At 58.4% G+C, this 113,615-nt stretch carries 107 protein-coding genes, 1 riboswitch and 1 other annotated feature (1 of these 109 running past the window's edge); of the genes, 65 read left to right on the forward strand and 42 right to left on the reverse strand.

What is annotated here, in order from left to right; translation table 11 throughout:
- Positions 1 to 242 precede the first annotated feature (242 nt).
- Positions 243 to 2,426 carry an ExeM/NucH family extracellular endonuclease gene (locus G5380_RS16055; protein ID WP_421209776.1) on the reverse strand — a complete coding sequence of 728 codons (2,184 nt, stop codon included), beginning with the start codon at positions 2,424 to 2,426 and terminating at the stop codon, positions 243 to 245.
- Positions 2,427 to 2,719: 293 nt separating this feature from the next.
- Positions 2,720 to 2,802: riboswitch (cyclic di-GMP riboswitch) on the forward strand.
- Between the two features lie 116 nt (positions 2,803 to 2,918).
- Between G5380_RS16055 and G5380_RS16060 the strand changes: the two genes are divergently transcribed.
- Both G5380_RS16060 and G5380_RS16065 read left to right on the forward strand, forming a co-directional pair.
- A complete protein-coding gene (locus G5380_RS16060; RefSeq protein WP_421352910.1) occupies positions 2,919 to 5,954 on the forward strand; it encodes a glycosyl hydrolase family 18 protein in 3,036 nt (1,011 codons plus the stop codon).
- 139 nt (positions 5,955 to 6,093) lie between these two features.
- On the forward strand, positions 6,094 to 7,038 hold the full coding sequence (locus G5380_RS16065; RefSeq protein ID WP_216951924.1) for a chemotaxis protein CheV: 945 nt from the start codon (positions 6,094 to 6,096) through the stop codon (positions 7,036 to 7,038).
- A 76-nt stretch (positions 7,039 to 7,114) separates the two neighbouring features.
- Here the strand turns inward: G5380_RS16065 and G5380_RS16070 are convergent, their stop codons facing one another.
- Positions 7,115 to 8,269 (reverse strand): flagellar assembly protein FlgT, encoded by a 1,155-nt coding sequence (locus tag G5380_RS16070; RefSeq protein ID WP_058058270.1) that lies wholly within the window; start codon positions 8,267 to 8,269, stop codon positions 7,115 to 7,117.
- A 206-nt stretch (positions 8,270 to 8,475) separates the two neighbouring features.
- Between G5380_RS16070 and G5380_RS16075 the strand changes: the two genes are divergently transcribed.
- Positions 8,476 to 9,096 carry a FlgO family outer membrane protein gene (locus G5380_RS16075; protein WP_005338718.1) on the forward strand — a complete coding sequence of 207 codons (621 nt, stop codon included), beginning with the start codon at positions 8,476 to 8,478 and terminating at the stop codon, positions 9,094 to 9,096.
- Positions 9,097 to 9,106: 10 nt separating this feature from the next.
- Positions 9,107 to 9,532: an LPP20 family lipoprotein gene (locus tag G5380_RS16080; RefSeq protein WP_064338605.1), complete on the forward strand. Its 426-nt coding sequence runs from the start codon at positions 9,107 to 9,109 to the stop codon at positions 9,530 to 9,532.
- A gap of 73 nt (positions 9,533 to 9,605) precedes the next feature.
- Here G5380_RS16080 and pheA read toward each other — a convergent pair whose 3' ends face one another.
- Positions 9,606 to 10,778 carry a prephenate dehydratase gene (gene pheA / locus G5380_RS16085; RefSeq protein ID WP_421352911.1) on the reverse strand — a complete coding sequence of 391 codons (1,173 nt, stop codon included), beginning with the start codon at positions 10,776 to 10,778 and terminating at the stop codon, positions 9,606 to 9,608.
- Positions 10,779 to 10,816: 38 nt separating this feature from the next.
- Positions 10,817 to 10,938: a sequence feature (Phe leader region), on the reverse strand.
- 170 nt (positions 10,939 to 11,108) lie between these two features.
- Between pheA and G5380_RS16090 the strand changes: the two genes are divergently transcribed.
- The 17 genes from G5380_RS16090 to G5380_RS16170 all read left to right on the forward strand — a co-directional run bounded on the left by G5380_RS16090 (position 11,109) and on the right by G5380_RS16170 (position 24,162).
- A complete protein-coding gene (locus G5380_RS16090) occupies positions 11,109 to 11,720 on the forward strand; it encodes an HAD family hydrolase (RefSeq protein WP_216951922.1) in 612 nt (203 codons plus the stop codon).
- A gap of 18 nt (positions 11,721 to 11,738) precedes the next feature.
- Positions 11,739 to 12,017 (forward strand): DUF6482 family protein, encoded by a 279-nt coding sequence (locus G5380_RS16095; protein WP_216979354.1) that lies wholly within the window; start codon positions 11,739 to 11,741, stop codon positions 12,015 to 12,017.
- A gap of 79 nt (positions 12,018 to 12,096) precedes the next feature.
- A complete protein-coding gene (locus G5380_RS16100; RefSeq protein WP_227341232.1) occupies positions 12,097 to 12,933 on the forward strand; it encodes a hypothetical protein in 837 nt (278 codons plus the stop codon).
- A 106-nt stretch (positions 12,934 to 13,039) separates the two neighbouring features.
- On the forward strand, positions 13,040 to 13,612 hold the full coding sequence (locus tag G5380_RS16105) for a DUF3157 family protein (RefSeq protein WP_227341230.1): 573 nt from the start codon (positions 13,040 to 13,042) through the stop codon (positions 13,610 to 13,612).
- Positions 13,613 to 13,800: 188 nt separating this feature from the next.
- Complete coding sequence (locus G5380_RS16110) at positions 13,801 to 14,451, forward strand: outer membrane beta-barrel protein (protein WP_216951918.1); 651 nt, start codon at positions 13,801 to 13,803, stop codon at positions 14,449 to 14,451.
- A gap of 180 nt (positions 14,452 to 14,631) precedes the next feature.
- Positions 14,632 to 15,579, forward strand: a complete 948-nt coding sequence (locus G5380_RS16115) for a YbgA family protein (RefSeq protein WP_005343644.1) — start codon at positions 14,632 to 14,634, stop codon at positions 15,577 to 15,579.
- Between the two features lie 69 nt (positions 15,580 to 15,648).
- Positions 15,649 to 16,536 (forward strand): MerR family transcriptional regulator, encoded by an 888-nt coding sequence (locus G5380_RS16120; RefSeq protein WP_421352912.1) that lies wholly within the window; start codon positions 15,649 to 15,651, stop codon positions 16,534 to 16,536.
- Positions 16,533 to 17,954, forward strand: a complete 1,422-nt coding sequence (gene phrB, locus G5380_RS16125; RefSeq protein WP_421352913.1) for a deoxyribodipyrimidine photo-lyase — start codon at positions 16,533 to 16,535, stop codon at positions 17,952 to 17,954. Before G5380_RS16120 ends, phrB begins: the two co-directional genes overlap by 4 nt.
- A gap of 1 nt (position 17,955) precedes the next feature.
- On the forward strand, positions 17,956 to 18,384 hold the full coding sequence (locus G5380_RS16130) for a nuclear transport factor 2 family protein (RefSeq protein ID WP_139410959.1): 429 nt from the start codon (positions 17,956 to 17,958) through the stop codon (positions 18,382 to 18,384).
- Positions 18,381 to 19,115, forward strand: coding sequence for an SDR family NAD(P)-dependent oxidoreductase (locus tag G5380_RS16135; protein ID WP_201945729.1), 735 nt, complete (start codon positions 18,381 to 18,383; stop codon positions 19,113 to 19,115). Before G5380_RS16130 ends, G5380_RS16135 begins: the two co-directional genes overlap by 4 nt.
- Positions 19,112 to 20,371, forward strand: coding sequence for an NAD(P)/FAD-dependent oxidoreductase (locus G5380_RS16140; protein ID WP_421209767.1), 1,260 nt, complete (start codon positions 19,112 to 19,114; stop codon positions 20,369 to 20,371). Before G5380_RS16135 ends, G5380_RS16140 begins: the two co-directional genes overlap by 4 nt.
- Positions 20,368 to 21,150, forward strand: a complete 783-nt coding sequence (locus G5380_RS16145; RefSeq protein WP_268011947.1) for a DUF1365 domain-containing protein — start codon at positions 20,368 to 20,370, stop codon at positions 21,148 to 21,150. Before G5380_RS16140 ends, G5380_RS16145 begins: the two co-directional genes overlap by 4 nt.
- A complete protein-coding gene (locus G5380_RS16150; protein ID WP_335841662.1) occupies positions 21,150 to 22,406 on the forward strand; it encodes a cyclopropane-fatty-acyl-phospholipid synthase family protein in 1,257 nt (418 codons plus the stop codon). The genes G5380_RS16145 and G5380_RS16150 overlap by 1 nt, the downstream gene beginning before the upstream one ends.
- A 2-nt stretch (positions 22,407 to 22,408) precedes the next feature.
- Complete coding sequence (locus G5380_RS16155) at positions 22,409 to 22,885, forward strand: DUF2878 domain-containing protein (protein ID WP_064338593.1); 477 nt, start codon at positions 22,409 to 22,411, stop codon at positions 22,883 to 22,885.
- Entirely contained in the window at positions 22,882 to 23,103 is a 222-nt protein-coding gene (locus G5380_RS16160; protein ID WP_005338671.1) for a TIGR02450 family Trp-rich protein, read from the forward strand. The genes G5380_RS16155 and G5380_RS16160 overlap by 4 nt, the downstream gene beginning before the upstream one ends.
- Entirely contained in the window at positions 23,060 to 23,602 is a 543-nt protein-coding gene (locus tag G5380_RS16165; protein WP_216951911.1) for a chalcone isomerase family protein, read from the forward strand. Before G5380_RS16160 ends, G5380_RS16165 begins: the two co-directional genes overlap by 44 nt.
- Positions 23,603 to 23,616: 14 nt before the next feature.
- A complete protein-coding gene (locus G5380_RS16170; RefSeq protein ID WP_216951910.1) occupies positions 23,617 to 24,162 on the forward strand; it encodes a DUF3833 domain-containing protein in 546 nt (181 codons plus the stop codon).
- Positions 24,163 to 24,228: 66 nt separating this feature from the next.
- Here the strand turns inward: G5380_RS16170 and nqrM are convergent, their stop codons facing one another.
- The 9 genes from nqrM to G5380_RS16215 form a co-directional block, all read right to left on the reverse strand.
- The gene (nqrM, locus tag G5380_RS16175; protein WP_216951909.1) at positions 24,229 to 24,453 is read right to left on the reverse strand and encodes a (Na+)-NQR maturation NqrM; all 225 of its coding nucleotides are present in this window, start codon (positions 24,451 to 24,453) and stop codon (positions 24,229 to 24,231) included.
- A gap of 9 nt (positions 24,454 to 24,462) precedes the next feature.
- Positions 24,463 to 25,503, reverse strand: coding sequence for an FAD:protein FMN transferase (locus G5380_RS16180; RefSeq protein WP_421352914.1), 1,041 nt, complete (start codon positions 25,501 to 25,503; stop codon positions 24,463 to 24,465).
- 3 nt (positions 25,504 to 25,506) lie between these two features.
- Entirely contained in the window at positions 25,507 to 26,730 is a 1,224-nt protein-coding gene (gene nqrF / locus G5380_RS16185) for an NADH:ubiquinone reductase (Na(+)-transporting) subunit F (protein ID WP_216951907.1), read from the reverse strand.
- A gap of 32 nt (positions 26,731 to 26,762) precedes the next feature.
- The gene (nqrE, locus tag G5380_RS16190) at positions 26,763 to 27,359 is read right to left on the reverse strand and encodes an NADH:ubiquinone reductase (Na(+)-transporting) subunit E (protein ID WP_227341212.1); all 597 of its coding nucleotides are present in this window, start codon (positions 27,357 to 27,359) and stop codon (positions 26,763 to 26,765) included.
- 3 nt (positions 27,360 to 27,362) lie between these two features.
- Entirely contained in the window at positions 27,363 to 27,995 is a 633-nt protein-coding gene (locus tag G5380_RS16195; protein ID WP_033114212.1) for an NADH:ubiquinone reductase (Na(+)-transporting) subunit D, read from the reverse strand.
- The gene (locus G5380_RS16200; RefSeq protein ID WP_005343676.1) at positions 27,988 to 28,776 is read right to left on the reverse strand and encodes a Na(+)-translocating NADH-quinone reductase subunit C; all 789 of its coding nucleotides are present in this window, start codon (positions 28,774 to 28,776) and stop codon (positions 27,988 to 27,990) included. Before G5380_RS16200 ends, G5380_RS16195 begins: the two co-directional genes overlap by 8 nt.
- Entirely contained in the window at positions 28,766 to 29,995 is a 1,230-nt protein-coding gene (locus tag G5380_RS16205; protein WP_216951905.1) for an NADH:ubiquinone reductase (Na(+)-transporting) subunit B, read from the reverse strand. The genes G5380_RS16200 and G5380_RS16205 overlap by 11 nt, the downstream gene beginning before the upstream one ends.
- A 3-nt stretch (positions 29,996 to 29,998) precedes the next feature.
- The gene (locus G5380_RS16210; RefSeq protein ID WP_421209761.1) at positions 29,999 to 31,342 is read right to left on the reverse strand and encodes a Na(+)-translocating NADH-quinone reductase subunit A; all 1,344 of its coding nucleotides are present in this window, start codon (positions 31,340 to 31,342) and stop codon (positions 29,999 to 30,001) included.
- Between the two features lie 451 nt (positions 31,343 to 31,793).
- Complete coding sequence (locus G5380_RS16215) at positions 31,794 to 32,108, reverse strand: BolA family protein (protein ID WP_227341207.1); 315 nt, start codon at positions 32,106 to 32,108, stop codon at positions 31,794 to 31,796.
- A gap of 203 nt (positions 32,109 to 32,311) precedes the next feature.
- Here G5380_RS16215 and G5380_RS16220 point away from each other — a divergent pair, with 203 nt between their 5' ends.
- From G5380_RS16220 to G5380_RS16240, 5 genes are all read left to right on the forward strand, one after another.
- Positions 32,312 to 33,445, forward strand: a complete 1,134-nt coding sequence (locus tag G5380_RS16220) for a methyltransferase (RefSeq protein ID WP_421352915.1) — start codon at positions 32,312 to 32,314, stop codon at positions 33,443 to 33,445.
- A 17-nt stretch (positions 33,446 to 33,462) separates the two neighbouring features.
- Positions 33,463 to 34,047 carry a YajG family lipoprotein gene (locus tag G5380_RS16225; protein ID WP_005349692.1) on the forward strand — a complete coding sequence of 195 codons (585 nt, stop codon included), beginning with the start codon at positions 33,463 to 33,465 and terminating at the stop codon, positions 34,045 to 34,047.
- A gap of 2 nt (positions 34,048 to 34,049) precedes the next feature.
- Entirely contained in the window at positions 34,050 to 34,637 is a 588-nt protein-coding gene (locus tag G5380_RS16230; protein WP_042053243.1) for a peptidylprolyl isomerase, read from the forward strand.
- Positions 34,638 to 34,809: 172 nt separating this feature from the next.
- Positions 34,810 to 36,189, forward strand: coding sequence for an AmpG family muropeptide MFS transporter (locus G5380_RS16235; protein ID WP_421352916.1), 1,380 nt, complete (start codon positions 34,810 to 34,812; stop codon positions 36,187 to 36,189).
- 156 nt (positions 36,190 to 36,345) lie between these two features.
- Positions 36,346 to 37,188: an outer membrane protein OmpK gene (locus G5380_RS16240; protein WP_216951901.1), complete on the forward strand. Its 843-nt coding sequence runs from the start codon at positions 36,346 to 36,348 to the stop codon at positions 37,186 to 37,188.
- A 97-nt stretch (positions 37,189 to 37,285) separates the two neighbouring features.
- On the opposite strand, the gene G5380_RS16245 is transcribed toward G5380_RS16240, so the two are convergent.
- Positions 37,286 to 37,768, reverse strand: coding sequence for a YajQ family cyclic di-GMP-binding protein (locus tag G5380_RS16245; RefSeq protein WP_216951900.1), 483 nt, complete (start codon positions 37,766 to 37,768; stop codon positions 37,286 to 37,288).
- Between the two features lie 201 nt (positions 37,769 to 37,969).
- Here G5380_RS16245 and G5380_RS16250 point away from each other — a divergent pair, with 201 nt between their 5' ends.
- On the forward strand, positions 37,970 to 38,923 hold the full coding sequence (locus G5380_RS16250; protein WP_266134133.1) for a ketopantoate reductase family protein: 954 nt from the start codon (positions 37,970 to 37,972) through the stop codon (positions 38,921 to 38,923).
- 37 nt (positions 38,924 to 38,960) lie between these two features.
- Positions 38,961 to 39,521, forward strand: a complete 561-nt coding sequence (locus G5380_RS16255; protein ID WP_421209757.1) for a DJ-1 family glyoxalase III — start codon at positions 38,961 to 38,963, stop codon at positions 39,519 to 39,521.
- Positions 39,522 to 39,632: 111 nt separating this feature from the next.
- Here the strand turns inward: G5380_RS16255 and G5380_RS16260 are convergent, their stop codons facing one another.
- Positions 39,633 to 39,839, reverse strand: coding sequence for a hypothetical protein (locus G5380_RS16260; RefSeq protein WP_245131523.1), 207 nt, complete (start codon positions 39,837 to 39,839; stop codon positions 39,633 to 39,635).
- Between the two features lie 131 nt (positions 39,840 to 39,970).
- Between G5380_RS16260 and dinB the strand changes: the two genes are divergently transcribed.
- From dinB to rlmM, 6 genes are all read left to right on the forward strand, one after another.
- Complete coding sequence (gene dinB, locus G5380_RS16265) at positions 39,971 to 41,026, forward strand: DNA polymerase IV (RefSeq protein WP_031227617.1); 1,056 nt, start codon at positions 39,971 to 39,973, stop codon at positions 41,024 to 41,026.
- A gap of 66 nt (positions 41,027 to 41,092) precedes the next feature.
- Positions 41,093 to 43,234: a methyl-accepting chemotaxis protein gene (locus tag G5380_RS16270; protein ID WP_113739001.1), complete on the forward strand. Its 2,142-nt coding sequence runs from the start codon at positions 41,093 to 41,095 to the stop codon at positions 43,232 to 43,234.
- A 284-nt stretch (positions 43,235 to 43,518) separates the two neighbouring features.
- The gene (locus G5380_RS16275; protein ID WP_005338622.1) at positions 43,519 to 44,439 is read left to right on the forward strand and encodes a transcriptional regulator GcvA; all 921 of its coding nucleotides are present in this window, start codon (positions 43,519 to 43,521) and stop codon (positions 44,437 to 44,439) included.
- Positions 44,432 to 45,061 carry an alpha/beta family hydrolase gene (locus G5380_RS16280; RefSeq protein ID WP_227341196.1) on the forward strand — a complete coding sequence of 210 codons (630 nt, stop codon included), beginning with the start codon at positions 44,432 to 44,434 and terminating at the stop codon, positions 45,059 to 45,061. The genes G5380_RS16275 and G5380_RS16280 overlap by 8 nt, the downstream gene beginning before the upstream one ends.
- Positions 45,062 to 45,112: 51 nt before the next feature.
- On the forward strand, positions 45,113 to 45,499 hold the full coding sequence (locus tag G5380_RS16285; protein WP_227341194.1) for a DUF423 domain-containing protein: 387 nt from the start codon (positions 45,113 to 45,115) through the stop codon (positions 45,497 to 45,499).
- On the forward strand, positions 45,492 to 46,586 hold the full coding sequence (rlmM, locus tag G5380_RS16290) for a 23S rRNA (cytidine(2498)-2'-O)-methyltransferase RlmM (protein ID WP_005338617.1): 1,095 nt from the start codon (positions 45,492 to 45,494) through the stop codon (positions 46,584 to 46,586). The genes G5380_RS16285 and rlmM overlap by 8 nt, the downstream gene beginning before the upstream one ends.
- A gap of 82 nt (positions 46,587 to 46,668) precedes the next feature.
- On the opposite strand, the gene G5380_RS16295 is transcribed toward rlmM, so the two are convergent.
- From G5380_RS16295 to queF, 7 genes are all read right to left on the reverse strand, one after another.
- On the reverse strand, positions 46,669 to 47,127 hold the full coding sequence (locus G5380_RS16295; protein WP_136501476.1) for a hypothetical protein: 459 nt from the start codon (positions 47,125 to 47,127) through the stop codon (positions 46,669 to 46,671).
- A 117-nt stretch (positions 47,128 to 47,244) separates the two neighbouring features.
- A complete protein-coding gene (locus G5380_RS16300) occupies positions 47,245 to 48,252 on the reverse strand; it encodes an isocitrate dehydrogenase (protein ID WP_005349723.1) in 1,008 nt (335 codons plus the stop codon).
- A gap of 159 nt (positions 48,253 to 48,411) precedes the next feature.
- A complete protein-coding gene (gene xni / locus G5380_RS16305) occupies positions 48,412 to 49,212 on the reverse strand; it encodes a flap endonuclease Xni (RefSeq protein WP_421209754.1) in 801 nt (266 codons plus the stop codon).
- Positions 49,213 to 49,347: 135 nt separating this feature from the next.
- Positions 49,348 to 50,703, reverse strand: coding sequence for a nucleotide 5'-monophosphate nucleosidase PpnN (gene ppnN, locus G5380_RS16310; RefSeq protein ID WP_019445906.1), 1,356 nt, complete (start codon positions 50,701 to 50,703; stop codon positions 49,348 to 49,350).
- Between the two features lie 148 nt (positions 50,704 to 50,851).
- Positions 50,852 to 52,465, reverse strand: coding sequence for a diguanylate cyclase (locus G5380_RS16315; RefSeq protein WP_421352917.1), 1,614 nt, complete (start codon positions 52,463 to 52,465; stop codon positions 50,852 to 50,854).
- Between the two features lie 79 nt (positions 52,466 to 52,544).
- Positions 52,545 to 54,827 (reverse strand): hypothetical protein, encoded by a 2,283-nt coding sequence (locus tag G5380_RS16320; protein ID WP_216951893.1) that lies wholly within the window; start codon positions 54,825 to 54,827, stop codon positions 52,545 to 52,547.
- 177 nt (positions 54,828 to 55,004) lie between these two features.
- A complete protein-coding gene (gene queF, locus G5380_RS16325) occupies positions 55,005 to 55,853 on the reverse strand; it encodes an NADPH-dependent 7-cyano-7-deazaguanine reductase QueF (protein WP_421172788.1) in 849 nt (282 codons plus the stop codon).
- 204 nt (positions 55,854 to 56,057) lie between these two features.
- Between queF and syd the strand changes: the two genes are divergently transcribed.
- Entirely contained in the window at positions 56,058 to 56,606 is a 549-nt protein-coding gene (gene syd / locus G5380_RS16330) for a SecY-interacting protein (protein WP_075114996.1), read from the forward strand.
- 92 nt (positions 56,607 to 56,698) lie between these two features.
- Here the strand turns inward: syd and G5380_RS16335 are convergent, their stop codons facing one another.
- The 5 genes from G5380_RS16335 to G5380_RS16355 form a co-directional block, all read right to left on the reverse strand.
- A complete protein-coding gene (locus G5380_RS16335) occupies positions 56,699 to 57,484 on the reverse strand; it encodes a Zn-ribbon-containing protein (RefSeq protein ID WP_421172789.1) in 786 nt (261 codons plus the stop codon).
- A 3-nt stretch (positions 57,485 to 57,487) separates the two neighbouring features.
- Complete coding sequence (locus tag G5380_RS16340) at positions 57,488 to 57,784, reverse strand: hypothetical protein (protein WP_421172790.1); 297 nt, start codon at positions 57,782 to 57,784, stop codon at positions 57,488 to 57,490.
- Between the two features lie 84 nt (positions 57,785 to 57,868).
- Positions 57,869 to 58,105 carry a DUF2789 family protein gene (locus tag G5380_RS16345; protein WP_005338602.1) on the reverse strand — a complete coding sequence of 79 codons (237 nt, stop codon included), beginning with the start codon at positions 58,103 to 58,105 and terminating at the stop codon, positions 57,869 to 57,871.
- Positions 58,106 to 58,179: 74 nt separating this feature from the next.
- A complete protein-coding gene (locus G5380_RS16350; protein ID WP_421172791.1) occupies positions 58,180 to 58,479 on the reverse strand; it encodes a DUF3301 domain-containing protein in 300 nt (99 codons plus the stop codon).
- Between the two features lie 111 nt (positions 58,480 to 58,590).
- Positions 58,591 to 59,631 carry a DUF3549 family protein gene (locus tag G5380_RS16355; RefSeq protein ID WP_421172792.1) on the reverse strand — a complete coding sequence of 347 codons (1,041 nt, stop codon included), beginning with the start codon at positions 59,629 to 59,631 and terminating at the stop codon, positions 58,591 to 58,593.
- 276 nt (positions 59,632 to 59,907) lie between these two features.
- On the opposite strand from G5380_RS16355, the gene G5380_RS16360 reads away from it, so the two are divergent.
- The 6 genes from G5380_RS16360 to ptsG all read left to right on the forward strand — a co-directional run bounded on the left by G5380_RS16360 (position 59,908) and on the right by ptsG (position 66,311).
- Positions 59,908 to 60,243 carry a YqcC family protein gene (locus G5380_RS16360; protein ID WP_005338596.1) on the forward strand — a complete coding sequence of 112 codons (336 nt, stop codon included), beginning with the start codon at positions 59,908 to 59,910 and terminating at the stop codon, positions 60,241 to 60,243.
- A complete protein-coding gene (gene truC, locus G5380_RS16365) occupies positions 60,240 to 61,013 on the forward strand; it encodes a tRNA pseudouridine(65) synthase TruC (RefSeq protein WP_041202291.1) in 774 nt (257 codons plus the stop codon). Before G5380_RS16360 ends, truC begins: the two co-directional genes overlap by 4 nt.
- Before the next feature lie 90 nt (positions 61,014 to 61,103).
- The gene (locus G5380_RS16370; protein ID WP_216951888.1) at positions 61,104 to 61,544 is read left to right on the forward strand and encodes a flavodoxin; all 441 of its coding nucleotides are present in this window, start codon (positions 61,104 to 61,106) and stop codon (positions 61,542 to 61,544) included.
- A gap of 530 nt (positions 61,545 to 62,074) precedes the next feature.
- Positions 62,075 to 63,394: a maltoporin gene (locus G5380_RS16375; RefSeq protein ID WP_302054505.1), complete on the forward strand. Its 1,320-nt coding sequence runs from the start codon at positions 62,075 to 62,077 to the stop codon at positions 63,392 to 63,394.
- 91 nt (positions 63,395 to 63,485) lie between these two features.
- A complete protein-coding gene (locus G5380_RS16380) occupies positions 63,486 to 64,457 on the forward strand; it encodes a MalM family protein (RefSeq protein WP_216958954.1) in 972 nt (323 codons plus the stop codon).
- Positions 64,458 to 64,880: 423 nt separating this feature from the next.
- Positions 64,881 to 66,311, forward strand: a complete 1,431-nt coding sequence (gene ptsG, locus G5380_RS16385; RefSeq protein ID WP_005338586.1) for a PTS glucose transporter subunit IIBC — start codon at positions 64,881 to 64,883, stop codon at positions 66,309 to 66,311.
- A gap of 248 nt (positions 66,312 to 66,559) precedes the next feature.
- Here ptsG and G5380_RS16390 read toward each other — a convergent pair whose 3' ends face one another.
- The 4 genes from G5380_RS16390 to map all read right to left on the reverse strand — a co-directional run bounded on the left by G5380_RS16390 (position 66,560) and on the right by map (position 71,596).
- On the reverse strand, positions 66,560 to 66,943 hold the full coding sequence (locus G5380_RS16390; protein ID WP_005338583.1) for a DUF3461 family protein: 384 nt from the start codon (positions 66,941 to 66,943) through the stop codon (positions 66,560 to 66,562).
- Between the two features lie 127 nt (positions 66,944 to 67,070).
- Positions 67,071 to 67,898 (reverse strand): 2,3,4,5-tetrahydropyridine-2,6-dicarboxylate N-succinyltransferase, encoded by an 828-nt coding sequence (gene dapD, locus G5380_RS16395; protein WP_005338581.1) that lies wholly within the window; start codon positions 67,896 to 67,898, stop codon positions 67,071 to 67,073.
- A gap of 174 nt (positions 67,899 to 68,072) precedes the next feature.
- The gene (gene glnD / locus G5380_RS16400; RefSeq protein WP_219263297.1) at positions 68,073 to 70,721 is read right to left on the reverse strand and encodes a bifunctional uridylyltransferase/uridylyl-removing protein GlnD; all 2,649 of its coding nucleotides are present in this window, start codon (positions 70,719 to 70,721) and stop codon (positions 68,073 to 68,075) included.
- 86 nt (positions 70,722 to 70,807) lie between these two features.
- The gene (gene map / locus G5380_RS16405) at positions 70,808 to 71,596 is read right to left on the reverse strand and encodes a type I methionyl aminopeptidase (protein WP_421209744.1); all 789 of its coding nucleotides are present in this window, start codon (positions 71,594 to 71,596) and stop codon (positions 70,808 to 70,810) included.
- A 371-nt stretch (positions 71,597 to 71,967) separates the two neighbouring features.
- Here map and rpsB point away from each other — a divergent pair, with 371 nt between their 5' ends.
- The 17 genes from rpsB to accA all read left to right on the forward strand — a co-directional run bounded on the left by rpsB (position 71,968) and on the right by accA (position 91,265).
- Positions 71,968 to 72,696, forward strand: a complete 729-nt coding sequence (gene rpsB, locus G5380_RS16410) for a 30S ribosomal protein S2 (RefSeq protein ID WP_204385178.1) — start codon at positions 71,968 to 71,970, stop codon at positions 72,694 to 72,696.
- A 104-nt stretch (positions 72,697 to 72,800) separates the two neighbouring features.
- On the forward strand, positions 72,801 to 73,682 hold the full coding sequence (gene tsf / locus G5380_RS16415) for a translation elongation factor Ts (protein ID WP_005343781.1): 882 nt from the start codon (positions 72,801 to 72,803) through the stop codon (positions 73,680 to 73,682).
- A gap of 71 nt (positions 73,683 to 73,753) precedes the next feature.
- Positions 73,754 to 74,488, forward strand: a complete 735-nt coding sequence (gene pyrH / locus G5380_RS16420; protein ID WP_005343782.1) for a UMP kinase — start codon at positions 73,754 to 73,756, stop codon at positions 74,486 to 74,488.
- Positions 74,489 to 74,536: 48 nt separating this feature from the next.
- The gene (frr, locus tag G5380_RS16425; RefSeq protein ID WP_216951882.1) at positions 74,537 to 75,094 is read left to right on the forward strand and encodes a ribosome recycling factor; all 558 of its coding nucleotides are present in this window, start codon (positions 74,537 to 74,539) and stop codon (positions 75,092 to 75,094) included.
- Between the two features lie 72 nt (positions 75,095 to 75,166).
- On the forward strand, positions 75,167 to 75,943 hold the full coding sequence (uppS, locus tag G5380_RS16430) for a polyprenyl diphosphate synthase (protein WP_421209742.1): 777 nt from the start codon (positions 75,167 to 75,169) through the stop codon (positions 75,941 to 75,943).
- Between the two features lie 27 nt (positions 75,944 to 75,970).
- Positions 75,971 to 76,828 (forward strand): phosphatidate cytidylyltransferase, encoded by an 858-nt coding sequence (locus G5380_RS16435; RefSeq protein ID WP_227341179.1) that lies wholly within the window; start codon positions 75,971 to 75,973, stop codon positions 76,826 to 76,828.
- The gene (gene ispC / locus G5380_RS16440; protein ID WP_005338569.1) at positions 76,828 to 78,024 is read left to right on the forward strand and encodes a 1-deoxy-D-xylulose-5-phosphate reductoisomerase; all 1,197 of its coding nucleotides are present in this window, start codon (positions 76,828 to 76,830) and stop codon (positions 78,022 to 78,024) included. The genes G5380_RS16435 and ispC overlap by 1 nt, the downstream gene beginning before the upstream one ends.
- Positions 78,024 to 79,376 (forward strand): sigma E protease regulator RseP, encoded by a 1,353-nt coding sequence (gene rseP / locus G5380_RS16445; RefSeq protein WP_266134120.1) that lies wholly within the window; start codon positions 78,024 to 78,026, stop codon positions 79,374 to 79,376. Before ispC ends, rseP begins: the two co-directional genes overlap by 1 nt.
- Before the next feature lie 34 nt (positions 79,377 to 79,410).
- Entirely contained in the window at positions 79,411 to 81,942 is a 2,532-nt protein-coding gene (gene bamA / locus G5380_RS16450; RefSeq protein WP_075114987.1) for an outer membrane protein assembly factor BamA, read from the forward strand.
- Positions 81,943 to 82,091: 149 nt separating this feature from the next.
- On the forward strand, positions 82,092 to 82,604 hold the full coding sequence (locus G5380_RS16455; protein ID WP_005338563.1) for an OmpH family outer membrane protein: 513 nt from the start codon (positions 82,092 to 82,094) through the stop codon (positions 82,602 to 82,604).
- A 3-nt stretch (positions 82,605 to 82,607) separates the two neighbouring features.
- Positions 82,608 to 83,627, forward strand: a complete 1,020-nt coding sequence (gene lpxD, locus G5380_RS16460; RefSeq protein WP_005338561.1) for a UDP-3-O-(3-hydroxymyristoyl)glucosamine N-acyltransferase — start codon at positions 82,608 to 82,610, stop codon at positions 83,625 to 83,627.
- Positions 83,628 to 83,651: 24 nt separating this feature from the next.
- Positions 83,652 to 84,113, forward strand: coding sequence for a 3-hydroxyacyl-ACP dehydratase FabZ (gene fabZ, locus G5380_RS16465; RefSeq protein WP_005338559.1), 462 nt, complete (start codon positions 83,652 to 83,654; stop codon positions 84,111 to 84,113).
- Positions 84,114 to 84,118: 5 nt separating this feature from the next.
- The gene (gene lpxA / locus G5380_RS16470) at positions 84,119 to 84,910 is read left to right on the forward strand and encodes an acyl-ACP--UDP-N-acetylglucosamine O-acyltransferase (RefSeq protein WP_005338557.1); all 792 of its coding nucleotides are present in this window, start codon (positions 84,119 to 84,121) and stop codon (positions 84,908 to 84,910) included.
- On the forward strand, positions 84,903 to 86,042 hold the full coding sequence (lpxB, locus tag G5380_RS16475; RefSeq protein WP_335816701.1) for a lipid-A-disaccharide synthase: 1,140 nt from the start codon (positions 84,903 to 84,905) through the stop codon (positions 86,040 to 86,042). Before lpxA ends, lpxB begins: the two co-directional genes overlap by 8 nt.
- Before the next feature lie 118 nt (positions 86,043 to 86,160).
- Positions 86,161 to 86,751, forward strand: a complete 591-nt coding sequence (rnhB, locus tag G5380_RS16480) for a ribonuclease HII (protein ID WP_421352918.1) — start codon at positions 86,161 to 86,163, stop codon at positions 86,749 to 86,751.
- Between the two features lie 68 nt (positions 86,752 to 86,819).
- A complete protein-coding gene (gene dnaE / locus G5380_RS16485) occupies positions 86,820 to 90,299 on the forward strand; it encodes a DNA polymerase III subunit alpha (protein WP_421352925.1) in 3,480 nt (1,159 codons plus the stop codon).
- Positions 90,300 to 90,314: 15 nt separating this feature from the next.
- Positions 90,315 to 91,265 (forward strand): acetyl-CoA carboxylase carboxyl transferase subunit alpha, encoded by a 951-nt coding sequence (accA, locus tag G5380_RS16490; protein ID WP_005338549.1) that lies wholly within the window; start codon positions 90,315 to 90,317, stop codon positions 91,263 to 91,265.
- A gap of 290 nt (positions 91,266 to 91,555) precedes the next feature.
- Here accA and G5380_RS16495 read toward each other — a convergent pair whose 3' ends face one another.
- Together G5380_RS16495 and tal are read right to left on the reverse strand one after the other, a co-directional pair.
- Positions 91,556 to 91,738, reverse strand: coding sequence for a DUF3545 family protein (locus tag G5380_RS16495; RefSeq protein WP_005338547.1), 183 nt, complete (start codon positions 91,736 to 91,738; stop codon positions 91,556 to 91,558).
- A 160-nt stretch (positions 91,739 to 91,898) separates the two neighbouring features.
- Positions 91,899 to 92,849 (reverse strand): transaldolase, encoded by a 951-nt coding sequence (tal, locus tag G5380_RS16500; RefSeq protein WP_005343804.1) that lies wholly within the window; start codon positions 92,847 to 92,849, stop codon positions 91,899 to 91,901.
- 701 nt (positions 92,850 to 93,550) lie between these two features.
- Here tal and G5380_RS16505 point away from each other — a divergent pair.
- Positions 93,551 to 94,981: an alanine/glycine:cation symporter family protein gene (locus tag G5380_RS16505; protein WP_201937296.1), complete on the forward strand. Its 1,431-nt coding sequence runs from the start codon at positions 93,551 to 93,553 to the stop codon at positions 94,979 to 94,981.
- Between the two features lie 62 nt (positions 94,982 to 95,043).
- On the opposite strand, the gene G5380_RS16510 is transcribed toward G5380_RS16505, so the two are convergent.
- Genes G5380_RS16510 through G5380_RS16520 form a run of 3 tightly spaced genes read right to left on the reverse strand, consistent with a single transcriptional unit; the run spans position 95,044 to position 98,961 of the window.
- Positions 95,044 to 97,059: a transglutaminaseTgpA domain-containing protein gene (locus tag G5380_RS16510; RefSeq protein ID WP_421205929.1), complete on the reverse strand. Its 2,016-nt coding sequence runs from the start codon at positions 97,057 to 97,059 to the stop codon at positions 95,044 to 95,046.
- Positions 97,046 to 98,041 (reverse strand): DUF58 domain-containing protein, encoded by a 996-nt coding sequence (locus tag G5380_RS16515; protein WP_376901510.1) that lies wholly within the window; start codon positions 98,039 to 98,041, stop codon positions 97,046 to 97,048. The genes G5380_RS16510 and G5380_RS16515 overlap by 14 nt, the downstream gene beginning before the upstream one ends.
- The gene (locus G5380_RS16520) at positions 98,041 to 98,961 is read right to left on the reverse strand and encodes an AAA family ATPase (protein WP_201937293.1); all 921 of its coding nucleotides are present in this window, start codon (positions 98,959 to 98,961) and stop codon (positions 98,041 to 98,043) included. The genes G5380_RS16515 and G5380_RS16520 overlap by 1 nt, the downstream gene beginning before the upstream one ends.
- A gap of 172 nt (positions 98,962 to 99,133) precedes the next feature.
- On the opposite strand from G5380_RS16520, the gene ampC reads away from it, so the two are divergent.
- The 4 genes from ampC to dtpB all read left to right on the forward strand — a co-directional run bounded on the left by ampC (position 99,134) and on the right by dtpB (position 104,959).
- A complete protein-coding gene (gene ampC, locus G5380_RS16525) occupies positions 99,134 to 100,294 on the forward strand; it encodes an FOX/MOX family class C beta-lactamase (RefSeq protein ID WP_421352919.1) in 1,161 nt (386 codons plus the stop codon).
- Between the two features lie 296 nt (positions 100,295 to 100,590).
- The gene (locus tag G5380_RS16530; protein WP_421209730.1) at positions 100,591 to 101,763 is read left to right on the forward strand and encodes an MFS transporter; all 1,173 of its coding nucleotides are present in this window, start codon (positions 100,591 to 100,593) and stop codon (positions 101,761 to 101,763) included.
- Between the two features lie 18 nt (positions 101,764 to 101,781).
- Positions 101,782 to 102,744: an HTH-type transcriptional regulator YidZ gene (yidZ, locus tag G5380_RS16535; protein WP_216979315.1), complete on the forward strand. Its 963-nt coding sequence runs from the start codon at positions 101,782 to 101,784 to the stop codon at positions 102,742 to 102,744.
- Positions 102,745 to 103,453: 709 nt separating this feature from the next.
- Positions 103,454 to 104,959 carry a dipeptide/tripeptide permease DtpB gene (gene dtpB, locus G5380_RS16540; protein ID WP_421209728.1) on the forward strand — a complete coding sequence of 502 codons (1,506 nt, stop codon included), beginning with the start codon at positions 103,454 to 103,456 and terminating at the stop codon, positions 104,957 to 104,959.
- A gap of 60 nt (positions 104,960 to 105,019) precedes the next feature.
- On the opposite strand, the gene ruvX is transcribed toward dtpB, so the two are convergent.
- The 7 genes from ruvX to metK all read right to left on the reverse strand — a co-directional run bounded on the left by ruvX (position 105,020) and on the right by metK (position 110,684).
- Positions 105,020 to 105,442 carry a Holliday junction resolvase RuvX gene (ruvX, locus tag G5380_RS16545; RefSeq protein ID WP_005343821.1) on the reverse strand — a complete coding sequence of 141 codons (423 nt, stop codon included), beginning with the start codon at positions 105,440 to 105,442 and terminating at the stop codon, positions 105,020 to 105,022.
- 43 nt (positions 105,443 to 105,485) lie between these two features.
- Positions 105,486 to 106,040 (reverse strand): YqgE/AlgH family protein, encoded by a 555-nt coding sequence (locus G5380_RS16550; RefSeq protein WP_005349793.1) that lies wholly within the window; start codon positions 106,038 to 106,040, stop codon positions 105,486 to 105,488.
- A 201-nt stretch (positions 106,041 to 106,241) separates the two neighbouring features.
- A complete protein-coding gene (gene gshB, locus G5380_RS16555; RefSeq protein WP_040066605.1) occupies positions 106,242 to 107,192 on the reverse strand; it encodes a glutathione synthase in 951 nt (316 codons plus the stop codon).
- Between the two features lie 114 nt (positions 107,193 to 107,306).
- Positions 107,307 to 108,038 (reverse strand): 16S rRNA (uracil(1498)-N(3))-methyltransferase, encoded by a 732-nt coding sequence (rsmE, locus tag G5380_RS16560; protein WP_227341158.1) that lies wholly within the window; start codon positions 108,036 to 108,038, stop codon positions 107,307 to 107,309.
- Positions 108,039 to 108,157: 119 nt separating this feature from the next.
- Entirely contained in the window at positions 108,158 to 108,862 is a 705-nt protein-coding gene (locus tag G5380_RS16565; protein WP_266134110.1) for an endonuclease, read from the reverse strand.
- A 74-nt stretch (positions 108,863 to 108,936) separates the two neighbouring features.
- Complete coding sequence (locus G5380_RS16570; RefSeq protein WP_421209723.1) at positions 108,937 to 109,464, reverse strand: SprT family zinc-dependent metalloprotease; 528 nt, start codon at positions 109,462 to 109,464, stop codon at positions 108,937 to 108,939.
- A 68-nt stretch (positions 109,465 to 109,532) separates the two neighbouring features.
- Positions 109,533 to 110,684 (reverse strand): methionine adenosyltransferase, encoded by a 1,152-nt coding sequence (gene metK, locus G5380_RS16575; protein WP_005338519.1) that lies wholly within the window; start codon positions 110,682 to 110,684, stop codon positions 109,533 to 109,535.
- Between the two features lie 349 nt (positions 110,685 to 111,033).
- On the opposite strand from metK, the gene tkt reads away from it, so the two are divergent.
- Both tkt and G5380_RS16585 read left to right on the forward strand, forming a co-directional pair.
- Positions 111,034 to 113,025, forward strand: coding sequence for a transketolase (tkt, locus tag G5380_RS16580; protein ID WP_421209719.1), 1,992 nt, complete (start codon positions 111,034 to 111,036; stop codon positions 113,023 to 113,025).
- 135 nt (positions 113,026 to 113,160) lie between these two features.
- A protein-coding gene (locus tag G5380_RS16585; protein WP_421209717.1) for a hypothetical protein crosses the window boundary here: on the forward strand, positions 113,161 to 113,615 show its 5' portion. Its footprint extends 79 nt past the window's final position; 455 of the gene's 534 nt are visible here — the first part of the coding sequence; it begins with the start codon at positions 113,161 to 113,163; the stop codon falls past the right edge of the window.

Genomic DNA, 113,615 nt, shown 5'->3' on the forward strand with positions numbered 1-113,615 from the left:
TATAGCTCAGCTGGGAGAGCGCTTGCATGGCATGCAAGAGGTCCGCGGTTCGATCCCGCGTAGCTCCACCAAATTCTTGTTACAAGAAGCAATAAGGCCACCGCATCGCGGTGGCCTTTTTGTTTTCTCCATCATTTATTTTCTCCATACGTCCGCGCCTTTCATTTGTAAATCCAATGACCTGAATGAAAAAGCCCGCGAGAGTCGCGGGCTTTGCTTGCACTATTCAAATGCGCCTGTGGTTAACGGCGACGTCGCCAGGCCAGTGGCAACAGGGCTAGCAGGCCGAGTCCCAGCGCACCACCGCCTGAGGAGGTGTCCGGTTTGGTGGCATCGCTCTCCAGTCTCAGGTCGACGATGATGGGATCATGGTCGGAGGCACTGAAGGGGTTGTCAGACTTGAGCAATGTGCCGGTGTACTGGCTGCCGTATTCGAACAGGGAGCTCTCGAAGGAGTTGATGTGCCAGTCGGCGACACCTGCCACCTTGCTGGCCAGCGCCGGGTTGGCGAGGGCGTAGTCCAGGGTGCCCAGCTCCCCGTCGTAGCTGTAGGAGATGGCTTTCTCCTTGTTGAATTTGACGTTGAGATCGATCAGGCCGTAGCTGCGAGTCACTTCGCGACCGAGCTGTTCATAGGGCTGCTCACCGATAAAGGTGTGGGAGGCCGATACGATCTTCCGCTCGCTGGTGGCCGGGTTGTAGTCGGTCAGCACCCGGATCGGATCTTCCTTGGCGTAGGAGTTGAAGTCGCCCACCAGCAGCACCTGGCCCGGCAGTTTGCTGACCGCCTCACCCAGCACCTTGGCGGCAGAGACCCGGAACTCGGTGCACTTGCCCTGCAGGTCGGCCGGTTCTGTCTTGCCATCGCCATTTTCGTAGCAGCCTGACCCCTTGGATTTGAGGTGGTTGACCACCAGCGTCAGCGGCTCCTTGCTCTTGGCGAGGGTGAAGGTCTGAACCAGAGAATCGCGCTGACCGGCTGTCTTGGCCACACCACCTGTGGTGTAGCGCTGCTCCGGCAGCTTGATGACGCTGGCATCTCCGCTGGGGGTGAGCAGGGCAGGACGGTAGATCATCGCCACCATGATGGCGTCTCCGCCGAAGAACTTGCCATCGGTAAGGGTAGTGACCGGCAGACGCACATAGGCGTAGTGTTTGCTCGCATCCTTCTGCTGTTCGTTGAGGCGGGTCACCAGATTGTTGAGGGCCGAGTTATCCTCGAAGCCGTTGTTCTCCATCTCCATCAGGCCGAGCAGATCGACATCCATTGCGGTAATGGCATTGACGATCTTGGTGCGCTGCTTCTCGAACTCGGGCTGGCTCTTGGCACCCCGGTTGCAACCTTTGGCGTTGTCGGCATCCGCCTGATCCTTGCACAGGATATTGAGTGCGCCGCCAATGCTGGAGTGACTGGTGAAGTAGTTGAGTACGTTGAAGCTGCCGATCCGCAGATCGCTGCCAGCGAGGCGAGCTGGCGCGTCTTGACGATCCTCTTCAGGGCTACGCAGCAGAGCACCGGCAGTCAGGGTGATATCGCTCGGTACTACCAGACGGAAGGCATCCTTGTTGTATACGATCACCCCCTCCAGCCCGGTCAGTTGATCACCGATGCGCAGATATCCCTGATCGGCATCCCAGCTCGGGAACCAGGGCAGTACGCCATCCGGTGCTTTGTAATCAGACTCAACCACCAGACGGTTGCTGCCATTTTGGGTGGCCAGTGCGACAGCGTCCGCACTGTTGGCAACATGAAGTTGGGTCGGTTTGATCAGCGGGGTTTTGTGGGCCAACTCTACGTTGTTGCGATAGACCTTGTAGTCGAAGCCATAGTTGCGGGTCAGGTGCAGGTCACTGCTGCTGTCGAGACGTACCCGCATCCCTTCGTGGCGATTGAGCGCTTGAGCCAGCGTCTCCCCTTCATTGACCTGCAGTACGCTGGTCGGCACCGCCAGTCCTTGCGCTGTGACCTGCAGGCGGGCTTTGCTGGATTCGAAGGTGGGTTTGAGCTGGGTGCCGCCGTAATACTCCTCGACCTTGGCTTCAAGGCAGAGTTCTGCCCCCGGTTTGATGTCGGCATAGTTGGTCGCAAACTCCTTGTCGTTCAGATAGACAAAGATGCCATCAGAGGTGGCCGGATTGCCATCACCCACCGGGTCGGTCAGATAGAAACCCTTGGTCAGACTTTGGCCCAGCGTTGTCACGATACCGCGAACGTTGAAGGTGCCCGTGCTGATTTTACCGGTCACATTGCCGTTCTTGTCGGTCACGGTCTGGGTGGCCAGCGCGCTGGCGGAGCCTGTGCCCTGAATGGTCGGGATGGGGGTGAGTTGAGCCGGATCGGACGGGCAGACAAATGCCGCATGGGCACCTGAGGATGCAAGTGCCAGCCCCACGGCCAGCGACAGCAGGGTACGAGTACCTTTCATAGGTGTTCCTTTTTTATTTTTGCCAGTGATTCCATAGCCTTGGCTCGTTGACCAAGGGCGCGCATTGTCACATTTCTGGCATGTCATACCAGTGAGCCAACGCACATTAAACGAATCTGGGAAGATGAGGAAAAGCGTTTTTATGATCCCAGTAACAGTATGATTTTTTTGATAATTCAATCAATTCTAACCCTGTGATCATGACGCTTTTGTGGCAGGGGATAATTCTCTTTGAGAATAAAGATTGAGGGGATCTTGTCGCCTTCCTATACTGGGTTCGTTCCTCACGGAACCCAGGTAAAGGGCAAACCGGCAGTGATGTCGGGGCGCAATGCTTCCGGTCTCGATCGTGGATCCAGATAGCGGGGTTTCCCTGGGTGAGGGGTGGTTTTTGTGGCAGGTCCATTGCCAGTTGTCTGCGCCCATCATGCAGGTTGCGATTGTTCTTTGCCTTGGTGACCAATGCCAAGACAAAACAAGGAAGATAACAATATGCAACAGCTCTTCAGACCCAGCAGGCTTGCCATGCTGGTCGCCCTTGCGGCTGCGCCCGCCTGGGCTCAGGCCGCTTATCCCGCCTATAAATCAGGTACTGCCTACAAGGCTGGCGATATCGTCAGCAACGTCGGTGCCCTCTACGAGTGCAAAGAATTTCCCTATTCAGGCTGGTGCGGGGCATCCCCCTATCACTATGAGCCGGGGGTAGGTGTGGTCTGGGCAGATGCCTGGAAGCCCTATGGTGGCGAGGTGCCCCCTCCTGCGCTCGGTGTGGCAGTCAGCTCACCGGCTGCCGGTGCCAGCTTCAACGAAGGAGCCAGCGTGGCGCTGGCAGTGACCCTGAGCGGCCCGGTAACGGCCTTGGCCCGGGTGGAATATCTTGTCGACGGCAAGCTGGTCGCCACGGCGAGCGCCTCGCCATGGAGTGCCAGCTGGAGCGCCGCCGGAGTGGGAGGCCATACCCTCAAAGCTCGCACGCTGGATAAAGATGGCAAAGTGCTGAGCGAGGCGGATTCGAGCTTCAACGTCGCCGCCGTGGTGGCGCCAGAGGCGCCCAAGGCGAGCATCAGCAGCCCGGCCAATGGAGCCAAGGTGACGCTGGGTCGCAGTGTGGCGGTGAGCGGCAACGTCACCGATGCCAACAACGATGTGGCCAAAGTCGAGCTCTATGTCGACGGCAAGAAGGTGGGCGAAGATACCAGTGCCCCCTGGCAGGTGAACTGGACACCGGATGCCAAAGGGAGTGCCGCCCTCAAGCTGGTGGCCACTGACAAGACCAATCTGAGCGGCGAGTCAGCAGCGGTGACCGTCACTGTCGAGGAGGCAGCGCTGCCGCCCACCGGTGGCAACCTCTCTTGTGACATTCGCCAGATCTATCGCCCGGATGGTTACGAGTGCATGGGGGATGACCATGCCCGCCGGGTCATCGGCTACTTCACCTCCTGGCGCACTGGCAAGAACGGTCTGCCCGCCTATCTGGTGAGCGACATTCCGTGGAGCAAGATCACCCACATCAACTACGCCTTCGCGGCGGTGGACGAGCAGAGCCACACCATCAAGGTGGATGACTCGGCGACCAAGATGACCTGGGATGGCGTGCCGGGTGCCGAGATGGATCCGGAGTTTGCCTACAAGGGCCACTTCAACCTGCTGTCGAAGTACAAGAAGCAGTATCCGGACGTGAAGACCCTGATCTCGGTGGGGGGCTGGGCCGATACCCGCGGCTTCTATACCGCCACCACCAAGGGTGACTGCTCGGTCAATACTGCCGGTATCAACACCCTGGCTGATTCGGCGGTGAGTTTTATCCGCCAGTACGGCTTTGATGGGGTCGATATCGACTACGAATACCCCACCTCGATGAAGGATGCGGGCAACCCCAACGACTTCCCGCTCTCCAACCAGTGCCGTGGCAAGCTGTTTGCCAACTACAAGGTGCTGATGCAGACTCTGCGCAGCAAGCTCGACAGCGCCGGCAGCGAGGATGGTCGCAAGTATATGCTGACCATCGCCTCGCCGGCCTCGGCCTACCTGCTGCGCGGCATGGAGAACTTCCAGGTCACCCAGTACCTCGACTACGTCAACCTGATGACCTACGACTTCCACGGCGCCTGGAACCATTTCGTCGGTCACAACGCCGCCCTGTTCGACAACAAGGCAGATGCCGAACTTGCCCACTGGGGCGTCTATACCCAGAGCCAGTTTGGCGGTATCGGCTACCTCAACGCGGCCTGGTCTGCCCACTACTTCCGTGGTGCCCTAGCGGCCGGCAAGATCAACGTGGGCGTGCCTTACTACACCCGTGGCTGGCAAGGGGTCAGCGGTGGCACTCACGGCCTGGCCGGCAAGGCAGCCCTGCCGAGCCAGAGCGATTGTCAGCCGGGTACCGGTGGCAGCACCATTCCGTGCGGCAACGGGGCGGTCGGTATCGACAACATCTGGCATGATCTCGACAAGAACGGCAAGGAGATCGGCGGTGGTGCCGTACCCATGTGGCACGCCAAGAACCTGGAGAATGCCGCCAGCCTGGGTATCACCACCATGCCGAGCTACGGTCAGGCCTGGGGTCTGGATCCCAACAACCCGGCTCACGTGATGCAGGGCAAGTACGTGCGTTACTACGATGACAAGGCGCAGGCGCCCTGGTTGTGGAATGAAGAGAAGAAGGTGTTCCTCTCAACCGAAGATGAAGACTCCATGGGCCACAAGCTCGACTACATCATCAAGCGGGGCCTGGGCGGGGTCATGTTCTGGGAGATGGCGGGTGACTACGCCTTCGATCCGGCCAAGAACGAGTACGGAATGGGGGATACCCTGACCACGCTCGCCTACGACAAGTTCGCCAAGGCGACCAAGTACGACACCAGGCAAAACGATCTGGCGGCGCCAACTGCCCAGCTCGACATCGTGGTGAGCCTCTCCGGCTTCAAGGAGGGGGATTCCAACTACCCGGTCAACCCGACCCTGAAGCTCACCAACAACTCGACCCAGACCATTCCGGGTGGTACTCGCATCGAGTTCCTGGTGCCCACCTCCACCTCCGACACCATCACCGACCAGAGCGGGATGGGGCTGAAAGTGGTGGAGAGCGGTGGCAACCAGAACTCCGACGGTATCGCCAACGAGAAGGACTTCCACAAGGCGGCCTTTACGCTGCCGACCTGGAAGGCCTGGGCGCCGGGCAGCGACGTGGAAGTGGCGATGACCTACTATCTGCCGGCCGCCGGTGTACCGAGCGGAATCCGCATCATCAGCGGCACCCAGACCGCGGGCCTCAAGGCTGAGTTCCCGACCCTGCCGGAGGCCGTGCTGGGCAGCAATGGTGGCGGTGAGAACCCGGGCGGCGCCACCTGCAGCAGCCAGAACGTCAACCCGGCCTCCTACAAGGCTTACCCGAACTGGCCGCAGGGGGATCATGCCAATGGTGGTGATCGCATCACCCATAACAAGATGGTGTGGCAGGCCAACTGGTGGACCAGCAGCGAGCCCAAGGCAAGCGACGGCAGTTGGAAGTCTGTCTGTAGTTATTGACTTTAAAATCAATGATATAAGTGAGGCTTCGGCCTCACTTTTTTTATCTGGTTGGTCACTCTGGTTGAAAATGCGCCTGCCCTTCCTGGCAGGCAGCCTCTATACTAGAGTCGATTAATAATCAGATGGATATCAGCGTATGGCGAGTATATTGGATTCCGTTGATCAACGAACTCAACTGGTGGGGGAAAACCGCCTTGAGTTGTTGATGTTTCGTCTCGGCACCCGCCAGATGTTCGCCATCAACGTCTTCAAGGTGAGGGAAGTGGTGAAGTTGCCCCATCTCAGCAAGATGCCGGGCTCCCATCACAATATCAGCGGGGTGGCCAATATCCGCGGCACCTCGATCCCGGTGATCAACCTGCGCAGTGCCATTGGTATGCGCCCCATGCCCATCGACAGTGAATCAAACCTCATCATCACCGAATACAACCGCACCATTCAGGGCTTTCTGGTGGGGCAGGTGGCCAATATCGTCAACATGACCTGGAAGGATATCTTGCCACCGCCGCGCTCCGCCGGGCGCGCCAATTACCTCACCGCCATCACCCGCATTCCGGAAGATGGCGTCGATCAGATTGTCGAGATCATTGATGTGGAGAAGGTGTTGGCGGAGATCATCACCTATGACATCCGCATCTCCGAAGAGGTGCTGGATCGGGAGATCCTGCCCGAGATGCACGGCCGCAAGGTGCTGATCGTCGATGATTCCAGCACCGCCCGCACCCAGGTGCGTGAGACTCTTGGCCAGCTGGGACTCGAGGTTATCGAGTGTCAGGATGGCTTGCAGGCGCTGACCCTGCTCAAGGGGTGGTGCGATGCTGGCAAGAAGGTGACCAACGAGATCCTGCTGATGATCACCGATGCCGAGATGCCTGAGATGGACGGCTACCGGCTGACCCACGAGGTGCGCAGTGATCCGCGCATGTCCGATCTCTTTATTACCCTCAATACCTCCCTGAGCGGCAACTTCAACGAAGCCATGGTCAAGAAGGTGGGTTGTGATCGCTTTATCTCCAAGTTCCAGCCCGACCTGCTGGTGGGCGTTGCGCAGGAGAGGTTGCGTCAGGTGTTGGGAAACTGACCGATACCAATCCACTGGTGAACCATAACAACGGGAAACTCGGGAGATGCCGTAAGCGCCGGTAACTCTCTGGCACCTATTCCAATACAGCCAAATCCCCATTCTGGATGTTAAACGGCGAATATTTGTTCTGGCTGCTGATGATGGCGCCATCGTCGAATACCTGTACTACCTCAAACAGGCCGTCGGCCGGGTTACGCATCATGCGGGACTTGCCGTAGGGGTCGATGAAGTCGGCATTGTGCTGGATCCTGAACTGGTCGCCGAGCTTGACGCCGTTGCGTCGTCCCAGATTGATGTAGGGGCCGCGTTCGTTCTGGCCGACCACCCGGGCGGTGACCGGGGCGCAGGTGAGCTGGGCTACCAGATCCTGAGCTGCCTGTTGCAACTGGTAGTTGACCTCCTGGCCATAACTTGACTGCCAGAACTGGCCGCTGCTGCTGCCCACTTGCTCCCGCTTGCCAAAGGTCCAGGTGGCGCGCCCTTCGTAGACCTTGCGGTTGACCAGAGTGCCGTTGATGCCATCAAACAGGTAGAGCTGCATGCGAAAGTTGCGCACCGGATCCTCATACCAGCTGGTCAGCTGGTTGCCTTGCGGCTCGATGGAGAGATCGTCGATGCTGCCGAGCACCAGATACTGGCTGTCGGTACGCAGGCTGAGCGCCTTGATCTCCTCGAGGGCGCTGCGATCCCCCTGTTGCAGATGGAGCGGATCGATGCGCAGGTTTTCATCCAGCCACTGGCGCACCGCGACCCCTTGCGGCGCGTTGGCGAGAGTCTCGAACAGTCGTCGCGAGAGGTTTTCCGGCATGTCGTCCATGGCGCCGTAGCTGGCTTGGTCCGGATAGCGCATCCGCAGCCTCACCAGTGTCAAATCCTTGGCGAAGTGCTGGGTCTGGCAGATCTGGCGCTCGGCCTGAATGTCGGCCACTAGTGTGATATACATGCGGCCGTTGCGCACCTCTTCCCGCTTGAGCCGGTACTGGCGAATGTCGCCGCCGGAGCGGATCTGGATCTGCTCGGAGCGAAGGCTGCCATTTTCCAGACGCTGGACGCTGGAAACGGCCGCGCCGCTGGCCAGCAGCGCCTGACGCAGGGCGTCGCGGGTCGCCTGCTCGCGGGCATAGACCTCATCGCCCCCCAGAATGGCGGCGCTGCCCTGCGCTTCTATAAGCTCGGCTCGGGCGCTCAGGCTGGCCAGCAGCAGGGTCAACAGCAGCGGTAATTTCATAGCAGATACCTTGAGTTGGCGGGCAGCCGAGCCATTTTGAGGAAATGGCGCTTGCTGGCCGACATGGATCACAACATGTTCCAAGTGGCAGCGCACGTTGGCGCTGACGATGTCCATTAAAAAGCAAGAATCATGCCTCATTCCCGGCTCAAGCTTTGTCCGGCGCGTCCGATAATAAGTCAGGTGCAGATACAGGAAAGGTATCCATGAACAAACTCATCACGGCGTTGGCGCTCGCCCTGGCATTGACCGGGTGTGGCTCCGACCCTATCAATCGGGATCAGGGTGACCCCCGCCAGGCGGCGCAGGGGATGGAACTCAACTGGCTGGTGGCGCGCATGACCGATCAGCTGATGGAGCGCAAATCGCTGACCACCCTGACCGAACCCATCGCGGTGGCCTCTTTCGTCGATCTCGATACCCTGCAGGATACCAACTGGATGGGGCAGCAGATTGAGGAGAGCTTTATCTACGAGCTCAATCGTCGCGGCGAGGTGGTGGTGGACTTCAAGCTGACCGGTAGCATCAAGGTGACGCCGCAGGGGGACTTCGTGCTGAGCCGCAACTATAAGGAGCTCTCTTCCCGTTTGCCGATCTCCCGCATTCTGGTCGGCACCTTCAGCCGCAACAGCAAGGGAATTCTGGTCAATGCCCGCGTTATCGACATGCGCACCAAGATGGTGGAGACCACGGCCCAGAGCCTGATCCCGCAAAAATATCTGTTCGGTGCCAACAATTCGTTTGGTCGGGCATCGATCAATCGCGGTTATCTGATGCGTGACAGTCAGGCCCGGCCGGGCGGTCATCTGGTCAACCTGACCCCGTGAGGAGCGAGTCATGAAGATCCTGTTTGGTTGCCTGTTGGCACTCTTGCTCACCGGTTGCAGCGGTAACCGGGTGGTGGATTACACCCAGGGTGGCAAGCCCGATGATTTTCCGGTGCTCAAGGCGGTGGGTTATGCGGTGATCGACATCCAGCCCGGCCCCTCCCAGCCGGAGAAGATGCTGCAAGCCATTCGCGCTTCAAAGATGGATGCTTATCGCGAGCTGGCCGAGCAGCTCAATGGTCAGCAGGTCCGCGGCCAGAGCAGCTATCGTGACTTGACCCAGACCTCCAACTCGCTCGATGTGTCGGTAGCAGGCGTGGTGCGCGGTGCCCGGGTGGTGGCCTCTTATCCACGCGGCAACACCTATGCCACCGAGATGGAGCTCGATACCCGCGCCCTCTACAACATCAATCAGCTGATGGCTGGTCAGTTCTGAGTTATTGCCTGACCTGAAAACAGGCATCAAAAAAAGGCGAGCAGGGTGCTCGCCTTTTGTCGTTGTGGGCTGGTTAGCTTCCCATCAGCACCGGCGGCACTGCGGTGGGTTTCACATCCTCGCTCGGGTAGCAGCCAAGCACCTTGATATAGCGGGTGATCTTGGTCAGCTCCACCAGTGCAGCCTGCATCGCCGGGGTCTGCAGGTTGGCGGAGACATCCAGGTAGAACATCTCCTCCCAGGGGTTGCCCTGCACCGGGCGGGACTCGAGCTTGGTCATGTTGATCTCGTTGCTGCGCAGCACCAGCAGCGCCTCCACCAGGGAGCCCGGTTTCTGGGAGGTGGACATGATGAGGGTGGTCTTGGCCGGGATCTGCGGTGCCACGTCGATGGGCTTGCGCGCCACCACGATGAAACGGCTGTAGTTCTCCTTCTGGTTGGCCAGCTGCTCGGCCAGCACGTCCAGCCCATACAGCTCGCCGCCAGCCGCGCTGCCGATGGCCGCCGCCTCTGGGCTCGCCAGCTCTTTGACCTTCATCATGGCGCTGGAGGAGGAGTCGCAGATCTCGTGGCGTGCCCCTTCCAGCTTGCTGAGGTAATGGGAGCACTGCTGGAATACCTGCGGGTGGGCATAGAAGGTCTTGATGCGGCCCAGCTCGGTCGGCACGGCGGTGAGGATGCAGTGCTCGATGGGGTAGGTCAGCTCACCGACGATGGAGAGGCTGGTGTGCTGCATCACGTCATAGACTTCGTTGATGGAGCCCGAGCTGGTGTTTTCGATGGGCAGCACGCCAAAGGCGGCGCGACCCGACTCCACCGCATCCAGTACTTCACGGAAGTTCTGGCAGTTTACTTCGATCACCTGATCCTTGTAGCGCGCCAGATATTTGCGTGCGGCCAGGCTGGAATAGGAACCGCGCGGCCCAAGATAGGCGACGCTGGTCATCGGCTCCTGCTGCTCCGGGTTGAGCAGGCTCTGCAGATAGGCCTGCTGGGAGAGCACAGAGTCTTCGATGATGGTGTGATAGATGCGAGTGATGTACTGGGCATCCAACCCCAGCACGCGCCCTTTCTGGATCAGGGCAACCAGCAGCTCCTGCTCCCGCTGGTGGTCACGAATGGGGCGCGGGTTGGCTTGCTTGGCACGGGCGACCTCGATGCTGAGGGCCTTGCGTTTCGCCAGCAGGGCAAGCAGCTCCTGATCCAACCGGGTGATGTCTTGTCTGATCTCGTCGAGCGTTGCCATGATTGTTCCCTATCCAAGTAATCGATTGATATTAATGCAAAAAAAAGCCTCCGCTAGGGGAGGCTCGATTCGTCTTTGCTTTCTGTTCACACGACGACAGGCCTTCCCTCAAGCGGGCCGGATAAACGAGAAAGCAAAGAAGAATGGTGCGTGCATAGGTGTGTCCTTGAAGTAACGTCATAACCATTAAGGGATTTGCCGGTCTGATGCAAGTAAAACTTGCCCGCGGGCGGGGATGGGGGCAGGGTATCCGGTTAAGAAAATGGCGTATGAGCGATGTTCTATTGACTCTGTTTTGATGACTGACACCCCGTGGGGGAGGTAAAGACGATGGCGATTATTTTCGATCTGGGACGGGTGGTGGTGAGCTGGGATCCGGTAGGTATAGTGCGTTCGGTGCGTGGTCCGCAAGGGGCCGAACAGTTGGCCGAGCAGCTCTTTAACCACCCGGATTGGCTGGAGGTAGACAGAGGCACCATGTCGCTCCACAACATGGCCCGGGAAGCGCAAGCGCGCACTGGCCTCTCGACGGCGGAGAATCTGGCCATTTTACAGGCAGTTCCCGCTTCCCTGCTGCCAGATCCCGCTATGCTAACCCTGATAGCCGAGCTGCACGGAGCGGGCCATTCGCTCTATGCCCTCTCCAACATGGGGCACGCCAGCATCGACTGGCTGGAGCAGCATCAGGATTTCTGGCGCTTTTTCAGCGGCAAGGTGGTCTCGGCGCGGGTGCGGATGATGAAGCCGGAGCCGGATATCTACCGTTATCTGCTGGTGTCGTTTGATCTGAAACCGGCAGAGTGCATCTTTATTGATGACAGTCCCGCCAATATTGCGGCCGCCGAGGCCCTCGGCATCAGGGGGATCGTCTTTACCGACGTGGCGAGTTGCCGTCAGCAACTGGGTGAGCTGGGCAGTTTGCCTGTCACCGACAAGGGGTGATGCCCCTCCAGGAGTACTATGGAGCATGGCCGGTTTCGCAATTGGCTCAGTCACTATCCCGAGGCAACCCTGATCATCGCCTGCAAGGATGGCAGTGGTTATCAGCTCTGTATCGAGGCGGAAGGGGAGTACCTCTGTCTGACCGACAGCGAGGGGGAGCACCTGACCTTCACCTCGCTGGATCAGGCGCAGGGCTTTTTGCGAGCCCATCGGGTACATCAGGCCAGATTGCGAGTGTATGACGCTCAAGGTATTGATTTTATGGATGAATCACGGGAAATAATCATCAAGTTTTAATTTTAACCTGACTCTGTAAGGGCCTATTCAGCTTGTTTCCCGCACAATAAGCCACCTGTTTATCATCCGGAGCTGTTTAATGGATGCCAATGTTGTTGTCTTGAATCAGGGATATGATCACTCTTTTCAAGCCAGGGAGCTGCAGCTGATTGAGCGACTGGCAAATTTTGACGAGCTGATAGTCTCTTTTTCGGGGCGGTTGGAATCCTGTTACAGCATCGATTTGTGCCGTGCCAGCGGGATCAAGATCCGCGCCATCACCCTCGATAATCCGACCCGCAGCCGCAGCGAAGTGGCCCGAGCCCGCCGTTATTGCCAGCGTTATGGCATCGATCACTGGGTCATCAAGAGTGACGAAATCATCTTTTGCGATCGCCTGCCGAATATGGAGGGGTTGATCGATCCGGTTCGCCGCATTGGTGAGTATGTGCAGGCTCGTCCGGAATGGGCTCATCTGCCGTTGCTGGTTCCGGCCGCGGTGGAGGAGCGTGATGACTATCTTGCCCAGTTCGGCTCACTGCCTGCCAACACCATCTGGTTTTTTGCCGATAACGGGGTGATGAGCCGTGATTTTCGCTATGGCTTCAACAAGCGTCAGCTCGGTCGTTGGGGCAAAGGGAGCAACGGTTGCCTCAGCAATCGCTTCACCAATCCACGGCAGTTGAAGCAACGTTATCTACGAATGGTGGATCAGGCCGAACAGATGCTGGCCGACATGGGGCTGGATGAGGCGCAGGTCTTTTTCCATACCCTGTGCGACTGCTCTACCACCCTGGCCCGGGTGCGTCTGCCCGAGCATCAGCGTGCTCAGGCCTTTGATATGCAATCGGATATTCTCTCTGCCCTCAAGAGGACCGAGTTCGATCTGGTGACTCTGGATATGGCGCACAAAGAGCGGCACGATCTTGCCATCTAGCCCGTGGGCAAGCGACGCCGGAGCCAGAACGTGAGTGCCGTCATAGGCAAGGGGTGGCGGGACTGTTTATACTGTCGCCCTTTCACCTGTTGCCGAGCTTCGCCCTATGAAACCCTTCTCCCGTCTGCTGATTGCCCTGTGCCTCTCCCCCGTGTTGGCGCAGGCTGCCCCTCTTTCTCGGGTGACGCTGCCCGATGGTCGGCAGGTTCAGCTCAACGATGACTTTACCTGGGAGTATCTGGTGGTCAAACCGGCCGAGTCCGTACAGGGCGTGGCTGCTGATGGGAAGGCTGGGGCCGTGGTGGCCGTTGCTGCTCCGGTGCTGACCGATCAGGCCAAGGCCAACCCCGAATTGCTGTCACAAGCAGCACGCGACGGTGTGGTGGTCAAGCTGGACAAGATCGAGGGATCTGACCCGCTGGTGCTGACCTTTATGGTGAGCAATACCGGCACCCGCAATGTGGTCGGGGTGCGTGGCATGGTGACCCTGTTCAGTGCTGACGGAGTGCAGCTGAGCCGTCAGGAGGCCCGTTTCTGGGTTGCCGAGAACCGCCTGCCGGAGACCTATCTGCGCAAGGGGCAAGTCCGTCCGTCGTTGGCCCTCGAGATCCCCCGTCCTGCCGGATTGACCGGGCAGCCCTTGGTCAGGGTCGAAATTGATGAGGTGGTCTTCCGCTGATTTGGTGTTGTCCGGCCCATGCAAACCGATTGGGCCGGCAATTTGTTACCCCTGACATCTCGGGAAATATCTGCTTACATCTGACATGGTTTTGCAACAGCTTGCCGCTCGGCAAGCCGGGATGCTGACCGCACAATGACTCCATACCAGCTCGCTAGCAACGGGCCCAATCACATGGAGTTATCATCATGAAAAAAGCAACTGTATCTCTTCTGGTTCTGGCCGGTTTCGCCTCTACTTCCGCTCTGGCACAGGATGCGTTCAGCTACGCAAAGGGCGGTTTGACCTGGGCGCACACCAAGTCTGATTACCTTAGCCAAGACAGCGCTGCATTTCCCCGTGATGCTGCCAGCAAAGGTACCCGTGATTTTGGTGGTCTGAGCCTGGACCTCTCAAAGAGCTTTGGCTCCAACTTCTACGGTCGTGCCGGAACCGAATTCACCTCCCGCAACGACGGCAATGACAGCATGTCCATTTCCAGCCTGGGTATCGGTGTCTTTACCCCGCTGAGCACAGGACTCAATCTCTATGGCGAAACCGGTTTGATGGGCTATCAACTTGAGCGTGAGCTGGCCAAGAACAACAAGGGATGGGACGAAGTGGCTCGCAAGGATAGCGGCAGCATGTACGGTGAAGTGGGCTTGCGCTACGACATCGGCGACATCGAGCTCTCTACCGCTTATCGCTACGCCAACATGACCGACGATATGCACGACTTCAAGGTGGGCGGTGCCTACAAGCTCAACCAGAACTGGGCGCTGACTGCCGACTACACCTATCGCAACTGGGATCTGCAAAAAGGTTCCATCTCCAGCCTGGGTGTGAAGTACAGCTTCTAATCCCCCTTCCCGTAGTCCGTAGTGTCTTGACTTTTACCCATGGCGTTCGCCATGGGTTTTTTCTTTTTCCGGTGATCCCTTTTTTCTCCTTGTGTCGTATCAGTCGCAAATAGTTATACAACTTTCATTTTTTTGTATAACTGCTATAACTGAATCAATGCTTATACAAGGGGCGTCATCATGTACAAGATTAAAGTCGGTATCAGTGCCTGCCTGCTGGGACAAGAGGTACGTTTCGATGGGGGCCACAAGCGCTCCAGCTTCTGCGAACGGGATCTTGGCGCTCACTTTGACTATCACCCCGTCTGTCCCGAGATGGCTATCGGTCTGGGGGCGCCCCGTGCCGCCATCCGGCTGGTCAAGCGCAACGGCGAGATCCGTGCCGAGGCGAGCAACGGTAGCTTCGATGTCACCGAAAAGCTGATCGCCTTCAGCGAGCAGAAGGCACGCCAGCTTGACTTCATCTCCGGTTATATCCTCTGTGCCAAATCACCCAGTTGCGGTATGGAGCGGGTCAAGGTCTATGGCGCCAACAACGAGGGGAGCGCCAAGGAGGGGATCGGCCTCTTTGCCAAGGCATTGATGGAGGCCAACCCCCTGCTGCCGGTGGAAGAGGATGGCCGCCTGTGCGACCCCATCCTGCGCGAGAACTTCGTGCTGCGGGTCTTTGCCTACCACGACTGGCAGCAGCTCTGCGCCCGCGGCATCACCGCCTCTGCGCTGATCCGCTTCCACTCCCGCTACAAGTATCTGGTGCTCTCCCACGCCACCACCCACTACCGGGCGCTTGGCAAGCTGCTCGGCAATCTGGGCAAGTCCACCAATTTGCAGGAGGTGGCCGACAACTACATCAAGGGATTGATGACGGCGCTGACCCTGCGGGCCAACCGTCGCAGCCACACCAATGTGCTGATGCACCTGCAGGGCTACTTCAAGCGGGTGCTGACCCCGGCCCAGAAGCAGGAGCTTGCCGATACCATCGACAAGTACCGCACCGGTATCTTCCCGTTGCTGGTGCCGCTCACCTTGATCCGTCACTACCTGCGCGAGTACCCCAATCCCTATCTCGCCGAGCAGGTTTATCTCAATCCGCACCCCGATACGCTCAAGCTGCGTTACGGGCTCTGAATCCGTTCTGTTGCCCCGGCGCATGGTTTGCGCCGGGGTGCTTTACCCCTCTGTTTGATGGACGTTGTCATGTCTGATTTATCGCAAGAAGTTGCTCCTCTCGCTGATGAGGGGATCTACCCCATTCGCGAGGTCTCCCGTCTCACCGGCGTCAACGCCGTGACCCTGCGTGCCTGGCAGCGCCGCTACGGTCTGGTGCAACCGGCCCGCACCGAAAAGGGCCACCGCCTCTACAGCGAGCAGGATATCCTCCAAATCGGCGAGATCCTGAGCTGGCTGGAGCGGGGAGTGAGTATCGGGCAGGTGAAGGGGCTCCTGAGCGAACCCCATTCCGATCCGGTGAGCGATCACTGGCAGCAGACCCTGGAGCAGTTCAGTCAGGCGTTGCTCGCCTTCAACCAGCGCAAGGCGGAGGCTGAGCTCAACGATCTGCTGGCGAGCTACCCGTTCGAGCTGGTGCGCAGCCGGGTACTGCAACCGCTTGTGGAGCGGCTGCTGGGGCTGTGGCGCGAGCGGCCCGATGGCGAGCTGCTGCAACAGGTGTGGCTGGGCTGGCTCCATACCCGCTTCGCCCGCCACCTGATCGAGCAGGAGAAGGGCGTTCCGATCACGCTGGCGAGCTGGGGACAGGTTGGCCCCCTCGATCTGGTCTGGACCGCCTACGAGCTGATCGGTCAGGGTTATGAGGTGCAACTGCTGGGAGCGGTGGAGCCCCGCCATGCCAGCTTGCTTGAGGGGCGTGCCGTTACCCCCTGGCTGGTACTGCTGGGAGCTGGTCTTGGCAAACCGGAGCTGGCCGCCGGGTGGCCTGCAGGCACGCGCCTGTTTGGCGAACTGGGCCGTCTCTACGATGATGAGTGGCTTAAAGCACACGGCTGGCAGGCGAGCCTTGCCGAGCTGATGGCGAACGCGCCTGCTGCGGCTGGCGCCAGCGGACGCGGGAGGAAAAAATCATGAAACTGGTCTGGTTTCGCAACGATCTGCGCCTTGCCGACAACCCCGCGCTGCGGCATGCCTGCGCCGGTGACGAACCGGTTGCCGCTCTCTTTATCATCTCCCCCACCCAGTGGCGGCAGCACAAAATGGCCCCCATTCGTCAGCGCTTTATGTTGGCGCAGGTGGATGAGTTGGGGCGCGAGCTGGCGGCGCTTGGCATCCCGCTCCATCTGCTGCGAGTGGAGACTTTTGCCGAGGTGCCCGCAGCGTTGGCAGGCCTCTGCCGCGAGCAGGGGGTGACCCAGCTCTACGCCAATCAGGCTATCGAGATCGACGAGCAGCGCCGCGATCACGCCGTCAGCGCCGCGCTGGCAGAGCAGGGGGTGAGTTGTCACTGGCTCAACGGCTGTTGCGTATTGCCGCCGGGGCGGGTGCTGACCGGCTCGGGTGAGATGTTCAAGGTGTTCACCCCCTTCAGCCGAGCCTGGCTCAAGGCCCTCGATGAAGAGGGGTTTGTCATTCATCGCGCTCCTGCGTCCCGTGGCGAGTCGTTGCCGTGGCAGCCGCTGGCCGAACGTGCGTGGGTTGATGAGGCGCTCGGCGAGCTGACGGCGGATCCCCGCTGGCCAGTGGGGGAGGCGGAAGCTCTGCGTCGTTTGAACATTTTCCTGGAGCAGGCGGTGCTCGACTATGGCGAGACCCGGGATTTTCCTGCCATCGCGGGCACGTCCGTGCTCTCCCCCTATCTGGCGGCCGGCATCATCAGCCCCCGTCAGTGTGTGGCGGCGCTCCAGCAGCGGCTCGGCCATCGGCCTCAGTCCAAGGCTCAGCCCGGCTTTGTCTGGCTCAACGAACTTATCTGGCGCGAGTTCTATCGCCACCTGCTGGTGCTGATCCCGACTCTCTCCATGAATCGCCCCTTCAAGTCCGAGACGGCGGACTTGCCGTGGAGCTGGGATCCGGATGCCTTCGCCGCCTGGTGCGAGGGGCGCACTGGCTACCCCATCGTCGATGCGGCGATGCGCTGTCTCAACACCACCGGCTGGATGCACAACCGGCTGCGGATGATAGTGGCGAGCTTTCTCACCAAGGATCTCCATATCCACTGGCGGCTCGGGGAGGATTACTTCATGAGTCGGCTCATCGATGGGGATCTGGCGGCCAACAACGGCGGCTGGCAGTGGGCGGCGGGCACCGGCGCCGATGCGGCGCCCTACTTTCGGGTCTTCAACCCCACCACTCAGGGGCAACGATTTGATCCACAAGGGGAGTTTATCCGTACCTGGGTAACTGAACTGGCCGATATTCCCGCCGCTTATGTGCATCAGCCCCACGACTGGTTGCGACTCAAGGGGCGACAGGATTATCCGGCACCCATGGTGGATCACGCCGTTGCCCGGGTGAGAGCCATCGAGATGTTTCGCTCTCTGGAGAAATAGGATGAACGAGCCGCTGGCCCGCTTTATTGGCCTCTATCAGCAACTGGACAAACAGCAGTTGCATCGCTTGCCCGAGGTCTATGCCGAACAGGTGGTCTTTATCGATCCGGCTCACCGTATCGAGGGGCTGGCGGCCCTTGGCGACTATTTTGCCGCCCTCTATCAGCGTCTCGCCTACTGCCGTTTCGTCATCACCAGTCAGCAGCAGCAAGGGCCACAGGCCTGGCTCGGCTGGACCATGACCTTCTCTCACCCCAGATTGCGTGGTGGTGAGCCGGTGACGGTGGAGGGGGCCACCCGCCTCGAATTCGACGAGGCGGGCAAGGTGTGCCAGCACAGGGACTATTTTGACCTGGGCGCCATGCTCTACGAGCAGTTGCCGTTGCTCGGGCCAGTGGTTCGCACCATCAAGATGAGGCTTGGCGCATGAGCGGCCGGGTGCTTATCACAGGCGCGACCTCCGGCATAGGTCGCCAGTTGGCGCTGGATTACCGGCGCGCCGGCTGGCAGGTGTGGGGTTGTGGCCGCGATGGTGAACGGCTGCAGGCGCTGGGGCTGGATGGCGTCACTCCGCTGCAGTTCGATGCCCGTGATCTGGCCGCAATGAGCGGGATAGCCGCTACGCTGCCATCCCTCGATCTGCTAATCCTCAACGCAGGCAACTGCGAGTACATGGATGTCGGCGAGGGGTTTGACAGCGAGCTGTTTGCCCGTGTCATCGACACCAATCTGACCGCTACCGGCCATGCGCTGGCCGCCTTCTTGCCGTTGCTAGGGGCTGGGTCACGGCTGGCCATCGTCAGTTCGTCGGTGAGCTGGCTGCCGCTGCCACGAGCCGAGGCCTATGGCGCCTCCAAGGCGGCCCTCGACTATCTGGCGGATACCTTGCGCCTCGATTTGGCCAGCAAAGGGATCGGGGTGACCCTGATCCGCCCCGGCTTTGTCCAGACGCCGCTCACCGCCAAAAATGATTTTCCCATGCCCTGTCTGGTGACGGTGGAGCAGGCCTCCCGCGCCATCATGGACGGGCTGACCGCTGGTCGTCACCAGATCCACTTTCCCCGCCGTTTCATCTGGTTGCTGCGCCTGCTTGGTGCGCTGCCGGTGGGGCTCTGGCTGCGCCTTGGCCGCGCACTCGTATCGAAAGGAAGCCATTCATGAAGAAAAAGATCGCCATCGTCGGTTCAGGGATCTCGGGGCTCACCGCCGGTTTTCTGCTCCACAAACTCCATGACATCACCCTGTTCGAAGCGGCGCCGACCCTGGGCGGTCACACCGCCACCGTCGATGTGAATCAGGCTGGCCGCAGCTATGCCATCGACACCGGCTTTATCGTCTTCAACGATCGTACCTACCCCAACTTCTTGAAGTTGCTGGCGCGGATTGGCATGGCGCGCCAACCGGCCGAGATGAGCTTCTCGGTAAAGAGCCCGGAGGGGCTGGAGTACAACGGCCACAATCTCGATACCCTGTTTGCCCAGCGCAGCAATCTGCTGAGTCCGCGCTTCTATGGCTTTGTCGCCGAGATCTTGCGGTTCAACCGGGAGGCGCGGGCCTGGCTGGCGGATGGTCAGCATCAGGGGGCTGGCCCCGAGCTGACGCTGGGGGATTTTTTGCTGGCGGGGGAGTTTAGCGACTACTTCGCCCGCCACTACATCTTGCCGATGGGGGCGGCGATCTGGTCATCGACCCTGGCCGATATGCGCGCCTTTCCCCTTGGCTTCTTCCTGCGCTTTTTTGCCAACCACGGCCTGCTGGATGTGGCCAATCGCCCCCAGTGGTACGTGATCCCGGGTGGCTCGCGGGAATATATCGGCCCCCTTACCGCGGGTTGGCAGTCGCAGATCCGACTCGCCTGTCCGGTGAAGAGCGTACGGCGGGACGCGGATGGCGTTGTGATCCAGAGCAGTTACGGCGAGGAGCGGTTTGACGAGGTGATCTTCGCCTGCCACAGCGATCAGGCGCTGGCGCTGCTGGCGGATCCCGGCGAGCGGGAGCAGGCCATCCTCGGCGACATGCCCTATCAGGCCAACGATGTCTGGCTCCATACCGATGCTCGCTGCCTGCCCACCCGCCGCAAGGCATGGGCCAGCTGGAACTATCAGCTCGATGGCAATGACGAGGCGCGGCCGCTGGTGAGCTACAACATGAACATCCTGCAGGGGGTGAACTCGCCGGAGCCCTTCTGCGTCAGCCTCAACCCCAAGGGCAAGGTGGATGAGAGCAAGGTACTGCGCCGCTTCGTCTACCACCATCCGGTGTTCAATCAGGCCTCCATCGCCGCTCAGCAGCGGCGCGCGGAGATCTGCGGCCAGCAGCACACCCATTTCTGTGGCGCCTACTGGTACAACGGCTTCCACGAGGATGGGGTGCGCAGCGCGCTGGATGTCGCCAGGCGCTTCGGTGCCGAGCTATGAACGGCGCCACCGTGGCCACCGAACATGAGGGCGCTGGCGAACTGGCCGGTGTCACTAGCGCCATCTGGCAGGGTTCGGTGCGCCACCGCCGTTTCGCACCTCGGGCCCACGCCTTCTCCTACAGCCTCTTTATGCTGGGACTGGATCTCGACGAACTGCCGCAGCTCGATCAGGGGCGCTGGTTCGGTGTGGAGCGCTCGGGGCTGCTCTCGTTTCACCGCCATGATTATCTCAAGGGCAGTGAGGGAAGCCTCAAGCAGGCGGTGTGGCAGAAGGTGAGCGAACTGGGGGGCGATGCCGACCCCGAGGGGCGGGTGCTGCTGCTCGGCAATGTGCGTTGTCTGGGCTTCTACTTCAGTCCGGTCAACTTCTACTTCTGCTACCGGCAGGGCGAGGCGCGCTATCTGCTGGCGGAGGTGTCGAACACCCCCTGGAACGAGCGTCACTACTACCTGCTGGATCTGGCGGCGCTGGCGCCCCATGATAAGGATTTTCACGTCTCCCCCTTTATGGGGCTGGCGATGCGTTATCACTGGCGGATCAGGCCGCCCGCGCAGGAGACACTGATCCATATCGAGAGTCATCCCGTATCCGGTGAAGCCAAGCTGTTTGACGCAACCCTGGCGCTCACTCGCGAACCCTTGTCGCGCAAGGGGCTGGTGGCCCTGCTGGCCCGCTGGCCCTGGATGACCATGAAGGTACTGCTCGGGATCTACTGGCAGGCCCTGCGTCTTTTTATCAAACGAACCCCGATTTTTACCCATCCGGAGAGCCGCTAATGGAACTTGCTCAATCAACCCTCTCTGCCTCTTTCATCGACAAGGGGGCAAGGCAACTGCTGCTCAATCTGCTGGGACGCCTTGAACATGGCCAGCTGCTGCTGCGGGATGGCGGTGAGCGCCACAGCTTTGGCGTGGCGGGCACCGATCTGCATGCCGAACTGGTGGTGCAGGATCCGGCCTTCTATCGTCGCTTGTTGCTGGGAGGCAGCATCGCCGCTGGGGAAACCTGGGTGGAGGGGCTCTGGACCAGCCCGGATCCGGTGGCGCTGGTGCGGCTGCTGGCCCGCAACCTGACCCTGCTCGACTCCCTTGAGCGGCGCCTCGGCTGGCTCAGTTTCCCGTTCAATAAGGTGCGCCACTGGCTTAATCGCAATACCCTGACCGGCTCGCGCTCCAACATTGCCGCCCACTACGATCTCGGCAATACCCTCTATCAGGGGTTTCTCGACAGCCATATGCAGTACTCGAGCGCCATCTACCCGAGCGCCGACGCCACTCTGGAAGAGGGGCAGCAGGCCAAGCTGCGTACCATCTGCGAGCGGTTGGAGCTGGGCCCTGACGATCATCTGCTGGAGATCGGCACCGGCTGGGGCGGCCTCGCCGTCTATGCCGCCCGCCACTATGGCTGCCGGGTGACCACCACGACTATCTCCCGGGCCCAGCATGACTACGCCAAGGAGTGGATTGCGCGGGAGGGGCTGGGGGATCGCATCACCTTGCTGCTGGAGGATTACCGCAAGCTGGAGGGCACCTATGACAAGCTGGTCTCCATCGAGATGATCGAGGCGGTGGGCCACGCCTTCCTGCCCGACTATTTCCGCCAGTTGTCACGGTTGCTCAAGCCGGGTGGCCGCCTGCTCATTCAGGCCATTACCATCGCCGATCAGCGTCATGCCCAGTATCTGCGCGGGGTTGATTTCATCCAGCGCTACATCTTCCCCGGTGGCTGCCTGCCGAGCGTCTCCCAGATGGCGGGGTTGCTGGCACGGGAGACCGATATGCAGCTGGTGCGGCTGCACGATCACGGCCATCACTATGCTCGCACCCTGGCTCACTGGTGCGATCGCTTTCTGGCGCTGGCGCCCGAGCTGCCCAAGCTCGGTTACAGCCAGGATTTCATCCGGCTGTGGCACTTCTACTTCGCCTATTGCGAGGGGGGATTCTGGGAGCGCACCATCAGTCTGGTGCAGCTGGAGGCCGCCAAGCCGGGGCCCGCTGGCTGGTCGGGTGATGTGCCAGTAAGCGGTCACTGACCATGTGGCAGTGGGCTCATCTGCTGGGGTTCAACCTCTACTGGTTGCTGGCGGTGAAGTGGCAGCAGCCGGGCCCGCTGCTGGCAATGTTGCTGCTGCACTTTATTTTCTCACCCAGCCGCCTGCGTGACTGGCGGCTGCTCCCCATCGCGGTTGCTGGCTGTCTGCTGGATGCCCTGCTCTGGCAGCTCGGCCTGTTCCGTTTCCCGTCCGGTTTTCCCCTCTGGCTGGTGCTGCTCTGGCTCGGTTTTGCCCTGACGCTGGCCCACGGTATGCGCTGGCTGCTGCGCTTGCCTCGCTGGCAGCAGGCACTGTTTGGCGTATTTGGTGGTGCCTCCTCCTATGTGGCGGGGGCCGCCATGGGGGCAGTACACTTACCCTGGGGCATCTGGATCAGTTCGGCGCAGCTGGCTGTGATCTGGATGTGGTGGTTACCCGTACTCCTGTGGGTAATGGTCAAGCTGGAGGGTGAGTCATGACAAACACCTTTTCGACCGACTCGTTGCTTTTTTCCAAGTGGACCAAAGAGAGCCAGCATGAGCTGACTGATCGCTTCTATCTGGTGGTTGCCTGCCAGCGGGATGCGCAGGGGCAGCTGGTGCAGGTGGTGATGCAGGATATCAACACCCTGCAGGAACAGGAGATGGATTGGCATGAACTGGAAGACCCCAACCACTGGCATATGGGGTGGAATTAACCCGCTGCTGCTGGCGTTTACGCTCTTTGCTGCAACCGCGGTGCAGGCTTCTGCCGCACCCTGGCAGCAGCTGCGCCCGGTCGGGCAGGGGGAGATGAACTGGCTCTGGTTCAAGCTCTACGATGCCACCCTCTACAGTGCGAGCGGGCGCTATCAGCCCGGTCACTATCCACAGGCACTGACCCTCACCTATGCCAGATCCATCGAGCGGCAAGATCTGCTGAGCGCCACCGCCGCCGAGTGGCAGCGACTCGGTCTTGGCTCTGACGCCGACCGTCAGCGCTGGCTAGGCCAGCTCGCCGCACTCTGGCCCGATATCCAGGCGGGTGACCGGCTTACCTTCTATGTCGACAAGGGTGGGACAGGCCACTTCTGGTGGCAGGAGAAGCCCCTCGGCACTCTGGCCGATCCGCAATTCTCGGCCGCTTTTCTCGCCATCTGGCTGGCTGACAACAGCCGCGATCCTGCCCTGACCCGCCGCCTGCGTGGCCAACCCTGAACATGGAGTTTCCAATGTTTTTCTATCGTGCATACCGCTGGTTGCTGTTGCTCCCTTTTTTGCTGCTGAGCGGCTGTGGTGCCAGTCTCGATGACTATCGGGGGCAGGGGCCAAACTGGGATCTCGCCCGTTTCTTCAACGGTAAATTAGTGGCTCACGGCCTGGTAACCGACCGCAGCGGCGAAGTGACCAGTCGCTTTCGGGTCGAGATGGTGGGTCGTTGGAAGGATGGCAAGGGAGAGCTGTTCGAGCAGTTCTACTTTGATGATGGCCGCCAGCAGACCCGTACCTGGTATCTGAGCAAGGGGGTTGACGGTCACTGGCGAGGTACTGCTTCCGATGTGGTGGGGGAGGCGATGGGTAAAAGCCAAGGGTTTGCCCTCAACTGGCGTTATCAGCTTGATCTGGCGCTGCCGGATGGCGAGGTAGTGCGGGTGAGCTTCGATGACTGGATGTATCTGCTGGACGAAGATCGTCTGATCAATCGTGCCGAGATCAGCAAGTTCGGTATCCATCTTGGCGAGGTGATCCTCTATATCGAACGTCAACCTGACCGTTAACGCAAGATAACGCCCAGTAAAAAGCGCGCCGATGGCGCGCTTTTGTTTATCGAACAATCAGAGTCATCAGATGATGCGGTTCTCTTCCAGCATCTTGCGACGGGCCTCTTCCTTGGCCATCTTCTTCTTGCGATTGTCGCAGGGCTCGGGGCAGTCGCACTCTTTCTCGATGCCAACGCTCCCCAGACCGCCACAGGAGCCGGAGATGGATTTTTTCTGGAAGATATAGCCGATAGCCATGGCGGCTATCACCAGCATGAATACCCCGAAGGTGATCAGAAAAACCTGCATCTATCCTCCCTATTTCCTGACCAGATACTGTTTGAACGCATCGGAGTAGGCCTCTTCAAAGCCGTTGTCCGTCTTGGTGATCACGAAGATCGCCAGGCCGCGCTCTTTGGCATAGGCCAGGCTCTTCTCCGGTCCCATTACCATGAATACGGTCGCCAGCCCGTCTGCGGTCATGCAGGAGGGGTGGATCACGGTGACCGACACCATGCGGTGCTGGATTGGCTTGCCGGTGCGTGGATCTATGGTGTGGGAGAAGCGCTGGCCATCCATCTCATAGTAGTTGCGATATTCGCCCGAAGTGGCCACTCCGTTGTCACCCGGAACGATCACCTCCTGCACCGAACCGGCATTGGCTGTCGGCTTTTCGATGGCAACGCGCCAGGGGTGTCCCTTGCCGTTGACGCCATTGATCCGCAGCTCGCCGCCGATCTCCACCAGATAGTTGCGCGCACCCAGAGACTCCAGATTCTCGGCCACCTTGTCCACACCAAAGCCCTTGGCAATGGCGGAGAGATCAACGTAAAGATCCGGGATGTCCTTTTGCAGGGTGTCGGCATCGACCGAAGTGATGACGTGCAGGTTGCCCAGGCCGGTCTTCTGACGGGTCTGGGTGATCAGCTCCTCTGATGGCATCTTGGTCGGCCGTTTGTCCGGACCGAAGCCCCACAGATTGACCAAGGGGCCGACGGTGACGTCCAGCGCCCCCTGGCTCTCACGGCCAATATGAATGGCTTCTGTAATGACCCGCGCGGTGTCCCGCGATACCACTACCGGTGTCGAACTGTGGTGCTGATTGAAGCGCGACAGTTCGGAATCGGGGCGATAGGTGGACATCTGATCGTTGACTCGCTCCAGCAGTACATCGACCTCGGCCTGAAACTTGGCTGCATCGCTGATGACGTTGTCCGCCACCTTGATGGAGTAGTAAGTGCCCATGGTGCTGCCGGTGATATGGATCTCCGGTTTCGACTGGACCGTGCTTTCCTGACCGCACCCTGTCAAGAAAAAGGCTAGCCCGAAGGCTAGCCAGGTCTTTACAACGCTGTTCATGGATTAACCACCAAAGTCATCCAGCAGGATGTTTTCGTCCTCAACGCCCAGATCTTTGAGCATGTTGATGACGGCTGCGTTCATCACGGGAGGTCCACACATGTAGAACTCGCAATCTTCCGGCGCTTCGTGGTTCTTGAGATAGTTCTCGTAGAGCACGTTGTGGATGAAGCCGGTGTAGCCATCCCAGTTGTCTTCCGGTTGCGGATCGGACAGGGCTACGTTCCAGGTGAAGTTCTCGTTCTCGGCCGCCAGCATGTCGAAGTCTTCGACATAGAACATCTCGCGTTTGGAACGGGCACCGTACCAGAAGCTCATCTTGCGCTTGGACTTCAGGCGACGCAGCTGGTCGAAGATATGGGAACGCATCGGCGCCATACCTGCACCACCACCGATGAATACCATTTCGGCATCGGTATCCTTGGCGAAGAACTCACCGAACGGACCGGAGATAGTCACCTTGTCGCCAGCCTTCAGGCTGAAGATGTAGGAGGACATCTGTCCCGGAGGGGCAGTCCAGTTGCTCGGGGGCGGGGTCGCGATACGCACGTTCAGCATGATGATGCCGAACTCTTCCGGATAGTTTGCCATGGAGTAGGCACGGATGATCGGCTCATCGACCTTGGACTCCAGCTCAAAAATCTTGAAGCGATCCCAGTCACCGCGATACTCCTCGGGAATATCGAAGTTCTTGTAGTACACATGGTGAGCCGGCGCTTCGATCTGGATATAACCACCGGCGCGGAACGGTACGCTCTCGCCATCGGGGATCTGCAGCTTGAGCTCCTTGATGAAGGTGGCTTTGTTATCGTTGGAGATAACAGTACATTCCCACTTCTTCACCCCGAAGATCTCTTCCGGCAGTTCGATGTCCATGTCGCCACGCACGGTGACCTGGCAGGCCAGACGCTCGCCGTGACGGGCTTCACCCTTGCTGATGTGATCCAGTTCGGTCGGCAGGATGTCGCCGCCACCGGATTTCACCCGTACCTTGCACTGGCCGCAGGAGCCACCGCCGCCACAGGCGGAAGAGACGAAGATACCGTTGCCGGCGAGTACGCCGAGCAGCTTGCCACCGGCCGGGCTGGTCACAGCCTTGGCCGGGTCACCATTGATGCTGATTGTCACGTCGCCCGCGGTCACCAGCTTGGACTTGGCGAACAGAATGACTGCCACCAGTGCCAGCAGGATCACGGTAAACATGACCACACCCAAAATAATTTCCATCTATCGTTCCTTTCTGATTGCAGGAAAGCCGATTACAGGGAGATACCAGAGAAGGACATGAAGCCCAGCGCCATCAGACCGGCGGTGATGAAGGTGATGCCCAGACCACGCAGGCCTTCCGGAACATCGGAGTACTTCATCTTCTCGCGGATACCCGCCAGCGCAACGATCGCCAGCATCCAGCCTGCCCCTGAGCCCACGCCGTAGACCACAGACTCCACGAAGGTGTAGTCACGCTGCACCATGAAGGAAACGCCACCGAAGATGGCGCAGTTCACGGTGATGAGCGGCAGGAAGATGCCCAGCGCGTTGTAGAGAGCCGGGAAGTACTTGTCCAGCGCCATCTCCAGGATCTGTACCAGCGCTGCGATCACCCCGATAAAGGTGATGAAGCTCAGGAAGCTCAGATCCAGGTCAGGGGAGAGAGCTCCGGCCTTCAGCACATAGTTGTAGATCAGGTTGTTGACCGGTACGGCGATGGTTTGCACCACGATAACGGCAATACCCAGACCCATGGAGGTCTTGACCTTCTTGGATACCGCCAGGAAGGTACACATCCCCAGGAAGAAGGAGAGTGCCAGGTTTTCGATGAAGATCGATTTAATCAACAGACTCAGATAGTGTTCCATACCTTAATCCTTCGCCTCCACCTGCTTGGGATCCTTGGTGCGCACGCCCCAGATGATCAGACCAATGATGAAGAATGCACTCGGCGGCAGCAGCAGGAGGCCGTTGGGTACATACCAGCCACCGTTGTTCACCAGCGGCAGCAGCTCGATGCCAAACCAGGTGCCGGAGCCCAGCAGTTCACGCACGGTCGCGACACTCAGCAGAATGGCGCCATAGCCCAGACCATTACCGATACCATCCAGGAAGGAGGGGAGCGGCGCGCTCTTCATGGCGTACGCTTCGGCGCGGCCCATCACGATACAGTTGGTGATGATCAGACCGACGAAGACTGACAGCTGCTTGGAGATGTCATAGGCATACGCCTTGAGCACCTGGTCAACCACGATAACCAGCGAGGCGATGATCGCCATCTGGGCAATGATCCGCACGCTGTTCGGGATCTGGTTGCGGATCAGGGAGATGAACAGGTTTGAGAAGGCGGTGACCGCCATGACCGCAAGGGTCATTACAAACGCTGTCTTCATCTGGCTGGTAACCGCCAGTGCGGAACAGACACCCAGCACCTGCAAGGCGATGGGGTTGTTGCCCAGCACTGGAGTCAACAGCAACTTTTTCATTTCGCTCTTGTCAGCCATTGTTGATTTCTCCTGCACGAACCTTGGCCAGGAAAGGACCGAAGCCCTTGGGACCCATCCAGAAGTCAAAGGTATGCTGTACACCGTTACCGGTCAGGGTGGCGCCGGAGAGACCGTCGATCTCGTGCTCGGAGCCCGCCGGAGCGTGACCCTTGATGACGCGCAGCGCCGGCATGCCATCCTGATCGAACAGCTTCTTGCCGACAAACAGCTCGCGCCAGGCTGGATTTTCGATTTCACCGCCCAGACCAGGGGTTTCACCGTGGTCATAGTAGGTGATGCCCTTGATAGTCTGGCCATCAGCGGCAACCGCGACGAAGGCATACATGGTAGACCACAGACCCTGACCGTAGATGGGCAGGATGATGTTGTCGATCTTGCCATCGGCATCCTTGGCGAAGAACACCGGAACCAGCTTGGAGATCTGGCGCAGGCCAGCCTTGTCCTCGGCAGCAGCCAGACGGATGTTTTGCGCCGGATCTTTGGCCGCCTGTTTGGTATCGAAGTTGTCGGCATCGCCGTCAACAAAGTTACCGGTGGCGAGATCCACCAGACGGGCTTCGATCTTGTCGCCATACAGCTTGGCCAGATCGCGCTTGGCTACATCGCTGATGTCCACGCCGGCTACGGAGAGAATATTGCTCTGTTTATCCAGCGCCTTGTTCTCCTCTTGGGTAGAACGCAGGCCAACGGCAGCAACGGATACCACGATGGAACAGGCCAGACAGAGGCCGGTGACCACGCTGATGGTGCCGAAGGTTGAGTCTTTATTAAACGCCACGAGCAATCCTCCGCTTGATGTTTGCCTGAGCGACGAAGTGGTCAAACAGGGGAGCAAACAGGTTTGCAAACAGAATGGCCAGCATCATGCCTTCCGGGAACGCAGGGTTGACCACGCGAACCAGCACGACCATCACGCCGATCAGGGCGCCGTACCACCACTTGCCCTTGTTGGTAAAGGCGGCGGAGACAGGGTCGGTCGCCATGAAGGCCATACCGAAGGCGAAGCCACCCAGTACCAGATGCCAGTGCCACGGCATGTTGAACATGGGGTTGGTATCGGAACCGATGACGTTGAACAGCAGGGAAGTGGCGATCATACCGACCATCACGCCGGCGATGATGCGCCAGGAGGCGATGCGCATATAGACGATCATGGCCGCACCCAGCAGGATCATCAGGGTGGAGACTTCACCGATGGAACCCGGCAGGTTGCCAAGGAAAGCGTCCATCCAGCTGATAGCCTGACCGGTGGCACCGTTGATCAGCGCCATCTGGCCGCCCTGAGCCCACTGGCTCAGCGCGGTTGCACCGGAGTAGCCATCAACGGCAACCCAGACTGCGTCACCGGAGATTTGGCCTGGGTAGGCGAAGAACAGGAAGGCACGACCTGCCAGCGCAGGGTTCAGGAAGTTTTTGCCGGTACCACCGAACACTTCCTTGGCCATTACCACACCGAAGGTGATGCCCAGCGCAGCTTGCCACAAGGGCAGCTCGGGCGGCACGATCAGGGCAAACAGGATGGAGGTCACGAAGAAGCCTTCGTTGATCTCGTGCTTGCGCACCATGGCAAACAGCACTTCCCAGAAACCACCGACAAAGAAGACGGTGATGTAGATCGGGAAGAAGTGGGTGGCGCCAATCAGCATCTTGCTGCCGATACCGGCAACAGACGGATCGAGGGAGGCACCCAGCATGGTGGCCAGGGCATATTGCCAGCTGCTGGCACCGGCTGCCGAGCCCATGTGGGCAATGGCGGCGATGGCCTGGTTGCCAACGTTGTACATGCCCCAGAACATGGCCGGGAACACGGCCAGCCACACCATGATCATCATGCGCTTCAGATCGAGCGCATCACGGACGTGGGCGGCATTGCGGGTAACGCTACCCGGGGTATAGAACAGGGTATACGCCGCTTCGAACAGGGCGTAGTACTTGGCGTACTTTCCACCCGGTTCGAAGTGATGTTCCATATTTTCAAGAAGTTGCTTGAAACTCATCGCTTAACCTTCCAGTTCAATCTTGGTCAGGCACTCACGCAAGATCGGGCCGTACTCGGTCTTGCCGGGGCAAACGAAAGTACAGAGGGCCAAATCTTCCTCATCCAGCTCCAGGCAACCCAGTGCTTGCGCACCGTCGGTATCGCCGGAGACCATGTCCCGCAGCAGCAGGGTGGGCAGGATGTCGAGTGGCATCACCCGTTCATAGTTGCCGATAGGCACCATGGAACGGTCACTACCGTTGGTAGTGGTGGTGAAGTTGATAAGGCGACCCTTCATCAGGTGAGAGAGGGTGGTGCGGGTGATGGAGAACTTGTTGGCACTGGGGTTGATCCAGCCCAGGAACTCTTTCTCGCGACCCTCGCCCAGTGCACAGACCTGATTGTGGTAACGACCCAGATAGTCGTGAACACCCTCAGCCTTGGCGCCGCTCAGCAGGGAACCGGAGATGACGCGGTTTTCATCGGCACGCAGCTCATTGTTGGTGAGTTGGCTGATGCAGGCCCCCAGACGGGTACGCAGCAGACGCGGCTTGAGCACATTCGGGCCGGCCAGGGCGATCACCTTGTCGGTGCAGATCTGACCGGTGGTGAACAGCTTGCCGAATGCGATCACATCCTGATAGTTGATGTGCCACTGCACCTTGGTGCTGCTGACCGGATCCAGGAAGTGGATATGGGTACCCGGCAGACCGGCAGGGTGCGGACCGACGAAGATCTCTTCCTTGACCTGAGCCAAAGAGGAGTGAGGCAGACTGCCTTCGCCTTTACAGACATAGACGGTGCCGTCGGTCAGGCGGGTCAATACGGCCAGACCATCGAGGAAGGCCTGCGGCTGTTCCTTGATAATCAGCTCGGCATCGGCAGCCAGCGGGTTGGTGTCCATCGCGGTCACAAAGATGGCGCGCGGGGCTGAGCCAACCGCAGGGACTTTGCTGAACGGGCGAGTGCGCAGTGCTATCCACTGACCTGATGCAACCAGGATCTCTTGCACCTTGCTGCGCTCGAGCTTGACCAGCTCGGAAGAGGCAAAATGCTCGAAGGTCACCTGTTCATCGGAGCCGTCGAGGTCGATGACCACAGACTGGAGCACACGTTTGGCTCCACGGTTGATCTCTGAAACTACGCCGGTGGCGGGGGCCGTGAATTTAACGCCGGGATTCTTCTTGTCTTCGAAGAGCTCCTGACCTTTGATGACGCGATCACCTACTTTGACGAACATAGTAGGTCGCATCCCCACGAACTCCTCGCCCAGTGTAGCAACACGGGTGATGGCGGGGCCATCGTAGATTACTTGCTCTGGCGCACCCAGCACGGGGATGTCCAGTCCTCTTTTGATTGTAATCATACTTAATTGCACTACCGTTACGGGAAGAGAGGTTGGTTAGCGCCGAGAAATACATCACGACGGGTGGTTGAATGAGTCGCTGTTGTGGCTGCGCCGGGTGGTCAGGCTCAGCAATTATTCAACATGCGAGGTCACTCAAAAGCGCTTGAGTCTACCACTTAAGGCCCATTTTCTGCCATGCCAAATAGGCAAAATCCCTGCGTCATCACAAAATTAACCTGCAATGAATAACCCCTGAATTCCTTGTAAGCTGTGGTTTTAAAGGTTTTTTTATTTTAATACCCCCATGGGGGTATGTTTGTGTAAGGCTGTGACTAAGCCGCCAGGGAAAACTGAATTAAATACCTATTTATGGTTGTCAGGATCAGCAGGCTGGCGGCTTTTTGTTTAATTTTTGTTTGTTTGTCACCCATAGGGTGGTGGGTCAGAGCAATGGGTGACAGCTAGCCGTTCAGGAGTGCGAGGGGTTGCCAACACAAGCTGGTGTGCGTGGTGCCTTACCCTTCTCCTGCCACTCGCTTGCCGTGTAGGTATGCAGTGCAAGTGCATGGACAGCGCCGGCCAGTTCATCGGCCAGGATGGCGTTGACCTGACGATGGCGAGAGAGAAGGCGCTGACCCGCAAACTGTTCGCTGACGATCACCACCTTGAAGTGGCTCTCAGAGCCCGGCTCCACTCGGTGCATGTGGCTCTCGTTGATCACTTCCAGCAGAGTGGGGGAGAGGGCTGCCGTCAGCTTGGCTTCAATCAGTTGTTGGATGGTCATCGGATCGGCTTCCAGAGTGAATGTCGGGCCATTCTATCGGCAGTCGCGGGATGGAATAAGCCCCCGTAAGAGGGAAATCACCCGTCAGTTGCCCCTTGATGCGCATCGAACTGGTGAAATTCCTGCTCCTCGCTAGAATAGCGCCACTTTGCGTCGCCCCTGGCGCCTGTATACACGAATCAAGCCGAGGTTGGACTCTTCCTATGCAAACCCTTCTCGACACTCCCCATTGCCAGCTCACGCTCTACCGCTATCCGCGCCTGAGTCAGGAGACACTGCAAGCCTGGGATGCGGCTGACGAATACCTGATCAACACCCTGGCGGAGTCTCCCCTCGAGCAGGCGGGCCCCGTCATCATCATGAATGATGGCTTTGGCGCGCTGGCGGCCTATCTGCATCCGTACTCCCCCTGCTGCGTCACCGACTCCTACATCAGTGAGCGGGCGACCCTGGCCAATTTGGCCGAAAACGGACTGGATGCGGGTGGTATCCGCTTGCAGGATGCGCTGGCGCCGCTGCCCGATGCCCCAGCACTTGTGGTGATCAAGGTCTCCAAATATCAGGCTCTATTGGAGCAGCAACTGCTGGCATTGCGTGCGGTGGTGACACCGGCAACCCGCGTTATTGCTGCCGGCAAGGCGAAGGATATTCATACTTCCACCCTCAAGTTGTTCGAGAAGTATTTGGGGCCTACCCGTACCTCGCTGGCCTGGAAAAAGGCGCGTCTCATTCACTGTGAGCCGCAGGCAGAACGCCCCGCGCTGGCCAACCCCTTCCCGACTGTCTGGCCGCTGGAGGGGAGTGGCATGCTCATCCACAACCATGCCAATGTCTTCTCGCGCACCAGTCTCGATATCGGTGCCCGTTTTATGCTGGACAACCTGCCCATCCACAGTGCCCGCAAGGTGATCGATCTGGGCTGTGGCAACGGGGTGTTGGGGTTGTCGCTGCTCGCCAAAGACAGCGAGGTGGAGGTGACCTTTATCGATGAATCCTATATGGCGGTCGCCTCGGCACAGCTCAACGTCGAGCATAATCAGCCCGATGCACTGCCGCGCGCCCGTTTTATGGTCAATAACTGTCTCGACGGGGTGGCGGTCGGCTCGGCGGATCGGATCCTCTGCAACCCTCCTTTCCATCAGTTACAGGCGATCACCGATCATATCGCCTGGCAGATGTTCAGTGATGCGCACCGGGTGTTGCCTCAGGGGGGGGAACTCTGGATAGTAGGCAACCGTCATCTGGACTATCACAACAAACTCAAGCGCTTGTTTGCCAACGCACAAGTCGTTGCGTCGAACAGCAAATTCGTTATTTTGAAAGCCATCAAACGCTAAAGCCAAAGGAAACCATGATGAAAAAGTCACTCTTGCTGCTGGCCGCCCTGATGCTGGGCGGGTGTGCCACTCATTGGCCGGAGACGGCGCTGCTCAATCCGCAGGTGATCCCCGCCAACCAGCAATACTACTCTGGCAATCGCATCACCATGGAAGGGGTAGACAAGCGTGAGGCTGCCTACGTCTTCTCTATCAAACATAAAGAGAAAGCCCCCGTCCTGGTCAACAGTGAGCGTCCGCTCAACCTGCTGATGGCCGAGCGGCTGGCCGAAGGGCTGCGCAGCCAGGGTCTCGAAGTGGGCAACAGTGGCACCACCAACCTGACGCTGGTGATCTCCAACGCCGCAGTCAATGTGGAAGAGAAGACCTTTACCTATGTCACCAAATCCCGCGTCAGCCTGCAGGTGATCGCCGATTTCCAGGGCAACCGTCTGACCAAGCAGTTCAACATGTCCTCCAGCAAGGAGAGCCCGAGCGAGCCAAGCATGGCCGACCTGGAGTCTACACTGAACCTGCAACTGGGTAGCGTGCTGCAGCAGATCATGGCGGATGATGCGCTGCGCGGTTACCTTAAAGGTCAACCGAACGGCGCAGGGGTCTGATGATGAAAAAACTCTGGTTGCTGGCCATGCTGATCGCCCCGCTGGCGTTCGCAGGCCCGAAAGTCAGAATGGAGACCAACCACGGCAATATCGTGGTGGAGCTGGCGTCCAAGCAGGCGCCCCAGACGGTGAAGAACTTCCTGCGCTACGTGGCTGATGGCAGCTATGACGGCAGCATCTTCCACCGGGTGATCCAGGATTTCGTGGTGCAGGGTGGGGGCTACAACCAGCAGTTCCAGCAACTGCCGACTTATGAGCCTGTGGTCAACGAGTCGCGCGGCGGTCTGCCCAACAAGCGTGGCTCCATCGCTATGGCTCGCACCCAGGCGGTCGACAGCGCTACTCGCCAGTTTTACTTCAATCTGGTCGACAACAATAACCTCAACGCCGGTGGCTCTGCGGGTTATACCGTGTTCGGTCAGGTGGTGCAGGGGATGGAGGTGCTGGACAAGCTGGCTCAGGTACAGACCGGTTACAGCCCCATTCTGCGTGCCAACGATGTGCCGACCAGTCCCATCATTCTGAAGAAGGTGGTCTTGCTGGCAGAAACTCCGGCAGACAAGAAAGTCGACAAGAAAGCGGGCAAGTAATCCTCACTGGACGCGGTTCGTCACCTCGCCTCGTCAGGTCACGATACAAGGCTCATCCCGTTCGGGATGGGCCTTTTCTCTATCCGGGCTTCTTTTGCCTATCTCTTTGCTTGCCTTGGCTATCTGCCATCAACCTGCCAAAATGACGCACTTTTCCAAAGTCGTCAGGTAGTTGAACATGATCCGCAAACCAAGCTGGAGAGAGTCCCTCGCCGTCTATCTCGAATTTCGGGTGTTTATTCTCTTTGCCATGGGTTTTTCATCGGGTCTGCCGCTGCTGCTGGTGTTCGGTACCCTCTCATTCTGGTTGCGCGAGGCCGATGTCAGCCTGACCGATATCGGCTATATGAGCTGGGTGGCGCTCGCCTATGGCTTTAAATGGCTGTGGTCGCCGCTGGTGGATCGCATGCCGCTGCCGTTGCTCTCCACGCTGCTGGGGCGTCGCCGTAGCTGGATGTTCTTCTCCCAGTTGCTGATTGCCGCTGCGCTGGTCGGCATGGCGTTCTGCGATCCCAAGACCGAGCTGGCCCAGCTAGCGATGTTTGCCCTGCTGGTGGCCTTTGCCTCGGCGACTCAGGATATCGTTATCGATGCCTATCGCATCGAATCCGCCCCCGAGCGGCTGCAGGCGGCGATGGCTGCCTCCTACATGACCGGTTACCGGCTGGCGATGATCATGGCGGGCGCCGGTGCGCTGGCGCTGGCAGCCTGGTTTGGCAGCAATAGTGGCTATGACTATCGTGGCTGGCAGATTACCTATCTGGTGATGGCGGGTCTGATGTCACTCGGGGTTATCACCACGCTGTTTTGCCACGAGCCGGAAATCGATCTGGCCGGTCAGGGCAGACAACAGGCAGAGCGCAAGGCACTGCTGCAGGAAAAGGGGTGGCCCGCCCCCTTGGCAAGTGCCGGAGCCTGGGGTTATGAGGCGGTCTGGAGTCCGTTTGCCGACTTCTTTCGCCGTTATGGTCGCTCGGCGCTGCTTATCCTGTTGCTTATCGCCTGTTACCGGATTGCGGATGTGGTGATGGGGGTGATGTCCAACAGCTTCTATGTGGATATGCAGTTCAGCAAGACCGAAGTCGCCACTATCACCAAGGTGTTTGGCGTTATCATGACGCTGGTGGGGGCGGCACTGGGGGGCGTGCTGGTGATGCGCTTTGGCACGCTGCGGATCCTGTTTCTCGGGGCGCTGCTCACCGCCAGCACCAATCTGCTGTTTGCCCTGCTCCATCAGGTTGGTCACAACCTGGAGCTGCTGACCCTGATCATTTCGCTCGATAACCTCAGCGCCGGCATCGCCACCGCAGCTTTTGTGACCTATCTCTCCAGCCTGACCAATGTGGCGTTTTCAGCGACGCAATACGCCCTGTTCAGCTCGGTGATGTTGCTGCTGCCCAAGTTGTTGGCCGGTTTTTCGGGGCAGGTGGTGGAGCAGATTGGCTACAGCGCCTTCTTTGTCGGCACCAGTTTGTTGGGCTTGCCCGTGTTGTTGTTGATTGTGCTGGTCGCCCGTAAAGGGGGTGAGTTGTTCTCAGTTGCTGACAAATAGCAAGCGTTTGCGTAGAATCGGGGGTGATTAGATTCACACTTCCGGATAAAGTTCCCGAGAAGTTGTTTCACCCCCAATTTTATTTGATTAGAATTCCTCTCGCTCCTTGTGGGCAGGCTACGGAAAACCTCAACTAACGCACAAGAGACCAATAAAATGGCCAAATTTACCAAGACTCTGATCGCTACCGGTCTGCTGGCTGCTGCCGCAACTCCAGCCTTTGCTGCTGACTACAGCGGTGATATCCACAAGAATGACTACAAGTGGATGCAGTTCAACGTCATGCACACCATCGACCAGCGCCCTTTCACTACCGGTGAAGAGGACTACAACGATACCTATTTTGAGATGGAGTTCGGTGGTCGCTCCGGCCTGTTTGACCTGTACGGTTACGTCGACGTATTCGATATTTTCGACTCCCGTCACAGCAATAAACACCATGGTCAGAACCTGTTCATGAAGTTTGCACCGCGTATGTCTCTGGATGCGCTGACAGGTAAAGATCTCTCCTTTGGTCCTGTGCAAGAGCTTTACATTGCCAACCTGAACAACGTTGGTGACAAGCAGATGGAAAACCAGCTGGGTCTGGGTGCCGATGTGATGGTTCCCTGGTTTGGCAAGGTTGGCATGAACCTGTATGCACGTCACGCCACCGAGAACCAGTTCTTCACCGAAGAAGAAGGTGAGTGGAACGGTTATCAGTTCTCCATGAACTGGTTCAAGCCTTTCTATACCTTCGGCAATGGCAGCTTTGTCTCCTACCAGGGTTATCTGGATTATCAATTCGGCCTGGATACCCATGACCGTGCTGACCGTACCAGCGACAACCTGGCCACCTTCCACGGTATCTACTGGCACTCCGATCGCTACGCGGTTGGTTATGGCCTGAAGTATTTCATGGATGCCTACGGTACCAAAGATGGCTCCAAAGCCTACGACGGTACCCCGTGGAAGAGCACCGGCTTCAGCCACTACTTCTCTGTTACCTACAAGTTCTAATAAAACTTGGGGAACAAAAAACCGGAGCATTTGCTCCGGTTTTTTTATGCTCGGACGATTAAAGAAGAGGAGAAGGGAGAGCCCTTCTCTCCCATCATCAGTCGCGGAAATTCTGAAACTGCATCGGTTGGCCCAGGTCGGCGCCACGGACCAGTGCCATGGTCTCTTGCAGATCGTCACGCTTCTTGCCGGTGACACGTACTTCATCACCCTGGATGGCGACCTGTACCTTGATCTTGGAGTCCTTGATCAGCTTGACCAGCTTCTTGGCGATCTCTTTCTCGATCCCCTGTTTGAACTTGACGGTCAGGTGGAAGCGTTTGCCGGAGTGAACGGAGTCACCCACTTCCATGGAGCTGTTTTCGATGTTGCGCTTGAGCAGGGCACCGCGCAGGATTTCGACCATCTGCTTGAGCTGGAAATCGGCATCGGCTTCCAGCTTTACCTCTTCTTTGTTCAACTCGAAGCTGGCTTCTACCCCACGAAAATCGAAACGGGTGGCCAGTTCACGATTGGCGTTGTCGACTGCGTTCAACACCTCGTTCATTTTGACTTCAGAGACAATATCGAATGACGGCATAGCCGAAGCTCCTCATGTTGCGTTATCGGGGGCCAAATCTACCAGAAATACGGCAAATTTGCTGATTTTGATGGGAGTGCTCTGCTAGAATCCCCTGCGCACAGGAAGGTTGGACCCGTTAGTGTCCGTTCGCGCTATTTTTCATTTATTCCCGGTAACAGGTTGAGAGGATTGCAACCCTTACCCTGACAGAGTCACATCATGCCAAGCGGATTAAAAAATTCCCGACAACCCGTTATGCCACCTGTAGCGCCCAAGTGGACACTGCTCGGGTGCGGAGCTCTCGGCGGCGTTTTTGCCTCCCTGCTGACCCAGAGCGGTCAATCCACCCGAGTCTTGTTGCGTGAGCATCATCAATCTACCCTGCACCCCGGATTTGACTTTACTTCGTTGGAGGGGCAGGTACAGCTGCTCAATATCGAACGTGCATTTGCCGGCCAGCCGGGAAAAATCCAGCGTCTGTTGGTGATGACCAAGGCCAGTCAGGTGGTTGGCGCCCTGGCTCCACTGGTTGGCCATCTGGATGCTGGCGTGCCGATCGTACTGCTGCACAACGGGATGGGGATTGCCGAGAAGGTGGTCCAGATGTTTCCGCATAACCCGGTGATTGCAGGGGTGACCAGCCATGGTGCCATGAAAGCGGGCCATTTCGTGTTCCGTCATACCGGCAAGGGGGAAACCTGGTTGGGGCCATTTAACGAGGCAGCCAAGGCTCATGCATCACTGGCAGATGAGTTGGCGCAGGCATTGGGTCAGGCGGGTTGGGATGAGCAGATAGTGGCACGCCAGTGGCAAAAGCTGGCCATCAACTGTGCCATCAATCCCCTGACGGCCCTCTACAAGCTGAAAAACGGCGAGCTGGCTGGCCCCCGTTTTGCCGATGCCCTGCAGCAGATCTGTGTGGAGGTGGCGGATGTGATGTGCGCCGAAGGGATTGCAACCACGGCCGAAGAGTTGCAGCGCCGGGTGATGACAGTGGTGGAATTGACCGCTGACAATTACTCCTCCATGTATCAGGATATGGAGCTGGGACGCGAGACCGAGATCGAGGCCATCACCGGCTTCTTGTTGGTCAAGGCTGCCCGGCATGGCATTGCCGTACCAGTCAATCAGGGTCTCTATCAGGCGATCAAAGAGAAGAGTCAGGCCGTCTGATCTTTTACATGGCAGAGCAAGCAGCAAGGAGGCGAACGTGAGTGTACTGGTGCTGGTGGCCCCCGGGTCGGAAGAGATAGAGACGGTCGCGATTGTCGATACCCTGGTGCGCGCCAGTATCGAGGTGGTGCTGGCCTCTTGCTGCCCTGCCGGGTCTCGGCAGGTGAAGGCATCGCGCGGGGTGCAGCTGGTGGCTGATTGTCATATCGACGAGCTGATCCGTCGGGACTTTGAAGCCATCGTGGTACCCGGTGGTTTGCCCGGCAGCGAAGTGATCCGCGATACCCCGCTGGCCATCGAACGGCTCAAAGAGCAGGCCGCTCTTGGTCGCTGGCGCGCAGCCATCTGCGCCGCCCCTGTGGTGGTGTTGCAACATCACGCTCTGCTGGATGATGCCATCGTCACCTGTCATCCCGGCTTTCAGTCCCGACTACCGACATCGCAACTGTCACATGAGCGGGTCGTCAGGGATGAGGCTCATCGCCTTATCACCAGCCAGGGGCCGGGCAGTGCCATCGAGTTTGTGCTTGAACTGGTTCGGGTGCTGCGTGGGGATGATGTGGCTACCGCCGTGGCTGGCCCTATGGTGCTGCCTTGAGCGCACTCTGTTGCTGAATCAAACTAGCCATGCTTTGAAAACCGGGCCCCGGTCATCTTGATCGGGGCCCGTTTGTTATCTGCCGTTGTCGGTCACGCCATCTTGTCCGGCTCAGTAGTCGTATTGTGAACACTGTTTCTTGCTGTATTCCTCACGCCAGCGTGCCAGCTCTTCCTGAGTGCCCAGCGTGTCTCCTTTCTTGATGGCCTGTTCCAGTATCTCAATCCGGTCGAACAGCCAGCGGCACTCCGCCGTCGGGTTGTTCTTGCCGATGCCGGTCAGCGGCAGCACACAGAGTCCCAGCCAGAGATATTTCATTCCGAACGCTCCTTGTCATTGTGGTGGTGAGGGTCTCTTTAGAGTCTATCATTTTAGCCGTAACGAGAGAGATAGAGCTGTGGTTATCCTTGGGGTAAGATGATGCCATGTCTGTTTATTTATACAGTGGTATGCGCAAGATCATCCATATCGACATGGACTGCTTTTTTGCCGCGGTGGAGATGCGGGATAACCCCGCATTGCGGGAAGTTCCGCTTGCGATAGGGGGGGCCTCCGAGCGGCGCGGCGTCATCTCGACCTGCAACTATGTGGCGCGCCGGTTCGGTGTGCGCTCCGCCATGCCGAGCGCACTGGCGAAAAAACTCTGCCCGCCGCTGGTACTGATCCCTGGGCGAATGGCGGTATACAAGGATATCTCCCGTCAGCTCAGGGCAATTTTCCTGCGCTATACCGATCAGGTTGAACCACTGTCGCTGGACGAGGCTTACCTCGACGTGACCCACAGTCGTTGCTGTGGCGGCAGCGCCACCCTGATGGCGCAAGAGATCCGGCAAGCCATCGTCACCGAACTGGGATTGACCGCCTCGGCTGGAGTGGCCCCCAACAAGTTTCTCGCCAAGCTCGCCTCGGAGCAGCGCAAACCCGATGGTCTGTTTGTCATTCGTCCCGACGAAGTGGCCGAATTTGTCTGCCAGTTGCCCCTCGGCAAACTGCCCGGGGTGGGGCGCAAGACCGCCGAGCGGCTGGAGGCGCAGGGGCTCTACACCTGTGAGGATGCGCGGGCCTTGTCGGCACAAGAGCTGTGCAGTCGTTTTGGCAAGCTGGGGGAGATGTTGACGACCCGGATCTGGGGGCTGGATGAACAGCCGGTGCAGGCGCACCGGATCCGCAAAACCATCGGGGTGGAGACCACCCTGGCGAGCGATGTTTGTGACGAAGCCGCCTGTTTGACGGTATTGCAGCAACTGCTGCCGGAGCTTGAGCGGCGATTTCAGCTGGCGTGCCCTGCCGAGCAGGTGATGGGGCAGGGAATCAAGCTCAAGTTTGCCGATTTCCACCAGACCACTGTCTATCGCAGTCAGGGTGGCTATCAGCCAGCCTTGTTCGTTCCCCTGCTCAAAGAGGGGTTACAGCGGGCGCAAGGGCGTTCGGTTCGCCTGCTGGGCTTGGTGGTGGGTTTGCCAAAAGAGGGTGAAGTTAATCAACTCTCGCTGGATTTGCTGTGAGAGAGTTAAGTTTTTGTTTATAAAGTCGATAATCTATCCATATCTGTATGACGTAGGAATATTGGCATGAGCGCTCTTTCTGTCCAGGGTCGGATTACCCTGATCGCCGGTTGCTGTCTGTTGGTGACAGCCGCCGCTCTGGTTGCCTCTTCGATTTACAACGCGAACAAGATGCAACAGCAGGTGCGGCAAGCCACCATGCATGAGGCGCAGCAGTCGGCCGAGAACTGGATGAAGGCGATGGGCTCGGAGCAGGCGGCCAAGGTGACCAGCTATCTCGATGAGGCCTATTTCCGCGCCAGTTTGCTGGCGGAGAGCGTGTTGTTCCAGCGCAAGAATGCGGCCGAGAACTTTGTCCATTCGGAGGCGCTGCGCAGCGCCGTCAATCAGCAACTGCACGATGCCGTTGCCTCATCGACCAATCTGCTTGGTGTCTATGCGGTGTTCGAGCCTGACCAGCTGGATGGGGAAGACAGCAACTATCAGGGCTCAACGGCGCTGGGTTCCAACGACAAGGGTCGTTTTTCCAGTTACTGGGCCTATGACAACGGCAAGATTGAGCCGGAAGTGCAGAATGAGGATGTACTGGCCGATGAGAGCCCGACTGAGGCTGGTGGAATCGAAAACGAGTGGTATCGCTGCAGTATTCGCACCCGTGCCCTCTGCCTGCTGGAGCCCTATCTGGACGATGTGGGCGATAAACAGATATTGATGACCTCGGTGACGGTCCCGCTGCTGGAGCAGGAGACCTTGCTGGGGATGGTCGGGGTCGATATCTCGCTGGCCACTTTGCAGAGTCTGGTCAGTACTATGGACAAGGAGCTCTATGACGGCAAGGGCAGAATCTTGCTGGTCAGTCACGAGGGGCGCGTGGCGGGAGCCGATGAGTTCGATGTGACCATGGGGCGTGGGCTGGATCAGAAGTATCAGGGGCTGGCCAGCGAGCTGAAAGGCTGGCTCAGTCAGGGTCAGGAGCTGACTCGCTGGAGCAGCGATGGCACCCTGTTGCAGACCTTTGTCCCGGTATCCATGCGTGGCACCGACCGTAAATGGGGCATCTACATTGAATTGCCACGGGCAGTAGTACTGGCCTCGGCCCAGCAACTGCAAGATGAGCTGGCCAGTGAGGCCAATCGCAGCGTGGTCTCGCAGCTGTCGATCGGAGTGCTGATCTCGCTGGTTGCCCTGAGTTTTATCTGGTTGATGGCGCGCCAGATTGTGGCACCCATCCGCGCCGTAGTTGCCCGTCTCAAGGATATCGCCAGCGGCGAGGGGGATTTGACCCAGCGTATCGAGATCCTGCGGCAAGACGAGATCGGCGAGTTGGCCAAGTGGTTCAACAGCTTCCTCAACAAGTTGCAATCCACCATCAGTCAGGTGATTGATACCGTCTCCGGTACGCGTAATAGTGCCGAGCGAGCCGCGCAGGTGGCCGAGCGCACCAGCAGCGGCATGCAGGCCCAGTATCAGGAGATCGATCTGGTGGCGACGGCATTTGAAGAGCTGAGCGCCACGGCGTTGCAGGTCTCCGGTAATGCCGGCTCGGCGGTGGCGGCTGCCAACACCACTGACGCTGCAGCGCAAGAGGGCAAATATGTCGTTGCTGACACCCAGGAGGCGATGCGCAAGCTGATGACCATCATCAATGATGCCCAGCCGGTGGTGGAACGGCTCTCCGCCAACAGCGACAACATCAATGACATCCTTATCGTGATCCAGGGAATTGCCGAGCAGACCAACTTACTGGCGCTGAATGCGGCTATTGAAGCGGCGCGGGCCGGTGAGCAGGGCCGTGGCTTTGCCGTGGTGGCCGATGAGGTGCGCAATCTGGCCGGTCGCACCCAGAATGCCATCGTCGAGATCCAGACCCTGATCAGCCAACTGCAATCCGGTACCGGCGCCGTGGTCAAGGCGATCCGCGATGGTCATGGTCAGGCTGACGAGACGCTAGCCAAGGTGGATCTCTCTGTGCAGGTGCTGGAGCAGATTATCCAGTCGGTCTCCACCATCCATCAGATGAACGAGCAGATTGCCCGGGCGGCGCAGGAGCAGAGCCGGGTGGCGGACGAGATCAACCGTAACGTCAGCAACATTCGCGATGTGAGCCACACCATTCGGGCCGAGGCGGCGACCTCCGCCGAAAATGGTCGCGAGCTCTCTGCGCTGGCGGACAAGCAGCAGCAGCTGGTGGGGCAGTTCAAGGTATAGAAGGGATGAAAAAAGGCGCCATCCAGCTGGAGGCGCCAAACACATTCAGATGACAGACTGGGTCAAACCGGTGAGATTTGAGCCCCTCTTCCCGCAGAGGAAGAAACACAACACCACAATCGCAGTCGAAAGACTCACTAAAAACACATGTAAACCAACACGTAGTAGAAAATGTGAGCCATATGACGACTGATTGCTGGGCGAATTATGTTTATTCACTGGTCGACCCGCAACCGACAAATTATAATGCGCCCCATTAGAAAAACTCATCGTCGGCTGGTGTCATGTCTCGTCGTTTACCCCCGCTCAATGCCCTCAAGGCCTTTGAAGCAGCGGCTCGTCACTTAAGCTTTACCCGCGCAGCAGAAGAGTTGTTTGTGACTCAGGCTGCCATCAGTCACCAGATCAAGGCGCTGGAGGAGTATCTTGGCATCAAGCTGTTCCGCCGCAAAAACCGCTCCTTGTTGCTGACCGAAGAGGGGCAGGGCTATTTCCTGGATATCAAGGACATCTTTGCCTCCATCTCTGAGGCGACCGACAAGCTGCTGGCCCGCAGTGCCAAGGGGGCGTTGACTGTCAGTTTGCAGCCGAGTTTCGCCATCCAGTGGCTGGTGCCGCGGCTGGTCAAGTTCAGCGAGCGTCATCCTGATATCGATGTACGGATCAAGGCGGTCGACCTTGACGAAGGGTCGCTCACCGACGATGTGGATGTGGCCATCTACTACGGGCGCGGCAACTGGCCGGGTCTGCGCTCGGACAAGCTGCATACCGAATACCTGATCCCGGTCTGTTCCCCCTTGCTGCTGACCGGGCCCAAACCGCTGCGTACGCCGCAAGATTTGACTCTTCATACCCTGCTGCACGATACCTCCCGCCGCGACTGGAAGGCGTGGTTCCGCCAGCTCGACATCGATGCGCCCAACGTCAATCAGGGCCCCATCTTCAGCCACTCCACCATGGTGATCCAGGCGGCGATCCACGGTCAGGGAGTGGCACTTGGTCACAGCGTGCTGGCTCAGCCCGAGATTGAGGCTGGTCGCCTCATCTGTCCGTTCGAGCAGGTGTTGGTGAGTAAGAATGCTTTCTATCTGGTGTGCCAGGAGCAGCAGTCGGATCAGGGCAAGATCGTTGCCTTCCGCGACTGGATGCTGGAGCTGGTGGAGCAGGAAGAGGCGCGTCGCAGGGCAAGGCTCGCCGATGCATGAGGTGATCCGCGAGGGGGCAGTTGATGCCCCCGTTCGCATTTTGCTGGCCCACGGGGCAGGTGCAGGGATGGATCACCCCTTTCTTGCCGAGTTGTCACGCCTGCTGGCCGGGCCGGATATCGAAGTGGTGCGCTTCAACTTTCCCTACATGACAAAGCGTGCACAGGATGGCAAGCGCCGCCCGCCTGACAGGGCGCCAGTGCTGCTCGCTCATTGGCGCGACATGATCCGTGAGTTTGCCCATCCACGGCTGTTTCTGGCGGGCAAGTCGATGGGCGGGCGGATGGCGGCGGAACTGTATAGCGAAGGCGAGGGTGAGATGAATGCTGCAGGATTGCTCATTCTCGGGTATCCTTTCCACCCTCCGGCCAAGCCCGACAGCTGGCGAGGCGAGGTACTCAAGCATATTGCAGTACCAACCCTGCTGTTGCAGGGGGAGCGCGATACCTTCGGTAGTCGCGCCGAACTGGCCGATTTCCCCTTCTCACCCGCCGTATCGGTCCATTGGTTGACCGATGGTGATCATGGTTTCAAACCGCGTAAAGCCAGTGGCGTGAGTGAGCAGGAGAATATGCAGCATGCAGCGGCGGCCATCAGCCATTTTGTGGCCCGGCATGGATAGCACGAGAGGGTTGGCTTTATTGCCAGCCTCGATGAGAGAGGGAGAGTGAGGATGCAGATCCATCGACATTGGCTGATACTGGCTGGTCTCTTCGGGTTGACGGCCACCATGCTGGGGGCTTATGGCGCCCATGGATTGGCTGCGACCGGCATTACGCCCGAGCGTCTGGCGGCGTTCAATACCGCCGTGCAATATCAGTTTTTTCACGCATTGGCCCTGCTGGTTCTGGGCTGGTGTGGTGTGCGCAGCAGGGTGATCCAGCTGGCTGGCACCGCCTTTGTGTTGGGGATCATCGGATTCTCCGGCAGTATTTACGCCATGGTGCTGCTTGGCAGCAAGGGGCTGGGGTTGATTACCCCGGCCGGTGGCCTCTGTTTTATGTTGGGATGGACGGCCCTGATCTGGGCTGGCTGTCGTCTTGGAGGAAAAAATGAATAATCTGCTGCTTTATTGCCGCCCCGGTTTTGAGAAAGAGGCGGCTGCAGAGATCACCGAGCGTGCCGGTAACATGCAGTGCTACGGTTTCGCCCGGGTCAAGGACGACAGCGGTTATGTGATCTTCGAACTGTATGACGAGGAGCAGGCGGACCTGCTGGCTCGCAAGCTGCCGTTCCGGGAGCTCATCTTCATCCGCCAGATGCTAGTGGTCACCCATGAGTTGAAGGATCTGGATGTCGCGGACAGGATCTCCCCGATCCTTGAGGCGGTGAGTGACTACACCATTTGCGGTGATCTGCGGGTCGAAACCGCGGATACCAACGAAGCGAAAGAGCTGTCGGCCTTCTGCCGCAAGTTCACCGTGCCGCTGCGTCAGGCGCTGCGCAGCAACGAGATCCTGACCAAGAAGGAGACGCCGAACCGTCCGGTGTTCCACGCCTTCTTCATGGCCAATGATCATGTGTTGCTGGGCTACTCCTATTCGTTCAACAACTCCGGATTCCACATGGGGATCCCGCGCTTGCGCTTCCCGGCCGATGCACCGAGCCGCTCCAGCCTCAAGCTGGAGGAGGCGTTTTACGTTTTCGTGCCGCGGGAAGAGTGGGATGTGCGTCTCTGTTCAGGCATGAAGGCGGTGGATCTGGGGGCTTGCCCGGGTGGCTGGACCTATCAGCTGGTACGCCGTGGCATGATGGTGACGGCGGTCGACAATGGCATGATGGCCCAATCCTTGATGGATACCGGCCAGGTCAAGCATATCCGGGATGACGGTTTCGTCTGGCGTCCGAGCAAGAAGAACACCTACTGGCTGGTGTGCGACATGGTCGATAAACCGGCGCGGGTCGTTCACATGATTGCGGACTGGTTCCGTGAGGGCGACTGCCAGGAGGCGATGTTCAACCTCAAGCTGCCGATGAAGAAGCGTTATGCTGAATCGGTACACAATATCGAAGTGCTGCGCGAGATGCTCAAGGAGATCGACAACGCGTTCGTGATCCAGGCCAAGCAGCTCTATCACGATCGGGAAGAGATCACCGTGCATGTTTACAACAAGTACTGGGTCTCCAAACTCGAGCCCAAGGCGTGATGTAGCGGTTCTGCCCGTACGATAAATACCAAGGCCGACAGGGAAACCTGTCGGCCTTTTGCTATTCGGCTGCCGGAAAATATCAGAAACGGTAATCGAGGCGCAGGGAGGATTCGTCGTCGGTCACCTTGATCTCTATCTGCAGCGGGATGGTTTTGTCGACCGGATTGAATTGCATCTTTATCCCGTCTCCTCTCAGCCTGAGGGCGGTGTTCATTCCGCCAGCCTTGAACTTGACCTTGGGTCTAAAGCGTTCAACTGACAGACTGACGCTCTTTTCCGGGGTCAGATTGAGCTGCGGGTAGGAGGTGATCTTTTGATTACCAAAGTTGTCGGTGGAGACTTCAATACCAAACGACAGGGGTTTGGGTGCCTTGAGTAGGTCGTTGGTATTCAGGCTCGAGCGCCATACCTCTGTGGCAGTCCGTTTTTCCTGCTGTGGCAGTTTGGCGGTTTGGGTCTGTTGATCCTGCTCGAAAGCACTTGCTGCACCACACACCAGCATCAAACCCGAAACCAGATAGCACCCGTATCCCTTCATGAAAAACACTCCCTGTTCTTCTTCTCTATTGAACATAGTTGCTGTTTGGGGAGTGGCAAAGGATTCGGAAATATAAAAAAGGGAGCCTAGGCTCCCTTTTAAAATCAATTGGTTAGCTTACAGGCGATCGATGATGGCTTGGGTGAATTCGCTGGTGGAAGCCGTGCCACCCAGATCGCGGGTGACCCGATCACCGGATTCGATGGTGGCTCGTACCGCCTCGCGGATCCGCTCTGCCTTATCCTGCATGCCGAGGTACTCCAGCATCTGAATGGAGGCGAGGATCACCGAGGTCGGGTTGGCGATATTCTTGCCAGCTATGTCCGGCGCAGAACCGTGGACCGCTTCGAAGATGGCCGCGCCATCGCCGATGTTGGCGCCGGGCGCCATGCCGAGACCGCCAACCAGACCGGCGCAGAGATCCGAGAGGATGTCGCCGAACAGGTTGGTAGTGACCATGACATCGAAACGCTCCGGATACATCACCAAATTCATGCAGGCGGCATCGACGATCATCTCTTCGCTCTGGATATCCGGGTAGTGGCTGGCGATTTCACGTGCCACTTCGAGGAACAGGCCGGAGGTCGACTTGAGGATGTTCGCCTTGTGGATGATGGTGACCTTCTTGCGGCCTTCCTGACGGGCCAGCTCGAAGGCGAACTTGACTATGCGCTCGGCCCCTTCGCGGGTGATGATGCTCATCGCCTCGGCGCTCTTGTTGTCATCACTGCGCTTTTGCCCAGCGCCCGAGTACATGCCTTCGGTGTTTTCACGCACAGTGATGATGTCGATGTTGTCGTAACGGCTTCTGGTGCCCTTGAAGGAGATGACCGGGCGCACGTTGGCGTAGAGGTTGAACTTCTTGCGCAGGGAGACGTTGATGGAGGTAAAACCGCCGCCGACCGGTGTGGTCAATGGTCCTTTCAGGCTCACCTTGTTCTTCTCAATCAGATCCAGGGTCGCCTGGGGCAGCAGCTCGCCATGCTTTTCGAGGGCAACCAGACCCGCATCAGCGTATTCGTACTCAAAGTCACAGCCCGCATGGGTCAGGATCTGGATGGCTGATTCAATGATGCTGGGGCCGATGCCGTCGCCGGGGATCACGGTAATTTTTCTTTTGGACATGAGAGGGTTCCACTTCCAGGGTATAGGGGAGGATGGGGCTGCTTTATAGCATTTACTCAGCAAACCAACCACATTCCTTTACATTCTACTCACTTTCATCAACAGCGAGGGTGAGTCTCGTCATGGTTCGCGCCCTTGCCCGCATTTTTGTTCGGCCATTTAGTCCGGCTGGGGCGGGTAGCGGATGTCCCGCAGGTTGAATCCCAGCGGAATATCCCGCTGCAAGCGCACCAGCCGCTGGGCCAGCAGGGCCTCATCCTGATGCTGGCGCAGCTTGAGCAGTGGCTTGGCGGCATCCTCTTGCTGGCAGGCTTCGAGCATGGCTGCCAGGTTGCCATATTGCTGCAACAGATGGGTGGCTGTCTTGGGGCCGATCCCCGGAACCCCCTTGATATTGGAACCGCTGATACCGGTCAGGGCCCAGAAGTCGACCAGCTGATTAGGTGCTACCCCATATTGCTGCTGGACGAAGGCGGCATCCAGCCAGCGTTTGTTGAAGTAGTCGCGCACCCGGATCTGCGGGCAGATCAGTTGGCAGAAGCCCTTGTCGGTGGAGATGATGGTCGCCTGATGGCCATGGCTGGCTATGCCGCTGGCCAGGGTGGCGATGAGATCATCCGCTTCATCGGTCTCGGAGAGCAGGGCGTCGACCCCGCACTCCCAGAAGGCATCCTGCAGGGTCGCCAACCCCTCACGCAGTTCAGGGGGCATGAGGGTTCGCCCCTCCTTGTAGGCCGGATAGACCTCCTTGCGCCAGCTGTGCACCTCGCCATCAAACACGGCAATGACATGGGTTGGCTCGCTATTGGCCAGCAGCTTGCGGCAGGTATTGATAAGGTTGGCGCGGGTTGCAACCAGCGCCTGGGCAGGGGTCAGTGCCTGCTGGGCCTGTACCGCGTGCAGACGGCGAATGAGGTTGAGGGCATCGATGATGAGCAGGTGTGGCCGGATAGTTGACATGGGGCACTCTTGGCGGTCGGGACGCCCCATTGTAACAAACCGCTCGCCTTATGGGGGATTGATGGCGGTCGGGAAGGCATAGCGCCAATAAAGAGGGGCGCCGATGCGCCCCTCTGTCGATGATGTATCTGTACCCTAGCGGACGATTTCGTAGCAAGGCACATACTGACTGCCCGGCAGCTTCATCCGCTGCTGCTTGACGAAGCTCTCCAGCAGCTTGTCCATCAGGTGCATCAGCTCCTTGTCGCCGTGCAGCTTGAAGGGGCCCTTCTTCTCGATGGCGCGAATGCCCCCTTCCTTGACGTTGCCGGCGACGATGCCGGAGAAGGCACGACGCAGGTTGGCGGCCAGCAACTGGGGCGGCTGGTTGCGGTGCAGATCCAGACTTGCCATGCTGGCGTGATCCGGTTCGAAGGGGAGCTGGAACTCCGGCTCAATCTTGAGGGACCAGTTGAAGGAGTAGGCATCACCGACCGATTTGCGGTATTCGCGGATTTTCGGCATCGCCTCCTTCATCACTCGGGCCACTTCCGGTGCATCGCCAACAATGATCCGGTAGAGCTTGGTCGCCGGTTCACCGAGGGTCGCCTTGATGAAGTCGTCGATGGCTCGGAAGTAGTCGGCACTCTCTTTCGGGCCGGTCAGGATGATGGGCATGGGTTGTCGTTCGTTGGCCGGATGCATCATGATGCCGAGCAGATAGAGCAGCTCTTCGGCGGTGCCGACCCCGCCCGGGAAGATGATGATGCCATGGCCCAGACGCACGAATGCTTCCAGCCGTTTCTCGATATCCGGCAGGATCACCAGCTCGTTGACGATGGGGTTGGGCGGCTCGGCCGCAATGATGGAGGGCTCTGTGAGGCCGATGTAGCGCCCGTTGCGCACCCGCTGTTTGGCATGGCCGACGGCGGCCCCCTTCATCGGGCCCTCCATGGCTCCCGGGCCGCAACCGGTACAGATGTTCAGCTCACGCAAGCCCAGCTCGCTGCCCACGGCGCGGGTGTACTGGTACTCGATCTCGTTGATGGAGTGGCCACCCCAGCAGACGATCAGGTTGGGATCGGCGCCAGGCAGGATCACCTTGGCGTTGCGCAGGATGGCGAACACCACGTTGGAGATATGAGTCGAATTGGTGAGGTTGACCAGCCGGTTCGATTCAAGCTGGTTGGAGACATAGAGAATGTCGCGCAGCACCGAGAAGAGGTGCTCCTGAATACCACGAATGATCTCGCCATCGACGAACGCGTGCTCGGGGGCGTTGAACAGTTCCAGCTTGACCCCGCGCTCGCGCCGGATCACATGAATGTCGAATGATTTGAAGCGCTCCAGGATCTCCTTGGAGCTGTCGGTATGGCTACCGGAATTGAGCACTGCCAGCGAGCAGTTGCGAAACAGTTGATAGATATCGCTGGAGGCAGTCTGCTTGAGGCGATCCACCTCAAGCTGTGACAGCAAATCCATGCTGCCGACGGGATTGATGTGCGTAATCATAGGTTCCCCTTTACTCACTTGTTATCGTTGTGTTTTTTCCCTGGGGAGAAAAGGGATGCCATGTTGCATCCCCTGAGTTTGATAGTAGTGGCAACGGAGGGGGGAGGGAAATAGGGCGACGACTGTTCGCTGTTTTTTTAGTCACCACTCAGGCCAGTGTCACTTGATCCCGACCTGCGTTCTTGGAGTGGTAGAGCGCTCTGTCCGCCCGTTCGAACACATCGGAGGGGTTGTCACCATCCTTGAACAGGGTTGCGCCGATGGAGATGGTGATCTCCACCTTGGCATCGCGAAAACGGAACGGGATGCTCTTGATGGTCTGGCGCAGGGTTTCCAGCGGCTTCTGGAACTTGTCCGGGTTGATATTGGGCAGCAGCACCACGAACTCTTCGCCGCCGAAACGGGCGATGAAGTCAGTGTCACGCAGGGCGCTCTGCAGCGCTTTGGCAACAACCTTCAACGCCTTGTCACCGGCCATGTGGCCATAATTGTCATTGATGTTCTTGAAGTGATCGATGTCGATGATCGCCATGCAGAGCGGAGTGCGGTAGCGAAGCCAGCGTTTGAACTCCTGCTCCAGCCGCTCGTCGAGGGCGGCCCGGTTGTGTACCTGAGTCAGGCTGTCGAGGAACAGCTTGTGCTTCTGAATGGTCAGCCGCTTCTTGTATTCGGCGGTCTCATCCTTCATCAAGCGCAGCTTGGACTCCATGGTGGAGAGGCGGGTGAGCAGGTGACGCTCCCGTGCTGCGGTACTTTCCCGTTCTTGCAGCAGCAGATTGATGGCGCCCATATGGCCGGAGATGGCACGCTTGAGCGCATCGATGGAGTTATGGCTGGCTAGGGAGTGGTCGATGGCCTGCAGTTCGCAGACCAGAGCTTCGCGGGTTTCACGGGTTTCATTTTGTAGCGCACGCCCTTCGTCGAGGGATTCGGTAAAGCCGACATGCACTGCTGACAGGCTCTCGTTGAGGGAGCTGAGAAAGGCGCGGGAGGCTTTGCGCTCCTCGCGGGTGCCTTCGATGATAAGTTCGATGACCTGCATACAGGTCTCTGCCAGCATGGCAGGATTGATGCCGATCAGCAGTTGACGGCGGATATCCCCGAGGCTCTCGCCAATTGAACCGGCGAAATCAAGTTCGGTGATCAGCCGCTGCAGTTCGTCTGCGATACGCGCATGATCTTTGAGGTCAAACGGTTCAGCATCAGGTTGGGGTTCACAACCGGGCTCGCTCTCTTGTTGTTGGGGCGCTGAAGAGCCGGACAGTGGCTGGCTTGGCAGCAGCTGGATCTTGATCGCCTGCTGATAGAATTCAAGCAGGCGGATCACCTTCTTTTGATTATCGGCAATACCATAGCCGGCGGGGCTTTTCAGAAATTCCTTGAGGGATTTTCGGGCCTCTTCCGGGAAGCCCTTGATGGTTTTTAGCTGTTTTGAGCCAAGATCAATGGCTGCCTGGGTCAGGGTGAGCGACTCTTCCAGTGCATTGCTGTGCTGCTGCAGCAACTTCTCGATGGCAAGTAGCTCTGCATCCAGCGAGGTGAATGCGGGATTGCTATCCAGTCTCTGCTTGAGCTTGGCGAAGCGATTGTCCAGCTCACGATCGAAGCCGCGGCAAGAGAGCATCAGCTTGTTGATAAACTGGATGCCACGAGCTCGCTCTGCATCGGAAAAGGAGAGAACGCCGTCGAGCTCCAGCTGTTTTTGCTGGAGGGATTCCCTGAGCCTGGCCAATTGTCCTGCTACGGCAGCGATGTCATTCATTATCAGGTCGCCCTGTTGTCATTATTGTTTTTGGTGTTGGATAGCAACAGTGGCCGAACCCGAGGTTGAGTGTCGTCTGTTATCTATTATTTGCCGGCTGGCCTTCAGCCGCTTGCATCCTTGCGAGGCTGGGCCAGTTAACCCATTGCTTTTCATGAGAAGAATTGACTTTTACCAGCCCCTTGTCAATTGCCATCAAGCCGCATTGCCACACATCCCCATTAAAAAATGCAGCCTGCTGGCAATCGATGGCGGCGAGCTCCAACCAGGCGTTTTGCCGGTATTTTTCACTGAGCTGAATGGCTCCCGAAAGGGCGAGATAGCAGAGGTCGAACAGGCCATTGTGATCGAGCGCGGTCGCCGCCTTGGGCAGGAAGGGGTGGCTGACAATCCCCAGGCTTATCTGGCGATCAAGCTCGTATTGGCAAGGGAAGGCGGCGATTGCGGTTAGCAGGTCTCCCGCAAGTTGATGCAGGTTGGTCACGTGGCGCTGTGGCACCACATACAGCATGTGCCCTTCCCGCAAGTCATAGATACGGCCATCTTGCGGGGTCAGGGTATCCATATAGATGCCGAACGCCTGCTCGATTTCACGGCTGACCTGATAGCCGTGGCGCTCGAGGGTGTTGACCATAAAGGGCACCCTGAACAACAGGTAGTGCAGCTTGTCATCGAATTCGCTGTGCTCTTCGCTCAGATACCAGCGCTCCGATTTCAGCTGGCGTTTTGCCATCTCTCGTGGCCAGCGATTCATCAGCCGCTGCCAGTTGGCAAGTCCGGAACGGGGTTCGATCAGCAGGGCCTCGCCAGTGCGTTTCAGTTGCAGACGGGCGGTACGCAATTTGAGCCAGAGGGTGAAGAAGAGGTAGATGAAGAGCGCCAGCAGCAGGCTGGTGGTAATGCTCGACCAGAGATAGCGCTCCTGCTGGTGCTGGCTGTTGTTAAGCTGCTGCTCCAGCTCCTTGATGTGTTGTACCCGTTCAACCTGGACATAGTTGTCACGGATCGCAGCCTGCTCCTGATCAATTTCCTGCTGGCGAACCTCTTCTCCCAAACGATGGAAGCGCTTGTAGCTGTCGAGGGCCTGGTGCAGGTATCCCTTCTGCTCATACGCAAGTGACAACAGACGGAATACTTCGTACTGGCGGCGAGTGTCGCCTACCTGATTGGCCAGTGCCCGGGCATTTTCCAGCTGCAGGATGGCGATGGCCGCCTCCTGCTTCTTCAGATAGAGCTCGCCGAGCAACAGCAGGGTATCGATCAGCGGCTCTTTGGCATCGCCCAACTCGTGGGACTGCCGGGCTGCATTGAGGTAGTTGCCGGCCAGCGAGAGGTTACCGCTTTGCAGATAGGTTTTGCCAATCTCGTACTTGAGCAGAGAGGCCTGCGGCCGACTGCTTCCCTCATCGAGCAAATCCAGCGCATTGAAGAAGTAGACCAGCGCCATATTGAGGTCGCCCTGATCACGGTTGAGTCGGGCCAGCACGATAAGTGAGTCGCATAGCAGTGACGGATTGCCGATGGAGTGAAAATAGTTGGCCGCTTCATTGGCATATTGCAGCGCTTTCTGGGGCTCCTGCTCTTGCTGATAGAGTTTGACTATCTGGTTGGAGAGCAAGCCGAGAAAGAGCGGGTCGTTGAGATTCTTGGCCTGCTGCTGGGCATCGATATATTCACCCAATGCCAGCTGGGGTTGTTGCAGCACACGATAAAGGTCGCCGCTGATGGCGCTGACCCAGGCGCTGGCAAGAGGATTGGCGGCTTTGGCAGCCCAGATCCTTGCATCCGCCAGATGGGTCTTGGCGTCTTCAAGATGCTGATTTTCAATCTCGTAGCTGGTGCGTTGCAGGCGGCTATAGATCTGTAACTGGCTCTGTTTGAGGTCGGGACGGGCCAGCTGTTCGTCCAATTGTTCCAGCAGGATACGGCTGTTGTTCTGGCCATCTTGCCTTAGCCCCTGGCTACGGATTTTGAGATAGAGGGCGTGGGCCTTGAGTTCGGGTTGGCGCTCTCTCTCCGCCAGCTCCATCGCCTTGTCGAGGGTTTGCTGGGTAGCTTGATATTGGCCAAGCTGGATTCGGCACTCCCCTTCAAGCAGGTGTGCTCCGATGGTTTGCGAAACGGTGCTGTAGCTGAGCAGAGGCTCGCGATAGCCGAACTCCTGACGATTACTGATGATTTGCTGGGGATTATTGGCCGCACGCGTCAGAAAGGCGGAGGTGATCTGAACACATCTGGCAGGGTCGGTCAGCACCAGTGATTGGGCCTGTTGCAGATCCAGGGATAGTTGCTCCTTGTCCAGATCCAGATTTGGAGCGGACAGAGAAGACATCATCATAGCCAGAAAAAACAGTTGATTCATTGGATTAAGGACGGCGCAGAGGTGTTGGCATGTTATCCAAGCCCACCCCTGCGAGTCCAGCGTTTACTGATGGTGTGCTCAGGCTCCTTTGTAGCCGGATGCATCAAGGCGCCAGCAGGGTTGAGATAGCAGGGCGCTGTGGTGTGATACCGGGAAGCCCTTTATCAACGTCTGCTCTTATTGACGGATCAGACGCAGGTTGGTTGGCACGGCTTCGAAATCGGAGCGGAACGGGTTGATGTCGAGGCCGCCGCGGCGGGTATAGCGTGCATAGACGGTCAACTGCTCAGGCTGGCAATAGTGCTTGAGGTCGATAAAGATCCGCTCGATGCACTGCTCGTGGAACTCGTTGTGTTGGCGGAACGAGATGAGGTAGCGCAGCAGCTTCTCCCGATCGAGTTTCGGCCCCTTGTAGCGGATTACCACGGAGCCCCAGTCGGGCTGGCTGGTGACCAGGCAGTTGGATTTGAGCAGGTGGCTGTGCAGAGTCTCTTCAACCTGCTCGCTGCCGACCGCCCCTTGCAGCAGGGACGCATCAAACTCGTAATTGTCTACCTCGATATCCAGCTCATCAATGCACTCGCCGGGCAGCAGGGCAATCTGGTGCGGCGCCTTGTCGAGGGGGAACAGGGTCACCTTGACGGTCTCACCGGCACAGGCACTCAGATCCTTGGTCAGCATGGCGGCGACTGCCTCGATAGAGTCGCAACGGGTCTGGTTGAAGGAGTTGAGGTAGAGCTTGAAGGATTTGGATTCGATCAGGTTCGCACTGGTGGCCGGAATGGCCACTTCACCCACCGCCACCATCGGCTTGCCCTTGGCATTGAGCCAGGAGAGCTCATAGAGGGTCCAGACATCGCAACCGCTAAAGGGCAGGTCATCGCCCAGCTTGAGATCATCCCGGTTCAGGCTACGTGGAACCGGCTGCAGCAGGGAGGGGGTGTACTGGCTGATGTAATCGGATTGCTGGCCCAGGCTCAGGCCGGTCAGGGCGCTGGCCCCGGCGTATCTATCTTGTTTGCTCACAGGGTTGCTCACGTAATCTGCTCATGATGAGTGGAATGAAACGGGCCATTGCAGGGCCGGATGGTTGCAGCCGCTTGGCTTGGGCGTCGGCCTCTCTGTATCCCGGGTTCTGTTTCCCGGGTCACCAGGTCGGCTGGCAACCTTGTCTGTTACCGGGTTTGGTGGTGCAATAGCGGACTTTGCCAGCAATTGTGGGGATTTTCGATGTCGGATCAAGTTTTGTCTGCCCTGGAGCACTTTTTTGCCCGCTGGCAACGGGATGGCGAGGCCAGACGAGGCCTGCCCCTGTGCGAGTGGGAGGCGGACTGGCGTTCCCCCTGCCAGCTTGGTGAGCCCGCCGATGGTCGGGTGGCCTGGCGCCCTCACCAGCGCTCCGAGCCCGGCGATTTCACCGCCATGAACGAGGCGCTGGAGCTGCAGCTTCATCCCGCAGCGACCACCCTGTTTGGCCACTGGTTCAGCCGCCCTGTGCCCTGCCTCTTCAAGGGGCTGCGCCTTGAACTGATCCTGCCGTGGAACGAGGCGGATCTCGACCTGCTCAAGGAGAACCTGATCGGCCACCTGCTGATGCTGCGCAAGCTAAAACGAACCCCCTCCATCTTTATTGCCACCACCCGCAACGAGATGACGCTCATCTCCCTTGATAACGAGAGTGGTCAGGTGTGGCTGGAGTGGCTCGATTCAGGCCGCCGTCTGACGCTGGCTCCCTCCTTACCGGCGTTTCTGGAGCGGCTGGAGACGTTGCCGCAATAGCACCTGTTTGAGCCAAGGTTACTCATCGGAACGAAAAGAGCCTTGCCATGCGGCAAGGCTCTTTTTTATGGCATCGCGTACAGGGAACGCGCTTAATCCTTGAAATCCCAGGAGAGGTTGGAGACCAGACGGCAGCTGTCGCACTTGAAGTCGAAGATCTCGTGCAGCGGCTCTGCCAGCGCCCACTCACCGCCACAGCTGGGGCAGGGGCGCGCCTTCTCCTCGGCCGCGCTCAGCCCGCCCACCCGGTAGAGGTAGTAGTAGGTGGGGATGCCGCTCAGCACTTCCAGCCGTTTGGCCAGATCGCTGCCGCGCCGGTAGAGACGGCTGCCCACTTCGCCGATTTCGTGCAGCGCCGCATGTTCGGCGATGGAGCCGTTCATCTGCAACTGATCGCACGCCTCCCAATCCTCCTGCCACTTGATGATCTGCTTCTGATCGCCGTTGGCGACTGCGGGCAGCTGGTAGAGCGGAATGGGGGCGAAGTGGTCGCCACAGCGCAGCGGCGAGCAGGTATGCAAAAAGCTGGTATAGAGCAGCATCCAGCTGGGGCGCTCGCCCTGCTGGCCGCAAGGATCTGTGTTGTCGGAGAGCAGATCCACCCCCTGCAGCTGGAGTTTCGGCGCCAGCAGCCCGGCCTGATTTAGCTGCTGTTCGGCCAGCTTGACCTGATCGCTCTGGTTGTCCGGATGCAAACTATCCTGCTCCGGGCAGACCACCCGACTGACGAAATAGCCGTCGTGCATGCTGGTGGGGAACTCCCGCCCGAGGATCTGGCCCTGATAACGCAGCATGTCGAGGTAGTTGACGATGGCCCGCTCGGCATCGCCAAGGGAGGTATCGCGGTAGCACTCAAAGCAGAGTTCGATGATATACATGGTTCAGCCTTGCTTCTGCTGGAGGAGCAGGTCGGTCAGGCGATCCACCTTCTGTTCGATGCGCGCGAGCTGTTCGGCGAGTTGCTGCAGGGTGAGCTCCGGTGCTGGCTGAGGCACAGCCTCTGGCAGGATCTCGCTCTCGGCGGTCGCGATGGGCTGCTGCTTCCACTGGCTCAGCACTTTCAGCAGCTCGGCCATCGGCACAGGCTGGGTGAGTCGGGCCTTGATCATGGCAGTGGTGGGCGTCAGGCCCTTGGCGGCCAGCTCGTTGGCAATTCGGATGATCTCGTGGGCGGACATAAGCATGCTCTGGGTGAGAAGGGGGGATCGATATCGGGGCGGGATCTTAACCAAAGCCGGCAGGGGAGGAAAGGGGCGGGCGGCTTAGCGGGGCTGGCGCAACATCACATCGAGCTGGTCGATCGCCTCGCACCAGTCGGAATCGTTCCACAGGGCGTCGCGTAGAAAGCTGGCCTGGGCGGCGTTCCAGAAACCGGCCTCCGGCAACAGGGTTTCATTGTCTAGGTGATGGTCGTGCACAAAACGGTGCAGGCTCAGCTCGTCGTTTGCCATCCCTAGCTGGGCAAACAGGGCTGGCAGATCGTGGACAAGGGGTTCCATCTCGTCTCTCCCTTTGTTTAATCCCTGAGATTATAGACAGGCACAGCCATCGGGCGCAGAGACGAGATTGGGGATCAGGCAGAGGGTATGCGATGGGGTGGCAGCTCAACGCCCACGACGTGCAGCCCCTGCATCTTGAGGGTGCCCTGATAGTGGCTCTCGCCATCGCTGGAGAATTCAAACTGATAGTGGGTCAGCAGCCGCAGGGGATTATGTGCCAGCTCCCGCCGATGGCGAGCCAGTGACAGCAGTTGCAGATCATGGTGCTGGCAGTAGCGGCGCATGTATTGCCAGGCCACTTCTGCCTGTTGGCGTTGCAGCCAGAACAGGCCGGCAATCGCAATCAGCAACAAAATTCCGAGCATCTCTCCCATAGGCGGGCTTCCTTATCGTGATGTCGATAACCGGGAGTCCTGCTCGGCACTCCCGATCTCCTTTTCTATATCCCGCCGTGTTGCCTCGTGGCGTGAGGGGGAGGCGAGGGATCAGGCCGAGGCAAACAGACGGCCGATGGCCTTGCCCAGCGCATCGCTACGGTCGGGGTCACGCAGTCTGGCCAGCATATCATTGCGCAGGGCCGGTAAAGTGACCAACTCGGCAAAAACCTGATTGAAGAACTGGGTCGGTTGCAGTGCCAGCTGTTCCAGATAGTGGCTGAGCAGATTGGCATCTTTCAGGTCGGGCCAGAGCCGGCCCGCAATGGCGAGCAGCAGCGCCGGGCTCGGCTGGGTTTGCAGCAGGGTCAGTAGCTTGTTGGTGCGCAAAGAGCTGCCGGGACAGGAGGCCATCGCGCGGCAGAGATAGGCCAGGGTCTCAGGGTTGGGGGCGGCGCACTCCTGCTCCTTGCCGATCCGCTCAAGCAGGGCGCCTTGTACTGCCGGCGGCAGCGGGGCGTTTTCAAGGCTTTGGCAGAGGGCGTAGAGCGGCTCTTGCGGCAGTTTGGGCAGCGCCTTGCAGATCAGCGCCAGATTGCGCTCATCATGCAGTCGTTCGGCCAGATCGGCAAAGCCCTGCAGCCCCAGCGTCTGCCAACCAGTGTCGTTGGGGGCGGCCAGATAGTGGCAGAGGGCATCGTAATAGGCAGAAGGGGCCTGTTCCAGCTGGCGTGCCAGTTTGGCGTGCAGACTGGCCATCTTGGCCTCCGCCGGGCGGAAGGTGTAGGGATTGTCGGCCAAGCGCTGGGCTTTTTCCTCGTCCAGATCGCCGGTGAGCTTGTAGCCCAGGGTCTCCACCACCTGATCCATGAACAGCTTGGGGCCGTTTGACATCAGCAGGCCGCGCTCATCGAGGGCAAACTTGAGGAACCAGAGGTAGTGGCGAGACTCGCTCGGCTGGAAGAAGTGCACACCGAGCCAGGCGTGCTGTTGCAGCGGCCAGGGATAGGGCTCCTGCTGCTGTTCGATGCGGACAAAGGTGTCGCTTGCCAGTGGCCGCACCTGGCGGCCCATGTCAAACAGCTGGAACTGGGTGCCAGCCTGAGTCAGAAATTCGGTCAAGGTATTGATGGCAGTAGGCGTCACAGACATGGTGAGATCCGGCTAATGGTGATGCGGGCCGATTATAAGGCCCTTGCCGAGGATAGCCAGTGGCAGCAGACGTGCGCTGCGGCAGATATCAACATGGCAGCCATGCGGGGGGAGGTGTATAGTATCGCCCTTTTTTAACGGCGGCAGGCCGCGCTGATTGCCGTGTATGTCGACGAGCCGGCTGAACCGCCGGTGCTGTGCGACTGAATTTATTGGCATCCTGGCTGACCCTGTCGGGTCAGCGGATCAATCTGTGGTTATGAGGAAGAGAGCGAGATGAATCAATATTTGCTGGTAGCTGGCCTGTTGGGGGAACTCACCGCCGAGTTGCAGCGCCTTGAGCGCTGGCAAGCTGACCATCCCGGTGACGAAGCCCTGGCAAGCACCCTGCCTTTTTGTGTCGATACCCTGAGCTTTGATCAGTGGCTGCAGTTCGTGCTGATCCCGCGCATGGAGCAGCTGGTGATGTTGCAGGCGCCGCTGCCCACCAGCGTCTCCCTTTATCCCATGGCCAGCGAAGTCTACAAAGAAGATCTGGCCGAAGCTGAAGCGCTGCTGCGCCTGATCGCCCGCTTCGATCTGCTGCTCTCCGGCAAAGTGATAGAACAATGATGCCAGATCAAACCCGAGAAGAGAGTGACCTGAAGCTGACCCTGCTCTATCAGGATGAGTGGCTGGTGGCGGTCAACAAGCCGTCCGGTCTGCTGGTGCATCGCAGCTGGCTCGACAAGGGCGAGACCCGTTTTGCCATGCAGATGACCCGGGATCTCATCGGCGGTCGCCATGTCTATCCGGTGCATCGCCTCGACCGTCCCACCTCAGGCGTGCTGCTGTTTGCGCTCGATCCGGTGATTGCCCGCGCACTCACTGAAGCCTTTACCCAACGTCAGGTACACAAGGAGTATCTGGCATTGGTGCGTGGCTGGGCGCCCGAGCAGGGGGTGATCGACTATCCCCTCAAGGAGCAGTTGGACAAGATTGCCGATGCCATGAGCAACCCGGATCGCCCGGCGCAGGATGCCGTCACCACCTTCCGTCGCCTGCATCAGGTCGAGCTGCCCCACGCGGTCTCCAAGAAGCACCCTACCAGTCGCTACAGTCTGGTCAGATTGTTCCCGAAGACCGGTCGCAAGCATCAGTTGCGCCGCCATATGGATCACCTGTTCCACCCCATCGTCGGGGATACCACCCACGGGGATGGTCGTCACAACCGTTTCTTTCGCGAGCACTTCGGTTGCGAGCGGCTGCTGCTGGTGGCCCGCACCCTGAGCTTTACCCATCCGGTGCTCAAGGTGCCGATGCGGATCCAGGCGCCACTCGGTCAGGATGTGCTGCGCCTGTTTGCCGAGCTGGGCTGGCCCGCCAGCGAGAGCGACTACTAAGCGCCTGATGCTCAGCCTTGAATCGGTGGCATCTGACGCCAGCTTGCTGATAGAGTTGCTCAAAAGAGTGACTCAAGCAGGGAGAGGAGAATGGCGCAGATCGATATCGTGGTAGGAACTGTCTACGGCGCAGCCATGCTGGTGGCCGAGACCTTGGCAGATGAGCTGGAACGCAAGGGGCATCACTGTACCCTGCACGAAGAAGCACGGCTGGCGGACATAGACCCCGGCCGTTTTTTATTGCTGGTCAGTGCCACCACCGGGCAGGGGGACATTCCACCCAATCTGCAGCCTTTTGCCAGCGAGCTGGCCGACAAGGCACCTTGGCTTAAGGGATTGCGTTATGCCCTGATTGCCATGGGGGACAGCAGCTATGACCATTTTTGTGGCGCGGGCCGTCGGCTGGACGGATTGCTGCAAGAGTTGGGGGCCACGCGAGTGATTTCCCCGCTGGAGCTGGATGCCACCGTGCACGATGAACCCGAACAGGTGGCACTCAGCTGGCTGAAAAAGTGGGATATTCAGCCCTGAATATTCTCTTGAATAGAGCCATATCAATCCCCTGAGCCTTAAGTAGCAGGGGATTGTTATTTGCACAAAAACCATCTCACTCTGCAACGCATATTTCCCCTGATGGCGGAGGGGTATTTTCCCCTTTTAGCATTCCATTGCCGTAATGGTTTCACGCGCACCGCAGACCCGTCATCCAAATAAAAGTTCCATCTTGAAAGCGATCTCAGTCATGTTTTTGTCATTCGAACGTAAAATAATGACTTTAGTTCTATCGCGAATTAATTAATGATAACGCTTTCAGAGTTGTTGTTGTTGTGTGTTTTTCTTGTTTTCCGGATTTTAATTGCGCGGTTGATGGCTTTTTTACTTGTTGTTGTTGTGGAGATCGTTTGCCGAGCGATTTGTCGCCATTTTGTGAGTCGCTTCATATTTGTCGTGAAATACGCTCCCTATAATCAACCTCGGTTATCACCAACAGGATTACATGGTGATAAGAAGTTGAATATTCAGGATCACACTCCTCACTGCGGGAAATAAGGAATATGACAATGAAAATGAAGTGGCTCCCGATTGCAGCAGCTGTTACTGCCGCCCTGGCTTCCCAAGCCGCCTTTGCCGTAGATTTCCACGGTTATTTCCGTTCCGGCGTCGGTGTTTCCGGCGACGGCGACATGGTTAAATACAACGTCAATAAAGTTGGCCGTCTTGGTAACGAAAATGATACCTACGGTGAAGTGCAACTGGGTCAGGAAGTATTCAACAAAGATGGCAAGACTTTCTATGTTGATTCCATGTTTGCCATGGCTTCCAACGGTTCAAACGACTGGGAAGGTACCGGTACTGTTTGTAACTTCGATGCCAAGCAGTGCAATGGTGATTCCGACTTCGCTCTGCGTCAGTTCAACGTACAAGCCAAAGGCTTGCTGAACTTTGCTCCTGAAGCAACCCTGTGGGCTGGTAAGCGTTACTATCAACGCCATGACATCCACATCTCCGACTTCTACTACTGGAACATCTCCGGTGCCGGTGCTGGTATCGAAGGCATCCAGGCTGGTCCGGGTAAAGTATCTTTCGCATGGGTACGCAACGATCGCAGCGCTGCCGATGTGTTTGGCCAGTACACCCAAACCGGAGTGGATGGCAACGGTAACCCGACCTATCAGAAGAATGAAGATCTGAACGTTAACACCTTGGATCTGCGTTATGCCGGCATCCCGCTGTGGACCGATGCGTCCTTGGAACTGGGCGTTGACTATGCTCTGGTCAATGAGACCAACGATCAGAAAGCACTGAAAAAGAATCCGCAAGATGGCGTGATGCTGACTGCTGAACTGACCGCTGGCATCCTCGGTGGTTTCAACAAAACCGTGCTGCAATACGGTACCGAAGGTTACTCCAAGACCATGGCTTTCTATGGCGATGGTTCCTGGTACGGCGCTGAAGCCAAAGACGGTGCTGACGGTTTCCGTATCATCAACTGGGGCGTTGTTCCGATGGGCAACTCCTGGGAGATGGGTCACCAGCTGGTTTACGGTGTAGGCAACGAAATGTGGGACGGCAACGACAAGTGGGAAACCATGTCTGTTGTTGTTCGCCCGATGTACAAGTGGGATGACTTCAACAAGACCATCTTTGAAGGCGGTTACTTCAAGGACAACAACAAGTCCACCAATGGCAGCGAAGACAAAGATGCCGGCTACAAGCTGACCCTGGCTCAAGCCTGGTCTGCTGGTTCCAGCTTCTGGGCCCGTCCGGAAATCCGTGTGTTCGCCTCCTACCTGGCTAACGACGAAGACAAGAAAGTCTTCGAAGGCAATACCTCCAAAGACACCTACCAGTTTGGTGTTCAAGCAGAAGCTTGGTGGTAAGCAAAAGTTTAAGTTAAGTTAGTGACTGCCCCCTTATGGGGGCAGTTTTGTTTCGCCGGATCACGGCCACCGGATTATGGAGATAAGAAAAATGAAACGGGTAAAGATGTCTATTGCAGCCGTAATCACTGCGCTATTAACCGGTTGTGCCGGAAACATGGTTGTTCCTCTGCAAGAACATGGCTCGATCTTGAGCGATGCAGATCAAGCCAAGCAAGCGTTGGCCAAAGCCTCAAGCTGCTGTGTGGCGTTTAAAGATTTCAGTTATGCCCCCTTGCCTGAAGGTGAGACCTTGCTGGCCATTGATGGCAAGCAACCCACTTTTCAGTTTGATGAGGGGATGAGTTACTTTGCTGCTTATCGCTTGCCGACCAACACCGGCAATCTGGCGATCAGCCTGGCATCACAGGTGAGTAAAACCGTGATGGTGCCCAAGGTCATTATGCTGGATGCCGAGTTCAAGGTGACTCGGGTCCTGGGTGAGTCAGTATTCAGCTATCAGCCTGCTCACTTGCTCGATAACGACCGTATTGAAGGGCGTGTTTTTGTTGATCGCAGCATGCCTGGCAACCCGGCCAGCGAAACATACATGATCGTTTATGCGCCCGCGGATAAGCTCTCAGGCAGCACAACAATCCTGCATCCATCAAAAGCGTTTGCTCGTGCTAATGGTACCGTTGAGCCTGATATCAAGGATCCGGTGATCCCGCACTCCCCGTGGGGCTTGGTGCAGATCAAAGTCAAAGATATGGCCCGTGGAAGTGGTCTTGAAGCGGTATTCAAACCCGAATATGCCGACAAGGTGGCTATGAGCCAGGGTCAGCAGGTTGCAGCGATAGCGACTACCGCAGCCGTTACCACAACTGCAACAGCTGCGGTCGCAGCCAAACCTGCTCCTGCCATGTTGAGTGAAACTGAAGCCTTCTATCAGAGCCAGATCGAAAAAGCAGTCAAGGCGGGGGATATCGACAAGGCGATGAAGCTGGTGAACGAGGCCGAGCGGGCTGGTTCAACCAAAGCAAAAAGCGTGTTTATTGATGCGGTCAAGCGCTCGCAACAATAGAGTAATACGACCGTTTGCTGGTCAGATATATTTATTGAGGCCTCCCTTGTTGGAGGCCTTTTTAATCGGTAGACTGTAATAAATAAAAATCACGCCGTTACATTCTGTTACAGTGAGTTGCTATTTGATGTAAATGGCATTATTAAAATACAAAGTGAAACTGCTATTTATATGTCTTTGTAATAGAGTGATAATGCGGATTATTAATTTCTATTAGATGCGTTTTTTAGCCGCTAAACAAGTTGTGATCTTCCCTCCAAATTCAATATTCCCCCGCCTTCGAAAGCAGCAATTTATGACCCGCTGGGTTATATTCTGATGGTCAAAATAAACAAGCCCGACTCGAAGATATCTGAATGAATCAGTCCTTATTTCATCCAGATAGATCGTTCAGGGACGACAATCCATTCAGGAGCGCACACAATGTTCAAAAATGCTTTCTCTAATCTGCAAAAGGTTGGTAAGGCGCTGATGCTGCCAGTATCAGTCTTGCCAGTCGCAGGTATTCTGCTGGGGGTGGGTGCTGCCCACTTCAGCTGGATGCCGGAAATTGTCTCCCAATTGATGGAGCAAGCCGGTGGTTCCGTATTTGGCCAGATGGCCCTGCTGTTCGCAGTGGGTGTTGCTCTGGGCTTTACCAATAACGACGGTGTATCCGGTCTGTCAGCCATCGTTGGCTACGGCATCATGGTCGCAACCCTGAAGGTCATGGCACCTGTGATGGGTGTTGAAACCATCGAAACCGGCGTGCTGGGTGGTATCCTGGCCGGTGGTATCGCTGCCTGGGCGTTCAACCGTTTCTACAAGATCCAGCTGCCAGAGTACCTGGGCTTCTTCGCGGGCAAACGTGCCGTACCCATCATCACCGGTTTCCTCTCCATCGGTCTGGGTGTCATCCTGTCCGTGATTTGGCCGCCAGTGGGTGGTGCCATCGGTGCCTTCTCTGACTGGGCTGCCAACCAGAACCCGGTACTGGCCTTCGGTATCTACGGCGTGGTTGAGCGCTCCCTGATCCCGTTCGGTCTGCACCACATCTGGAACGTACCGTTCTTCTATCAGGCGGGTACCTGTGTCAACGGTGCCGGTGAAACTGTTCACGGTATCATGACCTGCTTCCTGACTGCTGATGACGCGTCCCGCGCTGCCGGTAACGGCTTCGGTCAACTGGCTGGTGGCTATCTGTTCAAAATGTTCGGTCTGCCTGCTGCTGCGTTCGCCATCGCTCACGCTGCCAAGCCGGAAAACCGCGCCAAGATCGTTGGTATCATGGCCTCTGCTGCCCTGACCTCTTTCCTGACCGGTATCACCGAGCCGATTGAATTCTCCTTCCTGTTCATCGCTCCGGTTCTGTACGCCATCCACGCGGTACTGGCTGGTCTGGCTTATGTGCTGACCAACTCTCTGGGTATCGTACACGGTCACACCTTCTCCAACGGCTTCATCGACTTCGTGGTGCAATCGCCGCGTGCCGACAACATGCTGCTGCTGGTAGGTCTGGGTCTGGTCTACGCTGCCATCTACTATGTCGTATTCAGCTTCGTTATCCGTGCCATGAACCTGAAAACCCCGGGTCGTGAAGACGAGACTGCTGAAGAGGCCGTTGGCCAAGGCAAAGACGAGATGTCTGCTGCTCTGGTTGCCGCCTTCGGTGGTAAAGAGAACATCGCTTCTCTGGATGCCTGCATCACCCGTCTGCGTGTTGGCGTGAAAGATGTCGCCAAAGTTGACCAGGCTGGTCTGAAGAAACTGGGTGCTGCCGGTGTGGTAGTGGCTGGTTCCGGCGTACAAGCCATCTTCGGTACCAAGTCTGACAACCTGAAAACCGACATGGACATCTGGATGAAGAGCAACTAATTCTGTTGCCTGAATATCAGCGTGTTTGAAGAGGGAGGCGAAAGCCTCCCTCTTGCTATTTCTGGTTATGGGGTGAGCGAGTCGCTGCAGTTCGATCTCGGCTAGTGTCATGTTGCCCAAGGGGCGATATGTAACGGGATACCTTCTGTTGGCGTTGTGCCTCGCTCACCTTATTGCACACCATCACTATATAAAGTCAGCCAATAAAAAGAGCGCCACCAGGGCGCTCTTTTGTCAAATCGGTGGGGCTAGAGTTTCTCCAGATCCCGCTCGATTTCGCTGATCTTGTTTTGTACCACTTTTTCCAGATGGCGCAGGTCGCGCAGGATCTTCTGTTTGATATCCGGGTCGGCCTGCTGATGGACGCCCTGGGTCAGGTTGTCCAGCTCATCCACTACATACTTGAGGTTGGCATTGATCTCGGTGACATCCTTGTACTCATGGGTACCGGAGTCGACCAGCATGGTCTTGCGCTGGCGGGGATACTTGAATTTGACACTCTTGGCGAAGAACTCGCCCTTCTGCTTCTTGAAGTAGATCTTGAGGATATCGTGGTTGGCCTCCTGGCGCAGGGTATAGCTGTCGACGGAGGCGGGATCCTGGATCCCCAGGCTCTTCAGATTCTCGTACATCAGGCTTCCTCGGTTTGAAACGATCCTGTCTCATCCATCTTAACCGATGCCTCATGGCTTGCCTGTGACAGGGGTGCCAAAATCAAAAGGGCGCCATCAGGCGCCCTTTTCATCACAGCAATGCTGATTACTCGTCGATGGAGCGCAGCAGAGCGTTGATGCCGACTTTGGCGCGAGTCTTGGCATCAACCTTCTTGACGATCACCGCCGCGTAGAGGCTGTACTTGCCGCACTTGGAGGGCAGGGAGCCGGAGACGACCACGGAGCCAGCCGGTACGCGGCCGTAGTGGATCTCGCCGGTTTCGCGGTCATAGATGCGGGTGGACTGGCCGATGAAGACGCCCATGGAGATGACGGAACCTTCCTCAACGATCACCCCTTCAACCACTTCGGAGCGGGCACCGATAAAGCAGTTGTCTTCGATGATGGTCGGGTTGGCCTGCAGCGGTTCCAGTACGCCACCGATGCCGACGCCGCCGGAGAGGTGGACGTTCTTACCGATCTGGGCGCAAGAGCCGACAGTGGCCCAGGTATCGACCATGGTACCTTCGTCAACGAAGGCGCCGATGTTGACGTAGGAGGGCATCAGCACGGTATTGGGGGCGATAAAGGAGCCTTTGCGAGCTGTTGCCGGCGGCACCACGCGCACACCCGCTTCCTTGAACTGCTCGGCGGTGTAGTTGGAGAACTTGAGGGGAACCTTGTCGTAGTACTGGGCATCGTCGCCCTTGATGATGCCGTTGTCGTTGATGCGGAAGTAGAGCAGTACCGCTTTCTTCAACCACTGATGGACAACCCACTCACCGGCGATCTTCTCGGCAACCCGTGCCTTGCCGGAGTCCAGCAGGTCGATGGCTTGCAGGATGGCGGACTTGGTGGCGCTATCCACGGAGCCCGGAGTAATGGTGTCGCGGCGCTCGAAGGCCGCTTCAATGATCTGTTGCAACTCGGTCATGACAGGTTTCCTTTAAAAAATTCTGTTTGTTGTATCACACTTTTCCGACTGTTTTTAAGGGGTTGACCGGAATTCTTCCGGCCAGCGGCCATTTCTTCATCCGGTGTGCGCCAACCAGTTGTTTGGTATGGTAAAAAACGCCCGACAATCAGCCTCTTTCGAATCACTCTTCGCTTAATCCAGTACCGACTGCTGGGGATTGAGCTGGTGTACCAGTCGCTCTTCCAGCTGTTTTTGCTGCTCGGCGGTCAATGGCTCGCCATCGAGGCTGGTCAGGCTGAAAAAGTCCTCGACCCGCTCGCCGAAGGTGGCGATTTTGGCGGCGTGCAGCGACAGCCCGCACTGCTGGAAAACGGCACCGATCCGTGCCAGCAGGCCGGGGGTATCGAGGGCAGTCAGCTCCATCAGGGTGTGACGGCTCTCTCCTTTAGTGGGCGAAGAGCGGGGCAGGAAGACCACCCGGGTCGGCACGCTGAACTGGCGGTGGCGCCGTGACAACGGCTTGTTGCGTAGCACCAGCTTGCCAGGCTCCTGCAGCGCCTTCTCCAGCGCTTTCTTGATGGTGGCTGTGCGATTGGGGCTGATAGGTTCGCCGCTCGGCTCCAGCACCACGAAGGTATCGAGCACATAGTTGCTGCGCGAGTTCATGATCTGGGCGTCGTGGATGTTGAGGTTCTTCTGATCCAGCGCCGAGGCGACGGTGGCAAACAGATTCGGGGTATCGCGGCAGTAGATAAACACCTCGCTGCCGCCGCGGGTCGGATGTTTGCCGATGATCACCAGCGGTGCCGGATTGTCGCCATGCTCGATGATGTGGCGGCAGTGCCAGGCGATCTGTTCCGGGCTGTGACGCAGGAAGTAATCGGCCTTGAAGTCGCCCCAGAGCTGATTGATTGCCTCTTCCGATACATCCCGTTGCGCAAGCAGTTGCTTGGCCTGACGCTGGTTTTCGCGAATGCGCAGCCGCATGTCGGGCGGGTTCTCCAGCCCCTGACGCAGCGCCTTCTGGGTCGCGAAGTAGAGCTCCCGCAGCAGGGTGCCCTTCCAGTCGTTCCACAGGGTATCGTTGGTGGCGCAGATATCGGCCACGGTAAGGCAGTAGAGCAGGTCTAGATGCTGCTCGTCGCGCACCTTCTGGGCAAAATCGGTGACCACGTCGGGGTCATAGATGTCACGGCGTTGGGCGGTGACCGACATCAACAGGTGGTGGCGCACCAGCCAGGCGACCAGTCGACTCTCGTAGCGATCGAGGCCGTGCAGCTGGCAGAACTCCAGCGCATCGACGGCGCCGAGTTCCGAGTGATCGCCGCGCCGCCCTTTGGCGATGTCGTGGAACAGGGCGGCGATGCTGAGCAGCTCCGGTTTGCGCAGCCGGGTGAAGACCTCGTGGCAGAGCGGGTGGCTCTGGCGACTGGCCGGATTGGGGAACTGGTGAATGTTTTTGAGCAGCCGGTGGGTGTGCTCATCCACCGTGTAGGCGTGGAACATGTCGAACTGCATCTGGCCGACGATCAGGTTCCACTGGGGCAGATAGGCGGCGAGGATGCCGTACTTGTGCATCAGGGTGAGCGGCAGGCCGATGCCGTTGGGGTGGCGCAGCAGCGCCATAAAGAGGCGACGGCAGTCAGGCAAGTCCTGCAGCCAGCAGTTGAGTTTGCGGCGTGCCTCGCGCAGTTGGCGCAGGGTTGCCGAGTGGATGCCGGCAATCTCGGGATGCTGGGCCATCTGATAGAAGAGGCGCAGGATGGCGGCCGGTTCACGGCTAAACAGCTCCGCATCCACCGCATCGATGAGGCGGCCACGGAGCTGGAACTCGTCGGAGAGGCGGCGCACATCCATGGCGGTGTTGCCGAGGATGGCTTCGTCAAACAGCTGCAGCAGCATCTCGTTGAGCTCGGAGACCCGCCGTACCGTCTGATAGAAGCGTTTCATCATCTGCTCGACCGGAGTGTTGCCTTCCCCCTCGAACCCCAACATCTGGGCTACGGTGCGCTGGCGATCGAACAGCAGGCGGTTATCTCCCTTGTTGATGGCCATGTGCAGGGCAAAGCGCACCTTCCAGAGAAAATTCTGGCAGTCGAGCAGTTCGCGGTACTCGGCGCGATTGAGAAAGCCGTGGCTGGTCATCTCGAACAAGGTAGTGGCGCCAAAGTGGCGGCGGGCGACCCAGGCGAGGGTTTGAATGTCGCGCAGGCCGCCCGGATTGCTCTTGAGATCGGGCTCCAGCTTGTAGGCGGTGCCGAGAAACTGTTGATGACGCTCCGCCTGCTCCTGGCGCTTGGCACGAAAGAAGGCTTCACTTGGCCAGAAGTGCTGGGGGCCGGTGGCCTCTTTCAGTTGCCGAAAGCCCTCCTGGCGACCTGTGATGTAGCGGGCCTCGATGAGGTTGGTGGCGACCGTAATATCGGCGCGCCCCTGCTCGAGACACTCCGCCACGTTGCGCACCGCCTGACCCACCTCCAGCTTGAGATCCCACAACAGGGTGATGAACTCGCCAATGCGTAGTCCCAACACTTCGTCCAGTTCGTCGCCGTCATAGAGGATCAGCAGGTCGATATCGGAGTGGGGGTGCAGCTCGCCGCGGCCATAGCCCCCCACCGCGATCAGGGTCAGGTCGCTCTTGTCGAAGCCAAACTTCTGCCACAGGCGGCAGAGCAACTGATCCATGTATTCGGAGCGGGTGGCAACCAGCTCGATGATGTTGTCGCCGGCATCAAAACGGGCGTGCAGCCAGCCGAGAAAGCGGCTCAGGTACTCTTTGCAGTTGTCGCGAGTGAGCTGATCATCGGGTAACAAATGGGGGGAAAGCAGGCTGGCGTCCATGGCATCTCACACGCAAGTGGCAGGCAAACGGCTGAAACAGAAGTAAAAACCCCGGCGCTTTGGAAGTTCAGGGCCGGGGTTCGATGTTAGCTGTGTTTGATGAAGCGGTCGATAGTGTCATCGGGGCGCAGGGTGAGCACCTCGCAGCCATCCTCGGTCACCAGCAGGGTGTGCTCCCACTGGGCGGAGTCGCCGCCATCCTTGGTGGTCACGGTCCAGCCATCCTTCGGATTGACCTTGCAGTGATACTTCTTGCTGTTGACCATCGGCTCGATGGTGAAGCACATGCCTGCTTTCAGCTCCAGCTTGCCACTGTTGCGGTAGTGCAGGATCTGCGGCTCTTCGTGGAACTCGGCACCGATGCCGTGGCCGCAGTAGTCACGCACCACGGAGAAGCCGCCCTTCTCGACGATGGGCTGGATCACGGCGCCAATTTCGGTGATGCAGGCACCCGGACGCACCTTCTTGATGGCAGCGTAGAGGCTCTCTTGCGCAACCTTGCAGAGCTGGCGGCGCAGCGGGGTGGTCTCGCCCACGATGAACATGGCCGAGGTATCGCCGTGGTAGCCATCCTTGATAACGGTGATGTCGAGGTTGATGATGTCGCCATCACGCAGCTTCTTGTGGTTCGGGATGCCGTGGCAGATCACATCGTTCACCGAGGTACAGATGGATTTGGGGAAACCGTGATAGTTGAGCGGGGCCGGGATGGCCTGCTGCACGTCGACAATATAGTTGTGGCAGAGGGTGTTCAGTTCGTCAGTGGTGACGCCAGCTTTGACATGGGGCGCAATCATGACCAGCACATCGGCGGCCAATTGGCCGGCAACGCGCATCTTTTCAATCTCTTCCGGTGTCTTGATTTTAATGGACATGGGATCTCTCTTGGGACCTGATCGCGCATCTATCGATGTCCGGCAATCAGGTAATGAAAAATAGATGCGTTTGCAATCAGGCCAAAATTTTATCCGCAACCCCCGCGTACTTCCAGTGTGATTGTCATCACAGCGTCAAATGGCAGTCGCAACCTCCTCTGGCGGGATCCAGATTTACACCTGTTTAGAGTGTCGGCCGGTGGTGTCCTGAACAAAGTTATGGTATAAAGCGCGCCGGAATGGGGAACTTGCGTCCCGATTTCATCACCCTTACTTAAACAACACACACACATCGACACATATGCCGGGGTGCCTTAACGGGTCGGTTATATGGGATGTGTGGAGGCCTAACCCCAATATAGAGGTATAAAATGGCTAAAGTTTCTATGCGCGACATGCTGCAAGCCGGCGTTCACTTCGGTCACCAGACTCGTTACTGGAACCCGAAAATGAAATCCTACATCTTCGGTGCCCGCAGCAAAGTTCACATCATCAACCTGGAAAAAACCGTTCCGATGTTTGACGATGCCATGAACTTCATCAGCTCCGTAGCTGCCAAGAAAGGCAAGGTACTGTTCGTAGGTACCAAGCGTGCCGCGTCTGAAGCCGTAAAAGAAGCCGCTGAGCGTTGCGACCAGTTCTATGTTAACCACCGCTGGCTGGGCGGCATGCTGACCAACTGGAAAACCGTTCGTCAGTCCATCAAGCGCCTGAAAGATCTGGAAACCCAGAGCCAGGACGGTACCTTCGAGAAGCTGACCAAGAAAGAGGCGCTGATGCGTACTCGCGAAATGGAAAAGCTGGAGAAGAGCCTGGGTGGTATCAAGAACATGGGCGGCCTGCCTGACGTTCTGTTCGTTGTCGATGCCGACCACGAGCACATCGCTATCAAAGAAGCCAACAACCTGGGTATCCCGGTAGTTTCCATCGTTGATACCAACTCCAACCCGGACGGCGTTGATTACGTCATCCCGGGTAACGACGACGCTATCCGTGCCGTACAGCTGTACCTGAATGCTGCTGCTGACACCGTACTGGAAGCTCGCGAGCAGGACATCGTTGTTCAAGCCGAACAAGATGGCTTCGTTGAAGCTGAGTAATTGATAAGGTCTGCAAAGCCCTTATTAACCAAGCTGATGTAATTGGTTAGCAGGGGCCCTTGTGGCCCCTGTTTCTTGTCAATTCAAGACCGAGGATACTGGACATGGCAAACATTTCTGCCGCCCTGGTAAAAGAACTGCGCGAGCGCACCGCCGCTGGCATGATGGATTGCAAAAAAGCACTGGAAGAGGCCAACGGCGATATCGAGCTGGCCATCGAGAACATGCGTAAATCCGGTCAGGCCAAAGCCGCCAAGAAAGCTGGCCGTATCGCCGCTGAAGGTGTGATTTTCGCCCGTACCGAAGGCAACGTTGCCGTCATGATCGAGCTGAACTGCGAGACTGACTTCGTTTCCAAGGATGCCGGTTTCCTGGCCATGGGTCAGAAGATCGTCGAGATCGCAGCTACCCAGAAGATCGCAGACGTTGATGCGCTGAAAGCCGCTGATTTTGGCAACGGCGAATCCGTAGAGCTGACCATCACCAACCTGATCGCCAAGATCGGTGAGAACATGAACCTGCGTCGCGTGATGCTGGTTGAAGGTGACAACCTGGGCACCTACGTTCACGGTTCCCGCATCGGTGTTATCACCAAGCTGACCGGTGGTTCCGACGAACTGGCCAAAGATCTGGCCATGCACGTTGCAGCCAACAGCCCGCAATTCGTCAAGCCTGAAGATGTATCTGCTGAAGTCGTTGCCAAAGAGCGCGAAATCCAGATCGACATCGCCATCAACTCCGGCAAGCCGAAAGAGATCGCCGAGAAGATGGTTGAAGGTCGCATGAAGAAGTTCACCGGTGAGGTTTCCCTGACTGGTCAGCCGTTCGTGAAAGATCCTTCCATGACTGTTGCCGAGCTGCTGAAGAAAGAAGGCGCTGACGTTGTCTCCTTCACCCGTTTCGAAGTGGGCGAAGGCATCGAGAAGCAAGAGACCGATTTCGCTGCTGAAGTTGCAGCCCAAATCGCGGCCGCTCAAAAGGCCTAATCGAACCGGTTTTTCCGTTTCCCCAGACCGCGACTTATGTCGCGGTCTTTATATGACCAGGAATCAGTGACATGAGTACCAATCCCAAACCTGCATACAGACGTGTTCTTCTGAAGTTGAGTGGTGAAGCCCTGCAAGGATCCGAGGGTTTCGGCATTGATCCGGCAGTGCTGGAGCGGATGGCCCAAGAGATCAAAGAGCTGGTTGAGCTGGGTGTTCAGGTCGGTCTGGTCATCGGTGGCGGCAACCTGTTCCGTGGTGCCGGTCTTGCCAAGGCGGGCATGAACCGCGTGGTGGGCGACCACATGGGTATGCTGGCAACCGTGATGAACGGTCTGGCCATGCGTGATGCTCTGCATCGTGCTTATGTGAATGCCCGTCTGATGTCTGCCATTTCCCTGCAAGGGGTTTGTGATTCCTACAGCTGGGCCGAGGCAATCAGCCAGCTGCGTGCAGGCAAAGTGGTGATCTTCTCTGCCGGTACTGGCAACCCCTTCTTCACTACCGATTCTGCGGCTTGCCTGCGCGGGATCGAGATCGAAGCCGATGTAGTGCTCAAGGCCACCAAGGTTGATGGTGTATACAACGAAGATCCAGTCAAGAATCCGGATGCCGTGCTGTACCATGAATTGAGTTATGATGAAGTTCTTGAAAAAGAGCTCAAGGTGATGGATCTTGCTGCTTTTACTCTGGCACGTGACCATGATCTGCCGATCCGGGTGTTCAACATGAACAAGCCGGGCGCTTTGCGCCGGGTTATCATGGGTGAGCCGGAAGGTACCCTGATCCATTACGTCAGCAAATAATATAGATGCGAGCCGCATGGCGGCTCGTTCGCCAAAAGGAAAACCGCTGTGATCAACGAGATTAAAAACGACGCCAAGGAGCGTATGGGCAAGAGTGTCGAATCACTCAAGACCCAGATGTCCAAGATCCGTACTGGCCGTGCTCACCCGAGCCTGCTCGACGGCATCCAGGTTGAGTATTACGGTGCTGCCACTCCGCTGAAACAGTTGGCCAACGTCGTGGCAGAAGATGCTCGCACCCTCTCCATCTCCATTTTTGACCGCTCCATGATCCAGGCGGTAGAGAAGGCGATCCTGACCTCCGATCTGGGCCTGAACCCCTCCAGCAATGGCCAGACCCTGCGCGTGCCGCTGCCGCCGCTGACCGAAGAGCGCCGTCGCGACCTGACCAAGATCGTCCGTGCCGAAGCGGAAAACGCCCGTGTTGCCGTGCGCAACATTCGCCGCGATGCCAACGCCGACCTGAAAGCGCTGCTGAAGGACAAAGAGATCTCCGAAGACGACGACCGTCGCGCCCAGGAAGAGATCCAGAAACTGACAGACTCCTACATCAAGCTGGTCGATGAGGCTCTTGCTGCAAAGGAGAAGGAGCTAATGGAAATCTAAGCGCCTGAAAGGTATATTACGAGCGCCGTGTAGTGCCCCTGCACGGCGCTTTTGTCTTTGTGGGAGAAAACCATGTCGCTTTTGGCTGCGTTGGGTGATTGTGCCAACTCGTCTTTACCCCGTCACGTCGCCATCATCATGGATGGTAACGGTCGCTGGGCCCAGAACCGAGGCAAGATGCGGGTTTATGGCCACAAGGCGGGCGTCAAGTCAGTGCGCGAGGCCGTTACCTTTGCTGCGCGAGCCAAGATCGAGGCATTGACCCTGTTTGCATTCTCCAGCGAAAACTGGCGTCGTCCGGAAGGGGAAGTCAGCGCCTTGATGGAGCTGTTCATTACCGTGCTGGGCCGCGAGGTGAACAAACTTCACAGTCACGGGATCCGGCTCAGGGTGATTGGCGATACAGATCGCTTCAGTGATCGGTTGCAGGCCAAAATCGCCAAGGCGGAAGCCTTGACCGCCAATAACAAGGGATTGACCCTGAACATTGCAGCCAACTATGGCGGCCAGTGGGATATCGCTCAGGCGGCTCGCAAGCTGGCCCGCGCGGTTGTTGCCGGTGAACTGGCCGCAGACGACATTGATGAATCCATGTTGACCCGCGAGGTTTGCATGGCCGATCTGCCACCCGTGGACCTGTTGATCCGCACCGGTGGCGATCATCGCATCAGCAACTTTGTGTTATGGCAGCTCGCCTATGCAGAGCTCTATTTTACCCCGGTATTGTGGCCCGATTTCAACGAGGCCGAGTTCAGTGAGGCGGTTGCCTCTTTCGTTGCCCGCGAGCGTCGCTTCGGTTGCACGGGTGAACAGATACGGGAATTGATCGCCGAGCAGCAGACCGGCTAAACCCCGCTCCCAAGAGAGAGGTTTCTTTTGCTAAAACAACGAATTATTACTGCTTTGATGTTGATCCCCCTGGTGTTGGGGGCGCTCTTCTTTCTGCCATTGAAATTTTTTGCCCTGTTGGCAGCGCTGGTGTTTTTGTTGGCCAGTCGCGAATGGAGTGGGTTTGTCTCTGCTGCTCCGCAGCAATGGTTACCCATCGTATTTTGTCTGTTGCTCGGTGCCAGCCTCTTTTGGCTGCCGGTGGAGCAACTCTGGACGCCTCACCTGCACCCCCTGGTGATGGGCGTGCTCTGGACCGCGGTAAGCTGGTGGCTGCTGGGTCTGCTGCTGGTGCTGCGCTATCCCCAAAGCGCCAAGCTGTGGAAAGAGTCTCTCTGGCTCAAGTCCCTGTTTGGTCTGGTGACCCTGGTTCCCTTCTTCTGGTCGCTGGTCGCCATCCGTGGTTACAACTTTTACCATGACCCCATGATGGGCGCCTGGATCCTGTTGTTCGTGATGGGACTGGTCTGGGCGGCAGATTCTGGCGCGTATTTTTTCGGCAAGGCGTTCGGTAAGCACAAGCTGGCACCGGCTGTGAGTCCGGGCAAAACCATCGAAGGGATGTGCGGCGGCCTCTTTACCGCCAGCCTGCTGGCCATCGGTGTCACCTGGTCGATGGGATTTGTTCCTGCCAAGATGATCACCGTGCTGTTTTGCTCTCTGCTGGCGGTGCTAGCCTCCGTACTCGGCGATCTGACCGAAAGCATGTTCAAGCGCGAGGCGGGCATCAAGGACTCCGGCACCCTGTTGCCGGGTCATGGCGGCATTCTCGACCGGATCGACAGCCTGACCGCCGCCCTGCCGGTGTTTCTGCTCAGTTATCTGCTACTCAGTCAGGAGTTTTGATGCACAAGTCACTGGTTATTCTGGGAGCCTCCGGCTCCATTGGTCAGAGTACCTTGAAAGTGCTGCGCCATAACCCGGGCAGTTGGCAAGTATTGGCGTTGACCGCCGCCCGCAACGTGGATGCCATGTTGCGGGACTGCCTCGAATTCTCCCCCCGTTTTGCCGTGATGGTCGATGAGGATGCCGCCCGTGAACTGGCTGCCCGTCTGAAAGCGCACGGCAGTGCGACCCGGGTCATGTCTGGTGCAGCAGCCCTCTGCGAGGTTGCCGCTCACCCCGACGCCCATAGCGTGATGGCCGCCATCGTCGGTGCGGCCGGACTGGCCCCGACCATGGCCGCGGTACGTGCCGGCAAGCGTATTTTGCTGGCCAACAAGGAGGCGCTGGTGATGTCCGGTGCTTTCTTCATGGAGGCCGTTCGCGAGCATGGTGCCGAGCTGCTGCCCATCGACAGCGAACACAATGCCATCTTCCAGTGTCTGCCGACCGCCGTGCAGCGCCAGCCCGGTTTTTGCGATCTGGCGGCGGCGGGGATCAGCAAGATTTTGCTGACCGGTTCCGGCGGCCCGTTCCGTTACACCGAGATCAGCGAGCTGGCCAAGGTGACGCCGGCGCAGGCCATCGCTCATCCCAACTGGTCGATGGGGGCCAAGATTTCGGTCGACTCCGCCACCATGATCAACAAGGGGCTGGAGTACATCGAGGCGCGCTGGTTGTTCAATGCGGCGCCCGAGCAGATCCAGGTGGTGATCCACCCGCAGTCGGTGATCCACTCCATGGTGCAGTACAAGGATGGCTCCGTGCTGGCCCAGCTTGGCAATCCGGATATGTGTACCCCCATTGCCCATGCGCTGGCTTATCCCAATCGCATCCCCTCCAGTGTGGAACCTTTGGATTTCTTCAGTGTCGGAGAGTTCAGCTTTATCCGGCCCGATTATGATCGCTACCCCTGTCTGGCGCTGGCCATCAATGCCTGCCAGAAGGGACAAGCGGCGACTACTGCGCTCAATGCGGCCAACGAGGAGGCGGTTGCCGCCTTCCTGGCCGGGCGCATCGGTTTTATGGATATTGCCCGGATCAACGAGGCAGTGATGCTGGCGCTGGAGAGCAGCGCCGTCGGCTCGCTCGATGATCTGTTTGCCCTGGACGGTGCGGCAAGAGCCCGTGCTCACACTTTGATTGAGGAGCTTGGCTGATGGGCGGTGTGTTGTGGAATATCGGTGCTTTTGTTGTTGCGCTGGGCCTGCTGGTCGCGGTGCACGAGTTTGGTCACTTCTGGGTGGCCCGTCGTTGTGGCGTCAAGGTTGAGCGCTTCTCCATCGGTTTTGGCAAGGCGATCTGGCGCCGGATGGGTAAAGATGGCACCGAATATGTGCTGGCGCTGATCCCGCTCGGTGGTTACGTCAAGATGCTCGATGGCCGGGTCGATGAACTCAAGCCCGGTGACGAGCAGTATGCCTTCAACCACAAGAGTGTCTGGGCGCGGATGGCGATTGTCGCCGCAGGTCCCATGGCCAACTTCGTCTTTGCCCTGTTTGCCCTCTGGCTGATGTTTATCATCGGGGTGCCGAGCGTCAAGCCGGTGATCGGTGAAGTGCGTCCGGCATCCATCGTGGCCGAGGCGGGTGTGCTGCCCGGGATGGAGATTGTCGGGGTCGGCGATGAGCTGACCGGTGACTGGGAGAGCGTCACCTACGCTCTTATAAGTCATCTGGGTGATGATGCAGTGACTCTCAAGGTGCAGGCACCCAATACCAGCTATGCCACCGATAAAACCTTGTCGCTGACCGGCTGGACCTTCGATCCGGATAAAGAGTCGCCTATCGGCAGCTTGGGGATCGTCCCCCTGAGTGGCAAAGTGCTGCCAGTCGTGGCTGCAGTGGTGGCCAAGAGTGCCAGTGAAAAGGCGGGGCTGCAGGTCGGTGACCGTATCAAACAGGTCGGCGATCAGCCTATTACCGCGTGGGCCCAGTTTGTCGAACTGGTGCAGCAGGCACCGGGCGAACCCCTGCAAGTGGTGGTTGAGCGCAACAACAGTGATCTCAACGTGACCCTGACCCCGGATAGCCGCAAGGTGCAGGGCAAGCTGGTAGGATTCGTCGGTCTCTCACCGCAACTGGTTCCATTACCGGATGAATATCGAATTCTGTTACAGTATGGGCCTTTGCAGGCGCTGTGGCATGGCGCGGACAAGACTTGGAGCCTGATCACGCTCACCTTTGACATGATTGGCAAGTTGATCGGTGGCATCGTGTCGTTGGACAACCTGAGCGGCCCCATCTCCATTGCCAAGGGCGCCGGCAGCAGTGCCGACTATGGTCTGGTCTATTTCTTGAGTTTTCTGGCGCTGATCAGCGTCAACCTGGGGATTATCAATCTGTTCCCCCTGCCGGTGCTCGATGGTGGCCATCTGGTCTATTTCCTTATCGAAGCGGTCACCGGCAAGCCGGTATCAGAGAAAATACAGGAAGTGGGTTTCAGGATCGGTGCCGCCATTCTGATGTTATTGATGGGCATTGCGCTGTTTAACGATTTCGCTCGCCTCTGAGGCCAGAGCATCAACAAGGACACATAAGAACAAAATGGCTGTTAAAAAAGCATTGGTGTTGAGTTGCCTGCTGGGTGCCAGTTTCCTGGCCCAGGCGGCCCCTGCCTCTTTTGTGGTGCAAGATATCCAGGTCGAAGGTCTGCAACGGGTGACCCTGGGTGCCGCACTGTTGAACCTGCCGATCCGGGTCGGTGATACCGTCGACTCCGTGGCTCTGGCCAGCGCCATCAAAAAGCTCTATGCCTCGGGTAACTTCGAGGATGTGAAGGTTTACCGTGACGGCCAGGTGCTGCAGGTGATGGTCAAGGAGCGTCCGACCATCTCCAGTATCGAGTTTGCCGGCAACAAGGATATCAAAGAGGAGCAACTGACCCAGAGTCTGGAGTCCTCCGGCATCCGTGTGGGCGATCCGCTGGATCGCACTGTGCTCACCTCCCTCGAGAAGGGACTGGAAGATTTCTACTATGGCGTGGGTAAATACTCCGCCAAGGTCAAGGCCATCGTCACCCCGTTGCCGCGCAACCGGGTCGACCTCAAGTTCACCTTCGTGGAAGGGGAAGCGGCCAAGATCCAGCAGATCAACATCGTCGGCAACAGCGTCTTCCCGGAAGAGAAACTGATTGCCCAGCTCTCCCTGCGCGACGAAGTGCCCTGGTGGAACTTCACCGCCGATCAGCGCTATCAGAAACAGAAGCTGGCGGGTGATATCGAGACCCTGCGCTCCTACTACATGGATCGTGGCTATATCCGCTTCCAGCAGGAGTCTACCCAGGTCTCCATGACCCCCGACAAGAAGGGCGTTTACGTCACCCTCAACATCAAGGAAGGGGATCAGTACAAGGTCTCCGGTGTCCAGCTCAAGGGTGACCTGATCGACCGCGGTGGCGAGATGAAGGGATTGATCCCGATTGCTGCCGGCAGCACCTACTCTGCCAGTCAGGTGACTCATACCGAAGAGGTGCTCTCCAAGTTCCTCGGCCGTTACGGTTATGCCTATCCGAAAGTGGTCACCTTCCCGCAGGTCAATGACAAGACCAAGGAAGTTGAGCTGATCGTCAACGTTGAGCCGGGCCCTCGTGTCTATGTGCGCAACATCAACTTCAGCGGTAACGCAACCACCGAAGATCAGGTGTTGCGTCGCGAGATGCGCCAGATGGAAGGCACCTGGCTCTCCTCCGACAACATCGAGCAGTCCAAGAGCCGTCTCAACCGTCTCGGTTATTTCGAGAGTGTAGAAGTGGACACCAAGCGGGTGCCGGGCAACGATGACCTGGTTGACCTCGACTTCAAGGTCAAGGAGCAGCCAGCGGGTTCCATCAACGCCGGTATCGGTTACGGCACCGAATCGGGTCTGAGCCTGCAGGCGGGGATCTCCCAGGACAACTTTATGGGTACCGGTAAAAAGGTCTCCATCAACGCCAGCACCAACGACTACTCCAAGAACGTTGACCTGAGCTACAACGACCCCTATTTCACCGTGGATGGTGTCAGCCTGGGTGGTCGGGTCTACTACAACCAGTTCCGCGCCGATGATGCCGATATCGTTGATTACGAGAATGAAACCATCGGTTTCCGTCTCTCCAGCGGCTTCCCGGTCAATGAGTTCAACCGTCTCGACTTCAGTACCGGTATCGAGAGCACCAAGCTGAGCCGTCCGTCATTCAATGCCCAGAACTATCAGGAGTGTCTGAAGGACAATCCGGATACTGATGGCAATACCTACTGCTGGGATCAGTGGAATGATAACCGCCAGTCGGTACAGATGGATCAGTTCTGGAATGCTTACTCACAGGATGGTTCCAACCTCGATTTCGTGACCGTTGATGTCACCGCTGGCTGGACCCGCTCTACCCTGAACAAGGGGATGTTCCCGACTTCTGGCGATCGTCAGCGTATCAACGCCAAGGTGACCGTACCGGGCATGGAGCTGCAGTACTACAAGCTCTCTGCCGAGGATGCCCACTACTTCCCGCTCGATGCGGATCATAGCTGGGTAATGATCGGCAAGGGTCGTGTCTCCTACGGTAACGGCTATGGCGATGACTCCATGCTGCCGTTCTTCGAGAACTACTATGCCGGTGGTTTCGATACGGTACGTGGCTTCAAGAGCAACACCATCGGTCCCAAGGCGATCTACAAGACCTACAACAAGCCGGGTGCTGGCAGTTGCACGGGTTCTCAGCCGTGTGAAACTGGCTACTACGAAGGTTCCGACACCTCGGTGGGCGGTAACGCTCTGGCCGTCGCCTCACTGGAGCTGGTCTTCCCGACCCCGTTTGTTTCCGAGACCTATCGTCCGCAGATCCGTTCCACCGTCTTTATGGACGCAGGTACCGTCTGGAGCACTGATTTTGCCAACGGGGCATATCCTTGCGCCGCCGGTTCTGATTGCAACTATCTGAGCCAGGACTACTCCAACCCGGGCAATATCCGGGTCTCTGCCGGTGTCTCCCTGCAGTGGCTCTCGCCGATGGGCCCGCTGGTGTTTGCCTTGGCCAAGCCGATCAAGAAATACGAAGGGGATCGCACCGAAGTCTTCTCCTTCAACATCGGTCGTACTTTCTAAGCAGAGTTTCGCCCCCACCCATGCGGTGGGGGTCTTCAATGATGGGACGCGCGGTATGCGTGCCTCACCAGGTAACAAGACGGTCCTAACGCCGCTTGCATAATCGGGTAAATCAGGTAGCCCTCGCCATGAGGGAACAAGGAGTAAGTGTGAATAAAGCGTTGAAAGTAGCTGGTTTGAGCTTTGCACTGATGGCTGCCGGCATGGGTTCTGCCTTCGCTGAGACCAAGATCGCCGTGGTCGACATGGGCGAAGTCTTCCAAAAGCTGCCCCAGCGTGAAGCCGTTGCAGCCAAGCTGAAAGGTGAATTCGAGCCGCGCATGCGTGAGCTGCAGAAGCTGGAACAGGAAGGCCAGAAGCTGGTCGAGAAGTTCCGCAAGGATGAAGCCTTTATGAGCGCCGAGCAGAAGAAGCAGAATCAGGAGAAGCTGGCCAAGCTGCAGATGGAGTTCAACCAGAAGCGTCAAGCCTTTGAGCAGGACAACGGCCGCCGTCAGTCCGAAGAGCGCAACAAGATCCTGACCAAGGTGCAGGCAGCCATCGATTCCATCGCCAAGAGCAATGGTTACGATCTGGTGCTGGAGCGCAATGCCGCCCCGTATGCCGCCAGCAAGCTGGACATCTCCGGCCAGGTTATTTCTCAGGTAAGCAAGAGCAACTAATTGATGGCATTCACTCTCGCACAGCTGGCCCAGCAACTGGGGGCCCAGGTCCATGGCGACGGAACCCTGGAAATCCGCAAGGTAGCGACACTGGAAAAGGCCGGGGAGGGGGATATCACCTTCCTGTCCAACAAAAAGTACCGGCACTATCTGGAGCAGAGCAAGGCGACCGCCGTGCTCATTACAGAAGCGGATCTGCCATTTTGTCCCACCAATGCCCTGGTGCTCAAAGACCCCTATGTGGGCTTTGCCCGGGTAGCCCAACTGCTGGACACTACCCCGCAGCCGGCCACGGATATTCATCCGAGTGCCGTTATCGCGGCTGACGTGCAACTGGGCGAGAGAGTGGCCATCGGCGCCAATGCAGTGATCGAATCCGGCGTCGTGCTGGGTGACGATGTACGCATTGGCCCGGGCTGTTTTGTTGGCAAAAATACCCGGCTGGGAGCCCGCTCCCGGCTGTGGGCCAACGTCACCCTCTATCACAATGTGACCATGGGTACCGACTGTCTGGTTCAATCCGGCACAGTGATCGGGGCCGATGGTTTCGGTTATGCCAACGAGCGTGGAGAGTGGATCAAGATCCCCCAGCTCGGCGGTGTGACCATTGGCAACCGGGTCGAGATCGGTGCCTGTACCACCATTGACCGCGGTGCGCTGGAAGATACCCGCATCGCTGACAACGTCATCATCGACAACCAGTGCCAGATCGCCCACAACGTGGAGATCGGTTACGGCACCGCCGTGGCGGGCTCCACCGTGATGGCTGGTAGTCTCAAGGTCGGCAAATACTGTATCATTGGCGGCGCTTCCGTCTTTAACGGGCATATGGAGATCTGCGACCAGGCCACCGTTACCGGTATGGCCATGGTGATGCGGCCCATTACCGAGCCCGGTGTCTACTCTTCCGGCATCCCTCTGCAAACCAATAAAGAGTGGCGCAAGACCGCCGCCCGGGTGATGCGTATCGAAGAGATGCACAAGCGGTTAAGCAAGCTTGAGAAGAAGCTGGATCAAGAATAATCACGATTGGTATAGGGTACTGTTTTGACTACTGAAAAGAAGAGCCTGGGTATCCAGGAAATCATGGATCTGCTGCCCCACCGTTATCCGTTTCTGATGGTGGATCGTGTAGATGACTACGAGATCAGCGATGAGCGCAAAACCCTGCGTGCCATCAAGAACGTCTCGTTCAACGAGCCGATCTTCCAGGGGCACTTCCCGGCCAAGCCGGTGTTCCCGGGCGTACTGATCCTGGAAGCGATGGCACAGGCCACCGGTATCCTGGCCTTTACCATGGTGGGCAAGCCGTCTCCCAACGAACTTTACTATTTTGCCTCAATCGACAACGCTCGCTTCAAGCGTCCGGTCGGCCCCGGTGACCAACTGGTGCTCGACGTGGAGTTCCTGAAAGAGCGTCGCGGTATTGCCAAGTTCACCGGTGTCGCCACCGTCGACGGTGAAGTGGTCTGTACCGCCGAGCTGATGTGCGCCAAACGCGAGGTTTAACACACGTGATCGACCAGACTGCCATCATTCACGATACTGCCATCGTCCATGAGTCTGCCGTGATCGGTAAAGGGGTTGAAATCGGCCCCTTTTCTGTCATCGGCGCCGAGGTGGAAATTGGTGACAACACCTGGGTAGGTTCCCATGTGGTGATCAAGGGCCCGACCAAGATTGGTCGCGGCAACAAGATCTTCCAGCACACCTCCATCGGTGAGGATTGCCAGGACAAGAAGTACGCCGGTGAGCGCACCTTCCTTGAGATTGGCGACAACAACGTCATTCGCGAGAACTGCACCTTCCACCGTGGCACCATTCAGGATCAATCCCTGACCAAGGTCGGCAGCGGCAACCTTTTCATGGTCAACGTTCATGTTGCCCACGACTGCATCATCGGTGACAACTGCATCTTCGCCAACAACGCGACCCTGGCGGGCCACGTGGTGATCGGTGACTTCGTGATCTTCGGTGGTCTCTCCGCAATTCACCAGTTCGGCCGCGTCGGTTCCCACGCCTTCGTCGGTGGCTGCGCCGCCCTGAACAAGGACGTGCCGCCTTACGTGATGGCCGCCGGCAACTACGCCAAGCCGTTCGGGGTCAACTCCGAAGGTCTGCGTCGCCGCGGTTTCAGCGCCGAGGCTATCTCTGCCGTCAAGCGTGCCTACAAAGAGATCTTCCGCTCCGGCAAGACCATCGAAGAGGTGCTGCCGGTGCTGATCGAGATGGCGCAAGCCGAACCGGCCGTCCAGCTCTATGTGGACTTCCTCAAAGACAACGAGCGCGGGATCATCCGTGCCTGATCCGGTTCGTATCGGTATCGTCGCCGGAGAAGTCTCCGGCGACATTCTGGCTGCCGGTCTGGTGCGCGAGCTGCAAGCCCGCTACCCGGATGCGCAGTTCGAAGGGATCGCCGGGCCGCGGATGCAGGTCCTCGGCGTCAAGGCCCTGTTCGAGATGGAAGAGCTCTCCGTCATGGGGATCACCGAGGTGCTGGGCCGTCTGCCGCGCATCCTCAAGGTCCGTCGCGAACTGTTGCGCCACTTTATTGCCAATCCGCCCGATATCTTCATCGGCGTGGATGCACCGGATTTCAATATCGGAGTGGAGCTGAAACTGCGCCGCGCCGGTATCAAGACGGTTCACTATGTCAGCCCCTCGGTGTGGGCCTGGCGCCAGAACCGCATTCACAAGATCAAGGCCGCCACCGACATGGTGCTCGCCTTCCTGCCGTTCGAGAAAGCCTTTTACGACCGCTTCGATGCCCCTTGCCGTTTTGTCGGTCACACCATGGCGGATGATATTCCATTGGTGCCGGATCAGGCAGCTGTACGTCGCAATCTCGGTATCGATGCCAATCGCCGCTGGCTGGCGGTGCTGCCGGGCAGCCGCACCGCAGAAGTGGGCTTTATGTCCCCCCTGTTTCTCGAGGCGTGCAAACACCTGACGGTGCGCTATCCGGATCTCGGCTTCATCGTGCCGCTGGTCAACCAGAAACGGCGCGAGCAGTTTATGGCCATCAAGGCCGAGGTAGCGCCGGGTCTCGACATGGTGCTGCTGGAAGGACAGGGCCGCGAGGCGATGATCGCCGCCGACGTGGTGATGCTGGCCTCCGGCACTGCGGCGCTCGAAGCCATGCTGGTGAAAAAACCGATGGTGGTGGGTTACAAGCTCAAGCCCTTCAGCTATTGGCTGGCCCAGCGACTGGTGAAGACCGAATTTGTCTCTCTGCCCAACCTGCTCGCCGGTCGCATGCTGGTGCCGGAACTCATCCAGCACGAGTGCACCCCGGAGAATCTGGTGGAAGAGGTGAGCAAGTACTTCGAGCACGACAACAGTGCGCTGGTCAATACCTTCACCGAGCTGCACCAGCTGATCCGCTGCAATGCCGACTCGCAGGCTGCCGATGCGGTGGCGGATCTGCTCGGCAGATAACGCTATTTCGGACCGTCGATTGCGCCGCGCTACCCGTTCATTCGTTTTCGAGCGGTAATGCCGCGCCAGTCGACCCCTGTCAGGCCCCACGGGGCCTGTTTTGATTCAAGGCTACAAGATGATGATCGATATTCCTGACGACAAGCTGGTTGCCGGTGTGGACGAAGTGGGCCGTGGCCCCCTGGTGGGTGACGTGGTCACCGCTGCGGTCATTCTCGATCCCGCTAATCCGATCGCGGGGCTCAACGACTCCAAAAAGCTCTCCGAGAAGAAGCGGCTGGCGCTGTTTGACGAGATCAAAGAGAAAGCGCTCGCCTGGGCCATCGGTCGCGCCAGCCCGGAGGAGATCGACGAGCTCAACATCCTGCATGCCACCATGCTGGCGATGCAGCGCGCCGTGGCGGGGTTGAATGTCACCCCCGAGTTGGTCTTTATCGATGGCAACCGCTGTCCGGCGCTGCCGATGGAAGCGCGTGCCGTGGTCAAAGGCGATAGCCTGGTGGCCGCCATCAGCGCCGCCTCGATCCTCGCCAAGGTGACCCGCGATGCGGAGATGACCGAGCTGGACAGCCGTCATCCCGAATATGGTTTTGCCCGTCACAAGGGTTATCCGACCGCTGAGCACCTCACCATTCTGGCCGAGCGCGGCCCGCTGCCGGAGTATCGCAAGAGCTTCAAGCCGGTGCGCCGCGCACTGGGGCTCGAATAATCCATGCTGATCTGTCTGAACGATTTCTGCCTTGGCTGGTTCTGCTTGCGTAATGAGAGGGCATGACGATGGCTGACCCCCGTTTTATCCATTTGCGAGTCCACACCGACTTCTCCATGGTGGATGGACTGCAGAAGATCAATCCCATCGTCGGGGCTGCCGCTGCCGACAACATGCCGGCGATTGCCCTGACCGACCAGATGAACATGTGCGGTTTGGTGCGCTTCTATGGTGCCGCCCACGGCAAGGGGATCAAACCCATCGTCGGGGCCGACTTCTGGGTACAGAGTGACGAGCTTGGCGACGAGCAGTTCCGCCTCACCCTGCTCGCCATGGACAACGAGGGCTACCAGAACATTACCCTGCTCATCTCCCGCGGTTATCAGCGCGGTCACGTGCAGGGGCGTCCGGTCATCGACAAGGCCTGGCTTGCCGAGCATGCCAAGGGGGTGATCGTCCTCTCCGGCGGCCGGGAGGGAGATGTGGGCAAGTTCCTGCTCAAGGGCAACCGGCAGATGACCGAGCAGTGCGTCGCCTTTTATCAGACCCACTTCCCCGATGCCTATTACCTCGAGCTGCTGCGCACCGGTCGCCCTGACGAGGAGGTCTATCTGCACATGGCGGTGGCCATCGCCACCGAGTTCGAGCTGCCGGTGGTCGCCACCAACGAGGTGGTGTTCCTCAACGCCGATGACTTCGACGCCCACGAGATCCGGGTTGCCATCCACGATGGCTATACCCTGATGGACAAACGCCGTCCCCGTCGCTACAGCCCCCAGCAGTACCTGCGCAGTCAGGAGGAGATGGCCGAGCTGTTTGCCGATATCCCCGAAGCGCTGGAGAACACGGTGGAGATCGCCAAACGCTGCAACGTGACGGTGCGTCTCGGCGAATATTTCCTGCCCAACTTCCCGACCGGCGACATGACCACAGAAGATTTTCTGGTGGCCAAATCGAAAGAGGGTCTGGAGGAGCGTCTCGAGTTCCTGTTCCCGGATCCTGCTGTGCGGGCCGAGCGACGTCCCGAGTATGACGAGCGTCTCGATGTTGAGCTGAAAGTGATCAACCAGATGGGCTTCCCGGGTTACTTCCTCATCGTGATGGAGTTTATCCAGTGGTCCAAGGACAACGGCATTCCCGTTGGCCCGGGCCGGGGCTCGGGGGCGGGCTCTCTGGTGGCCTACGCTCTCAAGATCACCGACCTGGATCCGCTGGAATTTGACCTGCTGTTCGAACGTTTCCTGAACCCCGAGCGGGTATCCATGCCCGACTTCGACGTCGACTTCTGCATGGACCGACGCGACGAGGTGATCGAGCACGTCTCCGACATGTATGGCCGGGAGGCGGTCTCCCAGATCATCACCTTCGGTAGCATGGCGGCCAAGGCAGTAGTGCGGGACGTGGGCCGGGTGCTGGGCCACGCTTACGGCTTTGTGGATCGCATCTCCAAGCTGATCCCGCCGGATCCGGGCATGACGCTTGCCAAGGCATTCGAGGCCGAGCCCAAGCTGCCCGAGCTCTACGAGCAGGATGAGGAGGTCAAAGACCTCATCGACATGGCCCGCCGCCTGGAAGGGGTGGTGCGCAACGCCGGTAAACACGCTGGTGGCGTGGTGATCGCACCCACCAAGATCACCGACTTTGCGCCGCTCTACTGCGATGACGAAGGCCATCACCCAGTCACCCAGTTCGACAAGAACGACGTGGAGTACGCCGGCCTGGTGAAGTTCGACTTCCTGGGTCTGCGCACGCTCACCATCATCGACTGGGCGCTCGGCATGATAAACCCGCGTCTTGCCAAAGAGGGCAAGCCGCCGGTCGATATCGCCGCCATCCCCATCGATGACAAGAAGTCGTTCGACCTGCTGCAGCGCTACGAGACCACGGCGGTATTCCAGCTGGAATCCCGCGGCATGAAGGATCTCATCAAGCGGCTGCGCCCCGACTGCTTCGAAGACATGATCGCACTGGTGGCCCTGTTCCGACCGGGCCCGCTCCAGTCAGGCATGGTGGATAACTTCATCGACCGCAAACACGGTAATGAAGCGATCTCCTATCCGGACGAGAAGTGGCAGCACGAGAGCCTGAAACCGATTCTGGAACCGACCTACGGCATCATCCTCTATCAGGAGCAGGTGATGCAGATTGCCCAGACCCTGGCGGGGTATACCCTGGGTGGCGCGGACATGCTGCGCCGGGCTATGGGTAAGAAAAAACCCGAGGAGATGGCCAAGCAGCGGGCCGGTTTCGAAGAGGGTGCCATCAAGAATGGTGTCGACGGCGAACTGGCGATGAAGATCTTCGATCTGGTGGAGAAGTTTGCGGGCTACGGCTTCAACAAATCCCACTCCGCTGCCTATGCGCTGGTCTCCTACCAGACCCTCTGGCTCAAGACCCACTTCCCGGCTGAGTTCATGGCGGCGGTCATGACCGCCGATATGGACAATACCGACAAGATAGTGACCCTGGTGGATGAGTGCCAGCGGATGGGGCTGACCGTGATCCCGCCGGATGTGAACACTGGTCGCTATCGCTTTAGCGTCAACGAAGATGGTCACATCGTCTACGGTATCGGCGCGGTGAAGGGGGTAGGGGAAGGCCCCATAGACGCGATTCTGGACGCTCGTGATCGGGATGGCCCGTTCCGCGATCTGTTCGACTTCTGCAACCGGGTCGACATCAAGAAGCTCAACAAGCGGGTGATGGAGAAGCTGATCCTCTCCGGCGCCATGGATCGGCTCGGCCCCCACCGCGCCGCCCTGATGGCAACCCTGGAGGAGGCGATGCGTGCCGCCGAGCAGCACGCCAAGGCGCAGGCGGTGGGGCAGGTCGACATGTTCGGCGTGCTCACCGAAGAGATTGACGACGTCAAGAAGGCGTTTGCCAACGTGCCGCATTGGCCTGACAAGGTATGGCTGGAAGGGGAGCGCGAGACCCTTGGGCTCTATCTCACTGGCCACCCCATCAACCAGTACAGCAGCGAATTGCGTCGTTATACCTCGGGTCGCCTGTGCGATCTGCATCCCACCTCCCGCGATACCGTGACCACGGCGGCGGGGCTGGTGATTGCGGCCCGCAGCATGGTGACCAAGCGCGGCAACAAGATGGGGATCTTCACTCTGGACGACCGCTCCGGCCGTCTCGATGTGACACTTTTCAGCGAAGCGCTGGAAAAATATGAAGAATTGATGCAAAAAGACCGTATTTTGGTGGTTTCTGGACAGGTCAGCTTTGATGACTTCTCCGGTGGCCTTAAAATGTCGGCCCGTGAAATACTGGATATCAACGATGCGAGGGAGCGTTTTGCCAGAGCAATTCGCATCTCCCTCGATGAACAGCGGATTGATGATCGCTTTTTCCCGCGTTTGTGCGAGATTTTGGAGCCCGCCCGTGCCGGAGTTTGTCCGGTTCAGGTAAACTATCGTCGCCCCGGCTCCCGGGTGCGATTGACGCTCGGTACCGAGTGGCGGGTGACGCCCACCGATCAACTGATAGATGACTTGCGAGTCCTGCTTGGACGAGAGCGGGTTGAATTGGTTTTTGATTAGAGGTTCTAAGGCCCTATGAGTCTTTTTCTGGATTTTGAACAGCCGATTGCCGAGTTGCAGGCGCAGATTGATGAACTCAAACATGTGAGTGAAGGCAATCACGCCGTGGATCTGAAAGACGAGATCCGCCGGCTGGAGAAGAAAAACGAAGAGCTGACCAAGAAGATCTTCGGTGATCTGGGTGCCTGGCAGGTATCCCAGATGGCGCGTCATCCCCAGCGCCCCTACACCTTTGACTATATCGAGCATATCTTCACCGATTTTGACGAGTTGGCTGGCGATCGCGCCTATGCCGATGACAAGGCTATCGTCGGCGGCATCGCCCGTCTCGACGGTGAGCCTGTGATGGTGATTGGTCACCAGAAGGGTCGCGAGACCAAAGAGAAAATCAAGCGCAACTTCGGTATGCCGCGTCCGGAAGGGTACCGCAAGGCCCTGCGTCTGATGGAGATGGCCGAGCGCTTCAAGATGCCGATCATCACCTTTATCGACACCCCGGGTGCTTACCCCGGCGTCGGTGCCGAAGAGCGTGGCCAGTCCGAAGCGATTGCCCGCAACCTGAAAGTGATGGCCGGTCTGACCGTGCCGGTGGTCTGCACCGTGATCGGTGAGGGTGGTTCAGGTGGTGCGTTGGCAATCGGTGTGGGTGACCGCGTCAACATGCTGCAGTACTCCACCTACTCCGTCATCTCGCCGGAAGGGTGTGCCTCCATCCTGTGGAAGAGCGCAGACAAGGCTTCTGTGGCTGCCGAAGCGATGGGTATCACTGCCCAGCGTCTGAAAGAGCTCAAGCTGATCGACCACGTGATCGACGAGCCCCTCGGTGGTGCCCACCGCGATGTGGAGAAGATGGCCAAAAACCTCAAGGCTCGCATCAAGCAGGATCTGGACGCCCTGCGTCCGCTCGATACCGAGCAGCTGCTGGAGCAGCGCTACCAGCGTCTGCTGGGCTACGGCTACTGCTAAGAGCAGCCGTCTGCCCCGAGTATTCAGGCCCCCGTCAGCGACGGGGGCTTTTTATTGCTGATGACTTGTCTTGCGGTGATTGCCCCAATGCGCCCTGAAACGGCACAGCTCAGTCTTCGCGGGTGAGGGGCAGGAGTTGGTATGCCACGCTGTTGGTGAGGGCTGTCAGGGACTGCGGCAACGCGTTGTCTGTCGCCTGCCCGTGGCATGACATGCCGCTTGATCATCCGATAGCGGCATAAAAAAGCGCCCCGGCTATGCGGAGCGCTTTTACAGGTGTCTTGGCGGTATTACAGTTCAATCTCGTCTGTAAGACCTTCATAGGCGATATCGATGGATTGCAGCTCCTTCTGCAGGCGATGTTTGTCTTTCAACGCCTCGATTTCACGCCATTTACGTTTTTTTCCCGTTGTCCCGCGGCTACGCGAACCGAGTTCAACCACCTCGTCATAATCGAAGTTGAACATTTCCATGGCTCCCTCCTTGGTTTTTATCGTTTTCACCACCCGTATAACATAACGAATCTGAAATTAAAACGTTTTCGTGACGACTCTATGACAGCGCTAAAAAAGCCCATGAAAAAAAACCGGGCCCCTTGGTAGGGGCCCGGTTTTTATCAGAAAAAAGAACCGATTACAGGCGGCTTGCCAACATGGTTTCCAGCTTGCCCTGGTCGATGGCAAACATGCGGATGCCTTCGCCCAGCTTCTCGTGAGCCATGGCATCCTGGTTCAGTTCCCAGCGGAATTCGGCTTCGGTCATCGGGGTCGGTTTGGCCTTGCGCTCACCGGTGTAGTCCAGTTTGCGTACCACGGCGCCTTCGCTCTTGCTCAGCTCTTCCAGCAGGGCCGGGCCAATGGTCAGGCGGTCGCAACCGGCCAGTTCCAGGATCTCGCCGGTGTTGCGGAAGCTGGCGCCCATCACGACGGTCGGGTAGTCGTGCTGCTTGTAGTAGTTGTAGATGGAGGTAACGGAGACCACGCCCGGATCTTCGCTGGCGGTGTAATCACGGCCATTTTTGGCCTTGTACCAGTCGAGGATGCGACCCACGAACGGGGAGATCAGGAAGGCACCGGCTTCGGCACAGGCACGGGCCTGGGCGAAGGAGAACAGCAGGGTCAGGTTGCACTGGATACCCTCTTTCTCCAGCACCTCGGCGGCACGGATCCCTTCCCAGGTGGAGGCCAGCTTGATCAGAATGCGGTCGTTGCTGATGCCCGCTTCGTTGTAAAGACGGATCAGCTTGCGGGCCTTGGCGATGCTGGCTTCGGTATCGAAGGAGAGACGGGCATCCACTTCGGTAGAGATGCGCCCCGGAACGATCTTCAGCACTTCCAGACCGATGTTGACGGCCAGCTTGTCGCCCGCGTCTATGATTTGCTGTGCCTTGTCCTGGCTCTGGGCTTTGGCCCACTTGATGGCGTCTTCGATCAGCGGAGCGTACTCGGGGATCTCGGAGGCCTTCAGAACCAGAGAGGGGTTGGTGGTGGCATCGATGGGCTGATAGCGTTTGATGGCTTCGATATCACCGGTGTCGGCAACAACAGTGGTCAGGGCTTTCAGCTGGGTTAATTTATCGGCCATAGCGAATATCATCTCTTAATGAGGGAGTAATCCCTGGGTTGCGGGCTTGAGACGGTGGTTCTGAAATAAAATTACAGGATCTTGGTGCCTCATGCTCAGAAAAGCGCGATGGGGGCGGCCCATCGTCATTGCCTGCCTAATTAATACTGATGTGCTGCATCCTGCAATAGGGGCGCTTGGTTGTTAAACATTCAGGCTGCTGAGTTATCCCGTTTTATGGCTTGAAACTATATGATTAGTAAGGTTTTTTACATTTCATTCCGACCTCGCTCCGGTTTGCTTTCAGCTGAACTTTTTTAGCCAATATCCATATTTGTGTCGTCGATCACATAAATTATCTCGCTACGTACTTGAAATTTAATTACAGCGAAAACGTTTGGCGAAATGTCTCCGTTTGAAAGCCATTTCATGCAAGCGTTTGCGTTTTCGCATAGCTCATCAGGGATATATCAAAAAGGTTCTCTTATGGGGCTTAATGGTGGCCTGTCTGATTGAATTATTGAGTTTGTTGAAAGTTTGCGATTTAAATGGAGCTTTATGGGCTTTTACCGTTCGTTTTTTGTGTCTCGCGTGACCGGGATCACTATTCCGGGCTCTCCCGCTGTGCTAGATTCCGCCCCTTTAGCGAAACGCTAATTAAACGACAGACAGAAAACGGTCAGCGCAGACTGACCATGGATGTGAATAACAACGAGAGAATTATGGACACCTTGATTGCGATGCTAAACGACCTGATGTGGGGAGCCGTGCTCATCTACCTGCTCATTGGGGTCGGTATCTTTTTCACCTTCCGCCTGGGTTTTATCCAGATCCGTCACTTTGGCCACATGTTTTCCGTGCTGAAAAACAGCCGTAAATCGGACAATGCAGGCATCTCCTCCTTCCAGGCCCTCTGTACCAGCCTTGCCGCCCGTGTCGGCACCGGCAACTTGGCCGGTGTGGCTGTCGCCATCTATCTGGGTGGCCCCGGCGCCATCTTCTGGATGTGGCTGATTGCCTTTATCGGCATGGCGACCGCCTTCGTCGAAAGCACCCTGGCCCAGCTCTACAAGGTCAAGGATGAGGATGGCAACTACCGTGGTGGCCCGGCCTACTACATGGAGAAAGGCCTTGGCATGCGCTGGATGGGGGTGGTGTTTTCGCTCTGCCTGATCCTGGCATTTGGTCTGGTGTTCAACGCGGTGCAGGCCAACTCCATCAGTCTGGCGATGAAGGTGGCGTTTGGTATTCCTGACTGGGTCAGCGGTCTGGCGCTGGTGGTGCTCTCCGGCCTGATTATCTTCGGCGGCATTCGTGGTATCGCCCGTTTTGCCGAGCTGGTGGTGCCCTTTATGGCGCTGGCCTACATCCTGCTGGCGCTGGTGATCGTGGCGATGAACATCACCGAGTTGCCCCATGTCTTCATGCTGATCATCAAGTCCGCCTTCGGGATTGAGCAGGCTGGCTCGGGTGCGCTCGGTTATGCCATCTCCCAGGCGATGATCAACGGTATCAAGCGTGGTCTCTTCTCCAACGAAGCGGGCATGGGCTCTGCGCCCAACGCTGCAGCGACTGCCACTCCCTATCCGCCGCACCCGGCCTCCCAGGGTTATGTGCAGATGCTGGGGGTCTTTATGGATACCATCGTCATCTGCAGCTGTACCGCCGCCATCATCCTGATGTCAGGTCAGTTTGAGCCGGGCTCCGGCGTGACCGGTGTCGAGCTGACCCAGCGGGCGCTCTCTTCCCAGATTGGCAGCGGTGGCAACATCTTTATCGCGGCGGCCATCTTCTTCTTCGCCTTCACCTCTATCGTGGCGAACTACTCCTATGCCGAAACGAATCTGGTGTTCCTCGAGCACAACCACAAGGGCGGCCTGATGCTGTTCCGGATGTTTGTGCTGGGCATGGTGATGTTCGGCTCTGTGGGCGAGTTGCCGACCGTCTGGGCAATGGCTGATGTCTCCATGGGGTTGATGGCCATCGTCAACCTGGTGGCGATCCTGCTGCTCTCCGGCGTCGCCATCAAGCTGGCCAAGGATTACAACGACCAGCTCAGGCTGGGCAAGGTGCCCACCTTTGATGCCAACAAGTACCCCGAGATCCGCTCCCAGCTGGAAGAGGGGATCTGGGACAATCCGACCAAAAAATAACAAGCGGTGAGTCAAACCTCTTGATTAAAACCTGAAGGGGGAGCCGGTGGCTCCCCCTTCTTTTATGAGCCGCTCTTCGGCGGCTGATCCCAGCGCTGGGCGAGCTGTCTGATACGCCGTTGCAACTGGCGCCAGCAGCGCCCTTGTTGCCGGTCGTTGAGGAGGGCATAACGCCAGCGGCGATAGAGCCACGCACTCTTTAGCAGGGGATGGGCAAGGTCGGGGCGCAGCCGCGCCAGCCGCTCGCACCATGCTCCCATGCTCTCGGCAGGCTCTGGGGAATAGCCGCTGCGTTTGCCCCGTTTGAGCAGGGGTTGCCAGATGCGCCGCTCTGGCGGCAGACGGGCGGGCAACAGCAGGGGCAAGCTCACCAGCAGGGCGACCAGCATCAGGCTGGCGAGGATCAACCAGGGAGTGTATCCCGCCAGTGCAGGCCAGCGCAGACCGATTTGCTGCCAGAGCTGGCCCGCATCGTAACCAATCACCCAGCGACTCCACTGGTAGTCGATATTGTTGCCCCACCAGCGCAGCTGATTGAGCAGGGCCCAGTTGCGATAACGCTGCAGAGCGAGAGGGTCGGCGGCGGTAAACTCGTCGCTCAGCGCCTCCCTCACGCCGCCTTCAATGCGCTCCGGTGCCACTGCCGCAGTGGGGTCGATTCGCCGCCATGTTCCTCCTTCATCGAGATACTCCACCCAGGCGTGAGCATCGAACTGGTGTACCGCCAGATAGTTGCCTCTGGGATTCCACTCACCGCCGAGATAACCGGTGACCAGCCGTGCCGGAATACCGGCGGCGCGCAGCACGAAAGCGGTCGCCATGGCGTAGTGGCCGCAAAAGCCGCGCCGAGTATCGAACAGGAACTCATCCACCCCGTCACCGCCAAGTCGTGGCGGTGTCAGGGTGTAGTAATAGGATTGGCTGCGAAACTGCGCTAGCAGGGCGGCGACCAGCTCTGCGCGATCCGGATAGCGCACAGCCAGCACTTGGCCATGGACGCGCGCTCTCGGGTTGCCTCCGGCTGGCAGTTGCAGGTTGCGCTGAGCGGCTTGGCTATCATTCTCTGGCTGCGCTTCGCCGCGGCCAATGCGATAGCGGATTGCCACCTCGCCGCTCCCCTGCCGATAGAGGGTGTGAATGGGGGTGAGCAGCACTGGTCCAGTCAGAATAGTCGGTTCACTTTGGGCAAAGGCCCAGCGGTGGCGCTGGGGCTCGGCGATCACCTCGTAGCTCCCGGCGGGTAATGGACTATCTGCCAGCTGATTGCTTGCCCGTGAAGATGATGCCAGAAGGGTCAGCCCGGTCTGCACCGGCACTGTCTGCTGCCATGCTTTGACCTCGGGGCTCAGCAACCAGCGCTGACCATCGAAAACTTCTTGGCGCATCACCGGAAAATAGCGCTCGCGGACAGGGGGCGGGCCATCGGCAAAGCTGACCCGAAACGCCAGTTCTGAGGAGTTGACCAGTTCGCTGATATCGCCGGGGGCCAGCTCTTCCGAGAGGCCGGACAGGGCACGGCTGGTGGTGGGCATCTGCCAGAGGGGCGGCAGCCTTGGCAGTAGTATAAACAGGGTGATAAGCAAGGGCAGCGCCAGCAGCAGGGCGCTCCCCGCACTGCGCCAAGGCCGTTTCTGCTCGGGGACGACGGCGGTCACCAGCGCGGTCACTGCCAGCCAGAGTGCCACTGCCATCCCGGCTGTCCAGCCGATGCTTTGGCGTTGTACCAGCGCCAGCGCGATGAGGAAGAAGGCGAGCAGCAGCACCTGCTCGATATCCCGCTCGCGCCGTACCTCGATCATCTTGAGGCTATAGCCGAGCCAGAGCAGATTGATCAGGGCGGGCAGGGTGCCCAATGTGCGCCACTGCAACCCCAGCAACACCACGGTTGTGATGGCCAGCAGCGCCAACCAGCGGGCAGGCAGGGGCGGCAAGCCGCGCCACAGCATCATGGCCCGGACGCCGAGAGTGATGGCGCCCACTGCCACTACCCAGAGTTGCAACTGGGGCCAGAGCGCCGCGACCAGCAGCAGCTGTTGCAGGGCGATGAGTGGCAGCAGGCGGCGGTTATCGAGCAGCATCTGGCGTGATCTTCGGTGGTGTTGCATCGAATTGGGCCAGTGCCAGCAGGCAGCGCTGCACAAAGGCGGCGCCGCTATCGGGCCCCAGCGTCTGGTTTGCCAGTGTCAGGGTAAAGGGGATGCCCCGCTTGCCGTAATCGGCGCACCACCAGGCCAGCACCGCCAGCCGCTGCTCCAGATCCCCGCCCGCGACCCGCTGCAAGGTGAGGTGAGTCTCATCCTGCTGCGGTTCATGGAACTGCTTGGTCAGCAGGCCGCGCCCTTGGGCAAGTTGCTTCCAAGCGACCCGGCTCAGTGGTTCACCGGCCTGATGTGTCCGCAGAGAGTCAAAGTCACCGAGAGTGGCCGGAGCGGGCTGGCCCTGATGCCCCTCGCTTTCGGTCGCATGTTCCCCTCTTAGCGCCCCGAACGCCGGTTTGGGGGCGAGCCAGCCCTCCAACTGCAAGTCCAGCAGGGACCAGCAGCGAAACAGACCGAGGGGGTAGCGGCTCTCGACCCGCAATCGGCCAAGGGGCAGTGGCCCACGGCGCGAGCCCGATACTGGCAGGATAACTGTGCTGGGCACAGCGTCGGCCTGTGCCAGCCAGAGGGTGCCTTCGTTGAGGCTAAACCGGAGCGCCTGCACCGGGCGAGGGCTCTGCACCAAGATACGGATAGGTAGCTGGCTACCCGCTTCCCCCAGTACCAGCTGGCCACCCAGCAGTTCCAGCCCCAACAGGTTGCGGTGGGTAAGCCACATGGCGGCCATAAACAGGCTGCCGAGGCAGTAGGCCACCAGCAGTACCAGATTGTTCTGGTAGTTGGTGCCGAGCAGATAGATGACGAGCAGCACCAGCAGATAGAGCAGCCCCATGCGGGTGGGGAGGATAAAGAGGCTGCGGGTAGCCAGCGTGATCTGGCGGGCCGGGGGAATGCGGCGATCGAGCCAGCGTCGCTGCCAGCGGGCTCGCCACTGCTGCCAACGGTTTAGCAATTTGCTCATCATGGATTGTCCGGATCGACCCTGGCCAGCAATCGCTGGCTCAGGGGACAGGCTTCGCCGTGCTGTACGCCAAAGCTGCCCCGCAGCCGATGCTCGGCCACATAGGGGAAGACCGCCTGCACATCCTCTACCGTGACAAAGCGCCGCCCCGCAACCAGCGCCCAGGTCCGGCTCACCGCCAGCAAGGTCTGGGCTGCTCGGGGGGAGAGGGGCTGTGGCAGATCCCCATCAAAGCGGCTCTGGTGCACCAGCGCCAGCAGGTAATCGAGGGTGGCATCGGAAACATGGATGGCATCCCCTTCGCTTTGCAAGGTGGCGAGTCCGGCGGCATCCAGCATGGCGGGCAAAGGGCCAGTCGGCTGGTGGCCGCGCAGTAGCTGGCGCTCCGCTTCTCGCGGCGGAAAACCCAGCGAGAGTCGCACGGCGAATCGGTCGAGTTGGGACTCCGGCAGTGGATAGGTGCCCGCCTGATCCGCCGGATTCTGGGTGGCGATGACGAAAAACGGATCGGGGAGTGGGTGCGTGTGGCCCTCGATGCTCACCTTGCCTTCGGCCATCGCCTCCAGCAGGGCGCTCTGTACTTTGGGGCTGGCGCGGTTGATCTCGTCCGCCAGTAGAACCTGGGTGAAGATGGGGCCGGGGTGAAAGCGAAATGTTTGTTGCTGGGGGTCAAAAATCTGAAGCCCCAGCAGGTCGGCGGGGAGCAGATCGGCGGTGAACTGCATCCGCCTGCATGCCAGCCCCAGCACCTGCGCCAGGGCGTGGGCCAGGGTGGTTTTGCCCATGCCGGGCAGATCTTCGATCAGCAGATGACCGCGCGCCAGCAGGGTCACCAGCGCGATTTTCAGCTGTAGCGGCTTGCCCAGAATGACTTGCTCCAGTGTCCCCAGTACGGTCGTGATCTGTTCTTGTGATCTCACCTGCGCCTCCGTTTCTTTCCTTGGCCCCAACAGCTTATACGCCAGCGAGCAGAGTAAGGGCTCATCGAGCGGTAAGCGATGCTCACTTCACCGAGACTTCACACAGTTTCATCGTGGGCACATACATCTTGTTTATGCTAATCCCAATTTCATTTGCCACGAGAATAACCCAATGCAATCACGAACCACGACTTCCCTATTAACGCTGGCCACCCTGCTGTTCTCTTCATTGTCATCTTCGCTCTCCTATGCTGCCGGTGAGGTATCCCTGAGCACAATAGTGGATGGCACCATTCAGCCGGTGCTCAAGGAGTACCGGATCCCGGGAATGGCGGTTGCCGTACTGAAAGATGGCAAGACCCACTATTTCAACTATGGCGTTGCCAACCGGGAGAGCGGTCAGCGCGTCAGCGAGCAGACCCTGTTTGAAATCGGCTCGGTCAGCAAGACCCTGACCGCGACCCTCGGTGCCTACGCCGTGGTCAAGGGGGGCTTCAAGCTGGATGACAAGGTGAGCCTGCACGCGCCCTGGCTGAAAGGGTCTGCCTTTGATGGTGTGACCATGGCCGATCTTGCCACCTACAGTGCAGGTGGCTTGCCACTGCAGTTCCCCGATGCGGTCGACTCGGCAGAGAAGATGCAAGCCTACTACCGCCAGTGGACGCCGCGCTTTGCCGCCGGTACCAAACGGGAGTACTCCAACCCCAGCATAGGTCTGTTCGGCTATCTGGCTGCGAGCTCTCTGGGCCAACCCTTCGAGCAACTGATGAGCCAGACTCTGTTGCCGGGGCTCGGCCTTGCCCACACCTACCTCAAGGTGCCTGCGGCAGCCATGGGTGATTACGCCTATGGCTACTCCAAAGAGGACAAATCGATCCGGGTCAATCCGGGAGTGCTGGCGGACGAGGCCTATGGCATCAAGACCAGCTCGGCGGATTTCATCAAGTTTGTCGAGGCCAACATGACCAAACGCGGTGATGTAACCATGCAGCAGGCCATTGCCATGACTCATACCGGTTTCTTCTCGGTAGGAGAGATGACTCAGGGGCTGGGCTGGGAGAGTTATGCCTATCCCGTCACCGAGCAGGCACTGCTGGCGGGCAACTCGCCGGCAGTGAGCTTCAAGGCCAATCCGGTGGAACGCTTTGCCGCGCCCAAAGATATGGGGGAGCCGCGGCTCTACAACAAGACGGGATCGACCAACGGCTTTGGTGCCTATGTTGCCTTTGTCCCGGCCAAGGGGATTGGCATCGTCATGCTGGCCAACCGCAACTATCCCAATGATGCCCGGGTCAAGGCGGCCTACGCCATTTTGAGCAAGCTGGCCGACTAATCACGGGGGCTGCGTTTTACCGCAAGCGAGTGCGCCGGGATTGTACCCGGTGCACTTTTTATCGCGTTTATTTTTACTCAGCTCACGGTGCTCTTCTGCCCGGCGGCTTGTCCATCTAGTTGCCTGAATAGCACACCGATAGAAACAATATTTCCATTTTGGAATGTATAGATCGCCATCTCTTCACTAGGTGTGGTGGTAGCCCCCTCCTATAGTGCTCCGCATAGTCACCAGTTTGCCTGCTGTTTGTCGCGCTTTTGGCCGAACAGGGGCCAGATTTCTGTTACGGAGCCTCCATGAGAACTTTTTTGCTGTGCGCCTTTCTGATGATCATCCTCTATCCGGTCGGGATCGATCTCTATCTGGTCGCTGTGCCCCAGATTGCCGATGCCTTGCAGGCGAGCGAGGCGCAGATCCACACCGCCTTCTCTATCTATCTGTTCGGTATGGCGGCCACCGTGCTGCTGGGCGGGATGATTGCCGATCGCTACGGGCGGCGCTGGGTGGTGCTCGGGGGGGCGCTGATCTTTGTCCTCGCCTCGCTGGTGGCAGGCAATGCGGAGGAGATTGGCCAGTTCTATTTCGGCCGTTTCTGGCAGGGAGTCGGGGCGGGGGCGCTCTATATCATGACCTTTACCGTGCTGCGGGATGTGCTGAGTCAGGAGCGGCTGGCGATGGCGCTCTCGATGATCAACGGGGTGATCTGCGTGATCCCGGTGCTGGCGCCGGTGCTCGGTTACCTAATTCTGTCCCATTTTGACTGGCGCGGGATCTTCGTGGCGATGGCGCTGGTGGCGGCTGTCAGCGGTCTTGTCAACCTGCTGCTGCTCAAGGAGACCCGCCCGGCGCGGCAACCGGGGAGTAGCGCGGGGCAACCCTTTGCCCTGCTGCGCTCCCCGCGCTTTATGTTGCTCTCCCTGCTGACCAGTGCCAGCGTGACCGCCATTCTGGTCTATGTCAGCGTCTCGCCGCTGATCCTGATGAAGGAGTTTGGCTTCACTACCGAGCAGTACTCCATCGTGATGATGGTGATGGCCGGCGTGAGTATGTCCACCTCCTTTCTGATGCCCCTGCTGTTGCGCTGGCTGGGCAAACAGAAGGTGCTGGCGGTGTCTCATCTCTCCTATCTGCTGGCGGCGTGCTCACTGATCGGCAGCTGGCAGGCGGGGGGCGATATCCATCTTTTGCTGCCGGGGTTTGCGCTGGTCTGTGTCGGCTTCTCCTGTGGCTTCGGGGTAGCGATGGGGGAGGCGCTCGATGGTTGTCAGCATAACGTGGCCTTTGCCAGCGCCGTGCTCTGCATCATGCAGATCAGCCTCTCCGGCCTCTATATCTGGCTGCTGGGCCAACTTGGCTTTACTCCGTCCGAGATGCTGATCTGCGCTCTGCTGCTGGCACTGCTCAGTTACCTGGCTGTCAAAGGGCTGTTACCATGGCTCGCGCTTCGTGAAGCGCGGTCGCAGGGCTGATGGAAGATGAGAGGGGATATGCGCAATCTGGGTGAACTCGATTTGAACCTGCTGGTGGTATTCAAGTACCTGATGCAGGAGCGCAGTGTGGCAGGGGCGGCGAAAAAGCTCTGTGTCACTCCGTCGGCGGTGAGCAAGTCTTTGGCCAAATTGCGGGAGTGGTTTGACGATCCCCTGTTTGTACGGGTACGGCAGGGGTTGCAGCCCACCAACCTCTCCCTGACCCTGGAGGAGGAGCTGAAGGTCTGGTTCCAGCTCACTGACAACATCACCTCGCTCAATAGCGAGGCGATCCCCGATGGTGCCCGCTTCACCCTAGTGATGGAGTCCCCCTTCTACATCAGCTTCCTGAGCGATCTGCCCATGACCATCTACCAGAAGTACCCCAACTCGGTGGTCAGGATGCTGGGGTGGGATCACCACTCCCTCAACGACATCGTCAATGGCGATGCGGATCTCGGCTTCTGCGCCCGCGAGACCCATGGCCGCTCCCTGGCCAAGGTCAACCGCTTGCCTTATTACATCGATCACGAGGTGCTGTTCACCGATCGCCCGGTGGTGTTCCTGCGCAAGGATCACCCCTTGCTCCAGCAGAAGTGGTCGCTGGAGAATTTTTTGGCCTGCCCCCAGATCAGCATGGTGTGGGAAGCGAACGATACCTGGGCCCTCGACAGTCTGCTGGAGGACGAGGGGCTGAAGCGGGAGGTGCCCATCATGGTCTCCAGCTTCGAGCAGGCGCTGCATATTGCCTCCCAGTCGAGCCACGAGCTGATTGCGGTGGCGCCCTCTTACTGTGGTGGTTATGCCAGTCGGCATCACGACAATCTGATCGCCATGCCGCTGCCGCTCCCCGAGAAGCTCTACGCCCAGCTGGAGATCGCCTTCATCCTGCTGTGGCACAAACGGCACAATCAGGATGCCAAGGTGATGTGGCTGCGCAACGAGATCCGGCGGCTCTACAACGACGAATCGCCACGCTAATGTGGCCGTGACGGTGCCCATCGAGCAGCCGGAGCCATCTGCTCCGGCTTTTTGTTGTCGTATCGCCCGGATGAGTGGGCTTTTGCACGACTTAAGTGCCGAGTTCGGGTTCAATTGTGTGCCATTCAACTCTCTTTATGCACAGATTAGCCTTGGTTGCACGTCTCGAGTGAAGCTCTTTTCACGAAAAAAATTCATATGGTTTCATTAGAAAACTTCACTAATGGTCACTTTTAAAGTGTGATCGACCATTAAGTTCCTGTATTTGCAGTGATATAGCATGACACCCCTTGGAATGGCGGGGTTAGATAGCGCCTGCGTAGGTGACTGTCAGTAGAGCGCGGCGTGAGCCAGCCCCACAGGTCGTCTGTGGCCGTGTCATGCCCCGGCTATCTGGCCACCAGCCATGAGTGACGGAGCAGAGAGGAATAAGCATCAAGGTTGATAAACCGGCTTGAGTGAAGGGATGCAGCAAAGGTAGAACCCGGAGCCGGTAACTGTACTGGGAGACGCCACTCACCATCCCCCGATAACCCGTAATTGAAACCGGCTAGATGAAAAACACCTTTCATCGAACGGGGCGCTTGCACCCGAAAATAGCCAGATTGGCAGGCTGACTGTGCTCTCCGTTATAGCAATGGCGGGCAAAAAATAGTGCGGCAGCCACCATCAGATTAATAAAAATAAATCTCAGCAAAGGCAGGTTGATATGCGTCCAGCAACAGCACCGACCGGGTTGTTACAACAACCCAAACCCTTCTTTATGATATTTTTCGTCGAACTCTGGGAGCGCTTCGGTTATTACGGCGTGCAGGGGGTATTGGCGGTCTTCTTTGTGCAACAACTGGGATTTTCCCAAGAGCAATCCTTTATTACCTTCGGTGCCTTCTCGGCGCTGGTATATGGCCTGATTTCGGTCGGTGGCTATGTCGGTGACCATGTTCTCGGCACCAAGCGCACCATGGTGCTGGGGGCCGTAGTGCTGGTGATAGGCTACTTTATGACCGGTCTGTCGATCTACAATCCCGACCTGATTTTCTATGCGCTGGGCACCATTGCGGTCGGTAACTGCCTGTTCAAGGCCAATCCGGCCAGCCTGCTGTCAAAATGCTACCAGCCAAAAGATCCGCGGCTGGATGGGGCTTTTACCCTGTTTTATATGTCGATCAATATCGGCTCCCTTATTTCCCTCTCGCTCGCGCCGGTAATTGCCGAACACTACGGCTATACCGTGACCTATAACCTGTGCGGGGTGGGGCTGATTATTGCGCTGCTTACCTTCTTTGCCTGCCGCAATATGGTCAAGGATATTGGCTCCGCGCCGGATCACCTGCCGCTCGATTACAGCAAGCTGCTGCTGGTTATATTGGGCTCGGTAGCCATGGTCTTCTTCTGCGCCTGGCTGATGCACCACGTGGTGATCGCCAACATGGTGCTGATGACGGTGACCATCGCCGTGGTGATCTTCTTCTTTCGTGAGGCGTTCAAGCTTGACACCGTGGGCCGCAACAAGATGTATGTGGCCTTCGTGCTGATGCTGGAGGCGGTGCTCTTCTACGTGCTGTATGCCCAGATGCCGACGTCTCTGAACTTCTTTGCCATCAACAACATGCACCACGAGATGCTGGGCATGAGCGTCAACCCAATCAGCTTCCAGGCGCTCAACCCATTCTGGGTGGTGGTGGGTAGCCCGGTACTCGCGATGATCTATACCCGGATGGGCAGCAAGGGGCGGGATCTCACCATGCCGCTCAAGTTCACCCTCGGGATGTTCTTCTGCTCGCTGGGCTTTCTGACGGCGGCGGCATCCGGCTGGTGGTTTGCCGATGAGCAGGGGCTGACCTCCCCCTGGTTTATGGTGCTTATCTACCTGTTCCAGAGTCTGGGCGAGCTGATGATCAGTGCGCTGGGGCTGGCGATGGTCGCCGCGCTGGTGCCACAACGGTTGATGGGCTTCATTCTCGGAATGTGGTTCCTGACTCAGGCGATGGCATCCCTGCTGGGTGGCTATGTGGCGACCTTTACCGCCGTGCCGCAAGGGATGACGGATCCGCTGCAAACTTTGCCCATTTACACCGGCGTATTTGGCAAGATCGGGATGGCGACCCTGCTGATTGCGGTAGTGATGGGGCTGATGGTGCCCTGGCTCAACCGGATGATGAATGCGACGCCGACAGAGGCCGAAGGTCTGGTCGCGGGTCCATCACAGGCGTAATGAGGGGAGGATAGTGCGAGACAAGGCAAGGGCGGCGACCCTTGCCTTGCTGTTGATGGCTTAGTTGTACTGCTCTTCCATCCAGGCTTCGACGATCAGCTGCGCCGATACCCCGTCCACACTGCCTTTCTCCAGCGCGCGATAGCCGCCTCGCTCAAACAGGCGGGCGCGGGCATCTGTGGTGGTGAGTCGTTCATCCTTGAACTCCACCGGCTTGCCGAAACGGCCATGCAGCCGGTTGCCGAATTTGCGGGCCCGTACCGTGATCTCCTGATCGGTGCCATCCATGTTCAGCGGCAGACCGACCACCAGCAGGTCCGGTTGCCACTCCTTGAGCAGCTTCTCAATCTCGTCCCAGTTGGGGATGCCGTCGTTGGCCTTGAGGGCGCGCAGAGGCTGGGCGGTGCCAGTCAGCTCCTGACCGATGGCGACACCAATGCTCTTGGTGCCATAGTCAAAGCCCATGATGCTGCGTGATGACATAACTGATAAATCCTCGAAATAGAGAGCGGAGCGGGCCAGCCGATCAGCTGTGGCCGATGTCGCTGGAGAGGTGAACCGGGTTCACCCCTATGCTGGCGGCAGCTTGCTGCCAACGTTTGTGAATGGGGGTCTTGAACACCAGAGCCGGATTGGGGGGGATCACCAGCCAGGCGCCGTCCACCAGCTCCTGCTCCAGCTGCCCGGCGCTCCAGCCGGCATAGCCAAGGGCCACCAGCCAATGGGCAGGAGCCTCGCTCGTACCCAGGGTTTCCAGAATATCCTTGGAGGTGGTCACCATCATCTCATCCCCCACCTGCAGGGTGGAGTTGAAACCGGGGCGGAAGCTGTGCAGCACGAAGCCGCGATCGGCGTGAACCGGCCCCCCTTGCAGTACCGGCTGCTTGAGCTCCGGGTTGTTGGGCGGATTGAGCTGGAGCTGGGTCAGCATGGTTTCCAGCGACATCTCCACCGGAATGTTGACGACCAGTCCCATGGCGCCCTCTTCGTTGTGCTCGCACAGATAGACCAGCGAGCGCTCGAAGTAGGGATCCGTCAGGCTTGGCATGGCAAGCAGGAAGTGATTTTGCAGTGTTTGCATAGAGGCCAAATAGTGCAAAGGTATTTGAGGTCAATTATGGCAGTTGATCCCCATGGGAAAAACCGCTTTTTGGGCTGGGCGAGATCCCGCCTCTTTCCGGATTGCCTTGAAACAGAGAGGGTGGCGCTGGGCCTCCCTCTCTGTTTCCGGGCTTGTCAGGGACGGGTTACCCCTGAACAGGCCGGTTAGCCTGCCTGGCGATTATTTGCCCAGCCGACGCTCGATGGCATCCATCAACATGCCGGTGATGTGCACATCGAAGGCCGCTTCAATCTCGCGAATGCAGGTCGGGCTGGTGACGTTAATCTCGGTCAGCCGATCGCCGATGATGTCGAGGCCGACGAAGATAAGGCCCTTCTCTTTTAACGTCGGGCCCACCGCGCGGGCGATAGCCCAGTCAGCTTCGCTCAGGGGACGGGCTTCACCACGGCCACCGGCCGCCAGATTGCCACGGGTCTCACCCTGCGCCGGAATGCGGGCGAGGCAGTAGGGAACCGGTTCACCGTCCACCACCAGCACCCGCTTGTCGCCATCCTTGATGGCGGGCAGATAGGTCTGCGCCATGCAGTATTGGCTGCCGTGGGCGGTCAGGGTCTCGATAATCACCCCGACGTTGGCGTCATCCTCCTTCATGCGGAAGATGGAGGCGCCGCCCATGCCGTCCAAGGGCTTCAAGATCACGTCTTTGTGCTTGGCGTGGAAGGCGCGCAGCTTGTCGGCGCGGCGGGTCACCAGCGTGGTCGGGGTGTGCTCGGCAAACCAGGCGGTGTAGAGCTTCTCGTTGGCATCGCGCAGGCTCTGCGGCTTGTTGACAATAAGGCAACCCTCATCCTCTGCCCGCTCCAGCATGTAGGTGGCGTAGATAAATTCGGTGTCGAACGGCGGATCCTTGCGCATCAGGATCACATCGAGGTTGGAGAGGGGCTGATCCACCACCTCGCCCAGCGTGTACCAGTCGGCATAGTCATATTTGACGGTCAGCGGGCGCATGGTGCCAAAGGCGCGACCGGCTTCCATGTAGAGATCCTTCATCTCCAGATAGAAGAGCTCATAGCCGCGCTTTTGCGCCTCTTCGAGCATGGCAAAGCTGGAATCTTTCTTGATGTTGATGGCCGAGATGGGGTCCATCACGATGCCGAGTTTAATGGTCATCCGCTGTTCCTTTTTAATGGCTCGATAGGGTTGTAGGGTCGATTAGCGCAGCGTAATCGGCCGCTTGCGGCTGCGTCGATGCAGCCATGGGGCTGATTGATGCGGCCGATAGTATCAAGCGAGATCGCCAAAGCGGCACTGCAGCGCAGTGATCGCAGTCAGGGCGGCGGTTTCGGTGCGCAGCACCCGCGGCCCCAGCAGCATCTCTTTGAAATCTTCCTGCACGGTACGGGCGATCTCGTCGCTCGACAATCCCCCTTCCGGGCCAATCAGCAGGCGCACCCCATGCTCGGGAACGGGCAGGGTGTTGATGCTGTACTCGGCGCGCGGGTGCAGGTTGAGCTTGAGTTCCTTGGTCTCTTCTGCCAGCCAGGCGTCCAGTTCCATCGGCATGCGCACCTCTGGCACCACGTTGCGGCCGCACTGTTCGCAGGCGCTGATCACCACCTTTTGCCACTGCTCGCGCTTCTTCTCCAAGCGGTCTGCCGGCAGCTTGACGCCACAGCGTTCGGAGAAGAGCGGGGTGATGCAGGTGACGCCCAGCTCCACCGATTTCTGGATGGTGAAGTCCATCTTGTCGCCACGGCTGATCACCTGACCGAGGTGGATGGCCAGCGGTGACTCCACCGATTGGACGTCGCAGCGGTCGATGGTTACTTCCACCGACTTCTTGCCAATGCTGGCGATGGTGGCGGGATATTGATTGCCATCGCCGTTAAACAGCTCAAGCTGCTGGCCCGGCTGCATGCGCAGTACCCGGCCGATATGGTTGGCGCCGTCTTCCGACAGGGCGATGGTCTGGCCAACTTGCAGGGTGGCCGGTTCATAGATACGTGGAATGCGCATGGCTGCTTGTCAGTCTCTTGCTTGGAAACCCTTTATATCCTGCGGCGAGCAAGGCTCACGCGGCAGTGGGGAAGGGTTTCATGGTTGGAGGGGCGATCCCCCTCCCTGGTCAAATGGGGTTATTGGCACTGCTTTTCAATAAAGGGATTGGTATTGCCCTGCAGCTTGCCGATGCGGCGGTTGCGCTCGCACTCCCAGCCTTCTGCCGGGTACTGGCGATCCCAAGCTTCAAACAGTTTACGCTGTTGCGCTGCCAGACGCAGCCCATACTGCTGGCTCATGTAAAGGTAGGCACGGGCAATCTGGCCCCGTACCGGCCCCTTGGGCGGTTGCACCCGACGATCCTTGAAATCCACCAGCATCTGGCACTGGCCGTACTGATCCGGCTTGCCGTTCCAGTCGGAGAAGCGGTAGTTGGCCCGATCTCCATTCACCTCGCCGATGGCGGGGAAGAGGTTGTGCATGTCCCCCTCCATCTTGTTGAACTCGGGACTCGCTTTTTCGCAGTTCTTGCGACCGCCATCCTGCCAGCATTGCAGCTGGTGGCCGAACTCCCAGGCCGGGACCACGTGTTCCCACTCGATGCGGGCGGCGCGCTTGGCCTGCTTGCGTGGCTCATAGCCGCAACTGGCGAGATCCGGGCTCATTTTCTTGCCCTGATAGTCGATGTCACAGCCGCAGTAGAAGGTGGTGACCGCAGGTTGGCTGCGATAGAGCTTCACCAGGTCCTGCTTGGCTTCGCGAAAGGTCTGGGCGTGCAGGGGGGAGCTGAGCAGCGGTAAACCGGCCAGCAGGGTCAGGGCGAGGGAGGAGATGAAACGCATGGGATTCCTTGCAAAACAGGGTGATTGACGAACGATGGCGGGCACCCTACCACAGGGGCGCGACACAAGCTGGCTTACTGCTCTGGCTCCGGCCGTTCCCGCTCCAGCGGCTGCTTGCAGCGACGACAGTGATAGCGGGCTTCGCCACGTACCACCTTGTTGTGGCGGCGAGTAGAGAGCTGATGCTGCTGGCAGTGACAGCGATAGGGCACGGTGCGCTGGGCCAGTACCGCCAGATCGAAGCTGTGGGTAGTTCTGGGCTCAAGGCCGAACACCTCCCGCATCACCGATTGCCACTGCTTGCCGTGGGGCAAGACCCGGTTTTTGCCGCGCCCTTCACCCCACAGGGCATAGACCAGCAGATGGGCCACCTCGTGGGGCACCACCTCATCCAGAAACGCCTGCTGGTTGGCCTGATAGAGGGCGGGATTGAAGCGTAGCTCCCAGGTTTGCAGTCGCGCCGAGCCCGCCGCCCGGCCCCGCATATTGCAGTAGATCCGCGGGCGTGGGAAGGTGCGGCCAAGGCGCGCCTCGGCCTGCACAAAGCAGGCCTCTACGCGTTGTTGCAGCAGGGCGACAAGCTGGGAAGGGGTGGCAGACATCAACATCTCGTCAGATAGCGGATAAGCAAAAGGGGAGCCAGGCTCCCCTTTTATCACAACAGCGAGCCTTACAGGCCAGCGGCAGAACGCAGCAGTTCGGCCTTGTCGGTCTGCTCCCACGGGAACTCGTCGCGACCGAAGTGACCGTAGGCAGCGGTAGCCTGGTAGATCGGGCGCTTCAGATCCAGCATTTCGATCAGGCCATACGGGCGCAGTTCGAAGTGCTCGCGCACCAGCTTGACCAGCAGCTCCTCGGCGACCTTGGCGGTACCGAAGGTCTCGACGCTGATGGAGGTCGGCTCGGCCACGCCGATGGCGTAGGAGATCTGGATTTCACAGCGATCGGCCAGACCGGCGGCAACGATGTTTTTGGCAACGTAGCGGGCGGCGTAGGCTGCAGAACGGTCAACCTTGGACGGATCCTTACCGGAGAAGGCGCCACCACCGTGACGGGCCATGCCGCCGTAGGTGTCGACGATGATCTTGCGACCGGTAAGACCGCAGTCACCCATCGGGCCGCCGATAACGAAACGGCCGGTCGGGTTGATGAAGTATTTGGTGTCCTTGTTGACCCACTCGGCCGGCAGCACCGGCTTGATGATCTCTTCGCGTACCGCTTCAACCAGATCCTTGTGGCTGATGGATTCAGCGTGCTGGGTAGACAGTACAACGGCATCGACACCGATGATCTTGCCTGCGTCGTCGTAGGCAAAGGTCAGCTGGCTCTTGGCATCCGGACGCAGCCACGGCAGGGTGCCGTTCTTGCGCACTTCAGCCTGACGCTTCACCAGCAGGTGAGAGTAGGTGATGGGGGCCGGCATCAGCACGTCGGTTTCGTTGGTGGCGTAGCCGAACATCAGGCCCTGGTCGCCAGCGCCCTGCTCCAGCGGATCGCTGCGGTCAACACCTTGGTTGATGTCCGGGGACTGCTTGCCGATGGCGTTCAGCACGGCGCAGGAGTCAGCGTCGAAGCCCATGTCGGAGTGGGTGTAGCCGATTTCACGCACGGTATCACGCACGATCTCTTCGATATCAACCCAGGCAGAGGTGGTTACTTCGCCGGCCACCATGACCATACCGGTCTTGACCAGGGTCTCGCAGGCGACACGGGCCTTGGTATCTTGCTTGAGGATGGCGTCCAGTACCGCATCGGAGATCTGGTCCGCAATCTTGTCTGGATGGCCTTCGGAGACCGACTCGGAAGTAAACAGCTTTGCCATGATATGAATCTCAGCTTGTCTGGGTTATCGCCACAGCAATAACCGGGTGAATGGGATGGTGTAGAGGTATCTACATCTGGACGTCTATATTAATTAGCGCCCCCCGCGATTGCCAGCACTATTTTGTCGCGCAGTGTCCAATGGGTCACAAGCGGTGCTCTCCTATCCCGAAAGGGATGGAAATCAAACGTTTTTCTCTGGTTGCTTTGGCCAATAGAGGGCAAGAAAAGCGATTGTCCTCCCAAAGCCACTTTATTCATCCAGATAATATTTGCACGCCGCGCGCCCTGCTGGGACAATAACGCGCCTTAATCTTGGCCATCAAATGAAGCAATCGCAGGAGATTCAGATGCCTTCTCGTAAAGAGCTTGCCAATGCCATTCGTGCATTGAGTATGGATGCCGTTCAAAAAGCCAACTCCGGTCACCCGGGCGCCCCCATGGGAATGGCGGATATCGCCGAAGTGCTGTGGCGTAGCCACCTCAGACATAACCCGAACAACCCCAAGTGGGCCGACCGCGACCGTTTCATTCTCTCCAACGGCCACGGCTCCATGCTGCTGTACTCCCTGCTGCACCTCTCCGGTTATGACCTCTCCATCGACGATCTGAAAAACTTCCGCCAACTGCACTCTCGCACCCCGGGTCACCCGGAGTACGGCTATGCACCGGGCGTTGAAACCACCACTGGCCCGCTGGGTCAGGGCATCACCAACGCCGTTGGTATGGCGATCGCCGAAAAAGCCATGGCTGAGCAGTTCAACCAGCCGGGTCACGACATCGTTGACCACTACACCTATGCCTTTATGGGCGACGGCTGCCTGATGGAAGGTATCTCCCACGAAGCGTGCTCCCTGGCAGGTACCCTGCAACTGGGCAAACTGATCGCGTTCTGGGATGACAACGGTATCTCCATCGACGGTCACGTAGAAGGCTGGTTCACCGACGACACCGTCAAGCGCTTCGAAGCCTACGGCTGGCACGTTATCCCGGCTATTGACGGTCACAGCCCGGAAGCCATCAATGCCGCCATCGAAGCCGCCAAGGCCGAGACCGGCAAGCCGACCCTGATCTGCTGCCGCACCATCATCGGTTACGGTTCTCCGAACAAATCCGGTTCTCACGACTGCCACGGCTCACCGCTCGGCAACGACGAGATCGCCGCTGCTCGTGCCTTCCTGAAGTGGGATCACGCGCCGTTCGTTATCCCGGCCGATATCGCTGCCGAGTGGAACGCTCAGGAGAAGGGCGCTGCACTGGAAGCCGACTGGGCTGCCAAGTTCGCCGCCTATGAAGCCGCTCACCCGACTCTAGCTGCCGAATTCAAGCGCCGCACCGCTGGCGAACTACCGGCCAACTGGGCTGCTGAATCCGCCAAGATCATCGAAACCCTGCAAGCCAACCCGGCCAAGATTGCGACCCGTAAAGCGTCCCAGAACTCTCTGGAAGCGTTCGGCAAGCTGCTGCCGGAGTTCATGGGCGGCTCTGCCGACCTGGCGCCTTCCAACCTGACCATGTGGTCCGGCTCCAAGTCTCTGACCAACGACGATGCCTCCGGCAACTACATCCACTACGGTGTACGCGAGTTCGGCATGTCCGCCATCATGAACGGTATCGCCCTGCACGGTGGTTTCATCCCCTACGGCGCTACCTTCCTGATGTTTATGGAGTACGCCCGTAACGCCCTGCGCATGGCCGCCCTGATGAAGCAGCGCGCTATCTTCGTTTACACCCACGACTCCATCGGTCTGGGTGAAGATGGCCCGACTCACCAGCCGGTTGAGCAGATCGCCTCCCTGCGTCTGACTCCGAACATGAGCACCTGGCGTCCGTGTGACCAGGTTGAATCTGCCATCGCCTGGAAACACGCCATCGAGCGTACCGACGGCCCGACCTCTCTGATCTTCTCTCGTCAGAACCTGGCCCAGATGGACCGTACTGCCCAGCAGCTGGCTGATACCGCCAAGGGTGGCTACGTGCTGAAGGATTGCGCCGGTACTCCGGAGCTGATCCTGATCGCCACCGGTTCCGAAGTGGAACTGGCCGTTGCCGCCTATGAGCAGCTGACAGCCAAGGGCCGTGCCGTGCGCGTGGTCTCTCTGCCGTCTACCGATGTGTTCGACGCCCAGTCTGCCGAGTACAAAGAGTCCGTCCTGCCGTCCTCCGTCACCAAGCGTGTGGCCATCGAAGCCGGCATCGCTGACTACTGGTACAAGTACGTCGGTTTCGGCGGCAAGATCATCGGTATGACCACCTTCGGTGAGTCCGCACCGGCCGAGCTGCTGTTCAAGGAATTTGGCTTTACCGTGGAAAACGTGGTTGCGACCGCTGAGTCCCTTTAATAGCTGAATATTGGGCCTGACAGGCCCAATAACTTGAATAAGAAACGCCTCCCATTGCAAGATGGGGGGCGTTTTATTTAGCTATTAATGTTAAAAATGTTTATCTGATTCAAGAGTTAATACCAGGGGCGTTTTATGCAGGCAGAAACAGAAATCATTGAACTATCTGAATTTCTGTTGGAGTTCAATAAAGAGAGTGACCGAGGGGCTGTGCTTAATGCAGCCGCAGTGTTAGATGACTGGCTAAAAAATATTCTTGAGTCATTTTTTGTTAAAAACAAATCAGGTAGTGAACTTGTGAGTGGTTTCAATGCACCACTTGGAACGTTTGCCGCTAAGGTAACTGCTGCTCATGCGCTCGGTCTTATTGAAGAAAGTGAGTATCATGAGATAACTATAATCCGTAAGATTAGAAATGAGTTCGGTCATAGTTGGAGGGGGGTTGATTTTTGTTCTGGTAAAGTACTAAATCTTGTGAGCCAGTTACCTTGGTGTGGCCCAGATGAGCTGGCATCGAATTCAACACCAAGAATGCGCTTTAATTTTTCTATAGCAATATTACTGTCAGATTTAATGTGGCGTTCAAGATT

The sequence above is a fragment of the Aeromonas sp. 604443 genome (assembly GCF_049170315.1).
GTDB lineage: Bacteria > Pseudomonadota > Gammaproteobacteria > Enterobacterales > Aeromonadaceae > Aeromonas > Aeromonas veronii_A.

What these genes read in the sequence shown, in the direction of transcription:
- ispC (WP_005338569.1), top strand. Translation starts at nt 76,828, where the DNA reads ATGCACAAGTCACTGGTTATTCTGGGAGCCTCCGGCTCCATTGGTCAG.
- ptsG (WP_005338586.1), top strand. Translation starts at nt 64,881, where the DNA reads ATGTTCAAAAATGCTTTCTCTAATCTGCAAAAGGTTGGTAAGGCGCTG.
- rlmM (WP_005338617.1), top strand. Translation starts at nt 45,492, where the DNA reads ATGAATAATCTGCTGCTTTATTGCCGCCCCGGTTTTGAGAAAGAGGCG.
- xni (WP_421209754.1), bottom strand. Translation starts at nt 49,212, where the DNA reads ATGTCAACTATCCGGCCACACCTGCTCATCATCGATGCCCTCAACCTC.
- G5380_RS16160 (WP_005338671.1), top strand. Translation starts at nt 22,882, where the DNA reads ATGACAAACACCTTTTCGACCGACTCGTTGCTTTTTTCCAAGTGGACC.
- G5380_RS16135 (WP_201945729.1), top strand. Translation starts at nt 18,381, where the DNA reads ATGAGCGGCCGGGTGCTTATCACAGGCGCGACCTCCGGCATAGGTCGC.
- dapD (WP_005338581.1), bottom strand. Translation starts at nt 67,898, where the DNA reads ATGACCGAGTTGCAACAGATCATTGAAGCGGCCTTCGAGCGCCGCGAC.
- phrB (WP_421352913.1), top strand. Translation starts at nt 16,533, where the DNA reads ATGAAACTGGTCTGGTTTCGCAACGATCTGCGCCTTGCCGACAACCCC.
- map (WP_421209744.1), bottom strand. Translation starts at nt 71,596, where the DNA reads ATGTCCATTAAAATCAAGACACCGGAAGAGATTGAAAAGATGCGCGTT.
- G5380_RS16360 (WP_005338596.1), top strand. Translation starts at nt 59,908, where the DNA reads ATGAATCAATATTTGCTGGTAGCTGGCCTGTTGGGGGAACTCACCGCC.
- G5380_RS16230 (WP_042053243.1), top strand. Translation starts at nt 34,050, where the DNA reads ATGAAAAAACTCTGGTTGCTGGCCATGCTGATCGCCCCGCTGGCGTTC.
- G5380_RS16370 (WP_216951888.1), top strand. Translation starts at nt 61,104, where the DNA reads ATGGCGCAGATCGATATCGTGGTAGGAACTGTCTACGGCGCAGCCATG.
- G5380_RS16120 (WP_421352912.1), top strand. Translation starts at nt 15,649, where the DNA reads ATGTCTGATTTATCGCAAGAAGTTGCTCCTCTCGCTGATGAGGGGATC.
- rsmE (WP_227341158.1), bottom strand. Translation starts at nt 108,038, where the DNA reads ATGCGCATTCCACGTATCTATGAACCGGCCACCCTGCAAGTTGGCCAG.
- G5380_RS16115 (WP_005343644.1), top strand. Translation starts at nt 14,632, where the DNA reads ATGTACAAGATTAAAGTCGGTATCAGTGCCTGCCTGCTGGGACAAGAG.
- G5380_RS16100 (WP_227341232.1), top strand. Translation starts at nt 12,097, where the DNA reads ATGGATGCCAATGTTGTTGTCTTGAATCAGGGATATGATCACTCTTTT.
- G5380_RS16130 (WP_139410959.1), top strand. Translation starts at nt 17,956, where the DNA reads ATGAACGAGCCGCTGGCCCGCTTTATTGGCCTCTATCAGCAACTGGAC.
- G5380_RS16170 (WP_216951910.1), top strand. Translation starts at nt 23,617, where the DNA reads ATGTTTTTCTATCGTGCATACCGCTGGTTGCTGTTGCTCCCTTTTTTG.
- G5380_RS16205 (WP_216951905.1), bottom strand. Translation starts at nt 29,995, where the DNA reads ATGAGTTTCAAGCAACTTCTTGAAAATATGGAACATCACTTCGAACCG.
- G5380_RS16335 (WP_421172789.1), bottom strand. Translation starts at nt 57,484, where the DNA reads ATGTATATCATCGAACTCTGCTTTGAGTGCTACCGCGATACCTCCCTT.
- G5380_RS16140 (WP_421209767.1), top strand. Translation starts at nt 19,112, where the DNA reads ATGAAGAAAAAGATCGCCATCGTCGGTTCAGGGATCTCGGGGCTCACC.
- G5380_RS16530 (WP_421209730.1), top strand. Translation starts at nt 100,591, where the DNA reads ATGAGAACTTTTTTGCTGTGCGCCTTTCTGATGATCATCCTCTATCCG.
- G5380_RS16145 (WP_268011947.1), top strand. Translation starts at nt 20,368, where the DNA reads ATGAACGGCGCCACCGTGGCCACCGAACATGAGGGCGCTGGCGAACTG.
- G5380_RS16340 (WP_421172790.1), bottom strand. Translation starts at nt 57,784, where the DNA reads ATGTCCGCCCACGAGATCATCCGAATTGCCAACGAGCTGGCCGCCAAG.
- G5380_RS16240 (WP_216951901.1), top strand. Translation starts at nt 36,346, where the DNA reads ATGGCCAAATTTACCAAGACTCTGATCGCTACCGGTCTGCTGGCTGCT.
- tal (WP_005343804.1), bottom strand. Translation starts at nt 92,849, where the DNA reads ATGGCCGATAAATTAACCCAGCTGAAAGCCCTGACCACTGTTGTTGCC.
- G5380_RS16350 (WP_421172791.1), bottom strand. Translation starts at nt 58,479, where the DNA reads ATGGGAGAGATGCTCGGAATTTTGTTGCTGATTGCGATTGCCGGCCTG.
- G5380_RS16070 (WP_058058270.1), bottom strand. Translation starts at nt 8,269, where the DNA reads ATGAAATTACCGCTGCTGTTGACCCTGCTGCTGGCCAGCCTGAGCGCC.
- G5380_RS16180 (WP_421352914.1), bottom strand. Translation starts at nt 25,503, where the DNA reads ATGAACAGCGTTGTAAAGACCTGGCTAGCCTTCGGGCTAGCCTTTTTC.
- G5380_RS16080 (WP_064338605.1), top strand. Translation starts at nt 9,107, where the DNA reads ATGAAGATCCTGTTTGGTTGCCTGTTGGCACTCTTGCTCACCGGTTGC.
- G5380_RS16320 (WP_216951893.1), bottom strand. Translation starts at nt 54,827, where the DNA reads ATGAATCAACTGTTTTTTCTGGCTATGATGATGTCTTCTCTGTCCGCT.
- G5380_RS16095 (WP_216979354.1), top strand. Translation starts at nt 11,739, where the DNA reads ATGGAGCATGGCCGGTTTCGCAATTGGCTCAGTCACTATCCCGAGGCA.
- accA (WP_005338549.1), top strand. Translation starts at nt 90,315, where the DNA reads ATGAGTCTTTTTCTGGATTTTGAACAGCCGATTGCCGAGTTGCAGGCG.
- G5380_RS16505 (WP_201937296.1), top strand. Translation starts at nt 93,551, where the DNA reads ATGGACACCTTGATTGCGATGCTAAACGACCTGATGTGGGGAGCCGTG.
- dnaE (WP_421352925.1), top strand. Translation starts at nt 86,820, where the DNA reads ATGGCTGACCCCCGTTTTATCCATTTGCGAGTCCACACCGACTTCTCC.
- G5380_RS16090 (WP_216951922.1), top strand. Translation starts at nt 11,109, where the DNA reads ATGGCGATTATTTTCGATCTGGGACGGGTGGTGGTGAGCTGGGATCCG.
- G5380_RS16570 (WP_421209723.1), bottom strand. Translation starts at nt 109,464, where the DNA reads ATGTCTGCCACCCCTTCCCAGCTTGTCGCCCTGCTGCAACAACGCGTA.
- G5380_RS16390 (WP_005338583.1), bottom strand. Translation starts at nt 66,943, where the DNA reads ATGTACGAGAATCTGAAGAGCCTGGGGATCCAGGATCCCGCCTCCGTC.
- G5380_RS16150 (WP_335841662.1), top strand. Translation starts at nt 21,150, where the DNA reads ATGGAACTTGCTCAATCAACCCTCTCTGCCTCTTTCATCGACAAGGGG.
- rseP (WP_266134120.1), top strand. Translation starts at nt 78,024, where the DNA reads ATGGGCGGTGTGTTGTGGAATATCGGTGCTTTTGTTGTTGCGCTGGGC.
- G5380_RS16105 (WP_227341230.1), top strand. Translation starts at nt 13,040, where the DNA reads ATGAAACCCTTCTCCCGTCTGCTGATTGCCCTGTGCCTCTCCCCCGTG.
- G5380_RS16220 (WP_421352915.1), top strand. Translation starts at nt 32,312, where the DNA reads ATGCAAACCCTTCTCGACACTCCCCATTGCCAGCTCACGCTCTACCGC.
- uppS (WP_421209742.1), top strand. Translation starts at nt 75,167, where the DNA reads ATGTCGCTTTTGGCTGCGTTGGGTGATTGTGCCAACTCGTCTTTACCC.
- G5380_RS16195 (WP_033114212.1), bottom strand. Translation starts at nt 27,995, where the DNA reads ATGGCTGACAAGAGCGAAATGAAAAAGTTGCTGTTGACTCCAGTGCTG.
- G5380_RS16280 (WP_227341196.1), top strand. Translation starts at nt 44,432, where the DNA reads ATGCATGAGGTGATCCGCGAGGGGGCAGTTGATGCCCCCGTTCGCATT.
- bamA (WP_075114987.1), top strand. Translation starts at nt 79,411, where the DNA reads ATGGCTGTTAAAAAAGCATTGGTGTTGAGTTGCCTGCTGGGTGCCAGT.
- pheA (WP_421352911.1), bottom strand. Translation starts at nt 10,778, where the DNA reads ATGGCAACGCTCGACGAGATCAGACAAGACATCACCCGGTTGGATCAG.
- metK (WP_005338519.1), bottom strand. Translation starts at nt 110,684, where the DNA reads ATGGCAAAGCTGTTTACTTCCGAGTCGGTCTCCGAAGGCCATCCAGAC.
- G5380_RS16215 (WP_227341207.1), bottom strand. Translation starts at nt 32,108, where the DNA reads ATGACCATCCAACAACTGATTGAAGCCAAGCTGACGGCAGCCCTCTCC.
- rpsB (WP_204385178.1), top strand. Translation starts at nt 71,968, where the DNA reads ATGGCTAAAGTTTCTATGCGCGACATGCTGCAAGCCGGCGTTCACTTC.
- G5380_RS16060 (WP_421352910.1), top strand. Translation starts at nt 2,919, where the DNA reads ATGCAACAGCTCTTCAGACCCAGCAGGCTTGCCATGCTGGTCGCCCTT.
- G5380_RS16260 (WP_245131523.1), bottom strand. Translation starts at nt 39,839, where the DNA reads ATGAAATATCTCTGGCTGGGACTCTGTGTGCTGCCGCTGACCGGCATC.
- tkt (WP_421209719.1), top strand. Translation starts at nt 111,034, where the DNA reads ATGCCTTCTCGTAAAGAGCTTGCCAATGCCATTCGTGCATTGAGTATG.
- dtpB (WP_421209728.1), top strand. Translation starts at nt 103,454, where the DNA reads ATGCGTCCAGCAACAGCACCGACCGGGTTGTTACAACAACCCAAACCC.
- nqrE (WP_227341212.1), bottom strand. Translation starts at nt 27,359, where the DNA reads ATGGAACACTATCTGAGTCTGTTGATTAAATCGATCTTCATCGAAAAC.
- G5380_RS16270 (WP_113739001.1), top strand. Translation starts at nt 41,093, where the DNA reads ATGAGCGCTCTTTCTGTCCAGGGTCGGATTACCCTGATCGCCGGTTGC.
- G5380_RS16375 (WP_302054505.1), top strand. Translation starts at nt 62,075, where the DNA reads ATGAAAATGAAGTGGCTCCCGATTGCAGCAGCTGTTACTGCCGCCCTG.
- tsf (WP_005343781.1), top strand. Translation starts at nt 72,801, where the DNA reads ATGGCAAACATTTCTGCCGCCCTGGTAAAAGAACTGCGCGAGCGCACC.
- dinB (WP_031227617.1), top strand. Translation starts at nt 39,971, where the DNA reads ATGCGCAAGATCATCCATATCGACATGGACTGCTTTTTTGCCGCGGTG.
- G5380_RS16550 (WP_005349793.1), bottom strand. Translation starts at nt 106,040, where the DNA reads ATGCAAACACTGCAAAATCACTTCCTGCTTGCCATGCCAAGCCTGACG.
- syd (WP_075114996.1), top strand. Translation starts at nt 56,058, where the DNA reads ATGTCGGATCAAGTTTTGTCTGCCCTGGAGCACTTTTTTGCCCGCTGG.
- lpxD (WP_005338561.1), top strand. Translation starts at nt 82,608, where the DNA reads ATGGCATTCACTCTCGCACAGCTGGCCCAGCAACTGGGGGCCCAGGTC.
- G5380_RS16565 (WP_266134110.1), bottom strand. Translation starts at nt 108,862, where the DNA reads ATGCGTTTCATCTCCTCCCTCGCCCTGACCCTGCTGGCCGGTTTACCG.
- G5380_RS16510 (WP_421205929.1), bottom strand. Translation starts at nt 97,059, where the DNA reads ATGCTGCTCGATAACCGCCGCCTGCTGCCACTCATCGCCCTGCAACAG.
- G5380_RS16315 (WP_421352917.1), bottom strand. Translation starts at nt 52,465, where the DNA reads ATGAATGACATCGCTGCCGTAGCAGGACAATTGGCCAGGCTCAGGGAA.
- glnD (WP_219263297.1), bottom strand. Translation starts at nt 70,721, where the DNA reads ATGGACGCCAGCCTGCTTTCCCCCCATTTGTTACCCGATGATCAGCTC.
- G5380_RS16245 (WP_216951900.1), bottom strand. Translation starts at nt 37,768, where the DNA reads ATGCCGTCATTCGATATTGTCTCTGAAGTCAAAATGAACGAGGTGTTG.
- G5380_RS16295 (WP_136501476.1), bottom strand. Translation starts at nt 47,127, where the DNA reads ATGAAGGGATACGGGTGCTATCTGGTTTCGGGTTTGATGCTGGTGTGT.
- ampC (WP_421352919.1), top strand. Translation starts at nt 99,134, where the DNA reads ATGCAATCACGAACCACGACTTCCCTATTAACGCTGGCCACCCTGCTG.
- nqrF (WP_216951907.1), bottom strand. Translation starts at nt 26,730, where the DNA reads ATGGAAATTATTTTGGGTGTGGTCATGTTTACCGTGATCCTGCTGGCA.
- truC (WP_041202291.1), top strand. Translation starts at nt 60,240, where the DNA reads ATGATGCCAGATCAAACCCGAGAAGAGAGTGACCTGAAGCTGACCCTG.
- G5380_RS16075 (WP_005338718.1), top strand. Translation starts at nt 8,476, where the DNA reads ATGAACAAACTCATCACGGCGTTGGCGCTCGCCCTGGCATTGACCGGG.
- G5380_RS16380 (WP_216958954.1), top strand. Translation starts at nt 63,486, where the DNA reads ATGAAACGGGTAAAGATGTCTATTGCAGCCGTAATCACTGCGCTATTA.
- G5380_RS16225 (WP_005349692.1), top strand. Translation starts at nt 33,463, where the DNA reads ATGAAAAAGTCACTCTTGCTGCTGGCCGCCCTGATGCTGGGCGGGTGT.
- G5380_RS16345 (WP_005338602.1), bottom strand. Translation starts at nt 58,105, where the DNA reads ATGGAACCCCTTGTCCACGATCTGCCAGCCCTGTTTGCCCAGCTAGGG.
- gshB (WP_040066605.1), bottom strand. Translation starts at nt 107,192, where the DNA reads ATGACCATTAAACTCGGCATCGTGATGGACCCCATCTCGGCCATCAAC.
- G5380_RS16210 (WP_421209761.1), bottom strand. Translation starts at nt 31,342, where the DNA reads ATGATTACAATCAAAAGAGGACTGGACATCCCCGTGCTGGGTGCGCCA.
- G5380_RS16110 (WP_216951918.1), top strand. Translation starts at nt 13,801, where the DNA reads ATGAAAAAAGCAACTGTATCTCTTCTGGTTCTGGCCGGTTTCGCCTCT.
- G5380_RS16495 (WP_005338547.1), bottom strand. Translation starts at nt 91,738, where the DNA reads ATGGAAATGTTCAACTTCGATTATGACGAGGTGGTTGAACTCGGTTCG.
- G5380_RS16355 (WP_421172792.1), bottom strand. Translation starts at nt 59,631, where the DNA reads ATGTCTGTGACGCCTACTGCCATCAATACCTTGACCGAATTTCTGACT.
- G5380_RS16275 (WP_005338622.1), top strand. Translation starts at nt 43,519, where the DNA reads ATGTCTCGTCGTTTACCCCCGCTCAATGCCCTCAAGGCCTTTGAAGCA.
- G5380_RS16250 (WP_266134133.1), top strand. Translation starts at nt 37,970, where the DNA reads ATGCCAAGCGGATTAAAAAATTCCCGACAACCCGTTATGCCACCTGTA.
- G5380_RS16155 (WP_064338593.1), top strand. Translation starts at nt 22,409, where the DNA reads ATGTGGCAGTGGGCTCATCTGCTGGGGTTCAACCTCTACTGGTTGCTG.
- G5380_RS16165 (WP_216951911.1), top strand. Translation starts at nt 23,060, where the DNA reads ATGAACTGGAAGACCCCAACCACTGGCATATGGGGTGGAATTAACCCG.
- G5380_RS16285 (WP_227341194.1), top strand. Translation starts at nt 45,113, where the DNA reads ATGCAGATCCATCGACATTGGCTGATACTGGCTGGTCTCTTCGGGTTG.
- G5380_RS16515 (WP_376901510.1), bottom strand. Translation starts at nt 98,041, where the DNA reads ATGAGCAAATTGCTAAACCGTTGGCAGCAGTGGCGAGCCCGCTGGCAG.
- ruvX (WP_005343821.1), bottom strand. Translation starts at nt 105,442, where the DNA reads ATGTCATCACGCAGCATCATGGGCTTTGACTATGGCACCAAGAGCATT.
- G5380_RS16300 (WP_005349723.1), bottom strand. Translation starts at nt 48,252, where the DNA reads ATGTCCAAAAGAAAAATTACCGTGATCCCCGGCGACGGCATCGGCCCC.
- rnhB (WP_421352918.1), top strand. Translation starts at nt 86,161, where the DNA reads ATGATGATCGATATTCCTGACGACAAGCTGGTTGCCGGTGTGGACGAA.
- G5380_RS16055 (WP_421209776.1), bottom strand. Translation starts at nt 2,426, where the DNA reads ATGAAAGGTACTCGTACCCTGCTGTCGCTGGCCGTGGGGCTGGCACTT.
- G5380_RS16065 (WP_216951924.1), top strand. Translation starts at nt 6,094, where the DNA reads ATGGCGAGTATATTGGATTCCGTTGATCAACGAACTCAACTGGTGGGG.
- nqrM (WP_216951909.1), bottom strand. Translation starts at nt 24,453, where the DNA reads ATGCAGGTTTTTCTGATCACCTTCGGGGTATTCATGCTGGTGATAGCC.
- pyrH (WP_005343782.1), top strand. Translation starts at nt 73,754, where the DNA reads ATGAGTACCAATCCCAAACCTGCATACAGACGTGTTCTTCTGAAGTTG.
- yidZ (WP_216979315.1), top strand. Translation starts at nt 101,782, where the DNA reads ATGCGCAATCTGGGTGAACTCGATTTGAACCTGCTGGTGGTATTCAAG.
- ppnN (WP_019445906.1), bottom strand. Translation starts at nt 50,703, where the DNA reads ATGATTACGCACATCAATCCCGTCGGCAGCATGGATTTGCTGTCACAG.